Source organism: Wolbachia endosymbiont (group A) of Eristalinus aeneus, from assembly GCF_964026915.1.
GTDB lineage: Bacteria > Pseudomonadota > Alphaproteobacteria > Rickettsiales > Anaplasmataceae > Wolbachia > Wolbachia pipientis.
Genome location: NZ_OZ034712.1, coordinates 576,713 through 692,055, shown reverse-complemented (window position 1 = coordinate 692,055; position 115,343 = coordinate 576,713). Strand labels below are relative to the sequence as shown.

The window sequence follows — 115,343 nt, the reverse complement described above, 5'->3', positions numbered from 1 at the left end:
TATGTTATGGAAACGAAATAAATGATGAAAAAAATCAGATTAGTGATTTTTTAAATGCTCTGCGTGATGCAAAATACGTATCTTACAGTAAAAAAGACTTTGCTGAATTTTTGGTGCAGTGCCACAAAGAGGGCGTGCCAGAAGATTTTAAGAAAGGTTTTGGTTCTAACTTAAATGGAGCTAATTTTAACCAACTGTACCTAAGTAAATCTGTTTTTGATGGAGTAAGTCTGATTGGTGCTGATTTTTCTAACACCGATTTATCCGACGTGTCTTTCATTGATGTTGATTTACGTGGTGCTAATTTCTCCAATGCTAATTTACATGGCATTAAAATAAAAGGTACAAATTTGAGTTTTACAAAATTTGTTTCTGCAAACTTAACAGATATCGTATTTGATCAGTCTAATGTTAGTTATGCTGATTTTATCAGTTCCGATCTCAAAAAAGTAAGTATGCACAACGTAATTGGTTTGCATACTAATTTCTCGAATGTGAAAATGAATTTCTCCAACTTATCAAACTCGAATGTTAGCCACGTAAATTTTAGTGATAGTGAAATAAACGATACTGTTATGCAGAAAAACAACCTTGATAATGCAAGTTTCTTTGGAGTGGATGCATATAAATTAAAGATACAATTTTCTTCATTAAAAAATGCTAACATATATGGTGCAGAGTTAAAAGAATCAGACTTTACAGGTAGCAATCTTTCCGATGCCTGCCTTAATTCTTCTATCATAATTAACAGTAACTTCGACGAGGCTAATTTAAGCAACACACAAATTTCCTATGTGAATGACGATAATTCAAGTTTTGTTCAATCTATACTAAATGGTTCCAAGATAAAACATGCATATGTTTCTGAAGCAAATCTTCATGATGCTGATTTATCCAATATTGATTTTAGTTTTAGTGAACTGCATCAAGTTAATGTCTCTAATGCTGACATTCGTCACGGAAAGTTTCATAATACTAAAGTTGCAAATTCTAACATGAATGGCTCATTTTTTGACCATTCACTGTTCACCTCTGCGAAGATAGAAGATTCAGACCTTTCTACAACTTCAATGTATAAGATAAAAATCCAAGACTCTCAAGTTTATAACAGTACACTTTCTCGCCATAATATTGATTCCAGTGAAATAGAAAATTCAACATTCTTTAATTTATTAGCTGATAATTCGAGTTGGTCCAATTTAAAAGTAACTAATTCAAATTTTATTGAAAGCGATTTCAGATCTTCTTTGCTTCACGCTAATGCCTTTAGGAAAACTAGTTTTTTTCTTAGCAATTTGAGTAATTCAACAATTAGTGATATGTCTTTTCTCTCTTCAAGCATATATAAAAGTTCAGTTGTTGATGCTCACTTAACAGGTTGCAAATTTGATAATTCAATTTTGATTGACAATAAAGGACAGAAAAAACTTGCAGGTTCAGAAAATGCTATAACTTCGATTAAAGATTTGCAAGAGAAAATATCACAGGGTGAAAAATTTAATGTAAATTATTCTTACTTTGAATTTAAGAATATGAATTTAGAAAATGCCGATTTTTCTAATTCAACATTGAGTAGAGCAAAGTTTGTAAACGTTAATTTGAATAAGGCAAATTTTGAAAAAACCGATTTGCGCTATACTGTCTTTGATAATTCTTCTCTTATTGGCACCAACTTATCAAATTCTAATTTAGAAGGTTCTAGCTTTTTAAACTCTGATCCAAAAAGCACCATGTTAAAAAATGCAAAGAAAAATGACCGTAAAAAGTGAGGGCGTATTATTGGTTCTATCCTCCCCTTCTGGAGCTGGAAAAACTACTATATCAGCAAAATTACTTGAGCAATCAACTAATTTAGTTAGGTCTGTTTCTATGACTACACGCAAGCCTCGCCCCGGCGAAATAAATGGAAAAGACTATTTTTTCGTTACCGAAGAAAAATTTCACGAGTTATGCAAAGCTGGCCAAATGCTTGAATACGCCAAAGTTTTTGAGAATTTTTATGGTATACCAAGAAATTTTATAGAGCAAAACTTAAGCAATGGAATAAGCGTTTTACTCAGCATAGACTGGCAAGGAGCATTTCACTTATTCAAGCTCATGAGAAAAAAAGTTGTAAGTATTTTTATACTTCCCCCTTCAATGGAAGAGCTTAGGTTGCGTTTGCAAAAGCGTAATAGTGATGATGCAAGCGAAATAGAGCGCAGATTAGCCGAAGCTCAAAAAGAGATAAGCAAACGTGATAAATATGATTATGTAATAATCAATGATGATATTGATAAAAGTGTAGAAGAGATAAGCTCCATACTAAATAAAGAAAGACTTAAAAAATCAGAAGAAAAACCAAGCCTGGAAGACTGATAAAAACATCAATTTGGATATTTGCAGCTATAGTTTCTTATCCTATTTTAGCCAATAGCACATTTCACAGTTTAGCTATATTTATTATTTTTTAAGATTAAATGGTTAAAATAGTAGCAACTGTTCAAGTGAGGTTTAACTATGACGGCAAATTTTCTCACAGAAATTAATTTTCTGCCTTTCCACCTATATTTTGATCACATATACAACGTTTAGCTCAATTTAAAAGTCAAACTTCTTGGTTGTTAGTTTAGTGCTGACAACTTAAATAGCTTTTAATATTGAGGTTTTAGTATGGGTATAGATATAACTGCACTAACTACTAATGCAGATAAATTAGGTGAATGCATAGATAAAAATAAAAAGCAAGAGCAGGATAGAAAAGACGAACAATTATATGGCATTATAGAGAGAAAGGTAAAAAAAGAAGAACACAAGCGTGAAAAACCAAGAGGTCAAGATGGAACCCTCAAGAAGTGTAAAAGGTTATTTGAGGAAGGTGCTAGCTCTGAAGTACTAACTAAATTAGAAGAATCACTTAGAGAACAAGAAAAATATTATAAGTATTATGTCCAATGCTTTCTTCCGGTATTGAATAGAAAAATATCGAAAGAACTAGACCCTATAAAAAAAGAGGAAATAGGACAAGCAATTTCAGAAATTACTTATAATAGCAGATATTGTTTTACCCACAACCGTAGGGACAGCGAAACAGAGAGTGGCTACGGCAGTGATGTTGAAGATGATCATGAAGTAGAAATAAGCAACGAAATAACAAATAACAATGCTCTACTACTAAAAGCGATCAAAAATGGAAATAACAGGAAATTTAGAAAATATCTAAAAGATTGTACGGATATTAGCAGCATAAAAGCTGAAGAAGGGAAAAATATTTTACACCTCATTGCGTCGTTGGAAAAGAAACAGAAATGCAAGTTTCTGGGTACCCTAATAAAAACGGTCACCAAGGAAGATTTAGCACAACTTGTTGATAGTGAAAATCAGGACGAAAAAACTCCTCTTCAGGTGGCACTAATTAACAAGATAACAAAAGAAAAACATGAGTCTCATACAATCCAAGATAACGATAACACACTTAAGTTTCTTACAAAATTGTTAGAGCATGGGGCCAGCTCTGATAATTTAGGATTATCTACAAAAAAATTACAAGACTTAAAAGAAGAGCAAAAGACATACTATCGTAATTTCTTAGAAAAATTAGCAGAGCAAGGAAAGCAATCTAAATTAAAGCCAGAAATAAGAATCAATACAGAAGCAAAAATTAAAGAAATTATACCACATACCATAAATACTCCAGATAGTAATGATAATTATCTATTACATCCAGTAATTAAAAATAGTGATAAAAAACTTTTTAAAGAACTATTGCAAAAAGGGGCAGATATTAGCCTTAAAGACACAGATGGTAATAATGCTTTACACTTGATTGTTAAACCTGAAACAAAACAAAAACTTGAACTTCTCAATATATTGCTAAAAGCAGGTCAAAAAGAGCAATTTATAAAAGCTGTAAATGATAAAAACAAAGAAGGGCAAACACCGCTCTATCAACTACTCCAGCGCATACAAGAAAAGAGTAAAGAGCCTTCATTGAAAAATAAAATAAAAAATGTAGTAAAAAAAGAATTTAAGGATACTGGCAGGTATAAAACCTTAGAGTTATTTCTACAAAATGGTGCAGATATTACTGTGCAAGATAAAGATGAAAAAAATGCTCTGCACTATATTGCTTCATTCAAAGGAGAACAAAAAGTTACATGTTTAGAGTTGATTTTAAATTCGGTGGAAAAAGAGAAATTTAGTAAAGCTGCAAACGCCGCTAACGAAAAAGAACGCACACCACTACAAGTAGCGCTAATTACTAAGACGACAAAAGATAAACATAATTTGGTCAATCCTAAGAGCCGTGATAACACGATCAAGTTCTGTGTAAAATTATTGCAAAATGGTGTTGACCCAAAGCAGTTAATACTACCCGAAAGATTATGGAGCAAAGAGTATTATAAAACTATAAAAGGAATAGAGAAACCAACGGGTAGAGCGCTTATTCCAGATGATATGAGAACTGAACTGAAGTGCAATTTTGGCAGGAAGTTAAAAGCACGCGATATTGTGAAGTACATCAATAATGTTGCTTGTAAAGCAGTGACAACGCTTGTATTTGCTGCTTTAGCCTGTGCAGCAATATTCAGTGCTTCTCAAGGAATTATTACAATTGCAACTGCCTCATCTATTATAGCAGTTATTGGAGTTTGTTATCTTATTTACTTGAATTTAGAAAATATTTATGAAGGATTTGGAAAAATTAAAGGAAAGTTTACTGAAGAAAAGCAACTTACACTTCAAGATAATGCACCAAAAAATGATACACAATGCAATAACTCTGTTAAAGATATAGAAAATAAGTCCAACGATTTAGAAGAGCAAGAGGTGCAAAAATCATCAAATCAATCAGAGCATACTGAGAGTCCTCCAGACACTAAAATGAGTGCCATATCAATAAAACTCGTTGAAAAATTGTGTAGGGATAGTGTAACTAGTAAACCCTCTTCTCTGGCGCTATGAAATCAATCTCACCGCTCAGAGTTTTTTCAGCCACTTTTTTATAATCAATTTTTACGTTAATTTGCCCTTTCTTTTCTTCAAGCCACGCTATAGTGTGCTTCATCCAGTTTTTGTCATCACGTTCAGGAAAGTCTTCACGAGCATGGGCACCTCTGCTTTCCTCGCGATTAGCTGCGCATTCCATGGTAATAACCGCTTGTGGGATCATGTTAGCAAGCTCCAGTGCTTCAACTAAATCACTATTCCACATCATACTGCGATCCTCAAGTGAAATATCAGGCATCATTTTTGCTACCTTTTTTATAGCTTTTTTGCCTTCTTCTAAAACTTCAGCAACACGGAAAACTGATGCGTATTTTTGCATAGTGTTCTGCATTTCACTGCGTATTTTTGCTACTTTTAGCCCACCGGAGGCAAATCGCATTTTATTAAATCTATCTACTATCCAGTCTGTGCAGTCTGAATGCAATTTTTTATGTGGTGTACCGGATTTTAGCTTCTCTTTTGCTCTGAGCGCTGCAGCTCTACCAAAAACCACAAGATCAAGAAGCGAGTTAGAGCCAAGTCGATTTGCACCGTGCACAGAGACACACGCAGCTTCTCCAATTGCAAATAGTCCATCTACCACTTCTTCCTTACCTTGCTTCAGCGTGATCACTTCTCCATAATAATTGGTTGGAATGCCACCCATGTTATAGTGAACAGTCGGAATGACCGGTATTGGATCTTTAGTGACATCAACTCCAGCAAAAGTTCTTGCGGTTTCGCTAATGCCCGGCAATCTGAGTTTTATTACTTCCGGATCAAGATGCGCTATAGTTAAATACATGTAATCTTTTTTCGGCCCAACTCCCCTTCCCTCTCTAATTTCAATTGTTATTGCACGACTTACCACATCACGGGAAGCTAAATCTTTTGCTTTTGGTGCGTAACGTTCCATAAACTTTTCGCCCTGAGAATTAACGAGATATCCCCCTTCGCCACGGCATCCTTCTGTCATCAAGCACCCTGAGCCATATATTCCTGTTGGATGAAATTGTACAAATTCCATATCTTCAAGTGGTAATCCAGCCCTTACTACCATGCCGTTACCATCACCTGTGCAGGTATGCGCACTTGTTGCAGAGAAATAAACACGTCCATATCCACCTGTTGCTAGCACCACCCTATGCGCGCGAAATCTATGTAATGTGCCGTCGCATAGCGACCAAGCAAGAACTCCGCAGCATGTTTCGCTATCCATAATTAAATCAATCACAAAGTATTCAACAAAAAATTCAGCGTTGAATTTAAGACACTGCTGATATAGAGTGTGAAGGATTGCGTGCCCAGTTTTATCTGCTGCCGCACAAGTGCGCTGCGCTGATTTTCCTTTACCAAAGTGAGTTGTCATTCCACCAAAAGAGCGCTGGTATATTTTGCCATCTTCTGTACGAGAAAAAGGTACGCCAAAATTTTCAAGTTCAATAACAGCTTTAGCAGCGTTTTTACACATATATTCTATTGCATCTTGATCACCAAGCCAGTCTGAACCTTTTATTGTGTCATATGCATGCCAGCGCCAATCGTCTTCACCGATATTACCTAAAGCTGCACTAATTCCGCCTTGTGCTGCAACTGTATGACTTCGTGTAGGGAAAATTTTAGAAATGCAGGCAACTGAAAAATTAGTTGCAGCCATCCCAAGCGTTGCTCTGAGCCCTGCTCCACCTGCACCTACTACTACCACGTCATACTCATGTTCTATGATCTCATACGCTGACTTATCCATATTTACTTATTTTATCATTACAGGCTTATGATATCACAGAAGTAGAAAAAATCTATACAAGTTTTCTATAGTTAAGACGTCATGCCGCCGCGGCGCTAACAAGTAGCGGGATGACAGCAATCCTACGTCATACCGCCGCAGTATCTCAGCCACTAACACGTAGCGGGATGACGAGCTTATTGTCATGCCGCCGCGAACCGTCATACCGCCACGAACCGTCATACCGCGATTCATTCGCGGTATCTCTAGATCCCGCTAACAAGCAGCGGGATGACGATTGTCGTTTAGCTATAAACATTAAGAAATTTACCAAACGAAAAAAAAGGCAAAAGAAGCCCCGTTGTTATTATCCGCTTTAAAATATTGGCGTTTTTTATGTTTTAAACGCTTGACAAGCGAAATTCAGCTGCTTTTAATTGCAACTAACCTACGCTGCAAATGTTTAAGAAATTTACCAAGCAGAAAAAAAGACAAAGAATCCCCGAGTTAGCTAGTCTTTTACTATCTTTGTCGAGTATTGGCATTTTTTGATGTCTTGTAACGCTTTGTAAGCGCGTTCAGCTTATTTAGATAAAAATCTAGATGTAGATGAAGTTTTGTAAAGACATACAGTATCTATATACTGCAAAAAATTAAACATAAGACGCCGATACATTAAGTAATCCTTACCTTTTAATCTGCAGATTGGCGAAAGCAAATACAATAGCTTCACTGTCATGATAAAGGGGCTGGCAAAGCTTGTCAAGAAATTTTCTTATTTCATTTAAATTGCTTGTAACCTTCTTATACACTCATCTTTACCAAGAATCACCATGATATCAATGATTCCAGGTGCATCCATTACTCCAGTTATAGGGGCGCGTAATGAGTGGTATACATCGCTTATTTTCATATCGTGCAATTTTGCACATTCCTTGATCTGAGAAGATAAAAAACCCTTATTCCAATTTTCATCACCGATCTTTGACAGAAATGACGCGAGTAACTTGATTATATCGAGGTTAGATTTGACAATTTGCTCAGCCTCTTCACTTAAATCAAGTGGCGGATCTTGAATATAAAATTTTGCTAAATCCAGCAGTTCAGCCAGGTAATTTGCTCTTTTTTTTAGTTCCGTTAGCCCCTGTAATAAATAGTTCTTTTTTTTGTCAGTTAGAGTATTTTCTCTAAGCATTAGAGTCAGAATATCTTCATTGCTCATATTACTAATATAGTGGTTATTCAAATGCTCCAGTTTTTTGAAATCGAGCCGTGCAGGTGAACGACCAATACTTTCTAAATTAAACCACTCTATTGCTTGCTCATCGCTAATAATCTCATCGTTGCCGTGACTCCAGCCAAGTCTCAGCAAGTAATTACGCATCGCTTTTGGCAATATTCCCATCTTTTCATAATCGCAAACGCTTGTGGCACCATGCCTTTTGGATAGCTTATTCCCATCTTCCCCATGGATAAGCGGCACATGTGCAAAGCGTGGAATGTCAAAATCAAGAGCCTGGTATATTAGCAGATGTTTAAAGGTATTAGTGAGATGGTCAGAACCGCGTATTATATCAGTTATTCCAGCATCATGATCGTCAATTACGACAGCAAAAATATATGTTGGAGTGTTGTCAGAGCGTAAGATCACTATATCATCAAGCTGGTCGCTATTTACTTTGATTTGGCCGTATATTTTATCATCAACAACGATCTCTTGCGAATCTGGCACTTTAAAGCGGACAACTGACCTCACACCCGATGTCATTCCAGCGCGTGACCACATATTTTTCCAGTGTCGGCTACTTGGATGACAAGAAGGAGGTTTTGTAGTACATTTATGCTTGTATATCTTGCCCTCTTCTCTTGCTTTTATTTTCTTTTCTGCAACTTCATCCTCAGGGCAATAACAGTGATACGCCCTACCCTTCTCAACTAAAAGGTTTGCTACTTCTTTATGCCGCTCTATTCTTTTTGACTGATATACTATTTCCCCATCATAGCTCACACCGAGCCATCTTAGCCCTTCTATAATTGCATCAATTGCTTCTTTCGTTGAACGTTTTCTGTCGGTGTCCTCAATTCTTAGCAAAAACCTGCCACCATGATGCTTTGCATAGAGCCAATTGAATAAAGCAGTACGAGCTCCTCCAATGTGCAAAAATCCTGTTGGTGATGGAGCAAATCTCGTGACTATACCTGGCATATTTGTCTGTTACAGTAATGTAAATGATGATAGCTAAAATTTATGTTTGTAACAATTTAGAATTTATTTGTTCTGAGAGATAAAATTTTATTTATTTTTCATAAATTGTGTTGTATAATTTAGTATTGGTTGAATATAGCGAGGTGAGTTATGGATGGACTTGTAGATATAGCAAAATTGCTTTCAGATAATGAAGCTAATATCAATTGGCGTTACACCGGCCCTTTTGATAAAACAAAACAAAGAATTAGGGGAGATAATCTCCTGCATTTAGCTGCAAAAACAGGAAAGGTTGATAAGTTTTTATCTATTTTCAAGAAAAGTGTTGAAAGTAATGTTCATTTGTTAGAGTACAATAAAGATCATGAAAATCCATTTCATATAGCAGCAGAAGTGGGGATATTACCAAGTGTAGTAAAAGGAATATTCAAGCATTTGGAGTCTGAAAAAACTAACCCAAATTGTGATCCGGAAAAATTAGAAAATGTCAAGAATTATGTTAAAGAGGCATTGTGCAATAGATGTGCGCTAGATCAATCTAAAAAGACTCCTCTTGACTGGGTTAGTAAGACAGTCAAAAAAGAAATCGCAGGCATAAAAGACAGCTTTATATGTACCAGAAGTTTCGCCTATGCTTATATATAGTAGGAGCGATAGCATGTATTGCTGCTTTATGTTTGTCTTTATACTTTTTATTTTTAGTTTCTCAGTCTCTTGCATTGGCTTCGATGGCTGGGATAATTTCTGGTGGGGCTGCGTATCTGTTAGGCAAAGTATTTAGTGAGATACATGACTTGCATGACGTAAGCACTCCAGTAGAAACTTTTAGTAATGCGGATCTTGCAAGGATATAACAAAAAATTGCAGGCAATGATATAGAAATTTACTTTCTCAAGCTAAGAAAGTATACTCATACGATGACGGAAAAGAAGTACAGTAAGATTTTAATAGCAAACAGAGGAGAGATTGCCTGCAGGATTATCAGGACTGCTCGTAGGATGGGTATATCTTGTGTATGCGTATATTCGGATGCGGATATAAATTCTGTGCATGTAAGGCAAGCAGATGAGTTAAGATATATCGGCCCTTCGCCTTCTTGCCTCAGTTATTTAAACATTGAAAAAATATGTGAAGTAGCAGTTGAAACAGGTGCTGAGGCGGTTCATCCTGGCTATGGTTTTTTAGCAGAAAATCCAGATTTTCCACGTGCTTTGCAGAAGCATAATATAGACTTCATCGGTCCCAGTGCAGAAACAATAGAAGTTACAGCCAACAAAATAACAGCAAAAGAAGCGGCAAAAAAAGCTGGAGTGAATGTAGTGCCAGGATATATGGGTAAGATTAGCAACGCTGCCCACGCAGCTCAAGTTGCTGAAGAAATTGGCTTTCCGGTTATGCTTAAAGCTGCATCAGGCGGTGGTGGCAAAGGAATGCGAATTGTAAACTCCAAAAAAGAAATTGAACTAGCATTTACATCAGCCACAAATGAAGCAGAGAAAAGTTTTAAGGATGGCAGTATCTTTATAGAGAAATATATAGAGTTGCCAAGACATATTGAAATACAAATCATAGCAGATAAATATGGCAATATAGTTTGTCTTGGAGAAAGAGAATGCTCGATACAAAGGAATAATCAGAAAATAATAGAAGAAACGCCAAGTCCATTCATTAGTGAAGAAGTAAGACAAAAAATGTATGCCCAATGTGTTTCTTTAGCAAAGCAAGTTGGCTATTTTTCAGCAGGTACTGTTGAGTTTGTTGTAGATAAAGACCAAAACTTCTATTTTCTTGAGGTAAATACGAGATTACAAGTTGAGCATCCAGTAACAGAATTTATAACTGGAATAGACATAGTAGAAGAAATGATTAGAACTTCCTGTGGAGAAAAATTAAGGTTCAGTCAGGATGATATTAAACTTACTGGTTCTGCAATAGAAAGTAGAATTTGCGCTGAAGACCCATCGAAGAAATTTTTCCCTTCCAGCGGAAGAATAAAATATTACGATAAACCGGGTGAAAATGATTATGTAAGAATAGATGATGGAGTTGCTGCAGGTTCAGAAATTAGCATGTTCTATGATTCGATGATTGCCAAAGTGATAACATATGGAAAAGATAGAGTAGAAGCGATCAGCAGAATGCAAAAAGCATTGTCTGAATGCTATATAGAAGGAGTAACAAATAATATAGAATTTCTAGAATCCATCTTCCATCACCCAAATTTTATCGCAGCAAAGCTCCATACGAGATTCATTCCAGATCATTACCCTAGTGGGTTTCACGGCGATTTTGTTACAGAGGAGTATATTAAAATATTTATTTTCACTGCGTTATATGTTCATTTGGAAAATGAAGAAAGGTACCATCATAAAGCAGTGAATGAAACATCTCAGGTGTCATTCCAGTGCGTGACACTGGAATCTAGTAAAAAAGAAGGGGCACCAGTATCAGCTACTCGGATGGCAGGTGACCGTGCAAGAGATTTATTCATAGTGAATATAAATGACAATGAGTACTCCGTAAATGCAAAATACCAAGATAATATATTAATAACAGTATATAATCACAATAAATACTCCGTTATAGGCAAGTGGAAATCAAGTTATAGATTGCTATATATCACAATTAATGACGATACCAATATAGCACTTAAAATAGAAAGACAAGGCAGCAAGTACTTCATAAGACATGCAGGTATGAAAGCTGAGTGTTGTATATTAAAACCTCATGTAGCTGAATTAAGTAAGTTAATGCTAAATAATGAAACAGAAGGGATTTCAGCAGATGCTGTAAAATCCCCAATATCTGGTTTATTAGTTAAATTACACGTAAATGTAGGAGATCAGGTGGAAATAGGACAACCTTTATTTGTGGTGGAGGCAATGAAAATGGAAAATATCATATGTGCTGAAGCAGCAATGGTGATAAAAAATATTCCCGTTCAAGAAGGAAAAAATGTGCAGATCGGTGATGTAGTCTGCTTTCTTAAATAACACAAGAAGTACAAACTTGACCCAAATAAGATAAATGAAAACACTTGATGAGCTATGGCAATGGCTATTGGTATGTGTAACAAAAGAGTAACCACTCCTAAAATTATCTGAATGATGATGGAGAGCAGCATAATATATACCGGTTTTACGCTAGCATTTTTTACTGTGAGTATTACTACCAAAGTTAGTATTAGCAATGCCAGTGCTCGATGTATAAATTGCACTGTCGCTCTGTTCTCAAAGATATTCAGCCATATAGGCTGTAAGAAAAATAAATCTTCTGGAACGACTTGTCCGTCCATTAGTGGAAAGGTATTGTAAATCAAACCAGCATTTAATCCCGCAACAAATGCGCCGAAAATTATTTGTATTACAATTAGAATCAGAATAAGTATTGTGTAATATATACTACTGTTAGTAGATTGAAATCCTGTCATCCGAGTAGCTGACACACAACTGTACGAACGCTTACTTTTGAAAATAAATTGCACAGCAAATGGTGTCATGAAAGTAGCTGACACTGGAATCCAGCTTTTACTATGCAGCCACTTATTTAAAGTTAAGTTTTCTGGATCCCAGTGTCTGGGCACTGGGATGACATCTTTCTTGGTGAAAATTACTCTTATACTGCAATGTTCGTATAGTTGTGTACGTAACACTGGGATCCATATTTGGTAATCAAAAAATTGATATGACAATAATGCAAAGATAATTAATGCTAATAATAAGTGAAGTGCAAGCCTATAGTGGCTAACATGAGGTTCAGTTACTAAACCACTTTTAACCATATACCAACCAGCAAAAGCTTGTAAAGCTCCAAATAATAATGCCACACATAGCTTTATTACTACCTTTTTAGATATTTTTCTTCTTAATATGAAATATATAAATGGCAGGACAAAAACTAAACCTGTTAGTCTTGCAACCAATCTGTGTACATATTCTATTAAGTATATAGCGCGAAACTCCTCCATACTAATACCATAGTTAAGTGCTTTATATTCAGGTGTAGCTTCGTATTTTAATTTTTCTTGTAGCCAGTCTTGTTCACTCAGTGGTGGTAATGTTCCAGTAATTGGTTTCCACTCCGTGATTGACAATCCTGCTTTTGAAAGTCTGGTAAATCCACCAATCCCTACCATGAGAATTACCATGACCGAGCAGAGAAAAAGCCAAATAGCTACAGGTTTTGCTTCCATAAACCATGCTGAGTTTTGTTCCATCGCTCAGGGTAAAGAATAAATTCCCATAAGGCAAGAAAAGCTGCAACACTATGTAGCAGACTATAGACCGGAAAAAATATCGATACTATATAAAAATAAAAAGGCATCTTTTGCTGTTTGACAGCTATTACCAAAAGAATCAGGTTAGTAACGTATACCACTACAAAGTAGTACAAAAATAATCCATTTAAAACTTTAGTTAATATCAATGAAAGCAGTAAAAATGGAGTAGTAAAAAATATAAAAGCTGCAGAGCCAACAAAAAGATTCAATAGCAAAATTCCCTTAAATCCAGTGTGTTTATAAAGAGACTTTATATTTTTTAAATGAACAATATAAGTTTGCATATAGCCTTTGATCCAGCGCGCTCTTTGCTTAATCCAAGCAAATACAGCAATTGGTGACTCTTCCAATGTTTCTGAGTCAATCATCCTGGTTTTATATCCCATTTGCGCAAGTCTCAAACCGAGGTCAGCATCTTCGGTAACACTATAAGCATCCCAGAAAAACATTTTTCTTAGAATTTTTACTGAAAAATGATTACTGCTACCACCCAAAGGCATTGGCATGTTCATTTTTTGGAATCCAGGCAATAAGTATTGAAACCAGTTCATATACTCCAGAGAAAAGGATTTTGTGAGAAAATTACAATCACAATTATAGTAATTTAATTTCGCCTGTACACAGGCTAACTTATCGTCGCCCTTATTAAATTCAATCAGTGCTTTTTTTAACTGCAATGGGTCTGGTTTATCGTCCGCATCATATATTACTGCATACTTTCCTCTAGCAAAGCTCATAGCATAATTGCATGACTTGGCTTTTGTTCTAGGCAAAGAATAAGGCACTTTTATTACTTCAAAATACTGCGGTAAAGTGTACTTTTCTATAGCTGCTAGCGTTTCTTGGTCATCACTTTCTACCTGAAGCTTCACATCTAATTTTGATTTTGGATAATCCAAACTTTCAATGCTTTCAACCAATTGCTCTATCACTGCACTTTCTTTAAAAGCAGGCAATAAAATAGTATATATAGGAAAATCTTCTTCATTCAGCTTACTATAATCCACTTTTTGGTTGGAGGTTTCACATAAGTTAAAAATTGTAGCTATAAACTTGAATAAATAACTAGAACATCCGATTATAAATATCAACATCAAAGCAAAATATGTATATTTCTCTGTTAGTGTTAAAATTGAAGTTACAATAAAGAAAGAAGCAAAAAATATTGAGCTTAGTTTAATGCTTTTAGCTGAAAAATTAGGATTCTTGTAATATAAGTATAGTATTTTCTAAAATGAATGATAAATTTCCATTATGGTATTACCAACCAAAAGTTGTAAGTCTGTATATTTATGCATTAAAGGTCTGAGGCGGCTTTTGATGGTATTCCAACAATGCTCTATAGGGTTCAAATCTGGTGAATATGTTGGTAGATAGAGCAAACGGCATCTAGCATTATCTATTAACTCCTTTGTTTTGGGAGTTTTATGGAATGTGGCATTGTCCATAACTATTGTAGTACCATGTGGCAATTTAGGTAATAACATCTTCTCTAACCATGTATTGAATACCTCTTTGTCACACCCACCTTTGAAAGTCATTGGTGCAATAAATCTCTTTCCAATCCACCCGCCTATTATACTGATTCTCTCTCGTTTTCTTCCTGGAATATCTGCATAAATTTTCTTTCCTATTGGAGCACGTCCATACTCTCGGTATAACCTATTATCAACTCCTGCTTCATCTATATATAAGATGCTGGAATGGTCTATTTTTGAGATTTTATCGGTAAATCGCTGCCTATCTTCTTGATTGCGCTCTTGATATAGTGTAACTTTTTTTTAAAGTAATTCTTAGCTGTTTCAGCCTATACCAAATTGAATTTATTCCAAATCCAAGATTTTGTTTCATCTCTGCCAGCGTATGATCTGGATTCTTTTTAACATATTCTTCGAGTATTTTTGGGTCTATTTTTCGAATAAAGCTGCCGTTTTTCGATGGCCTTAGGCTTTCACCAGCGGCTTTCTTTCTTAACCAGCGGTACAGAGTTGCTATTCCTATCTCCAAAAGCTCTGCCACCTCAACCTTTGACTTCCCTTTTTCTATCATCGATACTGCCCTTTCCCTTAAATCCACACTATACGCCATTATAACTCAAATAGCTTATTATACCTTTATCATTTACTTTGGGAAGTACTATATGAGGTTGTCCGGAAACTAGTAAATTCAAGCATATTCCCTCTTTAACATAACCCTACTCATAGCTAGGTATATGAAATTCTCAGTGGATGTTGTGAGTAAATCATACTCCTTCGATAGCCTTCTATTCCTATTAACCCAAGCAAAAGTCCTTTCTACAACCCATCTTCTTGGCTGTACTTTAAACCCTTGTTCTCTTGTTGGTAGTAGCTCAGGTGGCGTATCTTTGTGCACCCAAAATCTACATGGAGGCCTTTTAACAATTTCAATATCTATGTCATATTCTTCCTTTATGTGATTCTTTAAATTTCTTCCTTGGTATCCCATGTCAGCCCACATTTTTTTAACTTTAGTATATTTTGTTCTCATATTGTTTAATGCTATTTTAATACCATCTCTATCATTTTCGTTAGCAGCGCCTACGTAACAACCTAGTATAAAACCCTGAGTGTCTGTAATTATATGCCTTTTTCTACCCTTTACTTTTTTACTTCCATCATAGCCTTTGATCCTCCCTTTTCTGTAGTCTTTACAGATTGACTATCTACTATACAGGCACTCGGCTGCTCATTCCTTCCTATTTTTCTTCTACTATATTTTGTAATTTCATAATTCATTTTCTCAAAAATTCCCTGCTTCTTCCATTGCCTGAACTGCTCATACACAGTCTTCCATAGCGGAAAATCATTTGGTAAATACCGCCATTGACACCCTGTACGCAATACATAGAAAATTGCTTCTAATATTTCTCTTTTGCTATACTTTGGCGGCCTTCCTCCTTTCTTGTATGATACTCTGAAGTGTTTTTCTATTCTTGCCCATTCCCTTTCGCTTAGATCTGTTGGATACTTTTTTCTCATCTTTACCCCGTACTAAAATTTCAGATATTATAGCCTTTTACTTATTTCCGGACAACCTCTACTTAGTAATCGTATATTTAAGAAGAGAGATGGCACATCAACAGGTGATCATGGTTGCAAGTATGAAGTAAAATTATTAATGCTGTATCTACTTTATGGGTTAAGTAGTAAAATTGACTTTTGGTTAGCATCAAACATAGAAGGTTTTGGAGCCTTTGATGATATTTTTTTTGAGTATAAAGATCAGAAGAACAAATCGAGAATTATCTTGGTTCAAGCTAAACACCGTAACGACCCTAGTTCATCAGCGAATATTACTTTTGAAGATTTGTTTATTGATGGAAACAATAGAAAGCGACAGAAAGAGGATTTCGGGTTAAACAAATATTTTGAATCTCATCCTGAGATTAAGCAAAACCCTGAGTATAAGAACAGTGATATTACACTTGTCATTCATGCTAATGTTAATGTGAACTTAAAAAAAGGTACAGAAAAGCAAGGCAAAGTAGAAACATTAGAGGAGTATCTGGAAGAGTCAAAGTTAACAGATGATAACATTTTAAGTATTTATGAAGGTCACAGAGGAACGTGCTACAAAATAAAAAATCATATTGAACTGAAAAAATACTTCAGTTGCGGCAGTGAAGATGAAATAGAAGATTTTTTACTTAGAATAAGGTTTGTAGTTAATCAACCTAATCATTCAAAATTAGATGATATTATTAAGAAAGAAATAGGGAGTATATACAAAATATCAGGCAAGAAAAACATTGACATGGTTTTTGACTTTGCACGCGGGAAGGTAGAAAAATGGTGGGAACAACAGGGTAGCGAAGTTTCTTATCTAACAAGAAAAGACAATTATTTTAAGGAAGCCATAGAACATCTTTATAGTCTCAAACTTAAGGAAGATCTACCTGAATTTTGGCAAGTCCCTCTTCGAAATTATAACTTTGTCGGCAGAGAAGCGCTGCTAGATAAAATAGAAGAATGCCTGAAAGCTAATGATACAGCAACACTAGTTGCTTGTCATGGAATAGGTGGAATAGGTAAAACACAATTAGCATTAGAATTTATTTGGAGTAAGCTCCAAAAATATAGATGGATAATTTGGCTTGATACACGAGATAGAAATACTTTAATTAACGAGTACATCAAGTTAGGACGTGGACTAAACGTTATTCATGGTTACAGAGAAAACGTTCGTGAAGAAGATCACGCCAAGCATGTTAAGTATTGGCTAGAACACCCTGAACGTGCTGGGTGGCTACTGATATGCGATAACGCTCCTAACTACAAAGATATAGCAGATTTACTTCCTATAGAAGGAGGAAAGATATTATTAATTTCTCGTTATACATTTGGCTGGCCACAACCACAGAACACTATTTCTGTTGATGTTTTTGAACCTGGAGAATCAAGGAGCTACATTTGTAAGATACTATAGTACTTCCCAAAGTAAATGATAAAGGTATAATAAGCTATTTGAGTTATAATGGCGTATAGTGTGGATTTAAGGGAAAGGGCAGTATCGATGATAGAAAAAGGGAAGTCAAAGGTTGAGGTGGCAGAGCTTTTGGAGATAGGAATAGCAACTCTGTACCGCTGGTTAAGAAAGAAAGCCGCTGGTGAAAGCCTAAGGCCATCGAAAAACGGCAGCTTTATTCGAAAAATAGACCCAAAAATACTCGAAGAATATGTTAAAAAGAATCCAGATCATACGCTGGCAGAGATGAAACAAAATCTTGGATTTGGAATAAATTCAATTTGGTATAGGCTGAAACAGCTAAGAATTACTTTAAAAAAAAGTTACACTATATCAAGAGCGCAATCAAGAAGATAGGCAGCGATTTACCGATAAAATCTCAAAAATAGACCATTCCAGCATCTTATATATAGATGAAGCAGGAGTTGATAATAGGTTATACCGAGAGTATGGACGTGCTCCAATAGGAAAGAAAATTTATGCAGATATTCCAGGAAGAAAACGAGAGAGAATCAGTATAATAGGCGGGTGGATTGGAAAGAGATTTATTGCACCAATGACTTTCAAAGGTGGGTGTGACAAAGAGGTATTCAATACATGGTTAGAGAAGATGTTATTACCTAAATTGCCACATGGTACTACAATAGTTATGGACAATGCCACATTCCATAAAACTCCCAAAACAAAGGAGTTAATAGATAATGCTAGATGCCGTTTGCTCTATCTACCAACATATTCACCAGATTTGAACCCTATAGAGCATTGTTGGAATACCATCAAAAGCCGCCTCAGACCTTTAATGCATAAATATACAGACTTACAACTTTTGGTTGGTAATACCATAATGGAAATTTATCATTCATTTTAGAAAATACTATAGTTGCTTGCAAATTCTGAAATACCAAAGTGCGAGTTAAGAAGATTTAAAATCTGTTCGCTATCCACTTTTATTAATACATAGTCAATACCGTAATGAGCTTCGACCCAACGGTTGATATCTCGGCTTGTGTCTTCAACCATAAAAAAAGTAGTATTATTTAATTTTTGCCAAGGAATTATATTAAATTTATAGTAAAAAAGTTTCTCTGGCTCTTTGCACAAACTAGAATCAAACTTAATTTTTTCTACATTATCAGCTTGAAGTATAGGCAATTGTTGCATTGAACCTAATGCAATTTTTTATTTAAGTCACGTGAAAATGAAGATATGACCTCGCTACTACGCTTATCATCTTTACGTTCATGCATTATTTTTTTTACAGCATCAGCAGCTACATTCGCTGTGTTAGCCTGTAAATCTCCAAGAGCTTTTTCAACTTGGTCAGTGACTTTCTTCAAGTTAGAATGGGCATTGTCATCTAATGTCTGATCTAGCTGCTGTCTATTGTGCTTAATGATACTATTAGCTTTATCAAGTGCTTCATTCATCATTTTATTAACTTCTGCATCTAATTCTTTGTATTTTTTAGAAGATTTTTTGTAATACTCCAACATATCTTTCCTGAATTTTTCAGTTTCTTCACTTGAAAATTTGCTTTTGTTACGCTTATTGTTAAGCGCATTTTTTATCACTTTCTTTAGCAATTTATACGAAAGGACAAAACTTACCAAGAAGGCAAGACCGATAATCAGTGATGTAGACATAAAAACCCCTAAAATTCTTTGGACACCAAGTCAGCAATAAATTCCTCTTCAATTTCAGAATTAGTCAATTTAGTATAATAAATTAAAGCAATACTAGTAGCCATTTGTTTTAACTGATCAGTATATTCAGATTTAAATTCTGCCACTTTTTTTTCAATAAGCTTGCTCTTTTTTTTATCTTCCTCTTCTAATATATTCTTAACATTAGCTCTCATTTCTTCTACCTGAGCAAGTGCATCATCTATGATTTTTTTTGCCTGTATTCTAGCTTGGTTTAAAGCGGCATTATACTTGGCAACCTGATCTTCCGTGAGTCTTAAAAGATGAACAGAACTATTAAAAGAATCCAATACTTCTTTACTTCTAGTGCTTATTATTTCATCTAACTTTGGCAAAAATAAACAACTTACTACGAAAAAAAGTGAAGAGAAAAAAATTAAAAACCAAAAAACTTGAGAAAAGAAGGTTGAAACATCAAGCTGTGGCATCTGTTAAGCAGCAAATATTAATAACATTGCAAGTACAAACGCAAGCAATCCCATGATTTCAACCATGGCAGCACCAATATAAACATAACTTTTCATTTTACCTTCTGATTCAGGGTTTCTCGCAATCCCATTTAACATAGCAGAGAAGATATTAGCTATACCTAAACCAGCACCGAGCATTCCAAACACAGCTAAACCAATTGCTATAAATTTTAAAGCTACTAAATCCATATATTACCTTTAATTATTTCTTTATAATATAATTGTAAAATATTCTACAAGGAAGTCAATTACTTTACTGCATCTGACAAATATACACATGTTAATATAGTAAATATATAAGCTTGTAAAATTGCAACAAATACTTCAAATCCTATCAATGCAATTATGAACAAAAACGGCGCAGGAGTGAAAAATATGTTCATATTTACAATAAACCCTGCTATCACTTTGATGATTGTATGACCAGCAATCATATTTGCTGCAAGCCTTATTGATAGGCTAACCGGCCTTACTAAATAAGCAAACAACTTAATAATAATTATTATAGGTGCAAGCCACGAAGGAGTTCCTTTTGGTAGCAATATGCGTAAAAATTCTACTCCCCTTTCTTTAAATCCAACAATCGTTATATAAATAAAAACCACCATCGATAAAGCGAAGGTGACTATCACATGACTTGTGACCGTGAAACTATAAGGAAGAACACCAACTAAATTACACGATAAAATGAAAATAAACACTGTAAATATCAATGGAATGTGCTGCAAGCCTTTGCTTCCAGTGTTATTTTCTATTATTGAAATAACAAAATCATATACATACTCAACTGCAGCTTGCAAATATCCTGGTATTACTGCCCCCTTCTTTATTCCAAAAAGCAAAAAGAGTATCACCAATATCACCGAAATCATCGTGAAAAGAGATGAATTGGTAAAGCTTACGTCATACCCAAATAACCTAGGTAACTCTATTACCGTATATACTTTAAACTGTTCCAGCGGATTTAATGCCATTTTAATCTGAATTATAAACAGTAAATAAAGTATGAATTTTATAGGACAAAGTCAAGAATTAAGATAAGGCTCTGTATTATTATAACATTAACATATTAACAAAATATGTAATTAGAATGTTAATTACAGTCAGCTCTGTATTTTAAAATTTACTAATCTTGTTAAATTATTCAATATCTTGACTTAATATCTTATTTTGATTATAATTTAATTTTTAGTGAGGTATATAATGAACGAAATAGATTTTATTAACACTAATCATCCTTTAAATTTGGAGCAGGAATTTGGTAACGGATACATCGAATCAGTAGATTGTTTCCTTGACGAAGATACTCGCGATTATTACATAGGACTCAACAATGCAATAATACACTTCTTTTTTGATGGTAACATTGATGAGGATGCCTGGGATTATGAAAGTCTTAAATTCTTTCTGGAGATAGATTTAAAAGGTGATATAGAAAAAATTCTTTCTCTTTGCAAGAAGATATAAAGTTACAAAAGCTTCTACATCATAAACAATGATGTAGAAGTATTCCACTACAACAAGCTTTAAAAGCACTACATTTTATATTACAATAACTTTTTCACTTCTTTTTAGGTCCATGAAATTCACATTATCTTGGTTATTAGAACACTTAGAAACCAATGCTAGTTTAGAAGAAATTACCGATAAATTAACTCACATAGGGTTAGAAGTAGAAGATGTGATCGATAATTCCAGATTGACTGGGTTTATTGTTGCAGAGGTATTAGAAGTCGTACCTCATCCAAATGCTGATAAATTAAAATTATGTAAAGTAAATGATGGAAGTAAAATTCTACAAATAGTCTGTGGAGCAAACAATGTTAGAGAAGGTATGAAAACTGTACTTGCATCTCTTGGTAGCACGTTGCCAGAAAGTGATCTCACAATTAAGTCCACAAAAATACGAGGAATGCTAAGTGAAGGGATGCTCTGCTCTGCTTCTGAACTTGCGCTGGTTCAAGAGGAAAGTGAAGGAATAATCGAGCTTTCCGATGATTATAAAGTAGGGGATAAATTTTTCAATTGTGACCCTGTAATTGATATAAATGTTACTCCAAACCGTGGAGATTGCTTAGGCATTTATGGAATAGCTCGCGACCTTGCTGCAACTGGAATTGGGACATTAAAGACTTTAAGCATTCCACAACTTACCAGCTCCATAAATTCACCAATCGATGTTGAAGTTACTGACGGGGAAAGTTTTATTAGTGGAATATACATCGCCAATGTAAAAAATCAAGAAAGCCCAAAATGGTTAAAAGATAGGCTGGAATCGATAGGAATGCGCTCCATTTCTGCAATAGTTGATATCACGAACTATATTATGATATCTTTCAGCCGCCCAATGCACGCGTATGATGCAAAAAAAATAGAAGGAGAGCTCACAGTACGCAAAGCAAACGACGGAGAAAAATTTGCTGGTTTGAACGGTAAAGAATACTTATTAAACAAAGACATAAGCGTTATTGCAGGTGATAAAAATATTCATGGAATTGCTGGAATTATAGGTGGTAAGTGCAGTGAATGTACTCTTGAAACTACTGATATCTTTTTAGAGTCTGCTTGGTTCGATCCCATCTCTATTACTAAATCTTCAAGGCAGCTCGGCATCTCCACAGACGCTAGTTACAGATTTGCACGTTCAGTTGATCCTGAATTTACTTTTGATGGACTCAACCTTGCAGCTAAAATGATTCTGGACTTATGTGGTGGAGAAACCTCAAGCGTAGTGTCTGCTGGCAGTTTAGATAGTGCTGACACCAAGGTGAGCTTTGATTATCAGGATGTGAACAAGTTTGGAAGTGTGTCTGTATCGCCTGATGAGGTGCTTGATATCTTAACGAAACTAGGGTTTAGTATTGATAAAAAAACCGAAGGCAATTGGAATGTACAAGTACCAAGCTGGAGACCGGACGTGACAATACCGGCTGACCTAATCGAAGAAGTAACAAGGATATACGGCTATGACAAAATAAAAGAAGAACCACTACCAAATAATGTTGAAGAAGTAGATAGTACATACGACAATTTGCGTATTTTGATGACAAACAGAGGGTTTCATGAAGTGCTAACCTGGTCGTTTATGAGTGAATCAACAGCTGAAAAATTTGGTTACTCGAATAAGTTATTTATCATCGATAATCCGTTTAACAATAGCTTTAATATAATGAGACCAAGTATTATGCCAAATTTATTGCAAGTTACTGCTGATAATATTGCCCATGGAATATCTGATCTTGCAATCTTCGAAATCGGGCCGATTTACGATGGTGAAGCTCAGTCTAAGTATGTTTTAAGTGGAATTAGGTCAGGAAATAATTTACCGCGAAACCATTATAATACTGATAGGAAAGTAGATGTTTTTGACGCAAAGGCTGATTGCATAGCAGCTTTGGAGTTTTTTAACGTTAATTGTGATAATTTAACGATAGAGAAAGCAGAAAAAGAACATTACCACCCAGGAAAGTCAGGCACTCTCTCTTTTAAGAATAAAGTAGCAGGTTATTTTGGAGAGTTGCATCCTAATATATTAGATCTTTTTGATATCAAGCAAAAAGTTGTAGGTTTTGAGGTAATACTAGAAAATATTGAAAATTTACCTGTAAGTAGAAAGAAATTTATCGATTATAAATACCAAAGTGTAAAACGTGATTTTGCATTTATAGTAAATAAGGATGTGGAAGTAGGTAACATAATCAATGTGATAAAAAAAAGCTCAGAGCTCATCACAGAAGTTTTGATATTCGATGTATACCATGGAAATAATATAGAACCGAATAAGATGTCTATAGCGTTGTCAGTTACTTTTTGCTCTCCAATCCACACTTTAACTGAAAAAGAGATCCAAAAAGAATCAAGTGCTATAGTTAATTTAGTATGTGAAAATACCGGAGGAACTTTGAGAACTTATCGTTGAGTCACAATCATAGTTTCCTGCCGTTGCTGTGTCACACTTACTTCATCCAATTTATTTCCAATATTGAATTCAATATCCTTGAAAAATCTATCCCACATTCCATGCAAATGCTCTTCTATTTTAGGCCACACATCATTTTTAAATGTTACCCCATCATCAGAAAATAAATTACCTAAAAAGGCTCCAATACCTTCATAATTTGACTGAAAACATTGAAGAAATGTCTCTCTTTCTTTATAAGTATTATGTGCCACATTTAACGCTTTTCTCTCTGTAGTCTCTTTATAAGCATTTGATGCTCCAATCTTTATTGCACCAAACATAACTTTACTCCAGTTCTTAACTTTCTGTATACAACCTTCACTATTTCCTGGTATATTATTTATTATATTTTTTGTAAAATTGTCTATCAAAGGAGACAATAAATTTTGACTAAAATGTTTGATATTATCTTTTGTTTTAATTACAGGATATTTGATGCTTTTTTCTGCTAAACAGTACTCCAGTTCTGCTCTTTCTAATAACTTCTTGATTTCTTTTTCATCAAAAGTTTCAAGCTTGAATACCTTCAGTAAATCATCTTCTATTACTGCAAATTTTATTTTTTCACGAGACGTTAGTTCTTCTTTATAATCATTTTTTGTTTCTTCATTTATCAATAATTCTTTTTTGCCTAATTCTAACTGTTTTAATGCTTTCAGAATTTCTTCATTCCTTTTTAAGAGCACTTCTATTGATCTTGTACCCGGATGCCCTTTTTCCCTGTTATTTTGTTCAGCTTGTAAACGCTTATTTTGATCTTTGAGTGTTTGTTCTAATGTAGATTTTTCTAAATGTCCTTCATCTTGCACGCGAAAAGCTTCAATTATTTCTGCTAGACCTGATTCACCATATTTTCTTAATTTCTTGCATAAACGTAAAACACCCTTTTTTTGTTCTCGAAGTAACCTTTGCACTTTATATTTTTTTATTTCTAAATACATCTTTTCTATAAAGTCATTTATTTTAGCTGAAGCTTCCTTATCCGATGGAACCTTTACTTTTTTTTCTAAATCTTCAAGCTGCTTCCTTAGGCTTTGCTTCTCCTTATCCGGTATATCTGATTGACTTAACTTACCTTGAACTTTTTTCATTACTGATTTTATCAGCCTGCGCTCAATCTCTTGATCATCATATTCGAATTTAAAAAGGTCTTCTAACCCCCTTTTTAAGGTGTCATTTGTTAAGCTACTGTTTTCATGTATTTCTTTTAATTTCTTATATATATTGTTACACCTTGTTTGACCTATTCCTCTTAAACGTTCAATTTCTTCTTTCGCATTACCTAAGGCTTTCTCTGTTGCTTGGAGATGCTTATTTTTATAAATATCAATTACTGTCCTTTTAACTATTTTGCCTTCCTTTATAAGCTTTTTCCATTCCGCCTCATGTACAGAAAATTCATCATCTTTTGAGTCTTCTACTTCCATTCCTGCGTTTTTCAAATCTTCTATTATAATCTCTTTTCTACTTGGTAATTCCTTACCTTGGCTCTCTAATTCCTGTCTCACTAAAGAATTTTTTATCTCATCTTCCAGCGAAAAATCTTCTCCCCGTCTATCTCGCTGAAACTTAATTGCTTGTATAAAGGCAACTTGATAAGCACTTTGTATTAAGTGACTTGTCAAATTAGGACCTATACTATCTACCACTTTCGACTTGAATTCGTTCAATAATTCCTTCAATTTATCATATGTAATCTCTTTCTTTTCTAGCTTTATCAGTTCTTCCATAGTCTTCGCAAATTCCTGAATAGAAGTTGCAAGCACATCCTTGATTTCATTGCGTAAGGGCTTAAGACCATTTTTTAAATTGATGTTAGTTGACAATTTCAGTACGATGCTATGCTCTGAATCCCGCGTCACATCAAACCACTTGTTATTTTCATTTTCATACAAATCTCTAAGCAATCGTTTAAATTGCGGTGGAAATTCTATTTCCATATCCCACGCAATATTTGGTCCAGTAACTTCCTTTTCATGAAAAGACACCTCAATATTTTGATGCTTATTAGAATACCGCCCCATACTTATTTTAAGAGCAGTAACTAAAGAGTGAGATAAATCTCTATTTAAAAGATAAAAAGTAGCCAAAGCAATTGTTGCAGGAACAACTAAGGCTACAAGTACAGCCATATTAACAAAAATTGCTATTGCAGCAAGAACACCATATGCCAATCTTTTTGGCACGCCAGTTTCACTCTTTTTTGTCTTATCTTCCCCTACACTGTCTTGTGTCTTGCTGTTTGCTTGAAATCTACTGCATACGACTAATCCCAGTGCAGTAAAAGCAATATAAGGAAGCATTAAAACTGACAGAGCTAAATTTAATATTTTCTTTTCTGGGCAAGTTCTATTTATTTCCTTAAATATTTCGCTTGATATATTATACCAGGAAGTAAAAAAATCAGAGTTATAATCTTTATAATGAAATATACTGAGTGGAACGTTAAAATTAGCTAACGGCTCTTGTTCTTCCACAGCATCAAAAAATTCTTCTTCCTCTTCTGAAGTAGCAAGACCTAAATCATTCCCTTCTTCTACATTAGAAACAGCTTCCATAGCATCAAAAGACTCTTCCTCTTCCAAAGTAACATTGGAAATAGATTCTACTTTACCTAAATCATCACTATTGTTATTTAAGTCAACAACTTTCTTACAATCTACAACAGCATACATACCATAACCTTACCTCAAGTAACCTAAGTATAGCATAAACAATGACAACTTTCAACTACTAATAATTTAACCTAATACCAACTATCAAATTTTGGTACTCCTTAAAATAAAAGTTAGTTCCAATTTCTGTATTAATGTCCAAAGATAAGGTAAGGGTCTGCTCTTTTATATATTCAATCCACGTATTTATTGCTTCCTTAATTTTCTCATCTTCTGTTTTGATTATTACTCTGATTCTATCTGATATATGAAAATCAGCTTGTTTTCTGGTTTCTTGAATGAGCCTCACGACATCTCTCGCTAACCCTTCTAGAATTAATTCATCATTTAGTTCAGTATTTAGAATGACAACTCCTTTGTTGTTATCAAACACAGCAGAATATCCACTATTTGCTTTTAACAATAGTTCATATTCGCCTTTTTCTATGATGTAATTTTCTGACTCATTACCTAAAAAAACTTGCTCATTTTCAACTTGCTTCCATTTTCCCTCTTTGACATATTGAACTAGTTTCTTAATTTTATCTGGTATTCTCTTTCCAAGCAGGGGAAAACTTAGCTTTAACTCTAGTGATGCAATATCTTCAAGTCTGTTTACTAACTCCAGTTTTTTTACATTTACCTCATCTTTTATCATCTCTTGATATTCATTCATGCTTGGTGTCATTCCAGCACTTTTTTCTTTCTGGATCCCAGTGTCAGCTACTCGGATGACAGGAGAGAACTCTGGGATAACAGGAGAGAACTCTGGGATGACAGAAAGCGGTTCACCTTCAAGAAAACTACAGGAAGACTGATGATAAATGATCATACTGCCAAGCGGCTGTCTGATACGTATGTTAAAAGTGTTTCTAATAGAGAGTGCAGAGTTACATATCTCTCTCACTAGATCCATTTTGGCAATGAGCTGACTATCAAACTTCTCTAATTGTGGAAAATTAGCCAAATGAACAGATGTTTCTTCATACTTAAGCCCTTGCCATATATTCTCTGTTATAAGTGGCAACAAAGGAGCTGCAGCTCTTAGTATGTAATAAAAAACCGTATATAGAACATTATAAGCATCAGTTTTATCCTGATCCAAATCACTTTTCCAAAAACGCTCGCGACTGCGACGAATATACCAATTATTTAGCACTTCAAAAAAGTTCATTAAAATTTTGCAAGCCTCTTGGGAGTTATAGTTGTTCATAGAAGCTTGGATACCTTCTACAGCTTCAAAACACTTGGAAATCATGTAACGATCAATAGTGCTTTGATAATCCTTACAAACTTCAGCTTTAATCCCATCTGCATTTGCATACATGGTAAAAAAGTGATAGCTATTCCAAATAGGTTTTATTACGTTTTTCAGAACATCTCGTATTGAGTTTCCTTCTTTATCGAGTAGCAAATTACCACCACAAACAATAGATCCAGAAAGCATAAGAAAACGCAGTGCATCAGAACCGTATCTATCAAAAACCTCCATTGGATCTGCATAGTTATTCAAACGTTTGGACAATTTTTGCCCTTTTACATCCAAAACAACACCGTGGCATATGCAGTTCTTAAATGGTTCCCTATCAAACAAAGCAGTAGACAATACAAAGAGCGTATAAAACCACCCCCTGGTTTGTGCTATGTACTCGGTAATAAAATCCGCAGATTCAAACCACTCCTTATTTTCAAACGGATAGTGGATTTGCGCAAATGGCATCGAGCCAGATTCAAACCAGCAGTCAAACACGTCAGGTACACGGCGCATAACTGATTTTCCTATTGGGTCATCAGGATTTGGTCTTGTTAAAGTATCGATAAATGGTCTGTGCAAGTCGTCTATTTTAACATTAAAATCTCTCTCCAGTTCTTCTATTGAACCATATACATCTACTCTTGGATATCTCGCATCGTCTGATTTCCATACAGGGATTGGTGTACCCCAGAATCGATTGCGTGAAATTGACCAGTCGTGTGCCCCTTCAAGCCATTTTCCAAATTGACCATCTCTAATGTGGTTTGGTATCCAATTAACTCTCTTATTTAGCTCTACCATTCTGCTTTTGAATTTTGTAACAGCAACATACCAAGAAGGCATAGTGCGATAGATCAAAGGAGTGTCAGTTCTCCAGCAGTGTGGATAATTGTGAATATATTGTTCAGTTTTAAACCAATTCCCTTGCTCTTTTAATTTTTTTATTACTGTATCATTGGTATCAAAAACATGAACCCCTGCCAAATCTGAAATTTCAGCAGTAAATTTTCCACTGTTATCAATTGGACAAATAACTGGAATATCATGGCTTTGGCAAAGGTAAAAATCTTCCTCACCAAATCCAGGAGCAGTATGCACAACGCCAGTACCGTCTTCTTCCGTCACATAATCAGCAATAAAAACGCGAAATGCATTTTTTGTGTCTTTAAAATAGTCAAACAGTGGTTTGTAAGAAAGACCTGCAAGATCATTCGCTTTAAGTTTTATATTGCAGTTTTCATATGGAATATTGTTTTGTTCAGAGTGGCTGATAAATTTCTCTAAGTAGCTTTCAGCAAAAATGTATATTTCACCATTCATTGAACTTCCTTCACTACTCCCTGTCATCCCAGTGCCCAGACACTGGGATCCAGAAATAGATTCCAGCGTCACGCGCTGGAATGACATCAAAGGGTGGACTGACACTGCACAATACTTAATATCTTTTCCTATTGCTAAAGCCAAGTTGCTCGGCAACGTCCAAGGAGTTGTAGTCCAAGCAAGTAATTTACACTTTCGTTTAACACTTTTAAATTGCTGTGGGTTTTCTAAAAGCTCAAATGCAACAGTTACAGCTTTGCTAACTTTTTCTCTATACGCGTTATCAAGCCTTGTTTCGAAATTAGATAATGGAGTTTCGCATGCCCAGCTATATGGTACAACGCGCACTGATTCATACACCAGACCCTTATCATAAAGCTGCTTGAATGCCCACATGACCGACTCCATGAATGATTTATCCATAGTCTTATAGTCATTGTGAAAGTCTACCCACCTTGCTTGCCTATTTACATACTTCTCCCACTCTGATGAAAATTTCATCACAGAAGTACGGCAATGATCGTTAAATTTATCTATACCAAACTTCTCTATCTCAGTTCTACCAGATATTCCAAGTTCTTTTTCTGCACCCATCTCAGCCGGCAATCCATGGCAATCCCAGCCAAATCTACGTTCAACCCTTTTTTGAAGCATAGTTTGATATCTTGCAAATGCGTCTTTGATGAAACCAGTGAGTAAATGTCCATAATGCGGAAGTCCATTTGCAAACGGAGGCCCATCGTAAAAGACAAAACAATTATCCTTGGAACGTTCTTCAACTGACCGCTCAAAAACTTTGTTTTCCTGCCAAAATTTTATGATTTCCTTTTCTAACGATAAAAAATCAGGACTACTTACTGTATCAGGATAATGCTTTGACTTCATGTTCGCTATGTAAAACTAAAGAATATAGGGCTTTCTGAAAAATTACAAATTCAAAAATATTTCCGTAGCTCACACCCCAACAAACTATTCTGCCGAGCTTCCAATACCTTTTTTTAAGTTTTACTTGCAGTTTTTATTGTTTTACTTAACATTAACCCAAGCTTTAGGGGTATTTTATGGATCAGAAGACAGATAAGTTTCCACAATTTTTAAAAATGTTGTGCTTTGTTGAAATGTGGGAACGTTTCTCTTACTATGGAATGAGGGCACTTTTGGTCCTATTTTTGACTTCTCACTTAGGTTTCACTGATGAGAGGGCCTTTACTATTTACTCATTATTTGCTGCAACAGGTTATGCTATACCAATACTTGGAGGTTTTTTAGCTGATAAGTTGATGGGATTCCGCAACATGGTGTTGCTTGGAGGGATAGTGATGATAGCAGGTCATGCTTGCATGTCATTGGTTAAGTTTGAACCAGGTTTATTATATTTAGGTTTATCTCTAATAGCCATAGGTACTGGTATGTTTAAAGGGAACGTAACTAACTTACTTAGTTCATGCTATGGCAAAGACGATCCTGAACGTAGCAGAGGCTTTACTTTATTTTACGTAGGTGTGAATATTGGAGCAATATTGGCTTCTATTTCATGTGGTTATGTAGCCCACTTGTTTGGCTGGCACTACGGCTTTGGTTTAGCTGGTATTGGGATGTCTATAGGGCTAATCTTTTTTCTCAAATTTCAGAATCTTTTAGGAGATAGCGGCCTTTCTCCTTATCCAGAGCTTATGAATAAGCGCATATTAGGGATTAAAATTTTTGGTATAGTATTGATAGGAAGCTTTCTGTCATCATCAATAATTGCTAAAATGCTTATACATAGTGAATTTTTTACTAATATGCTCATATTTATTGGAATAACAGCTCTGGGCATATTTATTTATATAATATCTAAATTATCAGCAGAACAAAGACGAAAATTAGTGGCATTATCTATTCTTGTGGTATTTTTCTTGTGTTTTTTTGCTTTAGAAATGCAGCTTGGCTCTTTGGTTAACTTATTCACCGAAAGAAACGTTATTAACAATGTATTAGGTATAACAATCCCAGCTTCAGTTTCTCAAGCCATAAATCCTTTGTCAATTATAATATTTGGCTTTCTTTTTGGAACATACATGAAGTTTAAGCAAAAATATGCAACTTCCATGTTTACCCTTGGCCTTCTGACAATGGCTATGTGTTTTTTCACACTGTACATAGGATGTTTAAACTCTAACATTGAAGGTAAAGTAGAATACTTATATTTAATAATTGCTATCTCCTTTATGGGACTGGGAGAATTATGTATTGCTCCATTAGTCCAAGAACAAGCAACTACACTAGCCCCCAAAAACCTTAGAGGAGTAGTGATGGGTATAGTAATGCTGTCATTAGCGTTTTCTAACCTAGCCGGAGTTGCAATATCAAAATTTATGTCAGTTCCTTCAGTAAATGGTAAAATAAATTATTTAGAATCTTTAGAAATATATAAAGAGGGTTTTTTAAAGGTGGGAATATTTAATTTAATGCTCGTTATTGTATTTTTATTCTTCTTCAATTTTATACATAAAGTTGTTACTAACTCATCTTGTACAAAAAATTGATATAGGTAAGCTCAAATTTGTAGGTTTAAGGTACCCGTTCAGCAGAGGTAGCAATTAAACTTTGTAACTTTTGAAAAAGATTATGATTGCATTTTTTCAATACTCTTTGCTTAAGATTTATATTTAACGCTGCTTAAAATCAGTGAAATGCACACCCCAGCAAACTACTCTGCCGAGCTTCCAACACTTTCACATTTACTATTTTGTCCCTGTATTTATCTTCAGAATCATCAATGCACACTGATTGCATATATGGGCTTTTACCAATAATTTGGTTTTGGTGTTTACCTTTTTTATCGCTAAATAGAACAGGTATAGTTTTACCTACCATACTCTGGTTAAACTCAAGTTGTTGCTTACTAATTAATTTCTGTAAACGAAGAAGGCGCTCTGTTTTAACCTCTTCTGGTACTTGATCTTTTCTTTCCGCTCCCGGTGTGCCTGGTCTTGGGCTGTATTTAAAACTATAAGCCTGAGCATATCTAACTTTTTCTACTAATTTCATAGTTTCTTCAAAATCTTTTTCGGTTTCTCCAGGAAAACCAACAATAAAATCAGAAGAAAATTCGATTTCAGGTTTCAATTTGCGAAATCTGTCTATTATTTCCAAATACTCCTCTGCAGTGTGTTTCCTGTTCATCGCGTGCAATATTTTATTCGAACCAGACTGCACAGGCAGGTGAACAAACGGCATGAGCTTTGGCTCTTCCGCATGTGCCAAGTAGAGAGATTCATGCATATCTCTTGGATGAGAAGTTGTATAACGAATCCTCTCTAGCTTTTCAATTTTAGCAATATGACTAATTAATTTTCCTAAATCCCACACTTCCCCTTCGCACTCCCCATGGTAAGCATTGACGTTCTGACCAAGCAAATTGATCTCATTTGCCCCATTTGCAACTAATTTCAATGCTTCACGAAATATTTCATTCACTGGCCGTGAATACTCAGCTCCACGAGTATAGGGCACTACACAAAACGTACAAAATTTATCACAACCCTCTTGTATGGCAAGAAACGCAGAAGACCCCTGGCTATTGCCATAGCATTCATCTGGCAATTTATCAAACTTTGCAACTTCAGGAAAATCAGTGTTTATTACATGACCTTTACTTCTGCTTGCTTTGACTATCAGCTCCGGTAAGGTAGCGATACTCTGCGGACCAACAACAATATCAACAAAAGGAGCCCTTCTGAACACTTCTTCTCCCTCTGCTTGCGCTACACACCCAGCCACCACTATAGTCATTTCTTTTCGTAACGAATGAATCTTCCCAAGCTCTGAGTAAAGTTTTTCTGCTGCCTTCTCTCTAATGTGACAAGTATTCAGTATCACTAAATCGGCTTTCCCTGCATCACTAACAACGTTGAACCCCAAAGGTTTAATTACATTTTCCATTAAAACGGAGTCATAAACGTTCATCTGACAGCCGTAAGTTTTAATATATAGGCCTTTCATATTTGGTATGTCTTTTTCAAAATTTCTTCACCCTACACGTAAATGTCTAACAGACCAGCGCGTGACGCTAGTGAACTTGCTAGCACAATAGATTTTGACAAAATTATACGAAAAACTGGATCCCAGTGTCAAGCACTGGGATGACAAGTTCTCGGCAACCCCTACGTCATACCATCACGGTATCTCTAGATCCCGCTAACAAGTAGCGGGATGACGGTTGTCAGGGTGTCATGAAAGTAGCTAACACTGGCTTCCATCCAAGAGGGCAGTGCCCTCTTCTTGTCATCCCAGTGCTTGACACTGGGATGGCTTTGTTGCATCGCTACTTATGAAAGGCTAACTATAGTTAGGATTATAAGCAACCTATTGAAAATCTTGTTTTTTTGCAATCAATCTGATCAAATTTAAGAATAGTAATTTATTATTTATATTAATAAATTTAATTCTATTGAAAATAGCTAAAGCATTGAAATTCTTGAATTTTAGCCGGATTAGTGAGTGGTAGTGAAATTTCTTTTACTCAAATTTAGGTATTCACTGACCGTTCTTGTTATAAATACCAGAATAATAAGCTACTGATATTCTCTACCTTTTTTATCTTTATCCATCATAGCTAGCGATGCAACAAAGCCCACTGGGATCCAGGAAAAAGAATGGTGTCATGCAAGTAGCTAACACTGGGATCCAGGAAAAAGAACGGTGTCATCCGAGTAGCTTGACACTGGCATCCAGGAAACTTAATTGCAAGTAATGCATTGAGTTTGGTAAGTATGGGTTTTGCGTTATAGAATGAAGCACTTTTGGTGAATTTGTAAAGAAAGCTGGATCCCAGTGTCAAGCACTGGGATGACAAGAAAGGGAGCACTGGAATTTTTATTTCAGTATTGTACATTAGCCATGCATCTGAACAGATACGAGCTTTCTGCTTTTTTTGGGTAAGGTCAGTCAAAAAGGTTTTACAACAACCATAATAACTATAACTATTATCAATACTGTAACTGCTTCATTTAAAACGCGAAAATAAATATGTGACTTCTTATTCGAACCCATTGCAAAATTTTTCCTATATTTTGCAAGTAGCATATGAATAATTAACATCAAAAGTATTGCAAATGCTTTTACATGAAACCATCCTTCACGATATGCTTCCCTAATAACCATTAGTGTAATTCCAAGACCAAGTGAGAAAAGCATTGCAGGGTTTATGATATATCTAAGTAGCCTCTTTTCCATTGTTTGAAGCAAGCTATCATTTTCCGATCCCGGTTTTACAGTTGCATGGTAGACATAAAGCCTGGGTAAATAAAGCATACCTGCCATCCACATGATAACAGAGATAACGTGAAAAGCCTCAAGCCAGTGGTAATAGTTCATTAGCAAAAATTTAAAATTCCTGGTATTGTGTTAGTTTAATGAAAAAGAAATCGATATGAAAGCAGAAAATTTCACTAAAGAACAGATAATTGGATTCTACAGGAAAATGCTACTCATACGCAGATTTGAGGAAAAAGCAGGACAATTATATGGGATGGGATTAATAGGCGGGTTCTGTCACCTATCAATAGGACAAGAAGCAGTTGCAGTTGGAACTCAAGCTGCATCAAAATTAGGTGACGCTTTTATCACAAGTTATAGAGACCATGGCTTAATGCTCGCATGTGATTCTGATCCAAATGTTGTAATGGCAGAGCTTACCGGCAAAGAAACAGGATGCTCGAAAGGTAAAGGTGGTTCGATGCACGTATTTGACGTTGAAAAAAAATTCTTCGGCGGGCATGGAATAGTGGGAGCACAAGTTCCAATTGGCACAGGAATAGCATTTGCTAATAAATATAAGAAAAAAGATAATGTGGTATTTACATATTTTGGCGACGGTGCTGCAAATCAAGGACAAGTATATGAATCGTTTAATATGGCATCTTTGTGGGAGTTGCCTGTGGTTTACATCATAGAAAATAATGAATACGCAATGGGAACCTCCGTGCAAAGGTCAACTTTAGTAACAGAGTTATATAAAAGAGGAGAAAGTTTTGGTATTCCTGGAAAACAAGTTGATGGAATGGATTTTTTCTCTGTTTATGAGGCTACAAGCGAAGCAGCGGAACACACACGCAGCGGAAAAGGGCCTATCCTGCTTGAAATGAAGACATATCGATATCGCGGTCACTCAATGTCAGATCCTGCTACTTATCGCTTAAAAGAAGAAGTTGAAGATATGAAGCAAAATCATGACCCTATAAGCACTTTAAAGAAATACATGACAGATAATAAAATGGCTTCAGAAGAAGAGTGCAAAGTAATTGATAAGGAAATACGTGATTTAGTAAAAAAGTCGGAAGATTTTGCCAAAAATAGTAAAGAACCAAGCGTTGATGAGCTGTATACTGATGTTTATAAATTTGTTAGCTAATTTTTTTATCCAGAACTGTACAAACATTGTATAGTAAACGATGTCATCCAAATAGCTCCTTCTCCCGTCATCCAAGTGCCCTCCTTTTTTTGTCATCCCAGTGCTCTGACTACTTGGATCCAGCTGAGTTGGTGAGTATAAAAGTATAGCTAACGCAAGCTCTACGTCATGCCGCCGCGAACCGTCATACCGCGATTCATTCGCGGTATCTCTAGATCCCGCTAACAAGCAGCGGGATGACGGTTGTCAGGCTAGCTGTCATCTCAGTAGTCTCCTTCTCCTGTCATCCGAGTAGCTGACACTGGTTCCTTTATGACGGCAGTAGCCCCTTCGGTGTCATTCCAGTGCTTGACACTGGAATGACACCAATAATTGACATTTCACTAGATATTCATTATAAATAATGGAATGCTACAAAGTATAAAAACCATATTAATAGAAGACGATAACGTTAGGCTGGATAGGTACATCAGAAGAATCTTTCCTGATCTAAAGCAATCTGTAATTGAAAAATCTTTAAGGAAAGGATTAATCAAAGTTGATGATTGCAAAGCAAAGTCCAGTGATAGAGTAAATTCTGGGCAAACTATAACGCTGAAGCACTTGCATTATATTGAAAACGCTAATTCTGATCGCAAATATAATGAAAAGTTAGTGAATCTACTAAGAGAGAACATATTATATGAAGACGAATATATACTAGCTATAAACAAACCCGCAGGGGTCATCGTTCAAGGTGGCGTAAAAGTAAAGATTAGCATGAGTGATTTGCTTGACCAAATAAGAGAGGGAGAAACATTTAAAATTGTCCATAGGCTAGATAGAGATACGAGTGGAGTGATAATATTCGCACGCAACGCTAATGTTGCCAGATACCTTATGGAAGAATTTAAAGGACGAAGAGTAAAAAAAACTTATTTAGCATTAACTTCTGGCATACCGAGCAAGGATAGTGGAACAATAGACTATCCATTGGTGAAAAAATATGTTTCAGGTCAAGAAAAAGTGGTCGTTGATGAAAATTCACCTCAGAATGCCACTACGCATTTTTCAATTATAGCAAAATCCAAACACAATGTTGCTTATTTAAAATTACAACCAATTACCGGCAGAACCCATCAGTTACGTGCACATTTAGCTCATATAAATTGCCCTATTCTTGGTGACGGTAAATATGGTGGTAAAAAAGCTTTTATTGATGGGATAGCAAATAAAATTCACCTTCATTCGCATTCTTTATCTTTAAAACTGCCAAACAATAAAGAAATCACTATCACCGCTCCTATCACTAAACACATCGAAAAATCCATTGAAGCGCTATTTTTCGACTGAAACGATTTCACCAATCAACTTTTCTGTCTTTGGCTTTAATTTGAAGCACAGATATTAGGCTAATTAATGCGCAGGCAGTAAGATAAATGCCTGCTGCAAGTTTTGTTTCGGTTTTTTCTATAAGCCACATGCATATGTATGGAGAAAGGCCACCAAAAATTCCTGCAGATATATTATTTGCTAAGCTTACGCCAGTGCATCTTACTTTTGTTGGAAACAGTTCACAAATAACAGAACCATATATTCCAAAAGATGCACCTACTGGTATAGTAATCAATAAGTAAGTTATTATTACGACATAGTGGTTAACGGAAGATAATAATGGTAATACACATGTACCAATCAGAGATAGCATAATCAGTACAGGAATCATTACGCGTTTTCTTCCAACTTTATCAGATAAAATTGCAAAAAGTACCGCAGATGCTGCAAATACAACCTGTATTACTATCCTCATTAAATCTTTAACACTAATAGATAAAATAACTAGCTCTTTTATTGATATATTATAAAACATTATTGCTGCGTAGACAATTGCATTCTGAGCAATTCCCAGATTGATTGAAATAATAAGCGGTCTTTTATAGTTTCTTACTAGTTCTAACAATGGTGAATGTGCTAAATTATTAGCGTACTTATTAGTTTTATATGCTAAGCTTTCTTTTAATATGTACCTAGTTAAAAAACCTATTGTCCCCAAAAAAAAGCAAAAATAAAAAAGCAACTTCCATCCCCATATTTCATAGTTCTCACCTGTAACTCTTTTGCAGATAAATATCATTGTTATGCATAAGAGCGTTCCAAGGGCTCCGCTAAAGGGCTTCATACTTCCTAAGAAACCTAGATTTTTTTTATCTTTTGAATGCTCTATCGTAAATGCTGTATTAATGCTTGTTTCACCTCCTGCAGTTATTCCTTGCACTATTCTACAAAACACAAGCAATACAGGTGAAAGCAACCCTATTTCTTTATACCCAGGTATAATTCCCATAATTGTGGATGATATTGAAATTAATATTACTGAAGTAAGTAAAGTCTTTCTTCTGCCATACTTATCTCCCATATAACCAAAAATTACTGCACCAATTGGTCTAAACGCAAAACCAATTGCAAAAACACCAAGGAATTTGAGTGTACTCAAATAATGATCTTCTGATGGGAAAAAAACGTTGATGATTGTATCTGTTAATACTCCAAAAAGAGTGAGTTCATACCACACAATCATGTTACAGATCATGCCCGATAGTATTGCTTTTTGGATATTATTCATGGTCTTTCAATTTAACATAACCTAATATATCATTAACCGGTGCTCCTTGCTATAAAATTTTTCATTCAATAACCTTCAAGGATAATTCACGTAAATGCTTATCCTCCACCTTGGAAGGAGCACCCATTAGAACATCTTCACCTTGCTGGTTCATAGGAAAACAGATTACTTCACGAATATTTGGCTCATCAGCAAGCAGCATAACTATTCTATCAACTCCTGGTGCTATTCCACCATGAGGAGGAACACCAAATCTGAATGCACGTACAAGTGCACCGAATCTTGTATCAACTTCTCCCCGGCTATAACCTGCAATGGCAAAAGCTTTATACATGATATCCAGTTTGTTATTACGAATCGCCCCACTTGACAGTTCTATTCCATTGCAAACAAGATCATATTGGTAAGCAAGGATATCCAGTGGATTTTTGTCCTCTAAATCTTTCAGACCACCGTGTGGCATGGAGAATGGGTTATGAAAGAAATCGATTTTTTTACTTTTATCGTCATATACAAAATATGGAAAATCAATGATCCAACAAAACTTGAAGATATTATCATCTATAAGACTGAGTTCTGACCCTAAAAGAGTGCGTACTTTTCCTGCAATGTTTGCCGCCTCATTCTCTTTGTCAGAAGCAAAAAATACACTATCTCCTGGCTCTATGTTTGTTGCTTCTCTTATGTGGTTTAGCCTATTTTCATCAAGAAATTTAGCAATTGGGCCTTTCGCAGTTCCATCTTTATCAAACGTTATATATCCGAGACCCTTAGCACCGAATTCTTTTTGCGCATGTTCTATCTTTTTATCAAAGAAGCTGCGTGGTTCCTCTGCTGTTTTAGGTGCAGGGATGGCTCTCACTACCATACCACGCTCAATATTGCTTTTGAAAATATTGAACCCTGAATCACGAAAAATTTCTGTAACATCGCTGATTAATAGTGGATTACGCAAATCTGGCTTGTCAGAACCATACTTAAGCATTGCCTCTTTGTATGTAATGCGTGGAAAATCTTTATCGACAGACTTGCGAGAAAATTTGGCGAACACTTTATATAAAGCAGATTCAATAACGTCAAATATGTCCTCTTGAGTCACAAAAGACATTTCAAGGTCTAGCTGGTAAAATTCCCCAGGAGAGCGGTCAGCCCTTGCATCTTCATCACGAAAACACGGTGCAATTTGGAAATATTTATCAAACCCTGAGACCATGAGCAACTGTTTGAAAATCTGCGGAGCTTGTGGCAATGCATAGAACTTGCCAGGATTTAGCCTGCTTGGCACTAGGTAGTCGCGTGCTCCTTCAGGAGAGGAAGCAGTGAGTATTGGAGTTTGAATCTCTAAAAATCCTCGCTCTATCATGAGCTTGCGGAGCTCTGCAATAATTTGTGAGCGCAAAATAATATTGTTGCGGACTTTTTCACGTCTTAAGTCAAGAAATCGATATTTAAATCTCATGTTTTCTGGGTATTCTTGCTCGCCGGTAATGCTTGCCAATATACTTCTTTCTTCTTTTGCTATTTCTTCATCAAAGTGGAACTCAACTTCCGACTCAACGCGCAAATTGTTGACTATCACCTCGATTTCTCCGGTAGAAATAGAGCTGTTTACCGTATCTTCAGTTCTAGCTTCAACTATTCCTGTAACAGTAATTACACTCTCCAATTTTAAATTTGATATCTCATCAAAAAAGTCTTTGTCATTATTAAATACTAGTTGAGTGATTCCATAGAAGTCTCTTAAATCAACAAAGATTAGGTTACCGTGATCGCGCTTACGGTATAACCATCCAGAGAGGGTAACTTCCTTTCCTACATCATTCTTCCTTAATTCATTGCACGTGTGAGTCTTGTAGCAGTTCATATTTGTTTCACTTCTAAATTCTTTAAAAAGTATAGAAATAAACCTTACTACATACAAGCCCATTCGTCAGATATTTGTCCAGTTTACGAAATAGAGCAGTATTACTTTTATACTGTCTTTACCCGCAAAAAAATTGCACAATTTCTATAATTATGGTATAATAGTAAGGGTATTTTTAATGAATTAGATACAGGAAATGCCACTTACACAGATCATATTATATAGCGTAACATTACTTGCTGTAGCTGCAGTATTTCTCTTTTTGAGAAAAATATACAAAAATCGCATTAGAAAAATCATATTTCCTAGAAAAGTTTTTAAAGAAGAGTGGGAAGAAGACAGAAAATTCAATGAATTATATCAAAAAAATAAGCAAAAAGAGTTGATGAAACAACAAGAAACGCTACGCGAGAAACAAAAAGATGTGCAAGTTTATAAAGAAGATCCAGAAATAGTTGACATAGCAAAACCGGTAGGTAAATGGACAAAGATGGTTATGATGGGTAATGGTTTAATGCAGCGTTTTGCACAATTGATACATAGAGAAGGCGGACAGAAAGGATTTTGGGAGCTGTTTGTTAAGGCTCAGGCTTCAACTCAAGGTAAACATAAGGGGAAGGGCAGATAATCCATGCTTGAATGTGAAAATTTATCCTGCGCTCGTAATAATAAGGTACTATTTAAGAATCTCAGTTTTAAAGCTGAGCTAAAATCAAAGATTCTAATCACTGGTCCAAATGGTAGTGGTAAAACCAGCTTAATTAGAAGTTTATCTGGACTTTTACCGCCGGTATCAGGCAATATAAGGCACTGCGGAAAAGATATATATGATGATCCAAAATCCTATATACCTTCTATGGTCTATATAGGCCATAAGAATGCCTGTAAAGATAGCTTAACTGTTGCTCAAAACGTAGAATTCTGGGCAGGAATACGAAATACTAGAGAATTGATTGTGGCAGCTATTTGTTGCTTGCAGTTGCAACCTGTACTTAATATTAGATATGGCGAACTTTCTGCAGGCTGGAAAAGGAGAGTTGCGCTTGCTCGCCTCTTGATTTCTAATGCAAACGTTTGGCTGATAGATGAACCATTTTGTAATCTTGATAGTGCAACGTGTGAATTAGTGCTGAACCTAATCTCAATACGCTCTGAGCAAAATGGTATAGTAATTATTACAGGGCATAGCTCTACAGAGCAATTGTGTGATTTTACAACGATTGATATACGTAATTTCAATAGACTTCTTGTATAGTTTTTGGCAACAACCGCTAGAAATAAAAAACTTGCTTGACAAACTCCGCCAGCCCCCTTATCATAAACACTGAAGCTATTTATTTATCTTCTCTGTACAGATTAAATGACAAAAAAACTCACGTATCTGGCGTCTCATGTTTAATTTTTTGCACTATGTGCACCTTATGTCTTTATCAAACTTCTACCTACATAAGCTGAAACGCGCTTATAAAGCGTTTAAAACATAAAAAAACGCCAACTTAAAAAATGGATAGTGAATAACTAGCTACCCTAGGGTTTCTTTTGCCTTTTTTTCTGTTTAGTAAATTTCTTAAACATTTATAGCTAAGGTTAGTTGCATTTAAAAGCAGCTGAGTCGCGGTTATTAAGCGTTTAGAATAAAAAAACGCCATACTTGAAAGTATAGTACTTCCCAAAGTAAATGATAAAGGTATAATAAGCTATTTGAGTTATAATGGCGTATAGTGTGGATTTAAGGGAAAGGGCAGTATCGATGATAGAAAAAGGGAAGTCAAAGGTTGAGGTGGCAGAGCTTTTGGAGATAGGAATAGCAACTCTGTACCGCTGGTTAAGAAAGAAAGCCGCTGGTGAAAGCCTAAGGCCATCGAAAAACGGCAGCTTTATTCGAAAAATAGACCCAAAAATACTCGAAGAATATGTTAAAAAGAATCCAGATCATACGCTGGCAGAGATGAAACAAAATCTTGGATTTGGAATAAATTCAATTTGGTATAGGCTGAAACAGCTAAGAATTACTTTAAAAAAAAGTTACACTATATCAAGAGCGCAATCAAGAAGATAGGCAGCGATTTACCGATAAAATCTCAAAAATAGACCATTCCAGCATCTTATATATAGATGAAGCAGGAGTTGATAATAGGTTATACCGAGAGTATGGACGTGCTCCAATAGGAAAGAAAATTTATGCAGATATTCCAGGAAGAAAACGAGAGAGAATCAGTATAATAGGCGGGTGGATTGGAAAGAGATTTATTGCACCAATGACTTTCAAAGGTGGGTGTGACAAAGAGGTATTCAATACATGGTTAGAGAAGATGTTATTACCTAAATTGCCACATGGTACTACAATAGTTATGGACAATGCCACATTCCATAAAACTCCCAAAACAAAGGAGTTAATAGATAATGCTAGATGCCGTTTGCTCTATCTACCAACATATTCACCAGATTTGAACCCTATAGAGCATTGTTGGAATACCATCAAAAGCCGCCTCAGACCTTTAATGCATAAATATACAGACTTACAACTTTTGGTTGGTAATACCATAATGGAAATTTATCATTCATTTTAGAAAATACTATATAATGTAAGTAATTAGCCAACTACGGGGCTTCTTTTGCCTTTTTTTCTGTTTAGTAAATTTCTTAAATATTTATAGCTAAACGACAACCGTCATCCCGCTGCTTGTTAGCGGGATCTCTTGTTAGCGGATGAGATACCGCGAATGAATCGCGGTATGACGGTTCGCGGTGGCACGACGTAGGACTGCTGTCATCCCGCTACGTGTTAGCGGGATCTCTTGTTAGCGGATGAGATACCGCGAATGAATCGCGGTATGACGGTTCGCGGTGGCACGACGTAGGACTGCTGTCATCCCGCTACGTGTTAGCGGGATCTCTTGTTAGAGGTTGTCCGGAAACTAGTAAATTCAAGCATATTCCCTCTTTAACATAACCCTACTCATAGCTAGGTATATGAAATTCTCAGTGGATGTTGTGAGTAAATCATACTCCTTCGATAGCCTTCTATTCCTATTAACCCAAGCAAAAGTCCTTTCTACAACCCATCTTCTTGGCTGTACTTTAAACCCTTGTTCTCTTGTTGGTAGTAGCTCAGGTGGCGTATCTTTGTGCACCCAAAATCTACATGGAGGCCTTTTAACAATTTCAATATCTATGTCATATTCTTCCTTTATGTGATTCTTTAAATTTCTTCCTTGGTATCCCATGTCAGCCCACATTTTTTTAACTTTAGTATATTTTGTTCTCATATTGTTTAATGCTATTTTAATACCATCTCTATCATTTTCGTTAGCAGCGCCTACGTAACAACCTAGTATAAAACCCTGAGTGTCTGTAATTATATGCCTTTTTCTACCCTTTACTTTTTTACTTCCATCATAGCCTTTGATCCCCCCTTTTCTGTAGTCTTTACAGATTGACTATCTACTATACAGGCACTCGGCTGCTCATTCCTTCCTATTTTTCTTCTACTATATTTTGTAATTTCATAATTCATTTTCTCAAAAATTCCCTGCTTCTTCCATTGCCTGAACTGCTCATACACAGTCTTCCATAGCGGAAAATCATTTGGTAAATACCGCCATTGACACCCTGTACGCAATACATAGAAAATTGCTTCTAATATTTCTCTTTTGCTATACTTTGGCGGCCTTCCTCCTTTCTTGTATGATACTCTGAAGTGTTTTTCTATTCTTGCCCATTCCCTTTCGCTTAGATCTGTTGGATACTTTTTTCTCATCTTTACCCCGTACTAAAATTTCAGATATTATAGCCTTTTACTTATTTCCGGACAACCTCTAAGCACAAGCAGTAAGCCAGTTAGCTGCCAATAAGGATTCTTTTTTTATTGCTTCTACTGTGATGTCCCATGTAACATACACTATTGCTGCAGTCTCTCTATTAGCGTCGGCTGGAAATGTTTCAAGCAATGTTTCATCAGATAATAAAGCTCGTTTTCTATCGTTATATAATTTCAAATAGTCTGAAATATTTATACCTGTTTTCTTTATATAAGCGCTTGCTTGGGCTAAAGCTAAAGGTAAATGACCTAATGTCTTTGCTAATGCATCCACTTGAATTATATCTAGCTTTGTTCCTTCCACTTCTATAGTATTTTCTAAAATGAATGATAAATTTCCATTATGGTATTACCAACCAAAAGTTGTAAGTCTGTATATTTATGCATTAAAGGTCTGAGGCGGCTTTTGATGGTATTCCAACAATGCTCTATAGGGTTCAAATCTGGTGAATATGTTGGTAGATAGAGCAAACGGCATCTAGCATTATCTATTAACTCCTTTGTTTTGGGAGTTTTATGGAATGTGGCATTGTCCATAACTATTGTAGTACCATGTGGCAATTTAGGTAATAACATCTTCTCTAACCATGTATTGAATACCTCTTTGTCACACCCACCTTTGAAAGTCATTGGTGCAATAAATCTCTTTCCAATCCACCCGCCTATTATACTGATTCTCTCTCGTTTTCTTCCTGGAATATCTGCATAAATTTTCTTTCCTATTGGAGCACGTCCATACTCTCGGTATAACCTATTATCAACTCCTGCTTCATCTATATATAAGATGCTGGAATGGTCTATTTTTGAGATTTTATCGGTAAATCGCTGCCTATCTTCTTGATTGCGCTCTTGATATAGTGTAACTTTTTTTTAAAGTAATTCTTAGCTGTTTCAGCCTATACCAAATTGAATTTATTCCAAATCCAAGATTTTGTTTCATCTCTGCCAGCGTATGATCTGGATTCTTTTTAACATATTCTTCGAGTATTTTTGGGTCTATTTTTCGAATAAAGCTGCCGTTTTTCGATGGCCTTAGGCTTTCACCAGCGGCTTTCTTTCTTAACCAGCGGTACAGAGTTGCTATTCCTATCTCCAAAAGCTCTGCCACCTCAACCTTTGACTTCCCTTTTTCTATCATCGATACTGCCCTTTCCCTTAAATCCACACTATACGCCATTATAACTCAAATAGCTTATTATACCTTTATCATTTACTTTGGGAAGTACTATAGTATTAGCTATTTAATAAAAAGATCGTAGCTAAACCAAGAAATATAAGAGCTGAGAGAATATCAGTTGTTGCCGATGTTAGGATTGAAGAAGAAACTGCAGGGTCAGACTTTAAACGGTGAAGCATTATAGGAATGAAAGTTCCGATGAACGTTGCAATAATTGACATCATAATCATGGAGACCACAAAAATCATCTCCACTTTGAAGTTGTGAAACCTTATTGCTAACACTACTAATGAAATAGTAGATAAGATCACCCCGTTTATAAGACCTATTAAAAATTCTTTCATCAGTATTCTTTTTGCATTTTGCTCAGTTAGATATTTTGTTGCGATTGCCCGGATGGTTAGCGTTACTGTTTGGGATCCTGCATTTCCGCTCATTGATGCAATTATCGGCATGATTATTGGCAGCACTATAAAACTTTTTATTACATCATCGAAAAAGCCAACTACTATGGAACACATTGTTGCAGCTAAGAGGTTAAACAGTAACCAAGGTAGCCTTTTAATTATAGTTTTATGTATAGGGGCATTTATATCGGCTTTAGAAGATACACCGCTTATTTTGAGTACATCCTCTTCTGTTTCTTGTTGAACAACTTTTATCACATCTTCAATTAAGATCACACCAATAATTTTACCATTCTTATTTACTACCGGAGCCGATAATAGAGAGTAATCTTTAAATATTCTTGCTACTTCCTCTTGGTCTATTCCAGTTTTAATGATTTTTATGTCATGATCCATTATCTCTTTTATTATTGTGTCTCCTGAGTGAGATATTACCTTATTTAAATTAACACTGCCTATAGGCTCTAATTTTGAGTTAATAATGAATATCTGGTGAAATTTTTCTGGTATTTTTTTATAGTTGCACACAAATTCTGTCAGTTGATTTATTGTCCAATAATATGGAGCTATAACCATATCTTTATGTATTAACCTTCCTGCACTTTCTTCTGGATATGATAGCAACTCCTCTACCGATTTCTGAGTTTTGCTGGGCAAATAGTAAAGTATATTTTCTACAGACTTTCTATCTAAATCTTTCACTATGGTTACTATATCTTCTACATCAAGGAGCATTAGTAACTTTGCTGTATTTTCTATTCCCAATGTTTCTATGATCTCTATTTGTAAATCTGGCACTACATGCACTAGGGCATCACTTAACAAATGTTGATCGAGGATATTAACTAATTTCTCCCTGTGATCACTGATCGAAGTAGATAAAAAATAAGCTAACTGAACACTGTCTATCGTTTTTACAATATTACGAACATTCTCTAGCTCCTCGTTATCAAGTGACTCTATTAAGTCATCAATAGCCTTTTTGTCTAAACCATAATGGGAACTTATTTCAATATTCATTACTTTACCTTGTTTTTTAATAAATATACGCGCTTGATTTCCTTAAACATTAAAGTATAATGAAATTATTTAAATTAACTATCATATGGTTAAATTTCTATTTTGTTTACTGTTATTGTTATTGATAGTAAATATATTAAAATCTAAAGTATAATGAAAACTTATCCAGAAATTCTTGAACACTTTCAAAGCTTAAATAAAAGTATTTCTCTTATCAGGAGGTGTCTTTGACATAGAAAAATTAAAGTTGCGTCTTGAAGAGCTTGACTCCCAAGCGTCGAATGATGACCTATGGCAAGATAACCAAAAAGCACAAGAAGTTTTAAAAGAACGTTCTAAAATTAAGAATGACGTAGAGTCGTTTTTAAAGCTGGAAAGCGATTACAACGATGCCATCAGCTTAATGAAGTCTGCTATTGATGAAAATGATGAAGAATTTTTCTCTGAAGTTGAAAATGAATTAGCTAAGCTAGAGAAATTAATCAAGTATAAAGAAACAGAGTCCTTATTTACTGGTGAAGCAGATAATAATAACTGCTTTTTAGAAATCCACTCAGGAGCTGGCGGAACCGAGAGCAATGATTGGGCTGAAATGCTGATGCGCATGTATATAAGGTGGGCAGAAATTTATCACAACTTTAAAGTTGAAGTTGTAGAAAAATTAGAAGGAGAGTCAGTTGGTATAAAGTCTGCAATGATAAAAATCGTTGGAGAAAAAGCTTATGGGTGGGCAAAAAGTGAAAGTGGAATTCACAGGCTGGTTAGAATATCGCCATTTGATGCAAATGGTAAACGTCATACCAGTTTTGCAAGTGTAGGAGTAACTCCAGTGATAGAAGATTCAATTGATATTGCTGTGGATGAAAAGGATCTAAAGATCGACACCTACCGTGCTTCCGGAGCAGGCGGTCAGCATGTGAACAAAACTGAAAGTGCAGTACGCATTACGCATATTCCAACTGGTGTTGTAGTTCAATGCCAAAATGGTCGTTCTCAACACAGAAATAAAGATGAGGCATTGAAATTACTTAAAGGACGTTTATACCAAATTGAACTGGAAAAAAAAGAACAGAAAATGGCTGAAGAATATGGTAAAAAATGCGATATAGGCTGGGGCAATCAGATCAGATCGTACGTTATGCATCCATATCAAATGGTGAAGGATTTAAGAACCGGACATGAAGTGGGCAATATAAATTCTGTTTTTGATGGTAATATAGATTGTTTCATAGTTAGTGTGCTTACTAAGCAAAATTAGGTAGGGTTGACTTTCTTGCCATAATATATGATAATTAAAATATTGTTAAAGTAGGAGTAAAGTTATGGCGATTAAATATGATCAGTGGAAAAGTGACCTTACCCAGAAAAAGTGGAGAGAAAGTTTGGGATGTTTTTTACAAAAAGAATGATGCATCAAATTGTTCTGGAATGCAATAGTTAATAGTGACGTTGTTTGTTATAAAAAATTTCTATGTATTCAAATATTGCAGTTCTAGTTTGTTGAGCAGAGTGTTGTGAAGTATCAATAAGTATTTCTCTTTTCAATGAGCTAAAGAAGCTTTCTGCAACAGAATTGTCGTAACAACAGCCTTTATTACTCATCTATATTCTTTACAGCTAAGAGATATTGATACCCTTGCGCAGTATATTGTGAACCTTGGTCACTGTGCAGCAGTAGATTTTTAACAGGTTTACGCCTATTAATGGCCATTAATAAAGAGTTCATAACCAATTGTTTATTTATTGCACTACTCATTAACTACCATACGTGAGAATTATTGCTGCCAAATATAGCCATCCCTCCTTGGTTTTGATGTAAGTAATCCCATACTTTATTTGGTTGATCAACAATAAAGTTTTGATCTAGTATATTGGGAGCTACAGCTCTATTATCTGTTTGTTGTTTTTTAATTTTAAACTTTCTTCTCAGTATAGCCCTGATGTCATTTTTCTGCATAATACTTTGCACCGTTTTCAAATTGCAACTTTTACCCAAAGCCTTCAATTCAGCATGAATTTTAGGAGCTCCATATCTACATTTAGAAACTTGATATATTTTTTGAATAGCTTCGAGTAGCTCTTTATTTGCTGATTCTCTACTGCTTATTTTTCTTGTGGTCCACTTATAGTAGCCACTAGCAGAAAATCCTACATAATTCCTGTACTTTATAGCAGTTACTATATAAAAAAATATTTTACTCTTTTTGACTGGCCAGGGCTTTTTTTTAAATGTCTCTTTCCCTTGTTACTCTTGCTTTGTAAATCAAACCTCTCTTTGTCGTAAGGAGCCATGTTACCTCTACCTGGAAATGCATCTGCTGCCGACTTTTTTTCGTTGTGTTTCTTTATCCATTTTCCTAATACACTATCCCTTATTCCTAGATCTCTTGCTACTTTTGCAACTGGTTGACCTACCTTTCTTTGTTCATTTGCCAGTTTAACAGCTTCCAATTTGAATTCTGCTGTATATTCTCTTACCATTTCTAATCCTCCAAAATTTTATTTTACCCAAAAAAACTCTTTTCTTTCTCTCCACTTTTTCTGGGTAAGGTCAGAAATTTAATGATCCAGGATATACTCCTTTGTTAAGGGAGATTGAGCATTTTCGAATATTTCTTGAGTGCTTCCAGACTCAACAATTCTGCCATTATGAAAGAAAATTACACTATCAGATAACTTCTTAGCTTGCTTCATTGAATGAGTCACCATAATTATAGTAAATCTTAATTTCAGCTCTTGTATAAGATTTTCGATTGCATTGGTTGCCATTGGATCAAGAGCAGAGCACGGTTCATCCATTAATAAAATAGTTGGCTTCACTGCAATTGCGCGAGCGATGCATAGCCTCTGTTGTTGGCCACCGGATAAATTGAGTGCGCTATCTTGCAATCTGTCCTTCAATTCTTCCCATAAACCAACCTTGGTTAAACTATTTTCCACCATCTCATTCAATTTTTGCTTATCCTTCGCCATACCATGCAATTTTGGCCCACAAGCAACATTATCATATATTGATTTTGGAAAAGGATTTGGCTTTTGAAATACCATACCAACTTTTGCTCTAAGTAGTACAACATCCATATCGCGTGAATATATATCACCCAGCCCATCGATATCTAATTCACCAACAGTTTTGCAACCTGGTACATAGTCATTCATACGATTAAAACAACGCAAAAATGTTGATTTACCGCACCCGGATGGTCCGATAAAAGTAGTAACTTTTCTTTTATAAATATTCAAATTTATATCGAATAAAACTTGCTTAGAGCCGTACCAGAGATTTAAATCTTTAACAGAGGCACGTGTATTGCTCATATCACATCCTGCATTGAATAGAGCCCCGGAATTTCTCTTTTATTTTCGTATAGCCATACTGCTGCTTGAACAGCTCCTCTAGCAAATGTTGTGCGATCAATTGCTTTGTGGTTTAGTTCTATCCGTTCATCAGAATTAACAAACATCACGCTGTGATCTCCTATTACTCCACCTCCACGAGATACTGCAAAACCTATTCCCCCCTTTTTCCTTATGTTTGAACCACTATGTAAATATTGATTGGACTGAAAATCCACTTTTGAAGCGTTAGCAATTGTTTTGCCAAGTTCTATAGCTGTTCCAGATGGTGAATCCTTTTTTAAGTTATGATGCATTTCCCAAATCTCAACGTCATATTCATTACCTAAAAGCTCAGCAGCTTTTTTTACCAATTTCAGCAACACATTAACCCCAACACTCATATTTGCTGACCATAATATTGGAACTTCAGCAGCATATTCTTTCAAATCGACACCTTCTATTCCAGTTGTGCCACTAACCAGCGGTGTTTTAAATTTTACAGCTGCTTTAAGGCAGTCTAACATACATTCTTTAGTTGTAAAATCTATTACAACGTCAGATGACTCAAATATGCCACTAATAGAACTTGTAACTTTAATTCCTAGATTGGCTATAATTGGTCCAATATCTGAATCTATGTACTTACTGCCTGAACGGGCAACAGCACCTGCTATTTCCACTTTGGTATTTGTAATTAATTCATTGAGTATTTTTTTGCCCATTCTGCCTAAGCAGCCTATTACTCCAACTCTGATTTTCATAAAGCTTTTTACGTTTATTAAGAATGTTAGGCCTTTTTTTAAGCTCTGTCACTTCTGATCTATATTCTATAGCTGTACGAACACTGCAATTTCAGATCCCAGTGCCTTGACCACAACTATTGCAATATGGTACATAGTGAACGATGTCATTCCAGTCTGGAATCTAGCCTTTCTGCAATCTCATCGAAAACGTTTTTCTATGCTAATTTGCTTGCTTACAAGCAAACTTTTCTGGATCCCAGTGTCTGGGCACTGGGATGACAGGAGAAGGCACTGGGATGACAAGAATAGGGCACTGGGATCTAGTGGGCTCAAACTACAATGTTTGTACAGCTGTGATCTATATTCTATAGCTGAATAATTTAACAATTCAAAATGAATACATATCCTATTGAGCTCTATATTACATACCAGGTTGCTTTGCCTTTTCCATGCTGAGTGATGTGATTACTCTTTACGAGATTAGATACGTGCTTCTTTAAGGTATTGCAGTTTGCTTTAGTAATATTTTCCAAATCCTTAATTGTAAGACGTCCATGTTTGCTGAGTAGTGCTAATACTTTAGCAGAAAGTGGTGGTAAATAGAGATTTAACACTTTTTCATGTGACACCTTTTGTTCAAGATGAAATTTTTGCTTTTGTAGTGACCTTAAAAAGAATATAAGCCATGGATTAAAATCATAGCTGCTCGTCTTCAAGGATTGTTGAGTACGACGCAAAGCTAAGTAGTAACTCTCCTTATTACTTTCAATTATACTTTCAAGGGAACTGTAAGGTACATAGATATACCCTAACTTTAGTAACAAGAAAGTTGTGAGAATGCGTGATAATCTGCCATTTCCATCCTGGAAGGGATGAATAGCTAAAAAAGTAACTATAAAAATGCCAATAATTAATAGAGGGTGTAACGATTTCACCTCTAGTTGCTGGCTAGTCCAATAAATAAGTTCTTGCATTTGTGTTGCTGTCTCAAATGGAGAGGCTGTTTCAAAAACTATGCCCAAGCTTTTTCCAGATTCATCAAACGCTTCAACATGATTGGGGAATTTTTTATATTCTCCCATGTGCCTTTGATCTTTATATGAAAATTGTAAAAGCCAGATGTGAAACTGTTTTATAGTGTTTTCTGTAAATGGCATCTTGTTAAAGTTTTGAAATACTTCTTCACACACATACGCATATCCGGCTATTTCTCGTTCATCTAGAGAACGAAATGAGCGTGTATCAAGTTTGGATAGTAATTGCTCAACTTCACGGTCTGATAATCTTGCCCCTTCAATACGAGTAGAAGAACCAATACTTTCAATTGTTGCAATTTTCTTGAGCATTTGTAAACGTTCTGGAGCTAAATTACCAAACAATTGCCATGCTCCTTTAAATTCATCAATTTCAGCAACTATAGTACTTCCCAAAGTAAATGATAAAGGTATAATAAGCTATTTGAGTTATAATGGCGTATAGTGTGGATTTAAGGGAAAGGGCAGTATCGATGATAGAAAAAGGGAAGTCAAAGGTTGAGGTGGCAGAGCTTTTGGAGATAGGAATAGCAACTCTGTACCGCTGGTTAAGAAAGAAAGCCGCTGGTGAAAGCCTAAGGCCATCGAAAAACGGCAGCTTTATTCGAAAAATAGACCCAAAAATACTCGAAGAATATGTTAAAAAGAATCCAGATCATACGCTGGCAGAGATGAAACAAAATCTTGGATTTGGAATAAATTCAATTTGGTATAGGCTGAAACAGCTAAGAATTACTTTAAAAAAAAGTTACACTATATCAAGAGCGCAATCAAGAAGATAGGCAGCGATTTACCGATAAAATCTCAAAAATAGACCATTCCAGCATCTTATATATAGATGAAGCAGGAGTTGATAATAGGTTATACCGAGAGTATGGACGTGCTCCAATAGGAAAGAAAATTTATGCAGATATTCCAGGAAGAAAACGAGAGAGAATCAGTATAATAGGCGGGTGGATTGGAAAGAGATTTATTGCACCAATGACTTTCAAAGGTGGGTGTGACAAAGAGGTATTCAATACATGGTTAGAGAAGATGTTATTACCTAAATTGCCACATGGTACTACAATAGTTATGGACAATGCCACATTCCATAAAACTCCCAAAACAAAGGAGTTAATAGATAATGCTAGATGCCGTTTGCTCTATCTACCAACATATTCACCAGATTTGAACCCTATAGAGCATTGTTGGAATACCATCAAAAGCCGCCTCAGACCTTTAATGCATAAATATACAGACTTACAACTTTTGGTTGGTAATACCATAATGGAAATTTATCATTCATTTTAGAAAATACTATAGATAGTCAATCTGTAAAGACTACAGAAAAGGGGGGATCAAAGGCTATGATGGAAGTAAAAAAGTAAAGGGTAGAAAAAGGCATATAATTACAGACACTCAGGGTTTTATACTAGGTTGTTACGTAGGCGCTGCTAACGAAAATGATAGAGATGGTATTAAAATAGCATTAAACAATATGAGAACAAAATATACTAAAGTTAAAAAAATGTGGGCTGACATGGGATACCAAGGAAGAAATTTAAAGAATCACATAAAGGAAGAATATGACATAGATATTGAAATTGTTAAAAGGCCTCCATGTAGATTTTGGGTGCACAAAGATACGCCACCTGAGCTACTACCAACAAGAGAACAAGGGTTTAAAGTACAGCCAAGAAGATGGGTTGTAGAAAGGACTTTTGCTTGGGTTAATAGGAATAGAAGGCTATCGAAGGAGTATGATTTACTCACAACATCCACTGAGAATTTCATATACCTAGCTATGAGTAGGGTTATGTTAAAGAGGGAATATGCTTGAATTTACTAGTTTCCGGACAACTTCTACTAATAAAGTGTGGCACAAACGTCAATGATCATTATGAACGCAATCGTACGCCACTGCATATTGCCATCGGACGCAAACAATTAGAAATAGCAAAATTGCTGATAAAAAATGGAGCAAACGTTAATGCAAAAACTCAAAATCATGGTAAAGATGATCTAACACCAATGCACTTTGCAGTTTTTGCAAATACGCCAGAATTTATAGAATTACTAGCTAGCCATGGTGCATTGATTAATGAAAGAGAAAGCACCGAAGGGTATACTCCTCTTCACTTTGCTGCTTTATATGGGAACAAAAATATAATACAAGCCTTAATTGATAAGGGACAAGATATTGAAGATGTGGACAATAATGGGCGAACAGCTCTGTTTTTAGCTGCTAGGCAGTGCACTGAAGCAGAAGATGATAGCAGAATAGAAATTATCAAGTATTTGATAGACAAGCTCAAAGCAGATGTAACAAAGAAAGACAATAATAACAATGCAGTACTCTTTCCTGCCGCTAATAATTGCCCTGGAAAAGTGGTAGAATTCATCATTGAGCAATATATAAAAATCTTTGAGTTAGAGAATTTTATCAACCACAAAAATAATGATGGAATGGATGCTTTGGATATTGCGCTGAATAGTGGAAACGAGAAAGCTATTGAAGTATTAAGATCATATGGAGCAGATATCAAGAATAAGGTAGATGGTAGCATTCAAAAAATTACTGCAGAAAAACCAAGTAGTACCCTAGACAGAGCAGAAAGTGCAGAGGTAGCGCCTCCAATTAAGCAAAGAGTATAAAGCTTTTTATAAAGCGATTATAAATTTCAGTAAGTTGCAGAGGCTCTACAATGGGAAGTGTAGTATGTTAGCAGATACAAATGACTAGATAAATTATATTTCATTAAAGTCATTTATCTTGAAACATAAGCAGGATTTTGTATAGTTGTTTCAATTTGGGTCTGTATATTGAAACAACGCGTGAAAATGACAGGTCATTGTACAAGAGGTACCTAATTCACCGACAAGAATGCTAGATAAAGACACTTACATTTCAATTATTTCACAATTTCTGTATAATCTTAAAAACTCAATTAGTGCGTTATGAAGATAATAATAGGTAATGCTAGTAAGGAATTAGGGGAATCAGTAGTTAACCGGCTAGATGTTCAACCATCCTCTGCTTGGATATCAAAGTTTACCGATGGTGAGGTAAATGTAGAAGTAGCAAATGATCTATATAATCAAGAAGTATATATAATACAATCTCTTTCTCCCCCTGTGAATGATAACCTTATGGAGCTTCTGCTCATAATTGATGCAGTAAATAGATTAGGAGCCAAAAGGATAGTAGTAATTATTCCTTATTATGGATATAGCAGGCAAGATAGAATTATCAAGAACAATAATGTGCAGTCTGCTTTAAGTGCCAAATTAGTTGCAAATCTTATTCAAACTGCAGGTGCAAGTAGTGTTGCAGTTATTGATTTGCACTCAAGTCAAATTGAAGGATTCTTTGATGTACCGATAACTAATTTGAACTGCTTTGAAGCATTTGTTGACTCTATACACACGGAAAATTTGGCAATTGTTGCACCTGATGTTGGAGCAATTGGTAGAGCACGTGCTTTTGCAAAGACTTTAGAGGAAAAGTACAAGATAGGGTTAAGTGATAAGATTATTGTAGTAGATAAATATAGGGAGAAAGCAGGCACATCTCAAGTAATGAACATAATAGGAGAAGTTGCAAACAAAAATTGTGTCATTGTTGATGATATAGTTGACTCTGGTGGAACGTTGTGTAATGCAGCTCTTGCTTTAAAAAGTTACGGAGCAAAGTCCGTAACTTCATGCATCACACACGGTGTGCTTTCAGGAAGTGCAGTTGAGAAAATCTCTTCCTCTTCTTTAGATAAATTAGTGATTACGGATACCATACTTCACAAACTTGAAAAAACTGGTAAAATAGAAGTTGTTTCGGTTGTAAATATTTTAACTCACTTCATCCAAGGAGGTAGAAATGCCAGCTAAGTCAACAGAAGACGTTATTACTTCACTAATAGAATTTGCAAATAAGAGAAAAATAACAATTACCAAAGAAGAAATGCTTAAAATTGCACAGCTTGTAAGGATTAAGTTATCAAATGACGAGATTGATCACTACTCCAAAGAACTGACAATGCTGGATTGGATACATGATACTTTATTGCAAGTTAATACTGAAGGTGTTTCTCCTATGCGTTATGGCAGCATAGACAAGGACATTCATGTACGCGATGATGTTATAAATTCTCAAAACATTAAAAAAGAGATATTGTCCAATACAAAACCTGAGCATGGGTATTTCGTAGTGCCAAAGGTTATAAGCAATTAAAGTAAAATAAGGCTCATATCAAATCTATAATAGATCTACTTTCAAAAATAAGACCAATCCGGTAAAGAAGCATTTGTGGGAGTGGAAACCATTTTTTGATTTTTCTTTACTAAGTCTACTAAATATAGTTTAGAGTTGCTTGGTGATTCTGTTCTTGTAAAAATGATTTCTCTACCATTTGGTAGCCATGCCGGGGATTCAATTTTATGCCCCTCTGAAAGCAGACGTTCTTCTTTGCCATCTGGCTTCATAACTCCTATGTAAAATTTTCCTGACTGAATCTTTGTAAAAGCTATCAGATCTCCTTTTGGCGACCAAACAGGCGTAGCATATCTTCCACTCCCAAAACTAATTCTTTTAGGTTTTTTACTTTTGTTAGTAAAATCGATAACGTACAGTTGCTGACTCCCACTTATATCAGAACTAAAAGCCATATACTTTTGATCTGGAGAAAAAGAGGGAGAAGTGCTTATAGCTGAACCTTTAGTAATTTTTTTTGTTCGTTTACTACTTAAATCCAAAGATAATATATTCGTTTCACCACCCAATGAGTGGGAAATTAAAAGAGATTTACCATCGGGAGAAAATCTTGGTGCAGAAACAACTCCTTCAAATGCGCTGATTATTGATTCAGTGTTATCTTTTAAATTTTTTAATATTATATAACTTTTACCATTTGCGTACGAGATATAAACAATACCCTTTCCATTTGGTGAGAATCTCGGTGTTGACACAAATCTATCGCCATTTGTTAAGTATTTTATATTACTTCCATCTTGATTCATCACAGCAATTTTACGCACAGATTTGTAGTTGCTATCTTTTTCTTCAGCGATATACGTGATTTTTGTGTTGAAGTGCCCTTTCTCACCAATTAATCTATCATGTATCACATCCGAAACGAAGTGACCAATTTTTCTCCAGTCTTTTGCTGGAAAAACAACTGACTGAGTAAGTAATTCTCTTTTTGTAAAAGTGTCAAATAAACGAAATGATAGCTCTAATGCACTACCAGATATTTCGCTTAAACTTACTGTGACTACAGTATCGCTTTTCCAAGATTTAGATTCAGCTTCCGCGCCACGTTTTACATTAAATAAGCCACAATTAGATAAATTTGTTCCTATTACCTTTGCAATATTTTCGCTTAATTCGCTTTCCAACGCTGTTTTACATGTACATTTAGATACAACAAGACCAATGTTGCCAACACTGCTTTTTTTTATATCAACATATAAAGCAGCTTTTGTAAAATAAGGAATAAATAACGAAATAAATAACACCAGATGAACGAATAGCTTCATTCATTTCATACCTGTTCTATCTGAACCTCAATTATAGGCCTTTTTAGTAAATATTCCTTTAAGATACTCAATATTGAACTTTCAATCTTATTTTTAATTTTTTTTGTTGGCTGCAAACTAAACAACGACTCAACTTTCTTGACAATTTTCTGTATGGTAGCTGCATCTTCTAGCACTTCAAAAACACCAGGTACAAATACTTTTGGTTTAGCAAGCAATTTATTTTTCTTGTTTACAACTGCTGTTACCACAATAACTCCGGCATCTCTCATTCTTTTACGCATTTTTATAACACTGCTCTCCGGATGACGTAGCAACATACCATCAATACCAAAGTAGTCAACATCAATTGAATCAACTTTTTCTCCGTTCTCCAAATTAACAATATCACCTGGTGCAATCATTATTGCTTTTGCCACACCGCACTCTTTAGCAAATTTTACATGTGCATGCGTGTGAATATATTCGCCGTGAACTGGAATAGACATCTTCGGTTTTATTAAAGAATACATTTCCTTTAGCTCTTCTCTTGTTGGATGCCCAGAAGCATGAACATGCTCTGTTTTTTCAGTAATAACTTCTACCCCCATCTCAATAAAGGCATTGAGCATGTTGTGCGCACGAGTTTCATTTCCAGGAATGATTTTTGACGAAAAGATCATGGTATCACCTTGCTGCATTTTAAATGCTTGATGACTCTTAGCAGCAAGTCTTGCGGTAGCTGCCAGTGGCTCACCTTGACAACCTGTGCAAAGTAGCACCAGTTCTTCCCTTGGAAAATTTACTGCTTCCTTTGCTTCAAGAAACTGAGGAGAATCAGTTAAATAACCACTATCTTGCGCAACTTTCACTATTCTCCATAAAGATCTACCAAGTAAAACTACTTTTCTATTTAGTGCTTTTGCAGCTTGGCTTATCGTTTCAATTCGTGCCACATTTGAAGCGAATAGCGAAACAGCAACTAATTTTTTAGACCGCTTTATTATGTTATAAATATTATTATAAATTTCACCTTCTGACTCAGGGTGATGCTTGCTTAATATATTGGTTGAATCGCAAATTGCTGCAAGCAGGTCACCTTTATCGCCAATTTCTTTTAGACGCTCCATATTAGAAGTTAATCCAACAACAGGTTTTGGATCAAATTTCCAGTCTCCGGTATGGAGTGCACTACCCATTTCAGTGCTAATTAATATTGAATTTGCCTCAGGAATTGAATGAGTTACATTTATAAACTCGACGGTAAAAGGACCCAAATTTATGCTGCCATTTATGTCTACCTCTTTTACAGGCACTATACCTTCCAATCGAAATTCTTTTAGTTTTTCTTTAAGAAAATTAACCGTAAACTTTGTTGTATATATGGAGCACTGCAACTCTTCCCACAAGTGGGGCACTGCACCGCAGTGGTCCTCATGTGCATGTGTAATTATTATTCCAAGTAAATCTTTTTTTCTTTGAGCAATAAAATCTATATCAGCAATGAGCAGCTCAACACCTGGCATAGTTTCATCTGCAAAACCAACACCAAGGTCGATCATAATCCACTTACCTTGGTAATGATATAGGCTAACATTCATCCCGATTCTTCCTACTCCCCCAAGCGGAAGAAATAAAAACTCATTTTTGTTTATATTCATTAAATTTAAATTATTAAAACCTGAGAATAGCAAAACTTCGACCTTAAATAAAGAAATTTATTGCTTTTACATAGTTTTAAGGAACTAAGAAGTTTCTGTTGGCTAATAATAACACTATTGTTAAGTTTTCCATTAATAAGGTCAAAGAATTGCAGGATTAAATGAAAACCCGTAAACAGTTACCCCTTTATGTCATTTAGCAGATTTCTTATTTTTTTTTTACTTTACTAAAAAACCCTTCAGATTGCTGTTGTACACTTGCATTTTCCTCTTCTTCAAGCGCTTTTAATAGTTCAATTTGCTTTTTAGTTAAATTTTTTGGATTTAAAGTCTCAACTATTACCTGTACGTATAAATCACCACGAGCATGTGAGTTCATATATGGCATACCCTTTTCCCTACAACGTAGTTTGGTACCAGTTTGAGTGCCTTCAGGGACCTTTACTTTTATTTTAGCTCCATCAATTGATTGAATATCGATTTCACCACCAAGCACTGCTAGTGTCATTCTTATAGGCACTTTACAGTGTAAATCTGCTTTATTTCTAGCAAAGATTTTATGGAAAATTATTTTCACGTATACGTATAAATCTCCACTTTTTCCACCTTTTGTTCCAGCTTCTCCTTTACCACTTATCCTTACCTTAGCTCCTTCTTCTATGCCTTTTGGAATTGAAACGGATATATTTACTTCATCTCTTCTACGTCCACTTCCACCACATTTCTTACATTTGTTTTGTATTATTTCTCCTTCCCCATAGCATGTAGTACATGTTCTTTCGATGGTAAAAAAGCCTTGTTGAGTTCTAATCCTACCGCTTCCCTGGCATGTGTGGCACTGAACTGGTTTAATTGCTCCTTCGCCACCTGTGCCTTGGCATGTATCACATTTTACATTTGTCACATAATGTATAGGCGCTTGTATTCCTTTAAATGCATCTTCTAAGGTAATTTCAAGATCATAACGTAGGTCTGCTCCAGATACTCCTGTTGTACTTCTTTTTGCTCTTGATCTACTTGCACCACCACCGAATCCTCCACCAAAGAAGTCATTGAATATGTCGCTAAAATCTCCTGCAGAGCTAAAGCCTTGAAATCCACCAGAAGCACCTTCGTGGCCATAACGGTCATAGCCTGCCCTTTTCTCAGAGTCAGACAGAACTTCATATGCAGCTGTTACTTCTTTAAATTTTTCCTCTGCTTCTTGATTGCCAGGATTTCTATCAGGATGATATTTTAACGCTAATTTTTTATACGCTTTTTTTATCTCATCAATACTGGCATTTCTGCCTACTTCCAGTAGCTCATAGTAGTCTTTTTTGCTCATATATAATAGTTTAGTGCTTAACCTTTAAAGATAGGTATTGCATATATTAATTTCAAGTGTGACTTCTGCTTCCTATAAAATGTGGTGCACCCTGAGCGACTTGAACGCCCGACCTTTTGATCCGTAGTCAAATGCTCTAATCCAACTGAGCTAAGGGTGCTTTCATAAAGTTAACTTTAGCAGATTTTGTGGCTTGATTCAATTAATTTGGCTAAAAATAAAACTATTGATTTCTATCATACGTGAACCCCTCACAATTCTCAGACTGCCATTTCGCATTAGAATTATCAAATTCACTACAAGGAGGAGCAGTTGGAGTAGTATTAGGATCTTGAGAAAAGTAAGGAGGTGGTGCATCATAACGAGAAGAATCTCCATAACCATGCCCTTGTCTAAGACAGCTATCTACCGCTCCTTTAGCTTTCTCGATATTTTCTGATTCTTCCTCATGCTTCATATGAAAAGCTAAACCACCAGTAAAACACACAAGAGAATTAACGCCAAGGATAACTAAACCCCACACTGGTAAGACTGGGTAAACAGCACAAGCTACCAAAGCTGCCAAAGAAACAGCGCCAACCGCAAATTCTATATTTCTGAACGTTTTAAATTTACTATCCAGGTAATCTATTTTTTCTTCTTTTCTAGCCACTTTTCTGCTGCTGTTATACCAAAAACACATACCAGCATGGAAAGCAACACACACAACTGCAGCTACCATACCTAAAGCTAATAACTTTCTATTGTCTTCTGAGTCTTTTTTCTTATCTTCTCTGCTTTGATGGCTACCACTACTGAAACCAGGGTTATTTATAACTGTAGTATGACCACCAAACAGGCTGCGAAGTAGTAAATAATCCCAAAAATCTAAACCTCTATCATTGTATACATGTATATGTGTAGTCTGAGGGCCTGTAGGTTGTGTGTTATTCCCTGCGTTATATTGATCATTTCTGCTTCCTGTATCGTGCCTATTGCTTGAATTTGGATATGTAAATTCTTCATACACATTTTTAAAATTCTCCTTGCTCCAAGTTAAATTCGGTGTATTATTACAATACTGTAGAAACCCTTCAATATTATTATTATTACCTAATTTCTTTATATAGGCTAACGCATACCTTTTTAAAACACTATCACTTGCTACCATAAATACCCTCTTAAGTTAAGATTAAATTAATAAATATTTATTATAACAAGATAACATCTACTTGTCAACTTGAGCCTGATTCAAGTATCCGTTCAGAGTGTGGCAGAAGAACTTATTCAAATAAAGTAGGTGGTAAAATATAAACATTTTATAAAGTGAAAAATGGACTTTTCAGACCACTGCCGAGCTAAAAAAGCCCTGAAAACCGTGATACTTAGGCCACTTCTTGCTTAAGCTGTACAATTTCAGCTTGAGAAAGGCCAGTGGATTCAGCTATTAAATTAACAGATACACCAGCTTTAAGTAAATTTTTTGCAACTTCGATTTTTCCTTTCTCTATACCTTCCTCAAGTTTGTATTCAAGAATGGCTTCTTCCTTACGTAGATCCATTATTCTTTCTTCATATGCTACTAAATCTTTCTCATTCCAGCAAAACTTGTCTAACTCATCATATGCTAGCTTTACTATTGGTGATTTTTCTGCTATATTCCTTAGGTCTTCATCTGTAGTTTCATCTGCATACTGTTGTCTAAGTGAAGAAGGTCGCCCCTCCTCACTCGACTTCAAAACCGTACGTGAGACTTTGCGCCTCATACGGCTTCTCTCTAATTTGGTGCTTGTCATGCATACCTCCTGTGTAATTCATCGTGACAATGCCCATGTAACAAAGATAAATTTTTGATCATATTGTTTCGTCTATTCCGGTCTTTATGATGTATTTCTATTATATCATCACTTTCAAACCATAGTCTACATTATCACATTTACTTTGTTGTAACTTCAATAGTTTTATTACTCTTAATGGCTTATCTGGTATTTTTCTCAGACGTTTACCCCAATATACCCAATCACCATCATATGGAGATCTGGTTTTTTGCACTTTGTTTAATAACATGATCGCTGTGTATAGTAAGACGTACCTTGTTACTTGTCATAAAGCGCCAGTTATCGTTATTATACTTTTTAAAGTATTTTCTTTTTATCCAGCATTTCCCTTTGTTTGGGTGCCTAAAGACTGCCCACTTCCAGAGCTTTCTATGTATAGTATTATCCAATGAGCTAAAGATTTTACATGAAACTACCGAAGAGTAATATTGACTCCATCCTCTGTTTATTGGATTGAGATTCCTTATTATTACTTCCTGTGGCGCCCCACGCATTTCTCTAAGTTTATGTTTAATAGCAAATGTATGCTGCTTTATAGAATTACGACTTGGTTTTATTAATAATGTGTAACCTTTTTTACTTTCTTTTGTTGGATATTGTCTTATTGAAAATCCAAGAAAATCAAATCCTGGTTTTGTTTCGTCAATGGTTCTTAATGTATGAGAAATTCTTGTTTTAGAGGGCTTTAATTTTAGTCCAATGGTTTCTAACCATTCTTCAACTAAAATTTTTGCTTTAAGAATAATCTCTTCGTTTTCATGTATGATGACAAAATCATCACAGTAGAAAATTACACTAATAGACTTTTGCGCGTTTTTATGCGATATCCTACCATATTTTCTTTTCATGCATTGAAAGAGTTCGTTGGTTAATGCTTTTTTGACATGTTGCTCTAATCCGTGTAATGCAACACAAGCTAGCAACGGTGCCTCCTTGAATTGTACCACGTTTTGTGGATTGAAACTTTCCATCTTCCATAACGCCTGCCCTTAACCATCTTCTTATGATTTTCTTTAACGTTGGTGTGGTTTTCAAGCAGTTTATTATGGTTAATATTGTCAAAACATCCAGAAATATCAGCATCTAATACATATGCTGTTTTCTGTTTTAGCACATCAAATATGGCTTCAATTGCATCATGACATGATCTACCAGGTCTAAAACCATAAGTGTTTGGCTCAAGTTTTGCCTCCCATTCTGGTTCCAACACCATTTTTACAAGTGTTTGTTTTGCTCGACACGATATAGTTGGTATACCAAGCGGGCGATATTCCGATGGCTTACCAGGTCAGACACGTCTTGATGGCTTTGCTTTCTCTCTTATATCTAAGGAGTTTGCCAATTGCAATCTTTCTTTTTGACTAAGGTTAGCTTTTCCATCAATACCTGCAGTTTTTTTCCCTCTGTTGTCCTGAGTTACCCTTCTAACTGCGATCGTTCTTGCACTTGTTGATTTGAGTAATAATCTCTGAAGGTTGTGCATCTTTTTGATATCATTACATTTAGAAGCTTGGTAAATTCGTTTTTGTAGCTTAAATGAAGATTTCTTCAGCTTTCGCCAAGGAATTCCATTCATACCTAGCTTTTTGCTGGTCCATAACATATTCACTACTATTCACCACTTTACCTTCCAAATTAAAGTGTTTACGTCTGCATATCCCAGATATTACTTTGGGCATTAGCTTCTTCTTCCACATAGAGGTTGTCCGGAAACTAGTAAATTCAAGCATATTCCCTCTTTAACATAACCCTACTCATAGCTAGGTATATGAAATTCTCAGTGGATGTTGTGAGTAAATCATACTCCTTCGATAGCCTTCTATTCCTATTAACCCAAGCAAAAGTCCTTTCTACAACCCATCTTCTTGGCTGTACTTTAAACCCTTGTTCTCTTGTTGGTAGTAGCTCAGGTGGCGTATCTTTGTGCACCCAAAATCTACATGGAGGCCTTTTAACAATTTCAATATCTATGTCATATTCTTCCTTTATGTGATTCTTTAAATTTCTTCCTTGGTATCCCATGTCAGCCCACATTTTTTTAACTTTAGTATATTTTGTTCTCATATTGTTTAATGCTATTTTAATACCATCTCTATCATTTTCGTTAGCAGCGCCTACGTAACAACCTAGTATAAAACCCTGAGTGTCTGTAATTATATGCCTTTTTCTACCCTTTACTTTTTTACTTCCATCATAGCCTTTGATCCTCCCTTTTCTGTAGTCTTTACAGATTGACTATCTACTATACAGGCACTCGGCTGCTCATTCCTTCCTATTTTTCTTCTACTATATTTTGTAATTTCATAATTCATTTTCTCAAAAATTCCCTGCTTCTTCCATTGCCTGAACTGCTCATACACAGTCTTCCATAGCGGAAAATCATTTGGTAAATACCGCCATTGACACCCTGTACGCAATACATAGAAAATTGCTTCTAATATTTCTCTTTTGCTATACTTTGGCGGCCTTCCTCCTTTCTTGTATGATACTCTGAAGTGTTTTTCTATTCTTGCCCATTCCCTTTCGCTTAGATCTGTTGGATACTTTTTTCTCATCTTTACCCCGTACTAAAATTTCAGATATTATAGCCTTTTACTTATTTCCGGACAACCTCTTGTTCTGTTTACTCTGCTCGTCAAGTTCCCCTTTTAATGCATCAATAATAGCTTTAGATTGATCTTTACTGCCAAGATCACCAATCACAGCTGTCACCTTTTCATAAGGCAGCTTGTGAATAATATCTTTAAGCTCTTCTGCGCCTATGTTATCCAAAAGTTCTTTAAACTGCTCATTAGACATATTGCGAGCAAAAGCTTGAAGTTTTTCTGGATTATCAACTAAAGACTTAATGATAATCTGGATCCTATTAGAATCAGTTAAATCCTGAGCAATTGCTTCGAGTTTCTCAGGATCAAGCTTATTAACTAAGTCTTTCAGTTGGTCTTCTTGCAGACTATAGTACTTCCCAAAGTAAATGATAAAGGTATAATAAGCTATTTGAGTTATAATGGCGTATAGTGTGGATTTAAGGGAAAGGGCAGTATCGATGATAGAAAAAGGGAAGTCAAAGGTTGAGGTGGCAGAGCTTTTGGAGATAGGAATAGCAACTCTGTACCGCTGGTTAAGAAAGAAAGCCGCTGGTGAAAGCCTAAGGCCATCGAAAAACGGCAGCTTTATTCGAAAAATAGACCCAAAAATACTCGAAGAATATGTTAAAAAGAATCCAGATCATACGCTGGCAGAGATGAAACAAAATCTTGGATTTGGAATAAATTCAATTTGGTATAGGCTGAAACAGCTAAGAATTACTTTAAAAAAAAGTTACACTATATCAAGAGCGCAATCAAGAAGATAGGCAGCGATTTACCGATAAAATCTCAAAAATAGACCATTCCAGCATCTTATATATAGATGAAGCAGGAGTTGATAATAGGTTATACCGAGAGTATGGACGTGCTCCAATAGGAAAGAAAATTTATGCAGATATTCCAGGAAGAAAACGAGAGAGAATCAGTATAATAGGCGGGTGGATTGGAAAGAGATTTATTGCACCAATGACTTTCAAAGGTGGGTGTGACAAAGAGGTATTCAATACATGGTTAGAGAAGATGTTATTACCTAAATTGCCACATGGTACTACAATAGTTATGGACAATGCCACATTCCATAAAACTCCCAAAACAAAGGAGTTAATAGATAATGCTAGATGCCGTTTGCTCTATCTACCAACATATTCACCAGATTTGAACCCTATAGAGCATTGTTGGAATACCATCAAAAGCCGCCTCAGACCTTTAATGCATAAATATACAGACTTACAACTTTTGGTTGGTAATACCATAATGGAAATTTATCATTCATTTTAGAAAATACTATATTTACTAAAGCTTTCAACTGATCACCTTCTAATTCTTTGGAGAGTATTGTCAAGTGGTGCTCAGCCAAGTCTTTTGCAAGCACTGTAAATTGCTCGTCATTTAAAGTTTTAATAAGTGCTTTGAACTGATCCACTTTTAAGTGAGGTAAAATTTCTTTTACTTGTTCTGGATTTAAGCCTCTCACTAGAGCTTCAAGCTGAGCATCATTTAAAATAGGAACAATTATTTGTAATTTTTCTGGATTTAGTTCCTGAGCAAGAGTTTGTAATTGGTGATTGGTTAGATGATCTACTAAAGCTTGGAGTTGTTCATCTGTTAAGTTCTCTGCTAAGGTCTGTAGTTGGCTTGAGCTCAGTTCAGGAATTATTTTTTGCAGTTGCTCGTTACTAAGAGTATTGGTAAGAGTTTTTAGTTGATCGTCTGTTAGGCCCTGAATAAAAACTTTAGTAAACGCGTTTGATAGCAACAGTAGCACATCTCTTATATGTCTCTCACCGTAGTATAACATAATGTCTTGTAATACCTCATTGTCAGGTGAATCGATTATATTTCCTGCCTCGTCTGAAAAATAATATTTATTGTTGCCAGTATCTGAATCTTCCCATGTTACATATTTGTATTCCAATTTTTTTGATTTAATAGAACTGCTACACATAGTTTTGAAAGGCTGCACAAGCTCTCTTGTATATGATAACTTAGCCAACTCATTACCGTAATATACAAATGTATGGTTACTTTTTACATAATCTAAGTTAGAATCACTTTTATAATCTTTGGCTACCAGATTTCCTTCATTTTCTTCCTCCAGACATATGTAACTGTCTAGGCAAGAACTGCTGCAAAGTTTTATAGTCAATAAGCCTAGTACTACATCGTTTTTATCATCCAGCGATACAAGCTCAACTTTTTTAATAGGCATTGTAGGATCATTACCTTCAGGCCACTTTATCCTTGTAGTCGGGGTTTTTCTAAACACCTCTTTTCCAGGTATCATCTTAAAAACATGCTTTTTTCCACTCATAGGCGTTACCAATAAATTAATTGTTAGTATTCTAACATTTATTGATTAATTTATTGTTAAGTTAGTATATATTACAATTGTAATAACCAACATTACTTGTGTAGAGAAAAGTTACGAAAAGAAATAGAGATTTTCAGGGAAATAGTATAAAATCCTCATAGATTAAAATAAGCTGCTTTGACAGGTTTTGTGGCGGCTAGAGCTGTATAGACTGGTGGAGGCAAGCGGGATCGAACCGCTGACCTTCTGCGTGCAAAACAGATGCTCTACCAGCTGAGCTATACCCCCAGGTAATTCTTGCTTAAAGCATAAATCACTCAGGCTGAAATGCAAGAAATATTTATCTATTAGGCTATTGCTAAATAGTGTACAAATTCTGCAGGGTGTACACACTTCTCTATTTTTTTGTCTCCTTAGCGTTATACGTCACACCATCCAAATAAATCTGTGAACTGAAAATTAACAAGAAGTTTTCCTTTAAAAATTTTTTAACTAAATTATCACTAACACAGTATATTATATAATTTATTTAACCACACATGAAAATTTTAGTTTGATTAAAACGGATAAAAACTATATTACTATTGAGTATAGCTGAAAAATGAAATGATCCCGTAGCTCAGCCGGTAGAGCAACTGACTTTTAATCAGTGGGTCACGCGTTCGAATCGCGTCGGGATCACTCACAAATTTTGAAAAACATGCTAAAAGAACAAGACAAAATATTCACCAACCTAAATGGTAAAGAAACTCCACTACTTGAGGGTGCAAAAAAACGTGGTAGCTGGCAAAAAACAAAGGAATTACTGGATTTAGGATCAGAAAAAATCATTGATGAAGTAAAGAAATCTGGTTTGAGAGGTCGAGGGGGTGCAGGATTTTCCACCGGCCTTAAGTGGAGCTTTATGCCCAAAAATCTCCCAAAAGCATATTTAGTAGTCAATGCAGATGAGTCAGAACCTGGTACATGTAAAGATAGAGATATATTGCGATATGAGCCACATAAGTTACTTGAGGGAATTCTCCTGGCCAGCAGAGCGATCAGCGCATCAGTTGCATATATTTATATCAGGGGTGAATTTTATAATGAATATTTAGTTCTAAAAAAGGCACTTGAGGAAGCCTATAAAGAAAACTTAATTGGAAAAAATGCCTGCAAATCAGGTTATGATCTTGATGTGTTTATCCATAGGGGTGCAGGAGCTTACATATGTGGAGAAGAAACAGCTCAACTTGAATCAATTGAAGGAAAAAAGGGCTTTCCTCGCATGAAACCTCCATTTCCTGCAGGTGTTGGACTTTTTGGCTGCCCAACTACAATAAACAACGTTGAAACTATAGCCATGGTTCCAGATATTCTGAATCGCGGAGGAGAATGGTTTGCATCTCTTGGTAAACCAAATAATACTGGTACCAAGGTCTTTTGTATTTCAGGGCACGTAAACAACCCGTGTAATGTTGAAGAAGAGCTCGGAATTCCATTACGTGAATTAATTGAAAAATACGCAGGTGGAGTGCGAGGAGGTTGGGATAATTTACTTGCTGTAATACCTGGTGGGTCTTCAGTGCCATTAATTCCAAAATCTATATGTGATACTATTGAAATGGATTTTGATTCATTAAGAACTGCACAATCAGGGCTTGGTACTGCTGCTGTAATAGTGATGAATAAATCAACTGATATAATAGCTGCAATAGAGAGGTTATCACACTTTTATATGCATGAGTCCTGTGGACAATGCACACCATGCCGTGAAGGTACTGGATGGATGTGGAGGATTATGAAGAGGATGGTGGCAGGAGATATTAAGCCTGATGAAATAGATAAGCTGCTTGACCTTACAACTCAAATAGAAGGACATACAATTTGCGCACTTGGCGATGCTGCAGCTTGGCCGATTCAAGGATTAATAAGACATTTTCGCCATGTTATCAAAGAGAGAGCGATAATTTAACTTTACTTATACTTCTTAAGCCGTTTTGCTACTTAGCAACCAGAGCTAAAAAATATTGATTCCCTTCTCTTTTAGGTGCCAATTCTACCTTTGCGATATCTTCAGTGTCTCGAATTAGCCGTTCTAATTTTTCCAGTCCAACTTCAGTGTTTATAAGCTCTCTCCCTCTAAATCTCATTGTGACTTTAATTTTATGTCCGTGGGCAAGTAAGTCTCTTGCTTGACGCAATTTTGTTCCGTAATCGTGATCACCAATATTGGGACCCAGTTTAATTTCTTTTATAGTTAATGTTTTTTGTTTCTTTTTTGCTTCACTTGCTTTCTTTTTTATATCATACTTTTGCTTGCTATAATCCAGAATTTTACATACTGGAGGGGTTGAATCAGGTGCAATTTCCACCAAGTCTAAACCAACACCCTGTGCAAATTCCAAAGCTCGTTCTATTGGCACGATTCCGACCATTTCACCACTATGATCAACTAAGCGTACCTCCTTAGCTGTGATAAATCCATTAATTCTGTTTTTATTGTTCTTTTTAACTTGCAAACTTTAACTCCCTTAATTCAAATTAATACTTTTTAACAGCGATTCATTAGCCTTTTCCAAAGAAAAAGACTCCTGTCTTTCCGATCCTAAATTTCTTACTGACACAGTTTTACTTGTAACTTCATTTTTGCCTACAATCCACAATATAGGAACCTTGTTTGAACTATGCAAACGTATCTTATAACTAATTTTTTCATTGGTCAAATCAGTCTTGACTCTCACACCTTGTTCTTTTAAAATATTGCTAATTTCTGTGGCGTAACCGTCAGCTTCATTTGTAATGGTCAGAATAGCAAGTTGCGTTGGAGCAAGCCAAACTGGAAATTTTCCTGCATAATTTTCTATCAAAATTCCGATAAAACGCTCAAAAGTCCCAAGAATTGCCCTATGTAACATGACAGGGTGATGCTTGTGCCCATCTGCCCCTATATAAAAAGCTCCCAGACGTTCTGGTAAAATGAAATCAACTTGTAATGTTCCACATTGCCAATTTCTGCCTATTGCGTCTTTCAAAACGAACTCTAACTTTGGACCATAAAATGCACCTTCACCAGGGTTAAGTTTATAACTCAAGCCCGCTTCTTTAACGGCTTCAAGCAGCGCTTTTTCAGCTCTATCCCACACTTCATCATTACCTGCTCTAATATCTGGACGGTCTGAAAATTTCACAGAAATTTCATTAAATCCAAGCTCTGAATATACTTCTTTTAAAAGGTCACAAAACTTTATAGTCTCAGAATTCACTTGTTCTTCCATACAAAAAATGTGTGCATCGTCTTGCGTAAAACCACGCACTCGCATCAGTCCGTGCAATGAGCCTGAGCTTTCATTTCTATGGCATGTGCCAAACTCTGCCATACGTATTGGTAAATCACGGTAGCTCCTGGTGTGAGAATTAAAAATCTGCACATGACAAGGACAATTCATGGGTTTTATTGCTAACTTTTTATTCTCAGATTCGTCAACAATAAACATATTTTCACGAAACTTATCCCAATGTCCAGATCTTTCCCACAGCTCTTTACTTACTAAAATAGGAGTTTTTACCTCAAAATAGCCATTATTTATTAGCTTCTTTCTGATGTAAGACTCAAGAACATTATATAGAATATATCCTTGTTCATGCCAAAAAACCTGCCCGACAGCTTCCTCTTGGATGTGAAATAAATCCATATCCTTGGCAATTTTGCGGTGATCACGTTTCTCTGCTTCTTTGAGACACTCAAGATAAGCGTTTAATTCATCCTTATTTCTCCATGCTGTGCCATATATTCGCTGCAACATTGGGCCCTTTGCATCACCTCGCCAGTATGCACCCGCTACTTTCATAAGTTTAAACGCTTTAACTCTGCCGGTTGATGGTGAGTGCGGACCACGGCATAGGTCTACAAAATCGCCTTGTCTATAAACAGTTAGGTTTTTACCCTCTGGTATGGATGAGATAATATCAACCTTATATTTTTCGCCTATATCACTAAAGAAATCAATTGCCTGCTTGCGAGTCCAAACTTCTCGAACAAATCTGTGGTTACTTTTTACAATCTCTTTCATTTTCTTTTCTATTGCGGTAAGATCGTCCGTAGTGAAGGTACGACCTGTAGCAAAATCATAGTAAAAACCGTCCTGAATTGTTGGGCCGATAGTAATCTGAGTATTAGGAAATAGCTCTTTCACTGCCTGTGCCATTATGTGAGCAGCATCATGCCTTATTATATCTAAACCCGCTTCATCACTCAGTTGTATCACCTCTATCTCTGCATCAGCTTCAATTTCACGTGAGAGATCATGCAACTCACCATTTACCTTAAAGGCAATTGCTTCTTTCAAAACATCCGGTTGTAATATATCAAAGCCAGTAACTTTACCACTGTATTCTTTTACTTTTTGTTCGGCTGAAAAAGTAATCCTAATCATTTATCGACCCTTTTGTCTAACCCTCTCTTTGTCATCCCAGTGCGTGACACTGGGATCCATCTTATTTTTATAATGGAAATTAGTTTAACGTATGCTCCTAAAATCTGTTGTCCATTGCACAATTTGCAAATATTTTTATACCTGGACCCCAGTGTCAAGCACTGGGATGACACCTTTGTGTTTGAGGCAAAACAGGCTATAACATTTAACATACTGCCCTCGCAAACAAATGTTCGTACAGTTGTGTATCAGCTACTGGGATGACACCACCCCTAGTGGGCACTGCCCCTAAATCATAATGGATAACAGGGTTATAAGCTCTGAACATTAATAATAAGGCCTATTCTTTTTTAACCTGAGTGCAATTGCGTCTTCCCAAACTTCACCATTACGCAATAACTTTTCTTTATTGTACATTAGCTCCTCTCTCGTTTCAGTAGCAAATTCAAAGTTAGGACCCTCCACAATTGCATCAACTGGACATGCCTCTTGGCAAAGTCCGCAGTATATGCATTTTGTCATATCAATATCATAGCGCGTAGTGCGGCGACTACCGTCTTCTCTTTCCTCTGCTTCAATAACTATTGCTTGAGCAGGGCAGATAACTTCGCATAATTTACAAGCTATGCATCGTTCTTCACCGTTTGGATACCTACGCAACGCATGCTCACCACGAAACCTTGGACTTAAAGGGCCCTTCTCCATAGGATACCTCAAAGTAACCTTTGGCTTAAACATATATTTTAATGTAATAACAAACCCTTTAATTAACTCTACAAAAGACCAGTACCAAGCTAATTTCTTGAGCATAAAATATTTAAAACTTGTGTCAGTCATTATAAATCATATTATCAGTTTTCAAAATAAATATTTTCACCTGGGTGACTTTTTAGGTATTTTGGTTTCTTAAGTGTAATATTGCTAAGTAGTTTATATAAATAATGACAAACACAAATGAAACTATTTTCGCTTTATCGACCGTATTTGGTAAGTCAGGAGTTGCAGTAATTAGAATTTCAGGCAACTATGCGCTTAAAGCTTTAAATCATTTTCATATTAAGAAAGAAATTAAACCAAGATTTGCTACTTTAGTTGATCTATATGATGATTTCAATCAATTGATAGATAATGGAATAATCATCTATTTCCCTGCTCCAAACAGTTTCACTGGCGAGAATGTTATAGAGTTACAAGTGCATGGAAGTAAGGCAGTCATAAAAATCATCTTGGAGGAATTATCAAAAATTTTCGTTATGGCCAGGCCTGGAGAATTCTCACTTAGGGCTTTTCTAAATGGTAAATTTGACTTAACTCAAATAGAAGGAATTGCAGACTTAATTGACGCTGAGACGAAAATGCAAGCTAAACAAGCGATTAAGCAGATATCAGGAGAATTGGAGAGACTATACAGCAATTGGAGGCAAAGATTGATAACGATACAATCCAAAATCGAAGCATATATAGACTTTCCAGAGGACATTTGGGCAGAAAAAAGTGAGTTGGAAAAAATTAATAATGAAGTGCAATCTCTCGTGCGATTGATACAAGAGCATTTAAATGATAATAGACGGGGCGAAAGGTTGCGTGAGGGTTTACATATTGTAATAACTGGTGAACCAAATGTCGGTAAATCAACTCTGTTTAATTTCTTAGCCAAGCGTGATATTGCTATTGTTTCTGAATATGCAGGCACAACAAGAGATATACTTGAAGCTCATATTGACATTGGCGAATACCCAATCATTCTCTCTGATACTGCTGGAATTCGTGAGAGTTCAGATCCAATAGAATCAGAAGGTATAAGTCGAGCGAAAAAGAGGTCTTTTGAAGCTGATTTAAGAATAGAACTATTTCCTTTTGAACAGCGTCATAATATCAATTGCAACGTTGTAAATAGCGATACTATTTATGTATTGAGCAAAGCTGACGATGTTATCAATAATCACAATATAAAAATTAATGGCATAGATTTTCTACCTATTTCTATTTTAAAGGGAATAGGTACAAACAAATTGATCTCTCTCATAAAAGAGAAGGCAGAGGAAAAATTTGGGCATGATAGAGACACTCCTGTAATCACTCGGCAAAGACATAGGAATCACATGAAGAAAGCACTGGAACATTTACAACGTTTTAATATCGATAATCCAATTGAGTTGATATCTGAAGATTTGAGGCTTGCTGCATTTGAACTTGGTGCGGTGATTGGAATTATTGATGTTGAGGAAATATTGGACAGTATATTTAGCAACTTTTGCGTGGGCAAGTAAAGCTTTTATAGATTGCTTAAAATCAAATGTTGTGATAGAAAAGAAATGGACGGATGGCCGAGCGGTTTAAGGCACCAGTCTTGAAAACTGACGTACGTGATGAGCGTACCATGGGTTCGAATCCCATTCCGTCCGCACAGCATCTCGCTATGCTAGCTGATTTTTAGAGCTTATTTGGACTATGTGGTTCATAACGCTGGAAATCTTGTCTAATCTAGCCACATCTTTTAAAAATACATCCCTTTGTAAATTGACCTTGTTAGCAAAGAAAGCTAATATCTATAAATAGATCACCATCTGAATATGAAAACCGATATAGTAATAATAGGTGCAGGACCTGTTGGAATATTCACTGCTTTTCAAGCGGGAATGCTTGATATGAGATGTCATATAATAGATGTTTTGGATCAAGCAGGAGGACAATGCACAGCTCTTTACCCAGAAAAGCCAATATACGATATACCTGGTTATCCTGTAATTACTGCCCAAAAATTAATTGAGCAGCTAATAGAGCAAGCTTCGCCATTTAAGCCTATTTACCATTTAAGTCAAAAAGTAGAAAAGATTTCAAATAACGAAGGTGAAAACTTTACTATCATAACGAGCATAGGTACAGAGGTAAAATGTAAGGCTGTTATTGTTGCTGCAGGTAATGGAATGTTTGAACCTAACCGTCCACCCTTAAGTGGTATATTAGAATATGAAAATAAATCTGTATTTTACAGTGTAAATAAAATTTCTGATTTTCAGGATAAAACTATAGTCATTGCAGGGGGGGGTGATTCTGCCGCTGATTGGACTGTAGAACTTTCTAAAGTTGCGAAGAAAATTTATGTGATACATAGGAGAAAGGAATTTCGCTGCACTCCTGAAACTAGAAATAAATTAGAATCACTTGAAATTGATGGAAAAATAGAACTGGTAGTGCCATATCAATTACACGAACTAGCAGGAGGTAATGGGCAGTTGAGCGCAGTGATAGTAAAAAACATTGCCTCTAAGGAAGAAAAAGAAATATCCGCTGATTTTTTGCTGCCATTTTTTGGATTGTCAATGAATCTTGGTCCAATAAACAATTGGGGTATACAGTTAGAACATAGCCGCATAGTTGTTGATCCGACTACCTTAAAAACCAGTAGGGATAGAATATATGCAATCGGAGATATAGCTACTTATTCAGGCAAACTAAAGTTAATATTAAGTGGTTTTGCCGAGAGCGCCATGGCTTGTTATGACATATACAAAGTAATCCACAACTCTCCAGTCAATTTTCAATATTCAACTTCAAAGGGAATTCACGGGAAAGAAAAACTTCCTTGACAAACCTCGCCAGCTCCCTTATCATGAAACTGAAGCTATTGTATTTGCTTTCGCCAATCTGCAGATTAAAAGGTAAGGATTACTTAATGTATCGGCGTCTTATGTTCAATTTTTTGCAGTATATAGATACTGTATGTCTTTACAAAACTTCATCTACATCTAGATTTTTATCTAAATAAGCTGAACGCGCTTACAAAGCGTTACAAGACATCAAAAAATGCCAATACTCGACAGAGATAGTAAAAGACTAGCTAACTCGGGGATTCTTTGTCTTTTTTTCTGCTTAGTAAATTTCTTAAACATTTGCAGCGTAAGTTAGTTGCAATTAAAAGCGGCTGAATCTCGCTTGTCAAGCGTTTAAAACATAAAAAACGCCAATATTTTAAAGCGGATAATAACCACAGGGCTTCTTTTGCCTTTTTTTTCGTTTGGTAAATTTCTTAATATTTATAGCTAAACAACAACCGTCATCCCGCTGCTTGTTAGCGGGATCTAGAGATACCGCGAATGAATCGCGGTATGACGTAGGACTGCTGTCATTCCAGTGCTCCTTTTTTTGTCATCCGAGTAGCTGACACTGGGATCCAGGAAACTTAACTTTACACCAGGTGAATGTACAATAAGAACTGGATTCCAGACTGGAATGACACCGAAGGGGCTACTGGGATGACAGGAGAAAGAGGCACTGGAATGACAAAGAGGGTACTTGGATGACAGGAGGTAATGCAGGAAGTCTAATAGTGCAGCAACACGGAACCCCAGGTCAGGCCTGCACCTATTGAAATCAGCAGTACCAGATTTCCTGATTTTATTTTTGATTCTTGTATTGCATAGTCTAAGGCCAGTGGAATTGATGCCGCTGAGGTGTTTGCATGCTTATCAACGGTATTAATCACTTTCTCTATAGGAAAATCTAATTTCTTTACTACTGCTTCAATAATACGAATGTTTGCTTGATGGGGAATTAACCAGTCAATATCAGTGATTTTCAAATTATTGCATTTCAGAGTTTCCTCTACTGAGGCTGTTAACTTATCCACTGCATGTTTAAACACTTCTCTTCCATTCATGCATATTTTTCCAGAATCACCAGTAGAGGATACCCCTCCGTTCGTACATAGTATGTCCACATTGCCGTCAGAGTGTAAGTTTGTTGATATGATGCCGCTTCTACCCATTTCTGATTTCATCACCACTGCACCAGCACCATCACCAAAGAGTATACAAGTTGATCTATCTTCCCAATCAACAATCCTAGACATTATTTCAGCACCTATAACCAATGCATATTTAATTCTATTGTTAGATTTTATGAGCGAATCAGCAACTGTAACTGCATATATAAAACCAGAGCATGCTGCTTGTACATCAAAAGCAAATGCGTTTTTACATTTTAACTTACTTTGTACAATCGTTGCACAGCTAGGAAAAGTTTTATCAGGAGTTGTTGTAGCAACTATAATCAAGTCAATTTCATCTACTGAAATTTTAGCTTTTTCTATAGCACTTTTTGCTGCATTTACAGCTAGATCTGACGTTAGTTCTCCTTCATCTGCTATATGCCTTTGAACTATTCCTGTTCTCTGCCTTATCCATTCATCGCTCGTCTCAACTATCGATGCAATTTCGTTGTTACTCAACATTTTTCTTGGTAGGTAAGATCCAGTGCTTAATATGAAACTTTTATTCAATATGACTTACCCCGTTAATTATCTTTTGATTTAAATTTTCACTAATTGCATTTACTGCAAATTTTATGGCATGGGCAAAAGAAATAGCATCAGAATTTCCATGACTTTTAATGATGATACCATTCAGCCCTAAAAACATAGCTCCACTTCTAATTTTGGGATTAAAACGCGTTAAAGCTTTATTTAGTTTGGATTTTAACAATATACCAACAAGCATTTTCGCTATCCACGAATTGAATACTTCCTGCTTTATTAGATTGATAAAGGTACTAGCGGTTGCCTCAGCCGTTTTGAGCATTACATTGCCAACAAAACCATCAGCAACAATCACATCTATATTACCCTCTAAAAATTCACTTGCCTCTATATACCCTTTGAAATTAATGCCTGGAGCGTTTTTAAGCAACTCAAAAGCGCCGCGCACTGAGTCATTACCTTTAACTTCTTCTGTGCCGATATTTAGCAAAGCAACTTCAGGATTGTCAATTTTTAATGCTATTTTTGCAAATATACTACCCATTAACGCAAATTGAAATAATGAGTCGGCATTACAATCAACATTTGCACCAAGGTCAAGCAAAGCGAAGCTTTTTGTCTTAGTTGGACAGATAGAGGCAATAGCAGGACGATAAATGTTTGGTAATGTTCCTAAAATAAATCTGGAAATTGCCATCAACGCTCCGGTGTTGCCTGAAGATACCACTCCGAAAGCTTTACCTTCTTTCACTGCAACAATTGCAGCTTTCATACTTGAGTCTTTACGATGTCTCAGCGCAAAAGATGGCTTATCATTTGCAAGGACATTGTCAGAACAATGAGTAAATTCAGAATTGTTACTTACTTTTTTATATTTCAAAAGCAAAGGAGATACTTCTTCCTTATCTCCATAAATATGAAAAAAAACTTTAATGCCTGGGTCAACAAGGTTGTCTAAAAAAAAACCAGCACCCTGAATTACGGAAAGAGGCGCAAAATCGCCCCCCATAGCGTCAAGTGCAATAACTATATTATTATTGACCGTAGGTAACATATCATAATAGTCACTCCGCCTGTTGCTTGATGAAAACCCGTTTTCCTTTGTAACTGCCATCAACTGCTACGTTATGAGGCAACATGAATTCCCCAGTTGTTGAACACACCACAATATTCTTAGGCTCAATAGCATGATGAGAACGATGCATATTACGCCTTGACTTTGACTTTTTTCTTTTTGGAACTGCCAAAATTTCCTCCATTCTACTACAAAATACAATACATTAGTAACATGTTTTTTACAGGAAGTAAACAGGGATAGTAAAATAAGTAAGGTTTGCTTATGTAATTGAGTTCTATAGCTAAAGTGGCTCTACAATTTGAAAAACCGTCATTCCGCTACTCGTTAGCGGAATCTATACCGCGAATGAATTGCGGTATGACGTAGGGAAACCTTTCTTGGGTTAAGCTTTAAATTAAAACATCAAGTATATTGAACTTAAAACATATCTCAGCTATACTTTGCGATAAAGTTAATAAAAATTTTAATAAAATCAGTAACTCTAGCTAAAATGAATACAAAGTGAGCTTTTTTGATATAAATAGTGTTAGAATAATTGGTAGGTATTTTATCAATTTTTTGTTAAGGCTTGGTAGTGCATTCATATTTTTTATTCAATCTCTATACCACTGCCTTGTGCCGCCATATTATTTTAGCAACGTAGCAAGACAAATTATAGAGATAGGCTTTTTCTCTCTGCCAATTGTTGGGCTCACTGGAGTTTTTATAGGAGCGGCAATAGTTTTACAAAGTAGCTTGAGTGACCCATTAATTAACCAAGAACAGATAATACCCAAACTTGTTACGATCACTATCATTAAAGAGTTAGGACCAGTTTTGATCAGCTTAATAATGGTAGGAAAGGTTGGATCATCAGTTGCAGCAGAAATTGGTACAATGCGCATCACCGAGCAAATAGATGCACTTACAACCTTGAACATCAACCCTTTTAAATATTTAATTGCACCAAGGATTTTAGCGTCAATCATAGTATTTCCCATACTTACAGTATGTGCAGATTTAATAGGAATATTTGGAGGATGTATCACTGCAGTCTTCGAATTTAACCACAATTTAAATATATACATTAAACACACAGCTCAGTTCTTTAATACGTATGATTTTATAACTGGGCTAATAAAAGCAACTGTATTTAGCGCCATAATTTCTGTCTCAAGCTGCTATTACGGTTACCATTGCAAAGAAGGTGCACGAGGAGTAGGTGTTGCTACAACATCAACTGTTGTTTTATCGTCCATACTGATCATTTTAGCAAACTACATGATTACTTTGATACATGCGTAACCCCATAATATCAATATTGAACTTAAGCTTATCTTTTGATGATAGGACAGTACTAAAAGATCTAAATTTTGATATATTAAAAGGGGAATCATTAGTCATACTTGGTGGCTCAGGAAGCGGCAAATCTGTATTAACAAAAACAATTATCGGCTTGCTTGCTCCAGACTCAGGGTCTGTTAAAATAAATAGTAAAAGCAAAAATAAATTTGGGGTTTTATTTCAAAATTCCGCTTTATTTGACTACGTTACAGTGTGGGAAAATATATCTTTTAATTATAAAAAGCGCTTTAATATCAGCAAAAAAGAGGCAAAACAGCTAGCAATCGAGAAGTTAAATGATGTTGGACTGGAGGAAAGCATAGCAGATATGTTTCCAATAGAGTTGTCAGGTGGAATGAAAAAAAGAGTGGCACTTGCAAGGGCGATTGCACACAACCCAGAAATCATTATTTTGGATGAACCAACTTCAGGATTGGACCCAATTATGTCAGATATAGTAAACGAGATAATAATAAAATTATCTAAAGACTTTAACCCTACAATTATCACGATTACACATGATATTCATAGCGCATTTAAAATAGCTGATAAAATAGCAGTATTATATGAAGGGGAGATCATTTCCCATGGAACTGTTCAGGGAATACAAAATACTAATAACGAATATATAAAAAAATTCATTCGTTATATATAGCTAAAGATATATACACTATTGCTAACAGTCATATTTTTAAGTTTTAACTTTGTAAAAGGTAGTGGACATTGGAATTCAGATTTTTTTCAAACTGGATCCTATAGCTAACACGTCATACCGCGATTCATTCGCGGTATCTCGGCATAGATTCCGCTAACTAGTAGCGGAATGACGAATTTGTCGTTTTTCAAATTGTCGTAAGTCAGTTTAGCTATATATAGGATGACAGAAATTGTTTGTATTAGCTATATTCAAAAGCTCTATTGATATTTTGCAATATTTGTGATAAAATAATAGCTTAAGGTTGAGAGTAAAAATTTATGAGTGAAGCTCAAGGTCCAAATATTGCAGAATGGCAAGCGCAGCAGCAACACCAAGAGGCTGCTGGTGAGAAAAGTGGTTTTGGTCTTGGTCATAGTGACTCTGTTTCAACAGTTGTCGATGGAATGAAATGGTTGTTCAACTTTCATGAAGGAGCAATTGCTGCTTATAGTAACGTGTTTGAAGGTTTGGTGAGTGGCAGTAGTCTAGTAACATTGTTTGGAAAGTCAGGTAATATGTTTGGCATAAAACTTCTTGAAGGCCTTGCAGAATATTTTTCAGGTGGAGGTGGGGAAGATATGCCATCAGAAGGAATGGATATGGCTCATGGTGATGAGGGACATCACTCAGATGATTACCCTCATGCCAATAACGAGATAGCTCATAATGCTGATGGTTTGCAAGACATGCATGATGCAGGTGATCACCATGGTCAATCTTTTTCACCTGGTCCTTCACCATCTGTTGGCGATGACCACGGGCATGAACTTGGTTAAACGCTTAAAAACTATTGAATAGTTGGAAGAAGGCCTAATAAGAAAAGTTGCTGTTGTTATGAGTTTGTCTTAGTGAAAAAGGTTTCAGTTTTAGGGTCAACAGGAAGCATTGGACAAAAGACTGTAGATTTGCTCTCAAAGAGAAGAGAAGAATACCAAGTGGAAGCACTAAGTGCCCATTCGAACTTTGCTCTACTGGCACACCAAGCAAAACTGCTGAATGCAAAATACGTTGCTATCTCCGATGAAAGGTTTTACAAAGATTTAAAAGAAAATCTACTTGGTACAGATGTAAAAATAGCAATTGGTGCTACAAATATTGCTACCATACCTGTTGATCTCTCAGTTGTTGCAATAGTTGGCATTGCAGGCCTTGGGCCAGTTATGGAAGTTATAGAAAGCGGTACCAAAGTCATTGCATTGGCAAACAAAGAAAGCATTGTTTGTGGTGGAAAGTTATTACTCAAAAAAGCTAAAGAAAAAAATGTACAAATAATCCCTATTGACTCTGAGCACAATGCAATTTTTCAAATTTTGCAAAATGACGACAAATGCGTAGAAAAGATCATACTTACTGCTTCTGGTGGACCATTCTTAAATTATAGCCTTGAGCAATTAAAAAATGTTATGGTAGATAAGGCGCTTATTCACCCCACTTGGAATATGGGAAAGAAAATCTCGGTTGATAGCGCAACAATGATGAATAAGGCACTAGAGATAATAGAAGCACATAACTTGTTTAACATCAGCCCGGATAAAATTGAAGCAGTAGTGCATCCTGAGTCAATAGTACATGGAATTGTAACTTATAAGGATGGGTTCAACTTTGCTGTGCTTGCAGAAACTGACATGGCAATTCCCATTTCATATGCTTTGTCTTGGCCGGAAAGATCAGCTTTAAATCGTAAATTAGATTTAACAAAGCAAGGAAAATTGACCTTTCAAGAACCAGACCATAAGCGTTTTCCTGCGCTAAAGCTTAGCATGGCAGTGTTAAACTCTTCTGCTCCACAAACAAACAGTATTGTGCTCAATGCTGCAAATGAAATAGCTGTTAATGAATTTTTGAAGTCACGAATCGGCTTTTTAAAAATAGTAGAGGTAGTGGAATCAACAATGGAAAGTTTTGGTAGTTATACTGATATTAATTCACTATCTGATATAATAAATATTGATTATGAAAGTCGTATTATTGCTAATAAAGTTGTTGAAAGTAAAGTTGTTGCGTATAGCTAGAGTAATGTAACCAGACTGCATTCTGTGATTTTTTTTTTAGCAAAGCACGATACACAATCGTCATTCCGCTACTAGTTAGCGGAATCTATGCCGAGATACCGCGAATGAATCGCGGTATGACGGTTAAGTAATTCGTCATTCCGCTACCTGTTAGCGCCGCGGCGGCATAGCTATCTTCAAAAATATGGTTGAATAATTGTTAATAATAGTGTATAATTATTAATATTTTTAAGCACTTTGGCTATGGCTTTATCTAAGTTTCTCGACCCTAAGCTGGATTTGACCTTCAAAAAAATATTTGGCACTGAAAAAAATAAGAATATTCTCATACATTTTTTGAATGATATTTTAGGGTTTACCGAGATAAATACTATACAAGAAGTGGAATTCCTCAGTACTATAATGGATCCTGAAATTGCATCTGATAAACAAAGTATAGTTGATGTTCTTTGCAGGGATTCTAGTGGGGCCAGGTATGTGATTGAAATGCAGCTTACTCGCGATAAAGGCTTCGAAAAACGAGCTCAATTATATGCTGCTAAGGCTTACTCAAGGCAAGCTGATAAATCTGGTAAGTACATTGATTTAAAGAAGGTTTTCTTTATTGCTATCTCTAATTGTAATTTATTTCCTGATAAGCTTGATTATATATCCAGCCACACTATAAGAGATGAGAAAACCAATGAGCATGACTTAAAAGATTTTCAATTTGTATTTATTGAACTACCTAAATTTCCTAAGAATAAGGAAGAACAGCTAGAAAGCATAGTGGATCGTTGGTTATTTTTCTTCAAATATGCAGATGAAACTACGGAAGAAGACTTAAGGAAAATAGCAGAAAAAGCACCAATAATAAAGTTAGCCTACGATGAATTAGACAGGTTTAGCTGGAATGAAAAAGATTTAGTAGCTTATGAAGAAAGAATAATGGATCTACGCAAAGAAGAAGCCATTCTTGAATACAGACTTGACCTTGCTACTGAAAAAGGCATCCAAATTGGCGAAGAAAGAGGCATCAAAATCGGTAAAGAGGAAGGGAAAATTGAAGTCGCAAAAGCAATGCTGGCTAATAATGTTGATGTCAACACTATTGTCAAGTTTACTGGCCTTTCTATTAGTGAGATTGAAGAATTAAGTGTGAACGGTACAGAGTAATTTCAAAGTGCATTTGCAGTTGGAACGGATACATTTAGAGGTTGTCCGGAAACTAGTAAATTCAAGCATATTCCCTCTTTAACATAACCCTACTCATAGCTAGGTATATGAAATTCTCAGTGGATGTTGTGAGTAAATCATACTCCTTCGATAGCCTTCTATTCCTATTAACCCAAGCAAAAGTCCTTTCTACAACCCATCTTCTTGGCTGTACTTTAAACCCTTGTTCTCTTGTTGGTAGTAGCTCAGGTGGCGTATCTTTGTGCACCCAAAATCTACATGGAGGCCTTTTAACAATTTCAATATCTATGTCATATTCTTCCTTTATGTGATTCTTTAAATTTCTTCCTTGGTATCCCATGTCAGCCCACATTTTTTTAACTTTAGTATATTTTGTTCTCATATTGTTTAATGCTATTTTAATACCATCTCTATCATTTTCGTTAGCAGCGCCTACGTAACAACCTAGTATAAAACCCTGAGTGTCTGTAATTATATGCCTTTTTCTACCCTTTACTTTTTTACTTCCATCATAGCCTTTGATCCCCCCTTTTCTGTAGTCTTTACAGATTGACTATCTACTATACAGGCACTCGGCTGCTCATTCCTTCCTATTTTTCTTCTACTATATTTTGTAATTTCATAATTCATTTTCTCAAAAATTCCCTGCTTCTTCCATTGCCTGAACTGCTCATACACAGTCTTCCATAGCGGAAAATCATTTGGTAAATACCGCCATTGACACCCTGTACGCAATACATAGAAAATTGCTTCTAATATTTCTCTTTTGCTATACTTTGGCGGCCTTCCTCCTTTCTTGTATGATACTCTGAAGTGTTTTTCTATTCTTGCCCATTCCCTTTCGCTTAGATCTGTTGGATACTTTTTTCTCATCTTTACCCCGTACTAAAATTTCAGATATTATAGCCTTTTACTTATTTCCGGACAACCTCTTAATGAGAGTCCCATTTCACGGTGTTCAAATCTACTCCTTCTTGTACCATCTCCCAAAGTGGGCTCATTTCTCTCAGTCGGCCAACATTTTTAGCAACAAGATCTGCTGCATACAAAACTTCTTCTTTAGTTGTAAATCGGCCTAGGCCAAATCTAATTGATGAATGCTCAAGGTCATGGCCATTATTTAGCGACCGTACGACATAGGAAGGCTCAAGAGACGCAGACGTGCACGCAGAACCAGAACTTACTGCTAAATCCTTGATTGCCATGATGAGAGACTCACCCTCAACATAAGGAAAGCTCAAGTTTAGGTTGCCAGGAATTCTATTTTCATAATCACCATTTAAAACGATATCAGGAAACGCTTCTTTTATCTTGTTATACAAAATATCCCTTAATTCTTCCACTCTAGTTGTTTCTTTTTTCATTTCTTCTCTAGCAATACGTGCCGCTTCACCAAAACCAACTGCAAGAGGTGTTGGAACTGTTCCAGAACGCATGCCTCTTTCCTGTCCACCACCACTAATTAGTGGTATCAGCCTAACACGAGGATTCTTTCTACGTACATATAATGCGCCTATTCCCATAGGTCCATAAATTTTGTGGCTAGAGAGACTCATAAGATCAATGCACATCTCATTAACATCAATTGGAACTTTTCCAAAGCTTTGAGCTGCATCTGTGTGGAAAAATATATTATGCTTTCTACATATTACACCAATTTCTTTGACAGGCTGAATTACTCCGATTTCATTATTTACCATCATCACTGAAACCAGGATTGTTTGATCAGTAATTGCTTCCTCAAGCTTTGATAAATCTATAATTCCGTTTTGCTTAACAGGCAAATATGTAACTTTAAAGCCTTCATTTTCCAGATGCCGACAAGAATCCAGAACACACTTATGCTCCGTGCAGACAGTGATTATATGATTTCCTTTATTTTTATAAAAGTGAGCAACGCCCTTGATTGCTGTATTATTTGACTCAGTTGCACCTGAGGTAAAGATAATTTCTTTGCTATCTGCGTTCACCAGATCAGCGATGTGTTTCCTTGCTTTTTCCACTGCTTCTTCAGCAGTCCAACCAAATGAATGGCTGCGAGAGTGTGCATTGCTGAACTCACCAAAGTAAGGTATCATCACCTCTAAAACACGGGGATCTACTTTAGTAGTAGATTGATAATCAAGAAATATTGGTAATTTTATTTTAGCATCGTGTATTTTTTTACTTTCAACATTCATAAAGCTACCACGGAGACAAAATTTACAATTATTTTATAGCATTAAAACTTAATTTTTTCAAGATATAATCTTGCATCAAGTACAAAAGTGTCATCCAAGTAGCTGACACATAACTGTACGAACATTTATTTGCGAAAGCAGTGTGTTAAATGTTATAGCCAGTTTTGCCTCAAACACAAAGGCAGTGCCCAGACACTGGGATGACACCCTATTGGTGGCAATTGCTTCCAAATCATAATGTTTGTACAGCTGTGCGCCGTGCGCTGGAATCCGTTTTAGCCCTTATCTATATCTCAGTTCCACCAACAGTTATTGCGTCGACTTTGAGTGTCGGCTGACCAACTCCAACGGGCACATTTTGTCCATCTTTCGAGCATGTGCCAACACCAGGATCTAACTTTAAGTCATTACCAACCATAGATACTTTTTTCAACACTGTTGGACCGTCACCAATTAGTGTTGCTCCTTTTACTGGCTGTGTAATTTTGCCATTTTCTATTAGGTAAGCTTCCGAAGATGAAAAAACAAATTTTCCTGACGTTATATCAACCTGCCCACCACCGAAATTTACTGCATATAGACCTTTCTTTACGCTAGATATTATTTCCTTCGGTGTATACTTTCCGGGCAACATATAGGTGTTTGTCATGCGCGGCATAATAACTTCTTTATAACTTTCTCTTCTACCATTACCAGTTGGGCTTACACCCATGAGTTTAGCGTTCATATGATCCTGCATGTATCCTTTTAGGATCCCATCCTCTATCAATATATTATAACTGGGTGGAGTGCCTTCATCGTCTACGCTGATAGAGCCGCGCAAATTGGGCAGAGTTCCGTCATCAACTACTGTGATGTCACTAGCTGCTACTTGTTTACCCACAGAATTTGAAAATGCTGAGACTTTTTTGCGATTGAAGTCGCCCTCAAGTCCATGACCCACGGCTTCGTGTAACAATATTCCTGGCCAGCCTGGACCTAAAACGACTGTCATTTCTCCGGCTGGAGTTGGAATTGCTTCAAGATTTACCAGTGCTTGTTCTAACGCTTGGTTTGCAACTTCTTTCCACTTTTTCTCAGAAATAAACTTACTATAAGAGTCCCTTCCACCATGCCCTGCAGAACCTCTTTCGGTACGGCCATCTTTTTCTACAATGACTAGCACATTAAAACGTACCAGAGGCCTGATATCGCTTAATCTGTGATCACCCTTTATTATTTGTACAACTTGCCATTCTCCACTTAGAGTTATTTTTACTTGCTTCACGCAGTTATTTTTGGACCTTACATACTCATTAACCTCATTGAGTAGCTTAATCTTTGAATTCAGATCCATTTCATTTATAGGGTTAATCCTCGAATATAGGCTTTTTGTCTCTTCGTTTAAATTTATTGAATTTGTCTTGTTTAAAGACACTGAGCTTTTTACCATAGAAGCAGCATTACTAATTTCTTTTTCGCTGATCTCAGAAGAACAAACGAAAGATGTACTATCTTCACAAAAAGACCTTAAACCAAATCCCCTTCTAGTATTCAAGTCCATGTGTTTTAATATGTTATCCTCAAAAACCAGGGACTCCGACTGGCAAAATTCTAGAAACAGCTCACCACCATCGCTATTGCTCAAAGCGTTATTGACTATTTTATATACGTTATTAATATTAACATTGTTTTGAGCAAAAAATATTTGATCTAGATTTGGCATTACCTTTGAACTAAAAATTGTTTAAGTATATTATTTAACTTTAACATAGTAAACTATAAAAAGCCCGGGTGGCGGAATTGGTAGACGCGCTAGCTTCAGGTGCTAGTAACTTTTTAAGTTGTGGAAGTTCAAGTCTTCTCTCGGGCACTCTTAGCTTCCATATTGCTTATTGAATTAATTAATGTTATAATATAACATATTAGGTAATATTCATGCTATGTATAGTGAAAAAAATAAGTTAGCCTGCAGAAAGAAGGTACGAACTTACTCGAAACGCTTAGTTACTACACTATCTACTATCTCTTTCATTGGATACACAGCGGCATTGGTCTTGAATATTCCTGTCTTAAGTCTGTATTTTAGTATTGCCTGCACTATATTAAGTGTACTTTCATCTACCTTAAACATATGGTCATTAGCTGATCATTTTAGGCAGCGTGATCTTAATAAGCAGCTTGGTGTAGAAAACACTCCTGGACAAGAAAAACTAACGAAGATCTGTCTTGATATTACATCTAACGTTTTGTTTTTAATAGGAGGAATTACACCTATATTGCCCTTTGAATCTCCTATCATTCCTTTTGTTTCCACTGCCTTTTTTATTCTAGGCTGTGCCTTTATGGCAACTAATATCGTTCGGACTAGGATTAGCGAACCACAGGCAAAAAAACCTACTGATGACCACTCCCTAACTGCAAAAGCAGCTTAAGTATTAAGAGGTTGTCCGGAAATAAGTAAAAGGCTATAATATCTGAAATTTTAGTACAGGGTAAAGATGAGAAAAAAGTATCCAACAGATCTAAGCGAAAGGGAATGGGCAAGAATAGAAAGACACTTCAGAGTATCATACAAGAAAGGAGGAAGGCCGCCAAAGTATAGCAAAAGAGAAATATTAGAAGCAATTTTCTATGTATTGCGTACAGGGTGTCAATGGCGGTATTTACCAAATGATTTTCCGCTATGGAAGACTGTGTATGAGCAGTTCAGGCAATGGAAGAAGCAGGGAATTTTTGAGAAAATGAATTATGAAATTACAAAATATAGTAGAAGAAAAATAGGAAGGAATGAGCAGCCGAGTGCCTGTATAGTAGATAGTCAATCTGTAAAGACTACAGAAAAGGGAGGATCAAAGGCTATGATGGAAGTAAAAAAGTAAAGGGTAGAAAAAGGCATATAATTACAGACACTCAGGGTTTTATACTAGGTTGTTACGTAGGCGCTGCTAACGAAAATGATAGAGATGGTATTAAAATAGCATTAAACAATATGAGAACAAAATATACTAAAGTTAAAAAAATGTGGGCTGACATGGGATACCAAGGAAGAAATTTAAAGAATCACATAAAGGAAGAATATGACATAGATATTGAAATTGTTAAAAGGCCTCCATGTAGATTTTGGGTGCACAAAGATACGCCACCTGAGCTACTACCAACAAGAGAACAAGGGTTTAAAGTACAGCCAAGAAGATGGGTTGTAGAAAGGACTTTTGCTTGGGTTAATAGGAATAGAAGGCTATCGAAGGAGTATGATTTACTCACAACATCCACTGAGAATTTCATATACCTAGCTATGAGTAGGGTTATGTTAAAGAGGGAATATGCTTGAATTTACTAGTTTCCGGACAACCTCTTACATAACCATATAACATTGGGAATAGAAACAAAAAACTTACTTGACAAACTCCGCCAGCGCCCTTATCATGAAACTGAAGCTATTGTATTTGCTTTCGCCAATCTGCAGATTAAAAGGTAAGGATTACTTAATGTATCGGCGTCTTATGTTCAATTTTTTGCAGTATATAGATACTGTATGTCTTTACAAAACTTCATCTACATCTAGATTTTTATCTAAATAAGCTGAACGCGCTTATAAAGCGTTACAAGACATCAAAAAATGCCAATACTCGACAGAGATAGTAAAAGACTAGCTAACTCGGGGATTCTTTGTCTTTTTTTCTGCTTAGTAAACTTCTTAAACATTTGCAGCGTAAGTTAGTTGCAATTAAAAGCAGCTTAATCTTGCTTGTCAAGCGTTTAAAACATAAAAAACGCCAATATTTTAAAGCGGATAATAACCCCAGGGCTTCTTTTGCCTTTTTTTTCATTTGGTAAATTTCTTAACGTTTGTAGCTAAACGACAACCGTCATCCCGCTACGTGTTAGCGGCTAAGAGATACCGCGGCGGTATGACGGTTTGCGGCGGCATGACCTCGTCATTCCCCTACGTGTTAGCGGGATCTAGAGATACCGTGACGGTATGACGGTTCGCGCGGTGGCATGACCTCGTCATCCCGCTACGTGTTAGCGGGATCTATGCTTTGAGATACCGCGAATGAATCGCGGTATGACATAGGGAACCCTTTCTTGGGTTAGCTATAGATTTACTTCGCATATTCAGCTAATTTTTATTACAATTACAACAAGATAATTTTGGCTTTGATGAAAACTGTATATGTATGTCAATCCTGTGGTCACAGCACTGGTAGGTGGGTAGGGAAGTGCATCGCATGTGACAATTGGGATACAATTGTTGAGGAAATAGCAGTAAAAACGGGCAAAAGAAGTATATCTGCACCAATTTTAATAAAGACGTTATCGGGTAGCGAAATTATCACTCCAAGTCGTTTTTTAACAGGAATAGAAGAATTAGATAGAGTTTTTGGTGGGGGTATCGTTCAAGGTGCTAGCATTTTAATTGGTGGCGAACCTGGAATTGGGAAATCCACCCTTTTGCTTAGAATTGCAGCTAATGTTGTGCAACTTTCCTCTTTTGAATGTCTTTATGTATCTGGCGAGGAATCTTTAGAGCAAGTGAGTCTCAGAGCAAAGCGTCTTAAGATAAATGAACCTAAAATTAAGCTTTTGTCTACAGTGTCTTTAACTGATGTAGTAGCAACAATAAAGGAAAACAAAAGTATTAAATTCTTAGTAATTGACTCTATACAAACAATGTATGATAGCAGAATTACATCAGCACCAGGAACTGTAACTCAGGTCCGCACTTGCGCTCATGAATTAACCATTCTTGCGAAACAATATGGTATTTCTCTCTTAATAGTTGGTCATATAACTAAGGATGGACAAATAGCTGGACCTAAAACTTTGGAGCATATGGTGGATACGGTATTATATTTTGAAGGTGAAAATAGCAATCAATACCGCATTTTACGCACTATTAAAAATAGATTTGGCCCTGCAAATGAAATTGGTGTTTTTGAGATGTCTGAAGCAGGACTTGTGCCTGTTGATAACCCATCATCATTGTTTCTGATGGCCCATGACAGAGAAGTAGTTGGCAGCGCCGTATTTGCAGGAATTGAAGGTTCAAGACCAATTTTAATGGAAGTGCAAGCATTAATAGCAGGGACTAATATGGCAACCCCAAGAAGGGCAGTAGTTGGGTGGGATATTAATAGATTGGCTATGATCATCGCAGTGCTAAATGCTCGTTGCAAAATGTTTTTGCATGATAAAGAGGTATACCTAAACATTGCAGGGGGACTCAAAATACAGGAACCATCGGCTGATCTTGCTGTTGCTGCTTCCCTTATTTCAAGTGTAGTAAATTTACCGCTGCCAACTTCTTCAATAATCTGCGGTGAAGTTGCACTTTCAGGAGAAATTAGGAATGTCTCGCATGCTGATCTCAGACTAAAAGAAGCACAAAAGTTAGGATTCAAAAAAGCAATTATGCCTAAAAATGGTAATTACTCTTCTCACGATATTGAGATAATTAAGCTTGGTCACGTAAGGGAATTAAGAGAAATTTTTAATTACAATTAAATAACGCTTCAGCAAATTCTTTGCTAGTAAACTCCCTTAAGTCCTCTATATTTTCGCCAATTCCTATAGCATGTAACTTTATCTTATAAGCTTCTGCAAGTCCAATTACCACTCCGCCCTTAGCAGTGCCATCTAACTTTGTTACGATTAGCCCGGTAACATTAACCATTTTGCTAAATGCTTCTAATTGGCTATAAGCATTTTGGCCGGTAGTTGCATCAAGAACTAAAATAACGTCATGAGGGGCAGTATCATCCAATTTCTTTATCGTTCTATATATTTTTGATAACTCCTCCATAAGGTTCACATTATTTTGCAGCCTTCCTGCTGTGTCAATTAGAACAACATCAACGTTATCCTTTATAGCTTGACTTACAGCTCTATATGCCACACTTGCAGAGTCGCTACCGTACTCTCCAGTAACAATCAAGCAATCAGAACGTTCTGCCCAAATGTTTAATTGCTCACTAGCAGCAGCTCTAAATGTGTCGCATGCAACAAGCATAACGGATTTTCCCATTTCCTTATATTTATATGCAAGCTTACCTATAGTTGTGGTTTTACCGTTACCGTTTACTCCGCATACCATTATTATATGTGGTTTTTTATTTAAAATTAACGGCTGTACAACTGGGCTCAATATAGCTTCTATTTCGTTCATTAACTGCTGCGAGATAATATTATGTTCAACTTCCTTGTCAAACTTGATGCTTGTGAGCCTATCGATAATCAACTTAGAAGTTTTATGACCAATGTCCATGCTAATTAGCAATTCTTCTAGCTCGTCTAAAAGCGACTGGTCTAATTTTTTTTTGCCAGAGAAAATACTTTTCACTCCGTCGCTAAAGCGAGAAGAAGTTTTTAACAGGCCTTTATAAAGATTACCAAATAAACTCAAGGGAATGCTCCTTTTAAAATTACAATATAAAGAATGACATGCACTGCGTGTATTTGTAAAGTTAAATACACTCACTTTTGTGTTATTCTGTGAGTAAAATATACCGTTTGCTAGTGTATTTTACTTTAGTTTTTAACCTAAATATGTTATAATGTAGAATAGCGGTTCACAGGTAATTTTATGAGTTATAATGAGAAAATTTTAGATCATTACGAAAATCCAAGGAATGTTGGCTCTCTGGATAAAAATGATCCAAGTGTTGGCACTGGTCTAGTTGGTGCACCATCGTGCGGTGATGTAATGAAATTGCAGATAAAGGTCAATGACAAAGGTGTTATTGAAGATGCAAAATTTAAAACTTTTGGTTGTGGTTCTGCCATTGCTTCAAGTTCCTTGTTAACAGAGATGATAAAGGGAAGAACCATCAGTGACGTTACACAGATAAAGAATACTCAAATAGTGGAAGAGTTGTCTTTACCTCCAGTGAAGATACACTGTTCGGTACTTGCTGAAGATGCTATAAAGGCTGCTATTCATGACTATCAAAGTAAACAAAAGAATTAAGAAGCTACGAACATGGGTGAATATCAAGAAGTAGGCGGAGGTGAAACTGTAAAAAAGAATAAAAAACTTATCACTATAACTGCGGAAGCAGTAGAAAGGATAAGGTATTTATTAAATCAAAAAAAGCATGCTAACCTTGAGAAATCAGAAGAAGCAATAGGAATAAGAGTGCTAATTAAGCAAAAAGGATGTTCTGGTTTAAAATATGATATTGAATATGCATATGATACTCGTCCTTTAGAGTCGGTAATTGAAGAAAACTGTAGTGATGGCCAAAAAGTTAAAGTGTTGATCGACCCAAAATCCGTCATGTTTATTCTTGGCTCTGAAATGGATTATGTAGAAGAAAAATTTTCATCGGGTTTTGTTTTCAAAAATCCTAATGAGAAAGGAAAATGTGGTTGTGGAGAGAGTTTTCATGTCTAGCAACTATTTTGCATTGTTTGAAATTGAACCAGCTTTCAATATCAGCTTTGATGAGTTAGAGAAAAAATATATCGAGCTAAGCAGGACTGATATAAATGAAAGACAGTCCCAAAACATGGAAAATATTAACAGAGCTTATCAGATACTAAAGTCACCGCTAAAACGTGCTGAGCATTTGCTGGATTTTTTTGATGTGAAAAGCCAAAAGGACCACTTAAATTCTGAAATATTAAGTGAATCAATGGAAATAAGAGAGTATTTGCTGGACTGCGACGATCTACAATTTGCAAGCAGGATGGTTGATGAAAAAATAAAAGATTGCGTTAAAAACCTAATTAACACTTTTGCTGTAAAGAATTTTGATGGAGCTGCTACACAAGTCTTAAGATTGAAATATTTATATAAGTCATTTGAGGAGGTGAAAAAGAATGCAACCAATTCAAATTTCTGAACCAAATTCAAGTGAAGTAGTTTTTGGTATAGACCTTGGCACTACCAATTCTTTGATTGCTATGGTAAATAAAGCTGGTAACGTGGAGATATTTAAAGATGAACAAGGAAGAGAACTGCTGCCTTCTGCTCTTTCATATGAAAATAATACATTGAAAACTGGCTACGATGTCGGTCAAAATGCAATCTACTCAATAAAGCGTTTAATGGGTAAAAGTGTTGAAGAATTAAATAAAGAAGGCCTCAATTTTGAAATAGATCATGAAAGCGAAAAAGTTATTAGAATAAAATGCGCAGAGGAAAAGTATCTGACTCCTGTTGAGATTTCTGCTGAGATATTAAAAGCTTTATGTGAGAGGGTAAAAAAGTCTAAGGGACTGGAAGTAAAAAAAGCAGTGATTACTGTGCCAGCTTACTTTGATGATTCAGCACGTAACGCAACTAAATATGCGGCAAAATTAGCTGGAATAGAAGTTCTTCGCCTCGTTAACGAGCCAACCGCTGCAGCGCTTTCTTACTCCATTGAAAAGAACAATAGCAGTGGAATATATGCAGTTTATGACCTTGGTGGTGGAACATTTGATATTTCGATATTGAAATTGCATCAAGGAGTGTTTCAAGTCCTTGCGGTTGGTGGTGACACCAAACTCGGCGGTGATGATTTTGATCATTTGCTGAGTTCAATTGTGATTGATAAGTATAGAGAAAAGACGGCTAAGCAACTAAATTCCTTACTTATCGAATCACGCTCTGTGAAAGAGTACCTAAGCAATCACACTATAGGTATCTTTGAATTTAATGTTAACGGCAAGCCATTTGAGTGCGAAATTACCAGAGAAGAATTCGAGCAGGCAATCAGTTCTTTGGTCAATAAGACTATCAATATAGTCACTCGTACTATAAGCAACATAGATCTTAAAATTGATAATATAAAAGGAGTAATTTTAGTTGGTGGTGCAACTAGAACACCATTGGTTCAAAATTCACTAGTCAAACTCTTTGGAAATAAAGTACTAAATGACGTGGATCCAGATAAAGCAGTTGCCATTGGGGCAGCTCTGCAGGCTCATGATTTAACTTCGAGCTCAAAAGATAGGAATATTCTCCTGGATGTTCTACCTTTATCACTTGGCATAGAAACTATGGGAGGTATAGTTGAAAAAATCATACCAAGAAATACGCCACTACCAGTTTCAGAGATAAAAGAGTTTACAACTTATGTTGATGGGCAAACAGCAATGAAAATTCACGTTTGTCAGGGAGAACGTGAAATGATAGAGGATAACAAATCTCTAGCGCAGTTTGAACTGAAAGGTATACCGCTACTGCCTGCAGGTTCTGCAAGAGTTGAAATAGAATTTACAGTTAACGTTGACGGAATATTGACTGTTACTGCAAGAGAAAAAACCACCAGAATCGAGCAGACAGTTGAAGTAAATTCAAGTTTTGGCTTAAGTGAAGCCGATATTCAAAATATGGTTAACCAGTCAATAAACAGCTTTGATGAAGATATGAAGGCTCGTTCCCTTGCAGGCGCTAAAATTAATGGAAATAAACTCATACACTTGGTTGAAAACAATAATAACTTTTCCACTGATCAAAAGTTGAAAAACCTATTACAAAATGCAAAAAAAGCTTTACAAGGCAATGACTTGAATGAAATTAACAACACTATCGCCGAGTTAGAAAATTCTTCTTTAGAGTTGTGTGAATTAACAAATAGGTAGAAAAAGCTTACACAACCTTGTGCAATACCCTATTTAATCTCAAAGCAACAGGTAACCTGAAATTAAATGGTAACCAATCGACCTTTTCTAATTTAAATGATAAACCAACTATGCTTACACGCCCAATGATATTTTCCATTGGTACAAAACCAACTTCAGGAAACCTGCTATCTAAAGAATTATTTCTATTGTCTCCCATAACGAAAAATTGATCGTTAGGTACATAATAAACCGGAGTGTTATATGATAGCTTATTAGAAATGTCATCTACCAAAATCTCATGTTCCTTGCCACTTAAAAGCGTTTCTATATATCTTGGTATGTTACGATTTGACTCATAATCAAAAAAACTTTCAATTTGCCTTCGCTCTACTTTCTGATCATTTAGGTATAATTCTCCCTCTATCATTTGCACTTTGTCACCTGGTGTTCCTATTACTCGCTTAACAAACCTGATGCTGTCATTTCTTGTGGGTTTGAAAACTACTATGTCGCCACGCTTTGGAGGGGTATAAAAAATCCTGCCGCTAAAAATGTTTGGAGAAAATGGAAATGAGTGTTTACTGTAACCGTATGAATATTTACTAGTAAAAATGTAATCCCCTTCAAGTAGGGTGCTTTTCATTGAACCAGAAGGTATATGAAATGGCTCGAATAAAAAACTACGTATTGACAGCGCAATCAACAGTAAAAAAAACAATGAAGATAAAAATCTTCCCGTTCTTATCACCCAGTTTTTGCTTAGTTCTTCCAACTTTTCCAACTTTGTTTTTCTTATAGATTAAGCTTATTATAATACATAAATTAAAAAATGGTAATATGAAATTTTACTTGTGAATGTTATTCCTCTATTCAAAACAATTTTGAAAAGGCGGTTCATTTCTTTCAACGGTGTCATCCAAGTAGCTGACACATAACTGTACGAACATTGCAATTTGCAGGTGGCAGATGAAAGTAGCTGATGCACATCTGTACGAACATTTGCTTTTGTTAAGGTAATATGGTGTTATGAAAGTAGCTGACACTGGAATGGCTTTGTTGCATCGCTACTTATGAAAGGCTAACTATAGTTAGGATTATAAGCAACCTATTGAAAATCTTGTTTTTTTGCAATCAATCTGATCAAATTTAAGAATAGTAATTTGTTATTTATATTAATAAATTTAATTCTATTGAAAATAGCTAAAGCATTGAAATTCTTGAATTTTAGCCGGATTGGTAAATGGTAGTGAAATTTCTTTTACTCAAATTTAGGTATTCATTGACCGTTCTTGTTATAAATACCAGAATAATAAGCTACTGATATTCCCTATCTTTTTTATCTTTAATCCATCATAGCTAGCGATGCAACAAAGCCCACTGGAATCCAGGTTGTAACCGTTCACGGATTGTGAGAATGAATAAAGAACTAAGCAGTCGTAACTTTTGGAAGGGATTTTGGCCATTGAGACGTGATGTCAAAAATATCGACAACATTCTTTCCACAAATCTTTCTCCATGTTCCGACCAGGTGAAAAAGCTGTTTTTACGATAGCCGTCTAATTTGCCGTTCTGCAAGGTTGTTGATTGACTTCAGGCTTTCGTAAAAACTTCCACACCATATCCTCGGCCTTAACATCTTAATGGCCATTCTCAAACCATTTACAAGCCTTGTCATTTCATGCCCCCCCTTTTTGCATTAGTTGTGTAGCATCTTTTAATATTAGCAAGGCCTATAATAGTGCAACACTGCCTTACGTATTGCCAATCCAAATTCTACTTGCTGTAAAATAACACAATCTGCTACATCGCTGCTAATCTCAATCCCTCTGTTTATTGGCCCTGGGTGCATAACAATCGCATCTGGTTTTGCGTATGATAGCTTTTGTGAATCAAGTCCATACAAATAAAAATATTCTTTCTCTGAAGAACTATTATTCATGCGCTCTTTCTGCAATCTCAAAAGCATAATTACGTCAGCATCCTTTATACCTTCAATTAATGAATAATGGACTGAATCTACTTCAGGAAAATGCTTACAAATCAAAGTTGGTGGTGCGACCAAGTTTATCTCTGCTCCAAACATTTTTAGCAATCTTATATTTGATCTTGCAACTCTACTGTGCAGAATATCTCCACATATCACAACTTTGAGGTCCTTTATTTGCTTTTTGTGATTGCTGATTACAAGATAGTCTGCAAGAGCTTGAGTTGGATGTTCACTACTTCCATCGCCTGCATTGATTAGCGAGCAGTTAACATACTTTGCCAGTGTATTAATGATACCACTACTTTTATGCCTGATTATTATGTAATCAGGATTCATTGCATTTAATGTTTTGATCATGTCTTTTAGATCTTCTCCCTTGTTAATAGAAGAAGATCTTATTGGCAAAGTTACAACATTTGCTCCAAGGCTTTTTGCTGCTATTTCAAAAGACGCAAGTGTACGCGTTGAATCTTCAAAGAATAAATTTATTACTGTCTTATTTTCCAAGATATGACTATTTGCAACTTCTTTTTTAAGGTACTGGTTGGCCAACTTAGTTATATTTTCTACATCATCGACTGTAAGGTCTGAGATGTTTAACAAATTCCTTCTCTTGTTCATAGTTTCCTTTTCAACTACTTGAACCTATTCTACTTTCTTATTACCTTTTTTCAATAGACTTCTTGTGCAGCAATTGTTTTGGTGAAAGAACGGAAAAAGATAGTAAAGTCAAAATTAAGTTAGAAGGAAGAAAAAGTTCAGCGAGTCAAGAGTAAGGTATATTAGCATAAATCTTTCATCCCAATGTTTAGTGGCGCTGGGGATTACTTCCACTTACACTCATCCGCTATCATAACAGCCTCAAAAAGATGCTTCTCAAGTTCACTTAGAGGCAAATCACTTTGTGAATAATTTCCCCAAGATTTTAGTATATCGGAAGTTTCAACGCCTTCAATAATAGGATATTCTTGGTTTTTTTTAGCGTATAACTCTTGAGCCTGCTTGCTTACTAAAAATTCCAATAAGACTATAGCATTTTCCCTGTTTTTTGCGTTTTTTGTTACTGCTGCACCACTGATGTTTACCATTACACCGTGATCGTTGCGATTAGGAAAAAAAGCCCCTAGCTTGTCTGCAACATTCTTTTTATTTTCTGATAAAAGAATTCTCGCAAAGTAGTAGCTGTTTACTATTGCAACATCTCCCTCACCCGCTGCTACGGCGTAAATTTGATCAGTATCACCACCACTTGGTTTTCTTGCCATATTGCTCACAATTCCGCTTACCCATTCTTTCGTCTTTTCAAAACCATTATTTGCAATCATAAAAGCAATTAACGATCTGTTATATGGACTTGTAGAAGAACGCACTAATATTTTTCCTTTCCATTTTTCATTTGCTAAATCTTCATAAGTACTTAAGTCCTTAGGGTCTACTGACTCTTTATTGTAAACCAATATCCTAGCTCTTTTTGTAAGACCAAACCAATAATCTTCACTGTCTCTAAATCTTGCAGGTATAACACTTTTTAAAACCTCTGAATCTACTTGAGATAAAAGTCCTCTTTTTTTTGCTAGAATTAAGTTGATTGCATCAGCAGTCAAAAATAAGTCAGCTTCACCACCGTTTTCCATTCGTGAAAGTAGCTGAGAATAATCATCAATGATGTAACGTACTTTAATACCTGTATTTTTCGTGAATTCATCAAACAAAGTACGTACTAATTCTTCTTTGCGCGATGAATAAACATTTACCACTTGTGAGTCATTAGTTCCGTCGTTTCTGTATAAATAAGTAATAACTATCAATATAATTGCTATTAAGGATGTGAATATAAAGGCTTTTTTCATATTGGATAAAAAATAACTTCTTTCAGTTAAAGTTACCAAGATGGTACAACTTTAGCAAGTGTAAAGTTCGTTAGATAAATCATAAAAACTTGCTTGACAAGCCTTGCCAGTCCCCTTATCATGAAACTGAAGCTATTTATTTATCTTCTCTGTACAGATTAAATGACAAAAAAACTCACGTATCTGGCGTCCCATGTTTAATTTTTTGCACTATGTGCACTCTATGTCTTTATAAATTTCTAGGTTTTTACCTATACAAGCTGAAATACGCTTATAAAGCATTTAAAACATCAAAAAACGCCAACTTAAAAAATGGATAGTGAATAATTAGCTACCCTAGGGTTTCTTTTGCCTTTTTTTCTGTTTAGTAAATTTCTTAAACATTTATGACTAAAGGTTAGTTGCATTAAAAAGCAGCTAAATCGCGGTTATTAAGCGTTTAGAATAAAAAAACGCCATACTTGAAAGTATAATGTAAGTAATTAGCCAACCACGGGGCTTCTTTTGCCTTTTTTTTATTTGGTAAATTTCTTAATATTTATAGCTAAACGACAACCGTCATCCCGCTGCTTGTTAGCGGGATCTCTTGTTAGCGCCGCGGTGGTATGACGTAGGATTGTTGTCATTCCGCTACTTGTTAGCGGCTGAGATACCGCGAATGAATCGCGGTATGACGGTGTAGATGATGGTTAAGTATCCCGCTGCTTGTTAGCGGGATCTAGAGATACCGCAACGTCTCACCTATAGCCTTCAGTGCTCCTTTTTTTGTCATCCCAGCGTCACGCGTTGGTTTCAACATTATATCATGAACTTTCTAAAATTCATTGAACTGTGCTTTCAAACGGTGGTGCCGGGGTGTGAGTATAATGATTATCAGTATATAAAAGTCATAGCAGACAGACTTGAAGCGGCAAATGTTGGCAAAATGAGGCGAATAATATTCAATATGCCTCCGCGTTCAATGAAGTCCCTGTGCGCTAGTGTTGCGTGGCCCGCATGGATACTGGGAAATCAGCCAACTGCAAGAATAATAGTTGCAAGCTACTCTCGGCTGCTTAGCGAAAAGCACTCGCTCGATACAAGATGCATAATGCAGTCTAGTTGGTATAGAGAGCTGTTTCCAGAGGTAGAACTATCCAAAGATCAGAATACCAAATACAAATTTCAAACAGTGCAGAGAGGATACAGAATCGCAACGTCAGTTGGAGGGACGTTAACAGGTGAAGGTGGTGATTTCATCATCGTGGATGATCCACTGAGTCCCGCCCAAGCTTTGAGTGAAACGTTTAGAAAGCGTGCTACAAATTGGTTTGACCAGACTTTAGTAGCCAGGCTCAACAATAGAAAAAAAGGAGTAATTGTTCTTGTGATGCATAGGCTACATCAAGAAGATTTAACCGGGCACCTTCTCTCCAAACCGAAAAACATATGGAACCATACTTGTTTACCGATGATATCTGAAAATAAGGAGATTATCTATTCAATCAAAAAGCCAGCGCCTCCTTTTCTTGTTCCTGTCACCCGAGTAACTACAAATGAGTACAAAAGCTGGATTACAGCATCAAGTGCTAGAATGACACCACCCGTAATATTATACTCAAGAGAAGAAGGTCAGTTGCTATATCCCCTCGATGGAGGAAAAGAAGAAGTTGAGATGATAAAGGTTGAACTTGGAAGTTACGCTTTTGCTGCACAATATCAACAAAACCCTCTGCCACTTTCAAGTGGTATAATTAAACGAGAGTGGCTGAAGCGCTATAGAAATTTTCCTGACAATCTCTCGCATGTAACTCAAAGCTGGGACACTGCAGTTTCAACAAGCAACATGAGCAACTTTAGCGTCTGCACCACCTGGACAAAAGTGGGCAATAAATTCTATTTACTCGATGTATATCGCGCAAAGCTTGAGTATCCAAAGCTTAAAGAGCAAGTTCTGTCACTAGCTGCAAGATGGACACCGCACGCAATTTTAATCGAAGCAAAAACAAGTGGTCAGCAATTGGTGCAAGAGCTAAAGACAAACAGTGATTTACCAATTATCGAAATAGTACCACATGATGACAAACTCACTCGATTTTATCAAATTGTTCCGATTATAGAGTCTGGCAAGGTTTTTCTGCCGCACCAAGCAGTATGGCTGAACGATTTTGAGTATGAGACTTTAATGTTTCCTGAAACTCGACACGATGATCAAGTGGATAGTACCGTGCAATATTTGCAGTGGGTGAGAGATAGTAGCTCTAGGGTCGCAGCTTTACGGGCATTGTGATTTGAGTCTACCAGATCCAAGTAGTCAGCTACTTGCATGACACCCTGACAACCGTCATCCCGCTACGTGTTAGCGGGATCTAGAGATACCGCGAATGAATCGCGGTATGACGGTTCGCGGCAGCATGACGATAAGCTCGTCATCCCGCTACATGTTAGCGGGATCTCTTGTTAGCGGATGAGATACCGCGAATGAATCGCGGTATGACGGTTAAGTACGTGTTAGCGGCTAAGAGATACTGCGGCGGTATGACGTAGAGCTCGCGTTAGCTATAAGATTAGCTAACATTCTGCACGTCCATAAAAAACAAACCTTCTTTTTCGTCTTGAACGCTAATAATAGCGTGAGTGTTAAAAGGTAAAGGATCATTTGTATGTCCATGGCCTACCCCTTTCATTGTAAATACAGGAAAGTTAACACTTTTTGCAAACCTTTCTTTTACAACTTCAACAAGGTTATCGTTATAGCAGTTAACGAAATCCCCAAAGATTACTGCATGTACTCCATCAAAGATGTGAGCTTGTTTTAGGTGATCTAAACTGCGCTCTATTGCGTATGGGTAGACTCTTATGTCCTCTAAAAATAGAATTTTACCTTTCGCATTTATTTGCCAAACAGTTCCTATACTGTTTTCAACTAAAGTCATATTACCACCGATGATTTTAGACTTTAATTTGCCATCTTTTAGTCTAATGCCATTATTTATCGTCTTTAGGTTATCAAATCTGATAGAATCCCGCTTGTTAAGAATTAACTCTTTCAATTTTTCAACAGAGCTTTCAGAAACGGAGTTATTTACTATCATTTCCAACATGGTGCCGTGAAGAGTTTGCCAATCATATTTAGCTTGTAGATGGATGTGCAAGGCAGTTATATCGCTATAGCCTATGAGGATCTTTTTGTTTTGAGCAATCCTTTCTTTTTTATCATTGGGTAACTTTTCTAGATAGGGAATTAACCGAGAAGCCCCTTCTCCTCCTCTGATACACCAGATTATTTTACTATCATTAGTTAGTGCACTAATCAAATCATTTGCTCTGAATTCATCAGAGTTGGAATAAAATGGATTATCATTACTATATATTTTCTCCGAAATATGGGGATTAAAATCCAAAGCTTCTACATATTCTTTTATAGTAGTCAGATCTAATTCTTTTCCCTTCGAAGAAGGAGCAATAATATCAACTTGGTCGATTGCATGAATACCTGTGTTAGCACATAAAGTGAGAATGAAATATAAAAGGTAAACAATCATTAAAATATCTTATAAAACTCTTTTTTTAGTATATCATCCAATTCAGAGAGTGGAACTTTCACTCCTAGTTCTTCCATTGACGTGACGCCATAATCTTGCAGTCCACAAGGAATAATGCCCTTATAGTGAGAGAGGTTGGGGGAGACATTAAGCGCTATGCCATGATAAGTTACCCATTTTCTTAAACGGATACCAAAAGCTGCAATTTTTTTTTCTACTCCATTGTTATTCACCCAAACACCTATTCTATCCTCTTTAAATTCTCCAAGTATATTAAATTGCTTTAAAACATTTATTATCCACTTACTTAGGTCTCTAATATATAGCTTTATGTCGCATTTATTTCTTTTTTTAAGGTTTAACATTAAATATATGATGCGCTGTCCTGGACCATGATATGTGTATTTGCCACCCCTGCCTGTTTTATATATAGGAAATAATTTTTCAACAACGTCGTCATCTGTTGCACTGATTCCTGCAGTATAAAGTGGAGGGTGCTGGAGTAGCCATACTAATTCGTCTGCTGAATTATTGTAAATTTGTTGAATTTTTTCTTCCATAGATTTTACGGCACAGTTATAATCAATAAGCTGATTAGATATTAGCCATTCTATCATATTCTATTTCTTTTTTTTTAGTATAGCAGTTCGTTTTTTCCTGTTATTCCAGTGTGTGACACTGAGCGCAGCCTTTCTTATTCCTAATATACTTAATACTAACTTCTGTGCTATTTCTCCTTAACAAACATAGTACATGACAAATGTTTAATTATTTGTCAACACAGGTCCTCTTTACGTATAGGCAACTTTTTTTATTGAAAAATTCAGAAAAATGTTATATAATTATTAGTAGATTTTAGGTAAAATATATGGCAAACTCAAAATTTAGCATAACTTTCAACAACGAAATTTCAGAGTGTCTTGCTGGACTGGCTAAAATAAGAAATAAGTCCATTAAAGAACTAACAGAGAAGCTAATACAAGAAGCAATTGAAAATGAGGAAGATAAAATACTAATTGAGCGTGCTGCTAAACGTAATGTTTCAGGTGTAAAGAAAATTAGAAGTGAGGATGTAGACTGGAATACAATATTATCTTCATAGAAAGCGTTCTTGAGAAAGACCTTCCAGCTCTTCCAAAAACAATAAGATTAAAGATCATAAATGCGATAAATAAGCGCCTTACAGTTGATCCCATTAACCTTGGTGAGCCATTATATTACAGATTTAAAGGACAAAGAAGATTAAGGGTAGGTGATTATCGCGTTATCTATTCCGTAAATATTATAAAATATGAAGTGGTTATCACAGAGATAGGACACAGAAAAGATATTTATAAGTAAGTACATCATATAAATATTAAATATATTTTTACTCCTTCCTGATTCATTTTCTACCTTAGGTGGCTTCGCTCAGCTCAAAAAAAAAGCTCATTCTTTTTGCTACCCCTTATTGTGCCTGCCATTTAACTATTGTGTAGAGATTGCTCTCAAACATAATGTTCGTACGTTAGTATATCCTTCCTGTGACACCAATTGATATAATTCTACCACAAATTCAATTTTTTAGGAGGCATATATGAATCTCAATATTTTTCAAAGAAAAAAAAGCGCAGTATTTACTAAATATTCTGCTTTGCAGCTAATGATGGAGCCAAGTTGGAGTAAGCGTGATTATGTAAGTTTTGCTGAGGAAGGTTACATAAAAAATGTTATTGCCTTTCGAGCAATTAATATGATTGCAAGTGCTGCATCTTCGGTACCTTTTACTCTCTGCCAGCTTACTGAACAGGGAAAATCGCAATTAAAAGCCCATCCATTACTGAAATTACTTTATTCTCCTAATCCAATGACATCAAAATCGGAATTTATTGAGGGGATTGTAACTTATCGGTTAGTTAACGGCAATTCTTATATATTGATGATTGAGTCACAGAATAGTAGAAAACCACCAACAGAGCTTTATCTTCTGCGCCCCGATAGGGTTGAAATTGTTCCAGGGAGAAATAACGTTCCTTATAACTATCGTTATGCCATAAATAACAACAGTTATGACTTTAAAGTTGATAAACTAACCGGACGTTCAGCAGTGTTGCACCTAAAGACCTTTAACCCTTTAAATGATTGGTATGGGTTATCACCAATTGAGGCGGCTGCATATAGTATAGATCAGCATAATCAGGCTGGTGCTTGGAATCAAGCAATGTTGCAAAACGGAGCAAGACCAAGTGGTGCAATAGTTGTAAAATCAGCAAAAGATGGAAGTGGTGGAAGTTTAAGTCAAGAGCAGTACCAACGCTTAAAAGCGCAGATAAATGATCATTATTCAGGTTCTATAAACGCTGGAAGACCGATATTGCTTGAAGGAGGCTTGGAGTGGAAAGAAATGAGCTTATCGCCAAGGGATATGGATTTTATTGAGTCCAAACACAGCTCAGCTCGTGATATTGCGCTAGCTTTTGGCGTTCCACCGCAATTGCTTGGCATACCGGGTGATAACACTTATAGCAATTTAGTCGAAGCACGCTTATCCCTCTGGGAGCAGACGGTTTTACCAACGCTAGAAAATATTATCTGTCACCTGAATTCTTGGCTAACACCAAAATTTGGTGAAGATCTGTGCTTGTCGTATGACAAAGATGCAATAGAAATTCTCATGGAAAAGAGACAAAAGTTGTGGAAATACGTAGAAAACGCAAGCTTCATGACGCTCAACGAAAAGAGAGAAGCATTTGGCTTGCCACCACTGCCAGGTGGTGATGAGTTAGGTTAAGTTTGTATCCGTTCAGATGAGTTTATTGTCCCCTAAACCGTACACCTAAGTAAATTAACTATTTTTTTTGCCAACCAGAGCGGTGAAGATTTGGTCTACATCAAAACTCATCTTAGGACGCCAAATAGGGCCATCCAAATGCATATCGATATAGATTGGATTACTATAGTTTGGTGGTATGAAAAAGAACCTGAATATAGAAGCTAAAGCGAAGTTAGATAAGGTTAAATTAGAAGAGATCGACCCTGATGCTTGATCAATCCCGAACTGTAAACTAGTTGAACATATACCACTCTTAATACTTGCTTTTCCGCTAATATTTTCAAAAAATGTTTTACCATTATATATATCAATATAAGCAAGTGTGGAAATTTCAGACTTATTCTTACTGCTTAACAAATTAGTGATAAATGAATTGAAATCTACATTAGTAACTTCTATTCCTTGCGCTTGTAAGTTTACATCTCCTGATAAGTTACTAGCCCAATCATGAAAACTTTTTCCTTGAGTTTTGATTTCACCATTTAAGCTTACCTGACCATTTACATTGTCAATTCCTATAACCTTACCAATCTTTTTAGTGTCCAAATTTACAATAGAAAACCTTGTATTTATTGAGTCTGATCTTAAATAACCCTGAAAAAACACTTGCCCGCGTTCTAATACGTAACTTGCCTGCCTGATAGTGATAGTGTTGTTTCTCATTACCGCATCCAAATTAAAATCTTTCAAAACATTATGCTCGGTTTTAAATTCTGCAGTATTGATTTGCACATTTGCATCAAAGCCTTCTTTGTCATCCAAAAAATCAAGCTGCTTTGTTGACCATTGAATTTGATCTATCTCATTTCTTGAATTTCTTTTCGTCTCTACTAAATTTGGTAATGTAATAATTTTTCCATTAAATTTACTGCCCGTAAGGTTAACATCTAATAAAGGTTTGGCGTATTTTTGATCTGCTAATATTTTTGCATTACCGGTAATATCGAAATCTTCTCCAGATAGTTTTATTTTATCTGCAACTAGCTTACCTTTTTCCATTTTCAGCAAAAAATCCAAATTTTTAATTTTCGTATCATTCAATGTAAGGTTATTAACACGGGCCTTTATATTTGCATCATACTGAAAATTTTTCAGCCATTGCATTTTAGGTAAACTGCTAAATAATGAATGATCATATTTATCTGCATCAAGATTATGCATGCTAAATTCACCATTGACCACATTGTGTTTTTTTGTATGGCTTACTCTAATTGACCCTTGCAAGGATTCCTTATTATTTAGCAGTCTAATGTCTGAGATAGATAATATTCTTGGTGCAAGGTGCAGTTTAGAACTTAGTGTAAATTGATTTTTCTGGTTTTCTTTCATCTTTATAGAAGGGAAAAAACATGAAATGAATGACTCAAAATCATTTCCTTCGACTAATAAATCACCGTTGAATTCAGATAGGACATTATTGTTTGAGATCTCTCCTGATAAGTAAGATATATTATTGATTCCAGGAAATTTAAGAAGCGTATTAACTTTTACTTTGCCATCAGTGGATTTTAGTACAGCACGGAAATTGTCCAATATTTTGTTTTGATATTGAATGTTAGAAGCTTCCATATTAAAATTTAAGCTCAAGTTCTTTGGCACAACTGCTCTAAAACATTCCAGAAGATCCTTCATATTCATTGTTCTTTGTGAATCATTTTGTATGGAATCTAAATCAACTTTACTGAAGCTAATATTGAAATTAGTGTGATTGCCTTTTCTATCATTTTGTATTGTACCACTGGCTTGCATGCTTTTGGAATCAATTTTTAGGTCAGTTGCCGTAAACTCACTTTCATTAAGACTTATATTGGATGATATCTTGATATTTTCGCTAGGAATAACACAAGAGAGAAAGCTAAGATTAATGATTTTTGCTAAATCACTCGCAAAACCAGAACTATTATTGATCGTTAGTGTTAAATTACCCTGGAGTTCTTCTTGATTTCTATTACCTGTAAATAGCAAATTTACAAAATTTGATTCAACACTAATGTGTACATTCTTTTTTGTGATATCAACCTTTCCTGAAAAATCGTAATTATTATCACCTGCCTTTACTTTACCAAAAAACTGCTTATTTTTTTTTACAGCAACTTCCTTTATGTTAACAATATCAGCGAAATCATTCTTGAAACTTACTTGGCTGTCTTTTATTACTATATTGACTGTGTTACCACTGGCGTTTGTATTTATAATATTAAGTAAATTTTCTTTGTTGCTTTTCATGCCAAACAATGTGATTGACTTTGGTTGCAACGAAAATAAAAACAACGATAGGAACGATGGCCTTATTTCAATTTTTCTTACACTAATTAAATCTGACAACTTTTGCTCTTTATTTTCGTTGTATTGTACGTATACATTATAAATAGTGAGCTTTGGGGTAATCAACGAAACTTTAATTTTTCCCCCAATATGCACTTTAGCATCATACGTCTTCTCTAACTCTTTTATGATATATTTCCTGTAGCCACTCCAATCCTTAAAAGTTGCAGCAACATGCATGAGAATTAATAGCAGTGAGATTGATAATATAGCATATAAAGAAAGTCTCATAATTTACACATGCTTAAAGTTTCCCTTAAATATTAAATAGAGAATACCAAAATAAACAATAACACTCAAAGCTATTAAAGTCGTTAAATAAACAATACGAGCCAACATTTTATCAAAAAATAATCCTGCCAACAAAGAATTAAAAATATAAAGGGCTATTGACATGACTGCCGTTGCTACAAAAATTTTCATGACATTTAACAATAACGCTTGGCTAACCTTATACATTTTATTTATTGTTAAATAACTAATTAATAGAATAGAGTTTATCCAAGTGGAAACGGAAGTAGCAATAGCAATCCCCGTATGCTGATACTCGTTCATTAACAAAAGGTTTAGCACTACATTAATTCCAAGACACATTAGCGAAAATATGGTTGGTATTTTCAGATTGCCTTTAGCAAAAAATGTAGGTAGCAATACTTTATTTATAATAAATGCAGGTAAAGAAAGAGAAAATGCTATTAAAGTGGGAACAGTTTGCTGCACTGCATAATGATCAAACCGGCCGTAAGAAAAAAGCGTAAGTAAAATTATGTCGGGAATAATGATAAAGGCAGCAGTTGTTGGCATAATTAACATTAATCCTATGTTGAGAGCCTTGTTCTGTATTTTGACTATATTTTCAGTATTATCCACCTGTTTTGAAATTAAAGGAAGAAGCACTGTACCAATTGCAGTACCGATTATTCCCTGCGGTAGTTGATTTAGTCTATCGGCATAATATATATAGGACACCGCATTTGGTATAAAACTCGCCATGATTGTATCAATCCATAAGCTTATTTGAGTTACACAATTGTTGATAATTGCAGGTATCACACGCTTAAAAAATAACCTTACTTCATTGCTTAATTCAAGGCTAAAAGAAAAAGCTGCCTTTAACTTGTATGCACTAAATAGTATCAAAAGTAGCTGGAAAATTCCTCCTATAAGGACAGCTATAGAAAGGTTGTGCGCTGGAGTTTTTACGTAAGGCACAAACAAACTGATGATTAAACAGAGATTCAAAACGATTGGTGCAATAGCTGTTGAAGCAAAATGCTGCTTTACTTGCAGCATTCCACCAATAAGTGATGCAATTGAAACAAAGATTATGTAGGGCATCATAATTCTTGATAAAGTAACAGTAAGGGTAAACTTACTTTGGTCAAATCCAGGAGCAAAAATTTGAATCATATAAGGGGAGAAAGTTTGCATGATAAGGCAAAAAATTACTAAGATAATAAACGTAATGGATATTACACTACTTGCAAAATTAAATGCCTTCTTATTATCATATGATTCTGTCGAGTATAACGGTATGAATGAGGTAGTGAACGCTCCTTCTGCAAAAAATGCTCGAAATAGATTGGCAAAGCGAAACGAAGAAAAAAATATGTCTGCAAGAGAGTTTGCACCAATAACTGTAGCAATCAATACATCTCTTATTAACCCTGAGATCCTTGAAATAGCCGTAAAAAAACTAAATGTGAAAATACTTTTAAACATACCACTACTTCATTAGTGTCAATGCAATTAACTATAATGGTAAAAGTATCAATGAAAATATTTATTGGCTAAACTTAAAACCCTCTGCAAAAGGAGAGTTAAATAATCAATTGACTATTTGCGCTCTTATGTTAGAAATTTTATATCTTGGCGGGCGTAGCTCAGTTGGTAGAGCGTCAGTTTGTGGTACTGAATGTCGCCAGTTCGATCCTGGTCGCTCGCCCCACTAAAATTTTCTGCTTGACGGAGATATGAACAAATGGTAATATATCAATTAATTAGGGAGGTTATATGGATGACGGCACTAAAAGTCTTTTAATATTTTGTGGCGCAGCATCGGTAATAGGTGCATTTACAGGTCTGGGATTGAGTTTTACAGCTTTATCACCTTTGGTTATAGGTGGTGCCGCCATTCCTGTAATATTATTAACTGCATATTCTATATGCAATAGTGTAAAAGAAGGAAAATTCTCCAAAAAAGGTCTTTTCGGGGTGGCTTGTTTTTGCGTTACAAGTGCTGCAATTGGAGTTGGCCTTGCTGCAGCCGCAACTGCTATTTTTCCTGGTGCAATGCTTGGAATGGGCTCTGCAGCTTTAGCAGGTGCAACAATAGGAGTGATAGCACCGATAGCAGGGTTATTTGCAACCAAGGCTATAATATTTGCTGCTGAAAAAGTGAATGAATATATTATATCACCTATAGTTGAGTGTTTTTCTTCAAAAGAGAAGGGGTACAAACCAGTTTAAGCTAACCAAGTAAGCTTTTCTGTTATTCCAGTGTGCAACATTGGAATAACAAGATTTGACATTAACCGCTGATAATCGGAATATTAGTAGGGTACGAATTACTTAAAAAGCATGCATAAATATGACGTAGTGGTAGTAGGTGGTGGTCATGCAGGATGCGAAGCGGCTGCTGCGGCAGCTCGCCTTGGTACAAACACGCTGCTTATAACTCATAAAATTTCAACTATAGGGGAAATGTCCTGCAATCCAGCAATCGGAGGAGTTGCAAAGGGTGTTGTAGTCAGGGAAGTTGACGCTCTTGATGGAATAATGGGAAGAGCAATCGACCGAGCAAGCATACACTCAGTCATTTTAAATAGCAGCAGAGGTGCGGCAGTGTGGGGACCACGTGCACAGGCAGACCGAAAATTATACAAGCAAGCAATACAGGAAATTATTCTAAATTATAACAATTTGACGGTAAAAGAAGAGTCAGTTGACGATTTCCTTATAGAGAGTAATAACAATGGAGAATTGTGCATTAAAGCTGTAATAACAAGCTCAGGGGAACATATACTAACAGGTAAAGTCGTTTTAACCACAGGAACTTTTCTGCAAGGTGTAATTCATATAGGAGAACAAACAACCCCTTCAGGGAGAATGGGAGATAAGCCTGCAGTAGAACTTGCAAATACGTTGAAGAAATATGATTTTAGATTAGGTAGACTGCGTACCGGAACTCCACCAAGGCTTGATCGTGGCACTATAAATTGGTCAATATTGCAAGAACAAGTGGGTGATAATCCACCTGTGCCGTTTTCTTATCTCACAGAAAAAATTAACCAACCTCAGGTATCATGCTTTATTACCCATACTAATGAAAATACGCATAAAATAATTAGAGAAAATCTTCATAGGTCAGCTTCTTCGTATCTAAGTGACGTTGTTGCGCCAAGATACTGCCCATCCATTGAAGTTAAAGTTAATAAATTTGCAGAAAAAAGTAGTCATCAAATATTTTTAGAACCAGAGGGCTTGAATGATGATACTATATACCCGAACGGAATTTCAAATTCATTGCCTATTGAAGTGCAGTGTGAAATGATAAAGAGTGTCAAGGGACTTGAAAATGCAGAAATACTAAGGCCTGGATATGCAGTTGAGTATGACTATATTGATCCACGAGAACTAAGCCATACTCTTGAAACTAAGAAAATTAAAGGCCTATATTTTGCTGGCCAAATTAATGGCACCACTGGATATGAAGAAGCAGCAGGGCAAGGAATTATTGCCGGGATCAATGCAGCACTTTCTGCATTTGAAAAAAAAGAAAGCTTTGTTCTCCATCGTACAGATTCGTATATCGGTGTAATGATAGATGATCTAGTCACCAAAGGGGTGATCGAACCTTATAGATTATTTACCTCACGTGCAGAATATAGGCTAGCTATCAGGTCAGACAATGCAGATAGAAGATTAACACAAAAAGGTTATGATATTTCCCTTGTGTCGCATGAGAGATACTCTGTTTTACAGAATAAACTTAAATCTATTAAGCAACTTGAAGAAAAACTAGAGAGTTTGACGATTACTCCTGAGCAGCTTAGGTCTTATGGTATCAAAATATCTTATGATGGGATAAGAAAAACGGCACTAGATCTACTTAGCTATCCAAATATCGACTGGAATAAATTACAAGAAATATGGCCGGAGTTAAGCAGCGTCACGCGCTGGGATGACACCGCAGTGGGTAGCATAACTAAGAATGAAATATGCGAAGCGGTTGAAATTGAAGCAAAATACAAACCTTATCTAATAAGACAAGAAGCAGATATGAAGTTTTTACGAGAGGAAATCAATACTCAAATTCCAATCAACTTCAACTATTCACAAGTTAAAGGCCTGTCAAGTGAAGTAATAGAAAAGTTGCAGACGATAAAACCAGCGACGATTGGCATTGCAAAGCAAATACAAGGCATCACTCCTGCAGCGATAGTGAGCATATTAGTGTATTTGAGAAACAGGAAAACGAAAGTGGCTGCTAATTTTGTATGAGGTGTTCTATGTCAAAAATCGAAGAATTTCGTTCTTTTATGCACGAGATAAACGTTGATGCATTTATGTTGCATACTAAAGATGAATATTTAAATGAGTATTCAGAGGAGCTAACAAAGCTGTGTGGCTTTACAGGAACAAATGGGCTACTTATCGTTACAAAAGACAACAAGTGCCCATTTTTTACGGATGGACGCTATATTACACAAGCTCGCAATCAGCTCGATCGGGGCAATTTTCAAGTATATAATATACAAGAAGAGGATCCACGCGAATGGATAAAAGCAAACTTAACATCGACTGCCTCACTAGGTTATTATTTGCAATATTTTACCATCGAAGATATAAGAAAGTATGAGAATATCTGTAAATTAATACCCTGTTTAGCTGGAAAAAAAAGTGACTATCGAAAACAAGCAGTGGTTTTACATTCTATTAAATATGCTGGTAAAAGTAGTAAGGACAAATGTGAAAAAATAGCTAGAAGCGTAGATAAAGGAGCTGAAGCAGTGCTTTTAACTGATCCAAATTCAATTTCATGGTTATTAAATTTAAGAAACGAAAATGCTAAATATACTCCATGTATATTGGGTCGTGCTATATTGTATAAAAGCGGTAATGTTGATTTGTTTATTCAAGATAAAGAACATTCAACTATAGAAGCAAATTTAGGCAATCATGTAAATATTTTTGATATTAGTGAGCTAGAAAATTCGCTGCACAAGCTAAATTCAATAGTTATAGATCCAAACACAACTCCAATGAGTATCATGGCTGTAATAAAAGATAAACAGGTAGCTGAGAGAGAAGATCCTTGTCTAATTTATAAAGCAGCAAAAAACCAAACTGAAATAGCTGGGGCTATAAATGCGCATATCAGAGATGGAGTGGCAGTTACAAATTTTCTATCTTGGCTTGAAAATAATGTTGGTACAGAACTTGAAGCTGAAGAAAAGATTTTAGAATACAGAAAAGAGCAGAATTTGTTTAAACAATTGAGCTTTCCAACAATTTCCGCATTTAATGAAAATGGTGCAATAATTCACTATCGTGCAAGCAGTAAGACGAATAAGGTAATTCAGAAAAATGGACTATATTTGATTGACTCTGGTGGCCAGTACCTTGACGGCACAACTGATGTGACAAGAACTGTAGTAGTTGGTAATCCAACTGATGAACAAATAACCCACTATACAATAGTACTCAAAGCTCACATTGCTATAGCAAGTGTCGTCTTTCCCCCCGGCACTACTGGTGGAGAATTGGATATATTGGCACGTACGCATTTATGGAAATTTGGAATGGACTATATGCATGGTACAGGGCATGGAGTAGGAAGTTACCTATCAGTACACGAAGGACCACAAGCAATATCAAAGGGAAATAAAGTGAAACTCACGCCAGGCATGATACTATCCAACGAACCTGGCTATTACATTCCGGGAGAGTATGGAATAAGGATTGAAAATCTGATGTATGTTGATAAACATGAAAATGGTTTCTTGGGGTTTAAACAACTAACCTCTATTCCGTATGATAGAAGGCTAATAGATGTGCAAATGCTTACTAAAGATGAAATTGAATGGATAAATAGCTATCATCAATTTGTCTATAAAAACTTAGAAAATAGCGTCAAAGATAAAGGGTGGTTAAAGAAAGTATGTGACCCTTTATAAGCAAAGGAGCATTTTTTATTATTTAAAAAGTATTAATGCAATTGTAACAGGTATTTTGTATTGTTTTTAATTTTAAAACAATATATAATAGAAAACACGTATTTTTAGGTAGGTTATAATTATGACAGACAAAGGGCAAGAAGATGAATTTATGAAGCAGTATATGGATACTTGCAAAGAGCAAATAGAAAAATTAGCCAAGGATCCTGAATTGCTTAATCAGGCTTTAAAACCATTTATGCAAATGTCTCAGCAGCTTATGGCTGGCGGTATGTTAGAAGGCGCTATGCCTAACATGATACCTGATTTGGGTGGTATGGATATCAACAAGATGATTGCTCAGATGAAGGAAATGATTGACTACATAAGAGGTAACTATAAGGAACTAATGAAAGAGCGCAGCTCGCAAATTCAAGAGCTTGATGAATCCAGTAAAAAGCTAAGAGGCTTAGTTAAAAAATTGATAGAAAAGATCGAAAGTAAGTAAATAACATCTGGATTTCTGTCATTCTATATACAACTTTCTAGTTGGACGGTAAGTCGAGGTCAATTATTGATGCCATGCAAGTAGTGTAGCTACTTGCATAGCATTTATACCAGTTTTCGTAAATAAATAAGGTACGTTGCTTAAGGCTGCAGTTATAGTGAGGTATTTTTTCTAGTTTGTTTTCTTATTTCTGAGGTTTATAGCTAAGGTTTTCCCTACGTCATACCGCGATTCATTCGCGGTATCTCAGCCGCTAACGAGTAGCGGAATGACGGTTTTTCAAATCGTCGATGAACCTAAGTTACTTTATCTGTAGTATCGGGAACGTAATTGCACATTGGTTTTACAAATTTGAAAATTAGTGTTAAATAAAAATATAAACGCAAAAGGAAAAGAAATGATTGAACTTAAAGGCCCAGAAATTTGTGCAGGCGGAAATAAGAAAAATTTGATTATTTTTTTACATGGTTGGGGCTCAAGTGGCGATAATTTCATTCACCTTGCTAAAGTTATGAGCAAGTTTTTACTGGGTTCATATTTTGCAGTACCCAATGCTCCGTTTGAAAGAGAAATAGGTGATGGTTATCAGTGGTTCAGCTTGGAAGATCGTAGTGAGGAAGCGCTATATAATGGAGTAAAAAATGCTACATCAATTGTAAATCATTTCATTGATACAAAATTAAAGGAGCTTAATTTAAAAGATACGCAACTTTCTTTAGTTGGATTTTCTCAAGGAGCAATGCTTGCAATACATACAGCTCTCACCCGCTCTCAATCCTGTGCATCAGTTGTTGCATACTCTGGTAGATTTCTTTCACCTTCAAAAACTGCACCAGAGATCAAGTCAAAACCTAACATATGTGTTATCCATGGTGATGCTGACGACGTGGTACCTTTTTCGTCCCTCGACTTAGCGGTTAAAGCTCTGAAAGAAAATGGAGTAAATGTTGAAGGACACCCAATTCATGCATTAGGGCATATTATCAATGAAGAGGGAATAAAATTAGGAGTAGAATTTATCAAGAAGAATTTTAAAAATTAATTTTCATGCACTTGTTTTGCTTTGGTTATGGATATGTAGCTAAATTTTTATCGAAAAAATTACTGAACTTAGGTTGGAAAGTCAGTGGCACATCAAGAAGTAAAGATATACAAAATGTAATCCTCTTTAATTATGAGAAGGTTAGCCAAGATCTGCTTAAAAGCGCAACGCACGTTTTAATTTCTATTCCTCCAGATGGTGATGATGTTGTGGAGAGATACGGTGATTGCCTGCAAAATGTAAAATGGCTTGGTTATTTGTCTGCAACTAGCGTCTATGGTGATCACTCTGGTAATTGGGTGAATGAGGAATCTGAAACAAAACCTATAGAAATCAGAGGAGAAAAACGCCTTAAATCTGAAAGGAAGTGGCTAAATAGCAAACTGCCTGTACATATTTTTCGTTTAGCTGGAATATACGGTCCTGGTAGGAACGTGTTAATTGACTTGCAGCTTGGCAAAGCAAGAAATGTGAAAAAAGAAGGGCATTTTTTTTCTCGTATTCACGTTGAAGATATATCGAATATTCTATTTTCTTCCATGCAAAACATAAAACCTGGTGAAATATACAATTGTGCAGACGATTTACCCACTACACAATCTGAAGTGGTAATATATGCGACCAAACTTCTCAATGTTAGCCCTCCAGAACCAATTGAGGCTTCTCCCCTACCAGATTATGCACAGAGTTTTTATTTAGGATCAAAAAAAGTAAGTAATGTTAAAATTAAAAAAGATCTTAATGTCTCTCTAATTTACCCTAACTACAAGGTGGGATTAGAAAGTTTGCATGTAAAAAAAACTGAAATCACATCAGAATGATAGATAGGCTTATT

106 protein-coding genes, 6 tRNA genes and 8 pseudogenes (1 of these 120 cut by a window edge) are annotated in these 115,343 nt (G+C 35.8%); 55 read left to right on the top strand and 65 right to left on the bottom strand.

The genetic code is table 11. From position 1 onward, the window contains the following. The 3 genes from AAGD62_RS03460 to AAGD62_RS03450 form a co-directional block, all read left to right on the top strand. Positions 1-1,769: the 3' portion of a pentapeptide repeat-containing protein gene (locus AAGD62_RS03460; protein ID WP_155968408.1), read on the top strand. It extends 37 nt beyond the left edge of the window; only the last 1,769 of its 1,806 coding nucleotides appear in the window; its start codon lies beyond the left edge, outside the window; its stop codon occupies positions 1,767-1,769. Next, the gene (gene gmk / locus AAGD62_RS03455) at positions 1,753-2,358 is read left to right on the top strand and encodes a guanylate kinase (protein WP_155968406.1); all 606 of its coding nucleotides are present in this window, start codon (positions 1,753-1,755) and stop codon (positions 2,356-2,358) included. Before AAGD62_RS03460 ends, gmk begins: the two co-directional genes overlap by 17 nt. A gap of 294 nt (positions 2,359-2,652) precedes the next feature. Continuing rightward, positions 2,653-4,944: an ankyrin repeat domain-containing protein gene (locus tag AAGD62_RS03450; protein ID WP_213863561.1), complete on the top strand. Its 2,292-nt coding sequence runs from the start codon at positions 2,653-2,655 to the stop codon at positions 4,942-4,944. Here AAGD62_RS03450 and sdhA read toward each other — a convergent pair. Both sdhA and gltX read right to left on the bottom strand, forming a co-directional pair. Then, the gene (sdhA, locus tag AAGD62_RS03445; RefSeq protein WP_044471210.1) at positions 4,916-6,715 is read right to left on the bottom strand and encodes a succinate dehydrogenase flavoprotein subunit; all 1,800 of its coding nucleotides are present in this window, start codon (positions 6,713-6,715) and stop codon (positions 4,916-4,918) included. The genes AAGD62_RS03450 and sdhA overlap by 29 nt on opposite strands. Before the next feature lie 763 nt (positions 6,716-7,478). Next, on the bottom strand, positions 7,479-8,900 hold the full coding sequence (gene gltX, locus AAGD62_RS03440) for a glutamate--tRNA ligase (protein WP_213863562.1): 1,422 nt from the start codon (positions 8,898-8,900) through the stop codon (positions 7,479-7,481). Positions 8,901-9,050: 150 nt separating this feature from the next. Here gltX and AAGD62_RS03435 point away from each other — a divergent pair, with 150 nt between their 5' ends. Together AAGD62_RS03435 and AAGD62_RS03430 are read left to right on the top strand one after the other, a co-directional pair. Further along, entirely contained in the window at positions 9,051-9,545 is a 495-nt protein-coding gene (locus AAGD62_RS03435) for a hypothetical protein (RefSeq protein ID WP_231115867.1), read from the top strand. Positions 9,546-9,817: 272 nt separating this feature from the next. Beyond that, entirely contained in the window at positions 9,818-11,893 is a 2,076-nt protein-coding gene (locus tag AAGD62_RS03430) for an acetyl-CoA carboxylase biotin carboxylase subunit (protein WP_155968400.1), read from the top strand. On the opposite strand, the gene AAGD62_RS03425 is transcribed toward AAGD62_RS03430, so the two are convergent. From AAGD62_RS03425 to AAGD62_RS03405, 5 genes and pseudogenes are all read right to left on the bottom strand, one after another. Beyond that, positions 11,842-13,116, bottom strand: a complete 1,275-nt coding sequence (locus tag AAGD62_RS03425; RefSeq protein ID WP_231115865.1) for a COX15/CtaA family protein — start codon at positions 13,114-13,116, stop codon at positions 11,842-11,844. The two genes, AAGD62_RS03430 and AAGD62_RS03425, sit on opposite strands and share 52 nt — an antisense overlap. Next, positions 13,074-14,399 (bottom strand): annotated as a pseudogene (locus AAGD62_RS03420) (glycosyltransferase family 2 protein); the annotation flags it as partial. The pseudogene AAGD62_RS03420 and the gene AAGD62_RS03425, both read right to left, overlap by 43 nt. Before the next feature lie 9 nt (positions 14,400-14,408). Further along, the gene (locus tag AAGD62_RS03415; RefSeq protein WP_231115908.1) at positions 14,409-14,891 is read right to left on the bottom strand and encodes an IS630 family transposase; all 483 of its coding nucleotides are present in this window, start codon (positions 14,889-14,891) and stop codon (positions 14,409-14,411) included. Between the two features lie 28 nt (positions 14,892-14,919). Then, complete coding sequence (locus tag AAGD62_RS03410; protein WP_155968342.1) at positions 14,920-15,267, bottom strand: IS630 transposase-related protein; 348 nt, start codon at positions 15,265-15,267, stop codon at positions 14,920-14,922. 78 nt (positions 15,268-15,345) lie between these two features. Then, a pseudogene (locus AAGD62_RS03405) lies at positions 15,346-16,178 on the bottom strand (IS5 family transposase). A 139-nt stretch (positions 16,179-16,317) separates the two neighbouring features. On the opposite strand from AAGD62_RS03405, the gene AAGD62_RS03400 reads away from it, so the two are divergent. The 3 genes from AAGD62_RS03400 to AAGD62_RS03390 are packed head-to-tail and all read left to right on the top strand — an operon-like array spanning position 16,318 to position 18,532. Beyond that, entirely contained in the window at positions 16,318-17,625 is a 1,308-nt protein-coding gene (locus AAGD62_RS03400; protein WP_265031855.1) for an ATP-binding protein, read from the top strand. A 48-nt stretch (positions 17,626-17,673) separates the two neighbouring features. Next, positions 17,674-18,021: an IS630 transposase-related protein gene (locus AAGD62_RS03395; protein ID WP_155968342.1), complete on the top strand. Its 348-nt coding sequence runs from the start codon at positions 17,674-17,676 to the stop codon at positions 18,019-18,021. Between the two features lie 19 nt (positions 18,022-18,040). After that, on the top strand, positions 18,041-18,532 hold the full coding sequence (locus AAGD62_RS03390) for an IS630 family transposase (RefSeq protein ID WP_155968340.1): 492 nt from the start codon (positions 18,041-18,043) through the stop codon (positions 18,530-18,532). 8 nt (positions 18,533-18,540) lie between these two features. Here the strand turns inward: AAGD62_RS03390 and AAGD62_RS03385 are convergent. From AAGD62_RS03385 to AAGD62_RS03365, 5 genes and pseudogenes are all read right to left on the bottom strand, one after another. Beyond that, positions 18,541-18,816: pseudogene (locus AAGD62_RS03385) on the bottom strand (glycosyl transferase family 2); the annotation flags it as partial. A gap of 14 nt (positions 18,817-18,830) precedes the next feature. Continuing rightward, on the bottom strand, positions 18,831-19,307 hold the full coding sequence (locus tag AAGD62_RS03380; RefSeq protein ID WP_155968398.1) for a hypothetical protein: 477 nt from the start codon (positions 19,305-19,307) through the stop codon (positions 18,831-18,833). An 8-nt stretch (positions 19,308-19,315) separates the two neighbouring features. Next, positions 19,316-19,795: a hypothetical protein gene (locus AAGD62_RS03375; RefSeq protein ID WP_065094794.1), complete on the bottom strand. Its 480-nt coding sequence runs from the start codon at positions 19,793-19,795 to the stop codon at positions 19,316-19,318. Between the two features lie 3 nt (positions 19,796-19,798). Continuing rightward, complete coding sequence (locus AAGD62_RS03370) at positions 19,799-20,026, bottom strand: F0F1 ATP synthase subunit C (protein ID WP_006014985.1); 228 nt, start codon at positions 20,024-20,026, stop codon at positions 19,799-19,801. 59 nt (positions 20,027-20,085) lie between these two features. After that, positions 20,086-20,811 carry a F0F1 ATP synthase subunit A gene (locus AAGD62_RS03365; RefSeq protein WP_155968396.1) on the bottom strand — a complete coding sequence of 242 codons (726 nt, stop codon included), beginning with the start codon at positions 20,809-20,811 and terminating at the stop codon, positions 20,086-20,088. A 229-nt stretch (positions 20,812-21,040) separates the two neighbouring features. Here AAGD62_RS03365 and AAGD62_RS03360 point away from each other — a divergent pair, with 229 nt between their 5' ends. Together AAGD62_RS03360 and pheT are read left to right on the top strand one after the other, a co-directional pair. Further along, on the top strand, positions 21,041-21,304 hold the full coding sequence (locus tag AAGD62_RS03360) for a hypothetical protein (RefSeq protein WP_155968394.1): 264 nt from the start codon (positions 21,041-21,043) through the stop codon (positions 21,302-21,304). Positions 21,305-21,416: 112 nt separating this feature from the next. Further along, entirely contained in the window at positions 21,417-23,756 is a 2,340-nt protein-coding gene (pheT, locus tag AAGD62_RS03355; protein WP_155968392.1) for a phenylalanine--tRNA ligase subunit beta, read from the top strand. Here pheT and AAGD62_RS03350 read toward each other — a convergent pair. Both AAGD62_RS03350 and AAGD62_RS03345 read right to left on the bottom strand, forming a co-directional pair. Then, positions 23,747-26,356, bottom strand: a complete 2,610-nt coding sequence (locus AAGD62_RS03350; protein WP_341812777.1) for a hypothetical protein — start codon at positions 26,354-26,356, stop codon at positions 23,747-23,749. The two genes, pheT and AAGD62_RS03350, sit on opposite strands and share 10 nt — an antisense overlap. 175 nt (positions 26,357-26,531) lie before the next feature. Further along, on the bottom strand, positions 26,532-29,912 hold the full coding sequence (locus tag AAGD62_RS03345; RefSeq protein WP_213863563.1) for a class I tRNA ligase family protein: 3,381 nt from the start codon (positions 29,910-29,912) through the stop codon (positions 26,532-26,534). Between the two features lie 215 nt (positions 29,913-30,127). On the opposite strand from AAGD62_RS03345, the gene AAGD62_RS03340 reads away from it, so the two are divergent. Continuing rightward, positions 30,128-31,555, top strand: a complete 1,428-nt coding sequence (locus AAGD62_RS03340; protein ID WP_341812776.1) for an oligopeptide:H+ symporter — start codon at positions 30,128-30,130, stop codon at positions 31,553-31,555. Between the two features lie 139 nt (positions 31,556-31,694). On the opposite strand, the gene miaB is transcribed toward AAGD62_RS03340, so the two are convergent. The 3 genes from miaB to hemJ form a co-directional block, all read right to left on the bottom strand. Then, complete coding sequence (gene miaB / locus AAGD62_RS03335) at positions 31,695-33,014, bottom strand: tRNA (N6-isopentenyl adenosine(37)-C2)-methylthiotransferase MiaB (protein ID WP_010962578.1); 1,320 nt, start codon at positions 33,012-33,014, stop codon at positions 31,695-31,697. Between the two features lie 613 nt (positions 33,015-33,627). Continuing rightward, entirely contained in the window at positions 33,628-33,906 is a 279-nt protein-coding gene (locus tag AAGD62_RS03330; RefSeq protein WP_155968384.1) for a hypothetical protein, read from the bottom strand. Positions 33,907-33,959: 53 nt separating this feature from the next. Next, a complete protein-coding gene (hemJ, locus tag AAGD62_RS03325; RefSeq protein ID WP_010082641.1) occupies positions 33,960-34,388 on the bottom strand; it encodes a protoporphyrinogen oxidase HemJ in 429 nt (142 codons plus the stop codon). 55 nt (positions 34,389-34,443) lie between these two features. Here hemJ and pdhA point away from each other — a divergent pair, with 55 nt between their 5' ends. Both pdhA and AAGD62_RS03315 read left to right on the top strand, forming a co-directional pair. Next, positions 34,444-35,424: a pyruvate dehydrogenase (acetyl-transferring) E1 component subunit alpha gene (gene pdhA / locus AAGD62_RS03320; RefSeq protein WP_006279887.1), complete on the top strand. Its 981-nt coding sequence runs from the start codon at positions 34,444-34,446 to the stop codon at positions 35,422-35,424. Positions 35,425-35,832: 408 nt separating this feature from the next. Continuing rightward, on the top strand, positions 35,833-36,756 hold the full coding sequence (locus AAGD62_RS03315; RefSeq protein ID WP_155968382.1) for an RluA family pseudouridine synthase: 924 nt from the start codon (positions 35,833-35,835) through the stop codon (positions 36,754-36,756). Positions 36,757-36,763: 7 nt separating this feature from the next. On the opposite strand, the gene AAGD62_RS03310 is transcribed toward AAGD62_RS03315, so the two are convergent. Next, a complete protein-coding gene (locus AAGD62_RS03310) occupies positions 36,764-38,026 on the bottom strand; it encodes an MFS transporter (RefSeq protein ID WP_006280528.1) in 1,263 nt (420 codons plus the stop codon). 61 nt (positions 38,027-38,087) lie between these two features. After that, positions 38,088-39,890: an aspartate--tRNA ligase gene (gene aspS, locus AAGD62_RS03305; protein ID WP_155969537.1), complete on the bottom strand. Its 1,803-nt coding sequence runs from the start codon at positions 39,888-39,890 to the stop codon at positions 38,088-38,090. Positions 39,891-40,086: 196 nt separating this feature from the next. Here aspS and AAGD62_RS03300 point away from each other — a divergent pair, with 196 nt between their 5' ends. The 4 genes from AAGD62_RS03300 to AAGD62_RS03285 all read left to right on the top strand — a co-directional run bounded on the left by AAGD62_RS03300 (position 40,087) and on the right by AAGD62_RS03285 (position 42,460). After that, positions 40,087-40,518 (top strand): hypothetical protein, encoded by a 432-nt coding sequence (locus AAGD62_RS03300; RefSeq protein WP_174515653.1) that lies wholly within the window; start codon positions 40,087-40,089, stop codon positions 40,516-40,518. 3 nt (positions 40,519-40,521) lie between these two features. Continuing rightward, positions 40,522-41,145, top strand: a complete 624-nt coding sequence (gene ccmA, locus AAGD62_RS03295) for a heme ABC exporter ATP-binding protein CcmA (RefSeq protein WP_155968378.1) — start codon at positions 40,522-40,524, stop codon at positions 41,143-41,145. A 456-nt stretch (positions 41,146-41,601) separates the two neighbouring features. Next, complete coding sequence (locus AAGD62_RS03290) at positions 41,602-41,949, top strand: IS630 transposase-related protein (RefSeq protein WP_155968342.1); 348 nt, start codon at positions 41,602-41,604, stop codon at positions 41,947-41,949. Between the two features lie 19 nt (positions 41,950-41,968). Beyond that, a complete protein-coding gene (locus AAGD62_RS03285) occupies positions 41,969-42,460 on the top strand; it encodes an IS630 family transposase (RefSeq protein WP_155968340.1) in 492 nt (163 codons plus the stop codon). A gap of 357 nt (positions 42,461-42,817) precedes the next feature. Here the strand turns inward: AAGD62_RS03285 and AAGD62_RS03280 are convergent. The 5 genes and pseudogenes from AAGD62_RS03280 to mgtE all read right to left on the bottom strand — a co-directional run bounded on the left by AAGD62_RS03280 (position 42,818) and on the right by mgtE (position 46,314). Then, positions 42,818-43,650: pseudogene (locus AAGD62_RS03280) on the bottom strand (IS5 family transposase). Positions 43,651-43,708: 58 nt separating this feature from the next. Next, positions 43,709-43,984 (bottom strand): hypothetical protein, encoded by a 276-nt coding sequence (locus AAGD62_RS03275; RefSeq protein WP_341812773.1) that lies wholly within the window; start codon positions 43,982-43,984, stop codon positions 43,709-43,711. 44 nt (positions 43,985-44,028) lie between these two features. Further along, positions 44,029-44,511 carry an IS630 family transposase gene (locus tag AAGD62_RS03270; protein ID WP_231115908.1) on the bottom strand — a complete coding sequence of 161 codons (483 nt, stop codon included), beginning with the start codon at positions 44,509-44,511 and terminating at the stop codon, positions 44,029-44,031. A 28-nt stretch (positions 44,512-44,539) separates the two neighbouring features. Further along, entirely contained in the window at positions 44,540-44,887 is a 348-nt protein-coding gene (locus tag AAGD62_RS03265; RefSeq protein WP_155968342.1) for an IS630 transposase-related protein, read from the bottom strand. A 56-nt stretch (positions 44,888-44,943) separates the two neighbouring features. Then, positions 44,944-46,314, bottom strand: a complete 1,371-nt coding sequence (mgtE, locus tag AAGD62_RS03260) for a magnesium transporter (RefSeq protein WP_155968906.1) — start codon at positions 46,312-46,314, stop codon at positions 44,944-44,946. Positions 46,315-46,467: 153 nt separating this feature from the next. Here mgtE and prfB point away from each other — a divergent pair. After that, a protein-coding gene (gene prfB / locus AAGD62_RS03255; RefSeq protein ID WP_141456981.1) for a peptide chain release factor 2 occupies positions 46,468-47,572 on the top strand; the annotation gives its coding sequence in 2 pieces (ribosomal slippage) (positions 46,468-46,542 and positions 46,544-47,572; 1,104 coding nt in all). A 179-nt stretch (positions 47,573-47,751) separates the two neighbouring features. On the opposite strand, the gene AAGD62_RS06865 is transcribed toward prfB, so the two are convergent. From AAGD62_RS06865 to AAGD62_RS03220, 8 genes are all read right to left on the bottom strand, one after another. Beyond that, positions 47,752-47,916, bottom strand: coding sequence for an IS3 family transposase (locus tag AAGD62_RS06865; RefSeq protein WP_010082072.1), 165 nt, complete (start codon positions 47,914-47,916; stop codon positions 47,752-47,754). Further along, positions 47,909-48,070, bottom strand: coding sequence for a DDE-type integrase/transposase/recombinase (locus AAGD62_RS03250; RefSeq protein WP_010082071.1), 162 nt, complete (start codon positions 48,068-48,070; stop codon positions 47,909-47,911). Before AAGD62_RS03250 ends, AAGD62_RS06865 begins: the two co-directional genes overlap by 8 nt. Positions 48,071-48,073: 3 nt before the next feature. Next, positions 48,074-48,370: an IS3 family transposase gene (locus AAGD62_RS03245; protein ID WP_094189604.1), complete on the bottom strand. Its 297-nt coding sequence runs from the start codon at positions 48,368-48,370 to the stop codon at positions 48,074-48,076. Positions 48,371-48,492: 122 nt separating this feature from the next. Then, on the bottom strand, positions 48,493-48,795 hold the full coding sequence (locus AAGD62_RS03240; RefSeq protein ID WP_213863658.1) for a transposase: 303 nt from the start codon (positions 48,793-48,795) through the stop codon (positions 48,493-48,495). Positions 48,796-48,873: 78 nt separating this feature from the next. Beyond that, positions 48,874-49,632, bottom strand: coding sequence for a phosphate ABC transporter ATP-binding protein PstB (pstB, locus tag AAGD62_RS03235; RefSeq protein WP_006280935.1), 759 nt, complete (start codon positions 49,630-49,632; stop codon positions 48,874-48,876). Continuing rightward, positions 49,629-50,414 carry a 4-hydroxy-tetrahydrodipicolinate reductase gene (gene dapB / locus AAGD62_RS03230; protein ID WP_010962542.1) on the bottom strand — a complete coding sequence of 262 codons (786 nt, stop codon included), beginning with the start codon at positions 50,412-50,414 and terminating at the stop codon, positions 49,629-49,631. The genes pstB and dapB overlap by 4 nt, the downstream gene beginning before the upstream one ends. A 180-nt stretch (positions 50,415-50,594) precedes the next feature. After that, positions 50,595-50,729, bottom strand: coding sequence for a hypothetical protein (locus AAGD62_RS03225; RefSeq protein WP_265031904.1), 135 nt, complete (start codon positions 50,727-50,729; stop codon positions 50,595-50,597). A gap of 83 nt (positions 50,730-50,812) precedes the next feature. Next, positions 50,813-51,826 carry a Fic family protein gene (locus tag AAGD62_RS03220; RefSeq protein WP_231115901.1) on the bottom strand — a complete coding sequence of 338 codons (1,014 nt, stop codon included), beginning with the start codon at positions 51,824-51,826 and terminating at the stop codon, positions 50,813-50,815. Between the two features lie 38 nt (positions 51,827-51,864). Here AAGD62_RS03220 and AAGD62_RS03215 point away from each other — a divergent pair, with 38 nt between their 5' ends. The 6 genes and pseudogenes from AAGD62_RS03215 (at position 51,865) to gatC (ending at position 55,640) form a co-directional block, all read left to right on the top strand. Continuing rightward, complete coding sequence (locus AAGD62_RS03215) at positions 51,865-52,212, top strand: IS630 transposase-related protein (protein WP_155968342.1); 348 nt, start codon at positions 51,865-51,867, stop codon at positions 52,210-52,212. A 19-nt stretch (positions 52,213-52,231) separates the two neighbouring features. Then, positions 52,232-52,723: an IS630 family transposase gene (locus AAGD62_RS03210; RefSeq protein ID WP_155968340.1), complete on the top strand. Its 492-nt coding sequence runs from the start codon at positions 52,232-52,234 to the stop codon at positions 52,721-52,723. 8 nt (positions 52,724-52,731) lie between these two features. Continuing rightward, positions 52,732-53,252, top strand: a pseudogene (locus AAGD62_RS03205) (IS5-like element ISWpi1 family transposase); the annotation flags it as partial. Further along, entirely contained in the window at positions 53,249-54,067 is an 819-nt protein-coding gene (locus AAGD62_RS03200) for an ankyrin repeat domain-containing protein (protein ID WP_341812772.1), read from the top strand. The pseudogene AAGD62_RS03205 and the gene AAGD62_RS03200, both read left to right, overlap by 4 nt. Positions 54,068-54,370: 303 nt before the next feature. Continuing rightward, positions 54,371-55,297, top strand: a complete 927-nt coding sequence (locus AAGD62_RS03195) for a ribose-phosphate diphosphokinase (protein ID WP_155968767.1) — start codon at positions 54,371-54,373, stop codon at positions 55,295-55,297. Beyond that, the gene (gatC, locus tag AAGD62_RS03190; RefSeq protein WP_010962323.1) at positions 55,287-55,640 is read left to right on the top strand and encodes an Asp-tRNA(Asn)/Glu-tRNA(Gln) amidotransferase subunit GatC; all 354 of its coding nucleotides are present in this window, start codon (positions 55,287-55,289) and stop codon (positions 55,638-55,640) included. The genes AAGD62_RS03195 and gatC overlap by 11 nt, the downstream gene beginning before the upstream one ends. A gap of 41 nt (positions 55,641-55,681) precedes the next feature. On the opposite strand, the gene AAGD62_RS03185 is transcribed toward gatC, so the two are convergent. The 12 genes and pseudogenes from AAGD62_RS03185 to AAGD62_RS03130 all read right to left on the bottom strand — a co-directional run. Next, entirely contained in the window at positions 55,682-56,944 is a 1,263-nt protein-coding gene (locus AAGD62_RS03185) for a protein TolB (protein WP_341812771.1), read from the bottom strand. Positions 56,945-56,949: 5 nt separating this feature from the next. Continuing rightward, positions 56,950-58,584: a ribonuclease J gene (locus tag AAGD62_RS03180; protein ID WP_012673044.1), complete on the bottom strand. Its 1,635-nt coding sequence runs from the start codon at positions 58,582-58,584 to the stop codon at positions 56,950-56,952. A 208-nt stretch (positions 58,585-58,792) separates the two neighbouring features. Further along, positions 58,793-59,911 carry a molecular chaperone DnaJ gene (gene dnaJ / locus AAGD62_RS03175; protein ID WP_174515787.1) on the bottom strand — a complete coding sequence of 373 codons (1,119 nt, stop codon included), beginning with the start codon at positions 59,909-59,911 and terminating at the stop codon, positions 58,793-58,795. A gap of 82 nt (positions 59,912-59,993) precedes the next feature. Beyond that, positions 59,994-60,071: transfer RNA gene (locus AAGD62_RS03170), tRNA-Arg, on the bottom strand. Positions 60,072-60,134: 63 nt separating this feature from the next. After that, complete coding sequence (locus AAGD62_RS03165) at positions 60,135-61,061, bottom strand: hypothetical protein (RefSeq protein WP_155968772.1); 927 nt, start codon at positions 61,059-61,061, stop codon at positions 60,135-60,137. A 214-nt stretch (positions 61,062-61,275) separates the two neighbouring features. Then, the gene (locus AAGD62_RS03160) at positions 61,276-61,686 is read right to left on the bottom strand and encodes a hypothetical protein (RefSeq protein WP_155968775.1); all 411 of its coding nucleotides are present in this window, start codon (positions 61,684-61,686) and stop codon (positions 61,276-61,278) included. 230 nt (positions 61,687-61,916) lie between these two features. Beyond that, a complete protein-coding gene (locus tag AAGD62_RS03155) occupies positions 61,917-62,699 on the bottom strand; it encodes a group II intron maturase-specific domain-containing protein (RefSeq protein ID WP_196770138.1) in 783 nt (260 codons plus the stop codon). Continuing rightward, positions 62,645-62,974 (bottom strand): reverse transcriptase/maturase family protein, encoded by a 330-nt coding sequence (locus AAGD62_RS03150; protein WP_265024668.1) that lies wholly within the window; start codon positions 62,972-62,974, stop codon positions 62,645-62,647. Before AAGD62_RS03150 ends, AAGD62_RS03155 begins: the two co-directional genes overlap by 55 nt. 42 nt (positions 62,975-63,016) lie before the next feature. Next, positions 63,017-63,304, bottom strand: coding sequence for a reverse transcriptase N-terminal domain-containing protein (locus AAGD62_RS03145; RefSeq protein ID WP_196770139.1), 288 nt, complete (start codon positions 63,302-63,304; stop codon positions 63,017-63,019). After that, on the bottom strand, positions 63,261-63,458 hold the full coding sequence (locus AAGD62_RS03140; RefSeq protein ID WP_196770140.1) for a hypothetical protein: 198 nt from the start codon (positions 63,456-63,458) through the stop codon (positions 63,261-63,263). The genes AAGD62_RS03145 and AAGD62_RS03140 overlap by 44 nt, the downstream gene beginning before the upstream one ends. Beyond that, positions 63,451-64,283: pseudogene (locus AAGD62_RS03135) on the bottom strand (IS5 family transposase). Before AAGD62_RS03135 ends, AAGD62_RS03140 begins: the two are co-directional and overlap by 8 nt. 52 nt (positions 64,284-64,335) lie before the next feature. Further along, positions 64,336-64,683: pseudogene (locus tag AAGD62_RS03130) on the bottom strand (magnesium transporter MgtE N-terminal domain-containing protein); the annotation flags it as partial. Positions 64,684-64,735: 52 nt separating this feature from the next. Here AAGD62_RS03130 and AAGD62_RS03125 point away from each other — a divergent pair. Then, complete coding sequence (locus tag AAGD62_RS03125) at positions 64,736-65,083, top strand: IS630 transposase-related protein (RefSeq protein WP_155968342.1); 348 nt, start codon at positions 64,736-64,738, stop codon at positions 65,081-65,083. 19 nt (positions 65,084-65,102) lie between these two features. Then, entirely contained in the window at positions 65,103-65,594 is a 492-nt protein-coding gene (locus tag AAGD62_RS03120) for an IS630 family transposase (protein ID WP_155968340.1), read from the top strand. On the opposite strand, the gene AAGD62_RS03115 is transcribed toward AAGD62_RS03120, so the two are convergent. Both AAGD62_RS03115 and AAGD62_RS03110 read right to left on the bottom strand, forming a co-directional pair. Then, a complete protein-coding gene (locus AAGD62_RS03115) occupies positions 65,515-66,639 on the bottom strand; it encodes an MgtE intracellular N domain protein (RefSeq protein WP_341812770.1) in 1,125 nt (374 codons plus the stop codon). The genes AAGD62_RS03120 and AAGD62_RS03115 overlap by 80 nt on opposite strands. A gap of 200 nt (positions 66,640-66,839) precedes the next feature. Beyond that, positions 66,840-66,915, bottom strand: a tRNA-Ala gene (locus tag AAGD62_RS03110). Between the two features lie 320 nt (positions 66,916-67,235). Between AAGD62_RS03110 and AAGD62_RS03105 the strand changes: the two genes are divergently transcribed. Both AAGD62_RS03105 and nuoF read left to right on the top strand, forming a co-directional pair. Then, positions 67,236-67,308, top strand: a tRNA-Lys gene (locus tag AAGD62_RS03105). Positions 67,309-67,327: 19 nt separating this feature from the next. Then, positions 67,328-68,581, top strand: a complete 1,254-nt coding sequence (gene nuoF, locus AAGD62_RS03100) for an NADH-quinone oxidoreductase subunit NuoF (RefSeq protein ID WP_155969053.1) — start codon at positions 67,328-67,330, stop codon at positions 68,579-68,581. 28 nt (positions 68,582-68,609) lie between these two features. Here the strand turns inward: nuoF and infC are convergent, their stop codons facing one another. The 4 genes from infC to nuoI all read right to left on the bottom strand — a co-directional run bounded on the left by infC (position 68,610) and on the right by nuoI (position 71,852). Further along, positions 68,610-69,128, bottom strand: a complete 519-nt coding sequence (gene infC, locus AAGD62_RS03095) for a translation initiation factor IF-3 (RefSeq protein ID WP_006279610.1) — start codon at positions 69,126-69,128, stop codon at positions 68,610-68,612. 12 nt (positions 69,129-69,140) lie between these two features. Continuing rightward, positions 69,141-71,042, bottom strand: coding sequence for a threonine--tRNA ligase (gene thrS, locus AAGD62_RS03090; RefSeq protein WP_213863614.1), 1,902 nt, complete (start codon positions 71,040-71,042; stop codon positions 69,141-69,143). After that, complete coding sequence (locus AAGD62_RS03085; RefSeq protein WP_155969049.1) at positions 71,039-71,254, bottom strand: hypothetical protein; 216 nt, start codon at positions 71,252-71,254, stop codon at positions 71,039-71,041. Before AAGD62_RS03085 ends, thrS begins: the two co-directional genes overlap by 4 nt. Positions 71,255-71,369: 115 nt before the next feature. Continuing rightward, positions 71,370-71,852 (bottom strand): NADH-quinone oxidoreductase subunit NuoI, encoded by a 483-nt coding sequence (gene nuoI / locus AAGD62_RS03080; RefSeq protein ID WP_038199316.1) that lies wholly within the window; start codon positions 71,850-71,852, stop codon positions 71,370-71,372. A 131-nt stretch (positions 71,853-71,983) separates the two neighbouring features. Between nuoI and mnmE the strand changes: the two genes are divergently transcribed. From mnmE to AAGD62_RS03065, 3 genes are all read left to right on the top strand, one after another. Beyond that, positions 71,984-73,312, top strand: coding sequence for a tRNA uridine-5-carboxymethylaminomethyl(34) synthesis GTPase MnmE (gene mnmE / locus AAGD62_RS03075; protein WP_155969046.1), 1,329 nt, complete (start codon positions 71,984-71,986; stop codon positions 73,310-73,312). Positions 73,313-73,359: 47 nt separating this feature from the next. Continuing rightward, positions 73,360-73,447, top strand: a tRNA-Ser gene (locus tag AAGD62_RS03070). A gap of 168 nt (positions 73,448-73,615) precedes the next feature. Beyond that, positions 73,616-74,632, top strand: coding sequence for an NAD(P)/FAD-dependent oxidoreductase (locus AAGD62_RS03065; RefSeq protein WP_155969045.1), 1,017 nt, complete (start codon positions 73,616-73,618; stop codon positions 74,630-74,632). A gap of 734 nt (positions 74,633-75,366) precedes the next feature. Here AAGD62_RS03065 and AAGD62_RS03060 read toward each other — a convergent pair. The 3 genes from AAGD62_RS03060 to rpmF are packed head-to-tail and all read right to left on the bottom strand — an operon-like array spanning position 75,367 to position 77,546. Further along, positions 75,367-76,323: a beta-ketoacyl-ACP synthase III gene (locus tag AAGD62_RS03060; RefSeq protein ID WP_155969044.1), complete on the bottom strand. Its 957-nt coding sequence runs from the start codon at positions 76,321-76,323 to the stop codon at positions 75,367-75,369. Continuing rightward, entirely contained in the window at positions 76,316-77,353 is a 1,038-nt protein-coding gene (plsX, locus tag AAGD62_RS03055; protein ID WP_155969601.1) for a phosphate acyltransferase PlsX, read from the bottom strand. The genes AAGD62_RS03060 and plsX overlap by 8 nt, the downstream gene beginning before the upstream one ends. A 10-nt stretch (positions 77,354-77,363) precedes the next feature. Continuing rightward, positions 77,364-77,546, bottom strand: coding sequence for a 50S ribosomal protein L32 (gene rpmF / locus AAGD62_RS03050; RefSeq protein ID WP_041573607.1), 183 nt, complete (start codon positions 77,544-77,546; stop codon positions 77,364-77,366). 332 nt (positions 77,547-77,878) lie between these two features. On the opposite strand from rpmF, the gene AAGD62_RS03045 reads away from it, so the two are divergent. The 5 genes from AAGD62_RS03045 to AAGD62_RS03025 all read left to right on the top strand — a co-directional run bounded on the left by AAGD62_RS03045 (position 77,879) and on the right by AAGD62_RS03025 (position 82,564). Then, entirely contained in the window at positions 77,879-78,661 is a 783-nt protein-coding gene (locus AAGD62_RS03045; RefSeq protein ID WP_155969042.1) for an MlaE family ABC transporter permease, read from the top strand. Then, positions 78,654-79,355 (top strand): ABC transporter ATP-binding protein, encoded by a 702-nt coding sequence (locus tag AAGD62_RS03040; RefSeq protein ID WP_155969040.1) that lies wholly within the window; start codon positions 78,654-78,656, stop codon positions 79,353-79,355. The genes AAGD62_RS03045 and AAGD62_RS03040 overlap by 8 nt, the downstream gene beginning before the upstream one ends. Before the next feature lie 320 nt (positions 79,356-79,675). After that, positions 79,676-80,173, top strand: a complete 498-nt coding sequence (locus AAGD62_RS03035) for a hypothetical protein (protein ID WP_155969038.1) — start codon at positions 79,676-79,678, stop codon at positions 80,171-80,173. A 72-nt stretch (positions 80,174-80,245) separates the two neighbouring features. Next, positions 80,246-81,409: a 1-deoxy-D-xylulose-5-phosphate reductoisomerase gene (gene dxr, locus AAGD62_RS03030; RefSeq protein WP_155969036.1), complete on the top strand. Its 1,164-nt coding sequence runs from the start codon at positions 80,246-80,248 to the stop codon at positions 81,407-81,409. Between the two features lie 243 nt (positions 81,410-81,652). Further along, the gene (locus tag AAGD62_RS03025; protein WP_155969034.1) at positions 81,653-82,564 is read left to right on the top strand and encodes an Rpn family recombination-promoting nuclease/putative transposase; all 912 of its coding nucleotides are present in this window, start codon (positions 81,653-81,655) and stop codon (positions 82,562-82,564) included. A gap of 61 nt (positions 82,565-82,625) precedes the next feature. Here AAGD62_RS03025 and AAGD62_RS03020 read toward each other — a convergent pair. The 3 genes and pseudogenes from AAGD62_RS03020 to tldD all read right to left on the bottom strand — a co-directional run bounded on the left by AAGD62_RS03020 (position 82,626) and on the right by tldD (position 86,470). Further along, a pseudogene (locus AAGD62_RS03020) lies at positions 82,626-83,458 on the bottom strand (IS5 family transposase). Positions 83,459-83,517: 59 nt separating this feature from the next. Continuing rightward, entirely contained in the window at positions 83,518-84,765 is a 1,248-nt protein-coding gene (locus AAGD62_RS03015) for an IscS subfamily cysteine desulfurase (RefSeq protein WP_151807811.1), read from the bottom strand. Positions 84,766-85,051: 286 nt separating this feature from the next. Next, entirely contained in the window at positions 85,052-86,470 is a 1,419-nt protein-coding gene (gene tldD / locus AAGD62_RS03010; RefSeq protein WP_010962974.1) for a metalloprotease TldD, read from the bottom strand. A gap of 62 nt (positions 86,471-86,532) precedes the next feature. On the opposite strand from tldD, the gene AAGD62_RS03005 reads away from it, so the two are divergent. From AAGD62_RS03005 to radA, 4 genes are all read left to right on the top strand, one after another. Next, positions 86,533-86,617, top strand: a tRNA-Leu gene (locus AAGD62_RS03005). A gap of 70 nt (positions 86,618-86,687) precedes the next feature. After that, positions 86,688-87,179, top strand: a complete 492-nt coding sequence (locus tag AAGD62_RS03000) for a hypothetical protein (protein WP_155969024.1) — start codon at positions 86,688-86,690, stop codon at positions 87,177-87,179. A gap of 66 nt (positions 87,180-87,245) precedes the next feature. After that, positions 87,246-88,078 (top strand): IS5-like element ISWpi1 family transposase gene (locus AAGD62_RS02995; protein WP_341812725.1). Its coding sequence is split into 2 segments (ribosomal slippage): positions 87,246-87,615 and positions 87,615-88,078, totalling 834 coding nucleotides; the frame shifts between segments, so codons are not numbered across the junction. 833 nt (positions 88,079-88,911) lie between these two features. Then, positions 88,912-90,255, top strand: a complete 1,344-nt coding sequence (gene radA / locus AAGD62_RS02990; protein WP_151808023.1) for a DNA repair protein RadA — start codon at positions 88,912-88,914, stop codon at positions 90,253-90,255. Here radA and ftsY read toward each other — a convergent pair. Then, complete coding sequence (gene ftsY, locus AAGD62_RS02985; RefSeq protein ID WP_155969582.1) at positions 90,242-91,153, bottom strand: signal recognition particle-docking protein FtsY; 912 nt, start codon at positions 91,151-91,153, stop codon at positions 90,242-90,244. The genes radA and ftsY overlap by 14 nt on opposite strands. A gap of 180 nt (positions 91,154-91,333) precedes the next feature. Here ftsY and iscU point away from each other — a divergent pair, with 180 nt between their 5' ends. From iscU to hscA, 4 genes are read left to right on the top strand one after another with little or no spacing between them, the layout of a single operon-like run. Beyond that, the gene (gene iscU, locus AAGD62_RS02980) at positions 91,334-91,717 is read left to right on the top strand and encodes a Fe-S cluster assembly scaffold IscU (RefSeq protein WP_151808025.1); all 384 of its coding nucleotides are present in this window, start codon (positions 91,334-91,336) and stop codon (positions 91,715-91,717) included. 12 nt (positions 91,718-91,729) lie between these two features. Beyond that, complete coding sequence (locus tag AAGD62_RS02975) at positions 91,730-92,143, top strand: HesB/IscA family protein (protein WP_155968926.1); 414 nt, start codon at positions 91,730-91,732, stop codon at positions 92,141-92,143. Then, on the top strand, positions 92,136-92,594 hold the full coding sequence (locus AAGD62_RS02970) for an iron-sulfur cluster co-chaperone HscB C-terminal domain-containing protein (protein ID WP_155968928.1): 459 nt from the start codon (positions 92,136-92,138) through the stop codon (positions 92,592-92,594). Before AAGD62_RS02975 ends, AAGD62_RS02970 begins: the two co-directional genes overlap by 8 nt. Next, positions 92,572-94,320 (top strand): Fe-S protein assembly chaperone HscA, encoded by a 1,749-nt coding sequence (gene hscA / locus AAGD62_RS02965; protein ID WP_155968930.1) that lies wholly within the window; start codon positions 92,572-92,574, stop codon positions 94,318-94,320. Before AAGD62_RS02970 ends, hscA begins: the two co-directional genes overlap by 23 nt. Before the next feature lie 7 nt (positions 94,321-94,327). Here the strand turns inward: hscA and lepB are convergent, their stop codons facing one another. The 4 genes from lepB to AAGD62_RS02945 form a co-directional block, all read right to left on the bottom strand. After that, a complete protein-coding gene (lepB, locus tag AAGD62_RS02960; RefSeq protein ID WP_155969584.1) occupies positions 94,328-95,074 on the bottom strand; it encodes a signal peptidase I in 747 nt (248 codons plus the stop codon). Positions 95,075-95,845: 771 nt separating this feature from the next. Beyond that, on the bottom strand, positions 95,846-95,977 hold the full coding sequence (locus AAGD62_RS02955; protein ID WP_255317428.1) for a hypothetical protein: 132 nt from the start codon (positions 95,975-95,977) through the stop codon (positions 95,846-95,848). 45 nt (positions 95,978-96,022) lie between these two features. Next, positions 96,023-96,910 (bottom strand): aspartate carbamoyltransferase catalytic subunit, encoded by an 888-nt coding sequence (locus AAGD62_RS02950; protein WP_006280416.1) that lies wholly within the window; start codon positions 96,908-96,910, stop codon positions 96,023-96,025. A gap of 203 nt (positions 96,911-97,113) precedes the next feature. Beyond that, positions 97,114-98,139 (bottom strand): extracellular solute-binding protein, encoded by a 1,026-nt coding sequence (locus AAGD62_RS02945; RefSeq protein WP_095866589.1) that lies wholly within the window; start codon positions 98,137-98,139, stop codon positions 97,114-97,116. Positions 98,140-98,944: 805 nt separating this feature from the next. Between AAGD62_RS02945 and terL the strand changes: the two genes are divergently transcribed. Further along, positions 98,945-100,408: a phage terminase large subunit gene (gene terL, locus AAGD62_RS02940; protein ID WP_155968932.1), complete on the top strand. Its 1,464-nt coding sequence runs from the start codon at positions 98,945-98,947 to the stop codon at positions 100,406-100,408. Between the two features lie 277 nt (positions 100,409-100,685). Here terL and AAGD62_RS02935 read toward each other — a convergent pair whose 3' ends face one another. Further along, positions 100,686-101,663, bottom strand: coding sequence for an LD-carboxypeptidase (locus AAGD62_RS02935; RefSeq protein ID WP_155968934.1), 978 nt, complete (start codon positions 101,661-101,663; stop codon positions 100,686-100,688). Further along, complete coding sequence (gene lipB, locus AAGD62_RS02930; RefSeq protein WP_155968936.1) at positions 101,663-102,280, bottom strand: lipoyl(octanoyl) transferase LipB; 618 nt, start codon at positions 102,278-102,280, stop codon at positions 101,663-101,665. Before lipB ends, AAGD62_RS02935 begins: the two co-directional genes overlap by 1 nt. A 251-nt stretch (positions 102,281-102,531) precedes the next feature. Here lipB and AAGD62_RS02925 point away from each other — a divergent pair, with 251 nt between their 5' ends. The 3 genes from AAGD62_RS02925 to AAGD62_RS02915 all read left to right on the top strand — a co-directional run bounded on the left by AAGD62_RS02925 (position 102,532) and on the right by AAGD62_RS02915 (position 104,433). After that, positions 102,532-102,765, top strand: a complete 234-nt coding sequence (locus tag AAGD62_RS02925; protein WP_010081986.1) for a DUF6290 family protein — start codon at positions 102,532-102,534, stop codon at positions 102,763-102,765. Next, positions 102,741-103,004 carry a type II toxin-antitoxin system RelE family toxin gene (locus tag AAGD62_RS02920; RefSeq protein WP_155969587.1) on the top strand — a complete coding sequence of 88 codons (264 nt, stop codon included), beginning with the start codon at positions 102,741-102,743 and terminating at the stop codon, positions 103,002-103,004. The genes AAGD62_RS02925 and AAGD62_RS02920 overlap by 25 nt, the downstream gene beginning before the upstream one ends. Before the next feature lie 235 nt (positions 103,005-103,239). Next, on the top strand, positions 103,240-104,433 hold the full coding sequence (locus AAGD62_RS02915; protein ID WP_155968939.1) for a phage portal protein: 1,194 nt from the start codon (positions 103,240-103,242) through the stop codon (positions 104,431-104,433). A gap of 54 nt (positions 104,434-104,487) precedes the next feature. Here AAGD62_RS02915 and AAGD62_RS02910 read toward each other — a convergent pair whose 3' ends face one another. Together AAGD62_RS02910 and murJ are read right to left on the bottom strand one after the other, a co-directional pair. Next, entirely contained in the window at positions 104,488-107,031 is a 2,544-nt protein-coding gene (locus tag AAGD62_RS02910; protein WP_155968941.1) for an AsmA-like C-terminal region-containing protein, read from the bottom strand. 3 nt (positions 107,032-107,034) lie between these two features. Further along, complete coding sequence (gene murJ, locus AAGD62_RS02905) at positions 107,035-108,522, bottom strand: murein biosynthesis integral membrane protein MurJ (protein WP_010962984.1); 1,488 nt, start codon at positions 108,520-108,522, stop codon at positions 107,035-107,037. Between the two features lie 150 nt (positions 108,523-108,672). Between murJ and AAGD62_RS02900 the strand changes: the two genes are divergently transcribed. The 7 genes from AAGD62_RS02900 to AAGD62_RS02870 all read left to right on the top strand — a co-directional run bounded on the left by AAGD62_RS02900 (position 108,673) and on the right by AAGD62_RS02870 (position 115,329). After that, positions 108,673-108,748, top strand: a tRNA-His gene (locus AAGD62_RS02900). 65 nt (positions 108,749-108,813) lie between these two features. Then, a complete protein-coding gene (locus AAGD62_RS02895; protein ID WP_174515867.1) occupies positions 108,814-109,269 on the top strand; it encodes a hypothetical protein in 456 nt (151 codons plus the stop codon). Between the two features lie 111 nt (positions 109,270-109,380). After that, positions 109,381-111,303, top strand: a complete 1,923-nt coding sequence (mnmG, locus tag AAGD62_RS02890; RefSeq protein WP_155968945.1) for a tRNA uridine-5-carboxymethylaminomethyl(34) synthesis enzyme MnmG — start codon at positions 109,381-109,383, stop codon at positions 111,301-111,303. A gap of 8 nt (positions 111,304-111,311) precedes the next feature. Further along, positions 111,312-112,979, top strand: coding sequence for an aminopeptidase P family protein (locus tag AAGD62_RS02885; RefSeq protein ID WP_155968947.1), 1,668 nt, complete (start codon positions 111,312-111,314; stop codon positions 112,977-112,979). A gap of 121 nt (positions 112,980-113,100) precedes the next feature. After that, positions 113,101-113,466, top strand: coding sequence for a hypothetical protein (locus AAGD62_RS02880; protein WP_155968949.1), 366 nt, complete (start codon positions 113,101-113,103; stop codon positions 113,464-113,466). Positions 113,467-113,863: 397 nt separating this feature from the next. Then, positions 113,864-114,508 (top strand): alpha/beta hydrolase, encoded by a 645-nt coding sequence (locus tag AAGD62_RS02875; RefSeq protein WP_015589325.1) that lies wholly within the window; start codon positions 113,864-113,866, stop codon positions 114,506-114,508. Positions 114,509-114,513: 5 nt separating this feature from the next. Further along, entirely contained in the window at positions 114,514-115,329 is an 816-nt protein-coding gene (locus AAGD62_RS02870) for an SDR family oxidoreductase (RefSeq protein ID WP_155968951.1), read from the top strand. Positions 115,330-115,343 lie beyond the last annotated feature (14 nt).

Excerpts from the sequence above, each read along its gene's own strand:
- miaB (WP_010962578.1), bottom strand. The coding sequence starts at position 33,014 with ATGAAAGGCCTATATATTAAAACTTACGGCTGTCAGATGAACGTTTAT.
- radA (WP_151808023.1), top strand. The coding sequence starts at position 88,912 with ATGAAAACTGTATATGTATGTCAATCCTGTGGTCACAGCACTGGTAGG.
- AAGD62_RS03195 (WP_155968767.1), top strand. The coding sequence starts at position 54,371 with ATGAAGATAATAATAGGTAATGCTAGTAAGGAATTAGGGGAATCAGTA.
- AAGD62_RS02870 (WP_155968951.1), top strand. The coding sequence starts at position 114,514 with ATGCACTTGTTTTGCTTTGGTTATGGATATGTAGCTAAATTTTTATCG.
- AAGD62_RS03315 (WP_155968382.1), top strand. The coding sequence starts at position 35,833 with ATGCTACAAAGTATAAAAACCATATTAATAGAAGACGATAACGTTAGG.
- AAGD62_RS03400 (WP_265031855.1), top strand. The coding sequence starts at position 16,318 with ATGCTGTATCTACTTTATGGGTTAAGTAGTAAAATTGACTTTTGGTTA.
- mnmG (WP_155968945.1), top strand. The coding sequence starts at position 109,381 with ATGCATAAATATGACGTAGTGGTAGTAGGTGGTGGTCATGCAGGATGC.
- AAGD62_RS03000 (WP_155969024.1), top strand. The coding sequence starts at position 86,688 with ATGTATAGTGAAAAAAATAAGTTAGCCTGCAGAAAGAAGGTACGAACT.
- AAGD62_RS02915 (WP_155968939.1), top strand. The coding sequence starts at position 103,240 with ATGAATCTCAATATTTTTCAAAGAAAAAAAAGCGCAGTATTTACTAAA.
- AAGD62_RS02935 (WP_155968934.1), bottom strand. The coding sequence starts at position 101,663 with ATGATTGTTTACCTTTTATATTTCATTCTCACTTTATGTGCTAACACA.
- AAGD62_RS03040 (WP_155969040.1), top strand. The coding sequence starts at position 78,654 with ATGCGTAACCCCATAATATCAATATTGAACTTAAGCTTATCTTTTGAT.
- nuoF (WP_155969053.1), top strand. The coding sequence starts at position 67,328 with ATGCTAAAAGAACAAGACAAAATATTCACCAACCTAAATGGTAAAGAA.
- AAGD62_RS03310 (WP_006280528.1), bottom strand. The coding sequence starts at position 38,026 with ATGAATAATATCCAAAAAGCAATACTATCGGGCATGATCTGTAACATG.
- AAGD62_RS03065 (WP_155969045.1), top strand. The coding sequence starts at position 73,616 with ATGAAAACCGATATAGTAATAATAGGTGCAGGACCTGTTGGAATATTC.
- AAGD62_RS03350 (WP_341812777.1), bottom strand. The coding sequence starts at position 26,356 with ATGGAAGCTGTTTCTAATGTAGAAGAAGGGAATGATTTAGGTCTTGCT.
- AAGD62_RS03165 (WP_155968772.1), bottom strand. The coding sequence starts at position 61,061 with ATGGTAGCAAGTGATAGTGTTTTAAAAAGGTATGCGTTAGCCTATATA.
- ccmA (WP_155968378.1), top strand. The coding sequence starts at position 40,522 with ATGCTTGAATGTGAAAATTTATCCTGCGCTCGTAATAATAAGGTACTA.
- dnaJ (WP_174515787.1), bottom strand. The coding sequence starts at position 59,911 with ATGAGCAAAAAAGACTACTATGAGCTACTGGAAGTAGGCAGAAATGCC.
- sdhA (WP_044471210.1), bottom strand. The coding sequence starts at position 6,715 with ATGGATAAGTCAGCGTATGAGATCATAGAACATGAGTATGACGTGGTA.
- AAGD62_RS03240 (WP_213863658.1), bottom strand. The coding sequence starts at position 48,795 with ATGGTAAGAGAATATACAGCAGAATTCAAATTGGAAGCTGTTAAACTG.
- AAGD62_RS03435 (WP_231115867.1), top strand. The coding sequence starts at position 9,051 with ATGGATGGACTTGTAGATATAGCAAAATTGCTTTCAGATAATGAAGCT.
- AAGD62_RS02910 (WP_155968941.1), bottom strand. The coding sequence starts at position 107,031 with ATGAGACTTTCTTTATATGCTATATTATCAATCTCACTGCTATTAATT.
- AAGD62_RS03425 (WP_231115865.1), bottom strand. The coding sequence starts at position 13,116 with ATGGAACAAAACTCAGCATGGTTTATGGAAGCAAAACCTGTAGCTATT.
- gatC (WP_010962323.1), top strand. The coding sequence starts at position 55,287 with ATGCCAGCTAAGTCAACAGAAGACGTTATTACTTCACTAATAGAATTT.
- AAGD62_RS02970 (WP_155968928.1), top strand. The coding sequence starts at position 92,136 with ATGTCTAGCAACTATTTTGCATTGTTTGAAATTGAACCAGCTTTCAAT.
- terL (WP_155968932.1), top strand. The coding sequence starts at position 98,945 with ATGAACTTTCTAAAATTCATTGAACTGTGCTTTCAAACGGTGGTGCCG.
- AAGD62_RS03430 (WP_155968400.1), top strand. The coding sequence starts at position 9,818 with ATGACGGAAAAGAAGTACAGTAAGATTTTAATAGCAAACAGAGGAGAG.
- plsX (WP_155969601.1), bottom strand. The coding sequence starts at position 77,353 with ATGTTACCTACGGTCAATAATAATATAGTTATTGCACTTGACGCTATG.
- mgtE (WP_155968906.1), bottom strand. The coding sequence starts at position 46,314 with ATGAATATTGAAATAAGTTCCCATTATGGTTTAGACAAAAAGGCTATT.
- AAGD62_RS02945 (WP_095866589.1), bottom strand. The coding sequence starts at position 98,139 with ATGAAAAAAGCCTTTATATTCACATCCTTAATAGCAATTATATTGATA.
- aspS (WP_155969537.1), bottom strand. The coding sequence starts at position 39,890 with ATGAACTGCTACAAGACTCACACGTGCAATGAATTAAGGAAGAATGAT.
- AAGD62_RS02875 (WP_015589325.1), top strand. The coding sequence starts at position 113,864 with ATGATTGAACTTAAAGGCCCAGAAATTTGTGCAGGCGGAAATAAGAAA.
- AAGD62_RS03215 (WP_155968342.1), top strand. The coding sequence starts at position 51,865 with ATGGCGTATAGTGTGGATTTAAGGGAAAGGGCAGTATCGATGATAGAA.
- lipB (WP_155968936.1), bottom strand. The coding sequence starts at position 102,280 with ATGATAGAATGGCTAATATCTAATCAGCTTATTGATTATAACTGTGCC.
- AAGD62_RS02885 (WP_155968947.1), top strand. The coding sequence starts at position 111,312 with ATGTCAAAAATCGAAGAATTTCGTTCTTTTATGCACGAGATAAACGTT.
- mnmE (WP_155969046.1), top strand. The coding sequence starts at position 71,984 with ATGACAAACACAAATGAAACTATTTTCGCTTTATCGACCGTATTTGGT.
- AAGD62_RS03140 (WP_196770140.1), bottom strand. The coding sequence starts at position 63,458 with ATGCTTGAATTTACTAGTTTCCGGACAACCTCTATGTGGAAGAAGAAG.
- nuoI (WP_038199316.1), bottom strand. The coding sequence starts at position 71,852 with ATGCTCAAGAAATTAGCTTGGTACTGGTCTTTTGTAGAGTTAATTAAA.
- AAGD62_RS03450 (WP_213863561.1), top strand. The coding sequence starts at position 2,653 with ATGGGTATAGATATAACTGCACTAACTACTAATGCAGATAAATTAGGT.
- AAGD62_RS03180 (WP_012673044.1), bottom strand. The coding sequence starts at position 58,584 with ATGAATATAAACAAAAATGAGTTTTTATTTCTTCCGCTTGGGGGAGTA.
- AAGD62_RS03250 (WP_010082071.1), bottom strand. The coding sequence starts at position 48,070 with ATGAGTAGTGCAATAAATAAACAATTGGTTATGAACTCTTTATTAATG.
- AAGD62_RS03015 (WP_151807811.1), bottom strand. The coding sequence starts at position 84,765 with ATGAATGTTGAAAGTAAAAAAATACACGATGCTAAAATAAAATTACCA.
- pheT (WP_155968392.1), top strand. The coding sequence starts at position 21,417 with ATGAAATTCACATTATCTTGGTTATTAGAACACTTAGAAACCAATGCT.
- gltX (WP_213863562.1), bottom strand. The coding sequence starts at position 8,900 with ATGCCAGGTATAGTCACGAGATTTGCTCCATCACCAACAGGATTTTTG.
- AAGD62_RS03330 (WP_155968384.1), bottom strand. The coding sequence starts at position 33,906 with ATGTACAATACTGAAATAAAAATTCCAGTGCTCCCTTTCTTGTCATCC.
- gmk (WP_155968406.1), top strand. The coding sequence starts at position 1,753 with ATGACCGTAAAAAGTGAGGGCGTATTATTGGTTCTATCCTCCCCTTCT.
- AAGD62_RS03300 (WP_174515653.1), top strand. The coding sequence starts at position 40,087 with ATGCCACTTACACAGATCATATTATATAGCGTAACATTACTTGCTGTA.
- iscU (WP_151808025.1), top strand. The coding sequence starts at position 91,334 with ATGAGTTATAATGAGAAAATTTTAGATCATTACGAAAATCCAAGGAAT.
- AAGD62_RS03160 (WP_155968775.1), bottom strand. The coding sequence starts at position 61,686 with ATGACAAGCACCAAATTAGAGAGAAGCCGTATGAGGCGCAAAGTCTCA.
- AAGD62_RS03370 (WP_006014985.1), bottom strand. The coding sequence starts at position 20,026 with ATGGATTTAGTAGCTTTAAAATTTATAGCAATTGGTTTAGCTGTGTTT.
- AAGD62_RS03290 (WP_155968342.1), top strand. The coding sequence starts at position 41,602 with ATGGCGTATAGTGTGGATTTAAGGGAAAGGGCAGTATCGATGATAGAA.
- pdhA (WP_006279887.1), top strand. The coding sequence starts at position 34,444 with ATGAAAGCAGAAAATTTCACTAAAGAACAGATAATTGGATTCTACAGG.
- AAGD62_RS03340 (WP_341812776.1), top strand. The coding sequence starts at position 30,128 with ATGTTGTGCTTTGTTGAAATGTGGGAACGTTTCTCTTACTATGGAATG.
- dapB (WP_010962542.1), bottom strand. The coding sequence starts at position 50,414 with ATGAAAATCAGAGTTGGAGTAATAGGCTGCTTAGGCAGAATGGGCAAA.
- AAGD62_RS03360 (WP_155968394.1), top strand. The coding sequence starts at position 21,041 with ATGAACGAAATAGATTTTATTAACACTAATCATCCTTTAAATTTGGAG.
- AAGD62_RS03395 (WP_155968342.1), top strand. The coding sequence starts at position 17,674 with ATGGCGTATAGTGTGGATTTAAGGGAAAGGGCAGTATCGATGATAGAA.
- AAGD62_RS02955 (WP_255317428.1), bottom strand. The coding sequence starts at position 95,977 with ATGACAAGGCTTGTAAATGGTTTGAGAATGGCCATTAAGATGTTAAGG.
- pstB (WP_006280935.1), bottom strand. The coding sequence starts at position 49,632 with ATGAGCAATACACGTGCCTCTGTTAAAGATTTAAATCTCTGGTACGGC.
- AAGD62_RS03145 (WP_196770139.1), bottom strand. The coding sequence starts at position 63,304 with ATGAATGGAATTCCTTGGCGAAAGCTGAAGAAATCTTCATTTAAGCTA.
- murJ (WP_010962984.1), bottom strand. The coding sequence starts at position 108,522 with ATGTTTAAAAGTATTTTCACATTTAGTTTTTTTACGGCTATTTCAAGG.
- AAGD62_RS02895 (WP_174515867.1), top strand. The coding sequence starts at position 108,814 with ATGGATGACGGCACTAAAAGTCTTTTAATATTTTGTGGCGCAGCATCG.
- AAGD62_RS03380 (WP_155968398.1), bottom strand. The coding sequence starts at position 19,307 with ATGTCTACATCACTGATTATCGGTCTTGCCTTCTTGGTAAGTTTTGTC.
- AAGD62_RS03375 (WP_065094794.1), bottom strand. The coding sequence starts at position 19,795 with ATGCCACAGCTTGATGTTTCAACCTTCTTTTCTCAAGTTTTTTGGTTT.
- AAGD62_RS03365 (WP_155968396.1), bottom strand. The coding sequence starts at position 20,811 with ATGGCATTAAATCCGCTGGAACAGTTTAAAGTATATACGGTAATAGAG.
- AAGD62_RS02925 (WP_010081986.1), top strand. The coding sequence starts at position 102,532 with ATGGCAAACTCAAAATTTAGCATAACTTTCAACAACGAAATTTCAGAG.
- AAGD62_RS02880 (WP_155968949.1), top strand. The coding sequence starts at position 113,101 with ATGACAGACAAAGGGCAAGAAGATGAATTTATGAAGCAGTATATGGAT.
- AAGD62_RS03185 (WP_341812771.1), bottom strand. The coding sequence starts at position 56,944 with ATGAAGCTATTCGTTCATCTGGTGTTATTTATTTCGTTATTTATTCCT.
- AAGD62_RS02950 (WP_006280416.1), bottom strand. The coding sequence starts at position 96,910 with ATGAACAAGAGAAGGAATTTGTTAAACATCTCAGACCTTACAGTCGAT.
- hemJ (WP_010082641.1), bottom strand. The coding sequence starts at position 34,388 with ATGAACTATTACCACTGGCTTGAGGCTTTTCACGTTATCTCTGTTATC.
- AAGD62_RS06865 (WP_010082072.1), bottom strand. The coding sequence starts at position 47,916 with ATGAGTAATAAAGGCTGTTGTTACGACAATTCTGTTGCAGAAAGCTTC.
- AAGD62_RS03410 (WP_155968342.1), bottom strand. The coding sequence starts at position 15,267 with ATGGCGTATAGTGTGGATTTAAGGGAAAGGGCAGTATCGATGATAGAA.
- AAGD62_RS03035 (WP_155969038.1), top strand. The coding sequence starts at position 79,676 with ATGAGTGAAGCTCAAGGTCCAAATATTGCAGAATGGCAAGCGCAGCAG.
- AAGD62_RS03085 (WP_155969049.1), bottom strand. The coding sequence starts at position 71,254 with ATGTTAAATGTTATAGCCTGTTTTGCCTCAAACACAAAGGTGTCATCC.
- thrS (WP_213863614.1), bottom strand. The coding sequence starts at position 71,042 with ATGATTAGGATTACTTTTTCAGCCGAACAAAAAGTAAAAGAATACAGT.
- AAGD62_RS03125 (WP_155968342.1), top strand. The coding sequence starts at position 64,736 with ATGGCGTATAGTGTGGATTTAAGGGAAAGGGCAGTATCGATGATAGAA.
- AAGD62_RS03265 (WP_155968342.1), bottom strand. The coding sequence starts at position 44,887 with ATGGCGTATAGTGTGGATTTAAGGGAAAGGGCAGTATCGATGATAGAA.
- AAGD62_RS02975 (WP_155968926.1), top strand. The coding sequence starts at position 91,730 with ATGGGTGAATATCAAGAAGTAGGCGGAGGTGAAACTGTAAAAAAGAAT.
- hscA (WP_155968930.1), top strand. The coding sequence starts at position 92,572 with ATGCAACCAATTCAAATTTCTGAACCAAATTCAAGTGAAGTAGTTTTT.
- AAGD62_RS03025 (WP_155969034.1), top strand. The coding sequence starts at position 81,653 with ATGGCTTTATCTAAGTTTCTCGACCCTAAGCTGGATTTGACCTTCAAA.
- tldD (WP_010962974.1), bottom strand. The coding sequence starts at position 86,470 with ATGCCAAATCTAGATCAAATATTTTTTGCTCAAAACAATGTTAATATT.
- AAGD62_RS03345 (WP_213863563.1), bottom strand. The coding sequence starts at position 29,912 with ATGAAGTCAAAGCATTATCCTGATACAGTAAGTAGTCCTGATTTTTTA.
- AAGD62_RS03155 (WP_196770138.1), bottom strand. The coding sequence starts at position 62,699 with ATGGAAAGTTTCAATCCACAAAACGTGGTACAATTCAAGGAGGCACCG.